Raw genomic sequence first — 114,183 nt, forward strand, 5'->3', positions numbered from 1 at the left:
TCTTGGTCCAGGGCATCGTGCTCTCCCTCGAATCTTTGCAAATCCGATGGAATCACACCCCACTGAGATCACTCACCCATTTTTCAGTCAGGCTCTCAGGATGACGGGTCTTGTTTTGCGGCACTCATGGTGAGGAGCACCGCTTGCGGCGCGTCTCGAACCACGAGGCCGAGTTACCTCCGTAGCCGCTGAAGGTCATATGCGATTGCCCTACCCGCAAGCGGGAGAGGGAGCCGACTGCCGATGCAGCGGCTGTCCTTCAACTCCTCGGCACCGGCTGCCGGCGCGCCGGGCGGGTCATGGCCTCGAGCTCGAGGAGCTGGTTGAGCTGCGCTTCGGTCAGCAGTTTTTCCTCCAGCACGATGTCGGCGACCGAGCGGTTCTCCTTGAGCGCACGGCGCGCCACGCGCGATGAGGCTTCGTAGCCGAGCGACGGCGCCAGCGCCGTGATCAGGCCGATCGAGCCCTGCACCAGGCTGCGGCAACGCTCGCGATCGGCCTCGATGCCGTCGACACAGCGCTTGGTCAGCGTATCGACCGCCGCCGTCAGCATGCGCAGCGAACTCAAGACGCAATAGCCGATGGTCGGCTCGAACGCGTTGAGTTGCAACTGGCCGCCTTCGGCGCACATCGTGACCGTGAGGTCGTGCCCGATCACCAGGAAAGCCACCTGGTTGACCACTTCGGGAATGACAGGATTGACCTTGCCGGGCATGATCGACGAGCCGGCCTGCACCGCGGGCAGGCGGATTTCGCCGATGCCGGTGCGCGGTCCGGACGACAACAGCCGCAGGTCGTTGCAGATCTTTGAGAGCTTGACCGCGACGCGCTTGAGCACGCCGGAGAACAGCACGAAGGCGCCGAGATCGGACGTCGCCTCGATCAGGTTGGAGGCAAGCACCATCGGCTGGCCGGACAGCCGCGACAATTCCTCGACCGCGAGCGCCGCATAGCGCGGATCGGCATTGATGCCGGTGCCGATCGCGGTGGCGCCGAGATTGACCTCGCGGAACAGCGCGGAAATCTCGTTCAGGCGCGCGACATCCTCCTTCACGGTCACGTGGAAGGCATCGAATTCCTGGCCGAGCGTCATCGGCACCGCATCCTGAAGCTGGGTGCGCCCCATCTTCAACACGTCGGCGAACTCCACCGCCTTGCCTTTGAGCGAGTAGGCGAGATCGTCCAGCGCGCGCACCAGCGGCTGGGTGGCGAAAATCACCGCGAGCCGCAGCGCGGTCGGATAGGCGTCGTTGGTCGACTGCGCCATGTTGACGTCGTCGTTCGGATGCAGCGCGTGATAGTCACCCGGCTTGCGCCCCATCAGCCGCAGCGCGACGTTGGCGATCACCTCATTGGCGTTCATGTTGGTCGACGTGCCGGCGCCGCCCTGGATCGCGTCGACGACGAAGGATTCGGCATAGACCTTGTCGGTCGCAATCTGGGTGCAGGCCGCTTCGATCGCATCCGCCTTCTCCGGTGCGAGATAGCCGAGCCGCTTGTTGGCGCGCGCGGCAGCCTGCTTCACCAGCGCCAGCGCGCGGACGAATTCCGGGAAGTGCCCGACCGGCACGCCGGTGATCGGAAAGTTCATCACCGCGCGCTTGGTGTGAATGCCCCACAGCGCATTGGCCGGGACGTCGTCCTCGCCGAGCAGATCGTGCTCGGTGCGGGACTGCGCCTGCTCGATCGGCACGGTGCGGACGGTCGCGACCGCGAGCTGGCTGGGGCCGCTGCCGCTCTCGCCGGAGGGGGACGCGGCAGCTGCAGCGTTGGCGGTCTCAACCTTCGATTCGGCCATGGTACCTCCGTTACCTCACGCAGATCGTGTCGTCAGCGACGCCATGATGCGCCCGGCGGGCGTCGAAAGCCAATGCCTATCGGCAGAGTCTTGCACACCGGTGAGCGGCAAGACGCGGAAAACCGGCATTGGCGCGCGCCGAACCGTGAGATTAAGGACTTTGCCTTATCCGTCATGATAACAACAACTTATAGCTCGATATCGCGGCTCGCTTCGCGACCGATGCGGCTGCTTTCTCCGCCCCGTCGTCGCGTGCTAGACGAGCATCGACTGGCGCAAGGGCGCCGCCGACACTGAACGAATCAAGGACCAAAGCCGTGTCCAACAATAACGAAGCGATCACCATCAAATTCCGCTGCCCCGCGGAGCTCGAGGGCAAGATTCCGCCGCCGATGCCTGCGTCGTTGGGGCTTCCCGGATGGCTCAAGGCGATGCCGACGCAGGCCTTCAATACGATGAGCAATCGCGAAGAGGATACCGTCAAGCGCTGCCCGCCATTCGTCGATGCGATGACATCGGGTTTCCTGTTGCCGCTGATCTGCGATCTCAAGGTCGAGAATGGCGCGATCACCTGGGACAACGACCTTCCCGCCGGCGGCGCGCTCGAATTCCCGCGCTCGCCGGTCGGCTTCCACGACGAAAGCCAGGTAGTCGGCTCGCCGCTGTTCGAGCCCGACCGCTTCGTCATCAAGTTCGTCAATCTGTGGACCATCGAGGCACCGCCGGGCTACTCGCTGTTCTTCACGCATCCGGTCAACCGGTTCGACCTGCCGTTCACCACGCTGACCGGCATGGTCGATTGCGATCTGTTTCACGACAGCTGGGTTCATTTCCCGGCACGCTGGCACGACACCAGTTTCAACGGCGTATTGCCCAAGGGCACGCCGGTTGCGCAGTGCTTCCCGGTGAAGCGCGAAAACTGGGTCGCGCAGACCGCCGCGATGACGCCGGATGAAACATCGCGCGCCCAGGAACTGACCAACAGGATGGCCCGCGAGTCCGGACTCTATCGGCGGCAGTTTCGGACGTAGAGCGGGCGCGCGAAGCTCCGCTGCGGCCTCCTCCGTCATTGCGAACTACCCGATGGGAGGCTCGGCATCCACCGCCGTCGTCCTGGCGAAAGCCAGGACCCATAGCCACCGTCTTCGGTGATGAGCGGGATCGCGGCCCGGTGTCGCTCAACAACTGAGATTTGGGGTACTGGGTCTTGGCTTTCGCCAGGACGACACCGAATATGTGGCGCGATCCTGAGCCAGTTCGGTGTCTTCACCCGCATGCGGGCGATCCAGTATTCCAGAGGCGCTTGTGCTTGAGCGCAGAGGCCGCGGCTTATCCCTGCCGCTCTAGATTCTAGTTTTGACGCGTTAGCGCGAACCGGTGTCCGCTTCGTTCGAAAACGCCCTAGCTCAGAAATTCCGCAAAGGCGCTGCGACGGAAGAAGAAGCGGCCGTGCGATGACATGATCAGCGCGGCGGTCGTGCGGCCGATCATTTGCGGCCGGCCGCGCAACGCGAGACGCAGATTGGCCTCGCCGGCCGCGCGGTCGCCCATTTCCAGAAGACTGGCGGAGAAGCTGAGACGCGTCAGCGGGTCGTCGGGGCGCTGCGCCACCACCTGGCGGTAGAGATCCGCCGCGGCAGCATATTCGCCATCGAGCAGCAGCACACGCGCGAGCGCGGCCAGAACATCGGGATGTCCCGGCGCCGCATTGCGCAGCTTCTCCAGAATCTCGCGCGCCCGGCCACGCTCATTGCGCTGGGGCAGCAGCTGCGCCAGCAGCAGCTGAAACTCGAGGCTCTCCGGCGCGAGAACGAGCGCGCTCTCGATGACGGCAACCGCCTCGTCGATGCGACCGGCCGAGTGCAATTGCCCTGCCAGCGCCTGGAATGCGGGCAGGTACGGCGGCCGCCGCGCGGTGGTTCGCCGCAGCACATCGATCGCCTCGCTGCCGCGACCAGCGCCGCCGAGCGCTGCGCCAAGCAGGGTCTCGAGGCCGGGATCCTCGACGCGGCGTACGGCTCGCTCGAGCGGTGCGATCGCTTCCTCGTTGCGGTTCTGGATCATCAGCGCCCGTGCCAGGATCGAGGCCGCGCCGACATCGGTCCGGTTTGCCTTCAAGACCTCCGCCGCCAGCCGCTCGGCTTCGACGACCTGTCCCATCTGCAATGCGACCACGGCGCGTTGCAGTACCGGGGATGGGCTGGGCCCGCGATTGGAAGGAGGCGGCGGTTTCGGCATGCGGTCCGTCGTGAGATGGTTGTTGTCAGCCGTTATCACTGCCGCCGACGGAGCGTCCAGCGAAAGTCGCATCCGGACACCGAGATACCGTCCGGTTCCAGCCTCCACCGACCGATTTCATGCATCCCTGCGGCTGTCAGGCGACAGGGGACCCCACCCTCTCCGTGCAATTTTTCGACTGCTTAACCTATTCAATCTAGCTTGGGTTGCCATAACAGGGCCCGGCTTGATGCTCGCAACAACGCTCGAAACAATTCAGTCGACGGACTCGAAGCGCGCCAACTACACGCGCGGAATCCTCGTGATGCTGGTCGCCGCCCTCTTGTTCAAGGTTGTGTGGTTCTCCCAGCTGGGGCTGGGGCACGGCCGCGAACTGGTCGACTTCGCCGCCTTCTACATCACCGCAAAGCTGGTGTGGCTCGGCGACCTCGACCAGGCCTATCAATTCGCGAAGCTCGCCATCATCGAGAAGCAGGCGTCGGGCGGGCACGACGGCTTCATGCCATGGACCTATCCGCCGCAATTCAACCTGCTGCTGGCTCCGTTCGCGCTGGTCCCGTTCGGGATGGCCTATCTGTTGTTCATGGCCTCGACGCTGGCTCTTTATCTCGCGGTGCTGCGGCGTCTTGCCGGAAACCGGTTCGTGCTCGTGCTGATCGTTTTCTTTCCGACGATCGGGGTCACGCTGGCATGCGGTCAAAACAGCTTCCTTACCGCCGCATTGATCGGACTGGTGTGCCTGTACTTCGAAGAGCGACCGATGCTCGCAGGCGTGGCCCTTGGTCTCATGATCATCAAGCCGCATTTCGCCGTTGCTTTCGCACTCTACGCCATCCTGCGGCGCTCGTGGATCGTCGTGATGACGGCCGGCGCCGTCGTGCTGATCAGCTCGACGATCTGCACGGTGCTGTTCGGCATGCAGATCTGGACCGTGATGCTGCAGAGCGTGCATGATTCGTCGGTATTCCTGCGGGAAGCCTATTATCCGCTGTATCGAATGGTCTCGACCTATGCCGCGTTGCGAACCACGGGGTTCTCCGCATCGGCAGCGTTTATCGGCCAGGGCATCGTCGCCGTCCTTGCGCTCGGCATCGTGCTGGTCGCGGTCTACCGCAAGATGCCGGTGCGCGAGAGTCTCGGCCTGACCGCGATCGTATCGGTCTGCATCAGCCCCTATGCGTATGATTATGACTTCCTGATCTTCAGTGTCGGAATGGCGCTGCTGTTGCCGGCGCTTCAGGCCAAGGCCCGCGAGTGGGAACGTGCGATCATCTATGCCGCGCCGATACCGATCGGAGCCTTCGGCTACATGCACACGGTCCATAACAACACGCCGCGCACGGACGTCCATTGGGTCGACGTGCTTTCGATCGGAGGCTTCGGGATCGCCGCGCTGATCACGCTGATCGTCGCAATCCTGCTGCTGCGCGAGTCAAGCAGGGGCTCTCCCGTTCCGGCGCAGGGGCCTCTTGCGAGGATTTGAGCACCCGGCGCGACACGCCCCGCGATCACGCAACACTCACGGCGCCACCATTTCGAGACGATCGCGCGCCGGCAGGGTCGACGCGAAGGCCTTCAGCGCGCCGGCGACGAGTTGTGGCTCCGCGGCCGGCGTGACGTAGAAGCTTACGTCACCCCGCGCGCCGGTCACCGGAATCGTGTGCAGGATCGCGACCTTCCTCCAGCTCGCCGGCACGCCCTGCGCAAACCAGCTGTCGTAGATCATGGCGACGCCGACATGATACTCGTCGGCGAGCGCGGCCATCTCGGCCGGGCCGTAGCGGCCGGCGCGCTTCGCCTTGCGCACGCGCTCCGAACCGAGCCCCCACAGATCCAGGACGAAGTTCGCATTTCCCCAGGCGACGAGTCCAAGATCGTTCACGGCAACCGGCCGCCGGTAGAGCTGCTGGGCGAAGCGGCCCAACTGATAATGCTGCTCGTAGACGCCGCGCGAGGCAAACGGCGTCTCCAGGGCGGCGCTGACATAGCCCACGCTGGCAAAACCAGCCAGCCCGACGCTGGCGAGCGTCGCGGCGGTCCATTGCGGGACGCTCAAGACCGCTCGCGCGCGTGCAACCGCGTAGAGCAGCGCCAGCACCGCAAGCGCAACGATGTAAACCTCATACCGGTAGAACCAGCCATATTGGCCAAAGCCGAGATGCGCAGCGATCGCGGCGAGCACCGTCGCACAGACGATCAGGGCGCCGCGGTCGGAGCGGAGCAGCGCCATCACGGCGGCGAGCGCAAGACCGAGCAGCATCAGCCTGAAGCCGGCGGGATCAGCGAAGCTGTCGCCGAGATTGCGGAGGATGGAGGCGATGACGCCGGTCCCTTCATAGCCGGATTCGGCGATGCGCGATTTGAGCAATACCGAACTCGGCAAAAGCGGGAGACCGAGCGAGGCCATTCGCGCGAAATACGCGGCGAACGCGCAGAGCGTGACGGCAGCGGCCGCGGCGGCAAAACGGCGCTGGCCGAGCAGGGCAAACCCCATCATCGCCGCGATGGCGAACGCGATTCCCTCGAAGCGAATCAGCGGCAGCAGCACCAGCGCCGCGAAGTGTATGACGGTCGGCGACCGTCCGCGCGCGGCTTCGGTCAGGCCGCCGAAAGTCGCGACCGTGGCCCAAACGTGAAGACTGTGCTCCATGCCGGTCATCGGCAGGGCGATCGCGCTTGACGAAAAAATGGCGAGCGACGCGACGAAAAACAGCAGCGACTTCTCCCGGCCGGGGCCAAGCAGTTCAGCCGATTCAAGAATGCGCAGGAAAGCCACGACGGTCGCTGCCGCTGCCGCGGCATTGATCAGGAGTGGACCGAATGCGCCAAGATGCAGCGTCTCGGTCACGGCCAGCAGATAGGGCCAGATGATCGACGAGCTTGGCGACGAGACCTCGGACGCATTGACGCCGTAGCCGCCGGACAGGATGTGATCGGCGACGGCGAGGTGGATGTAGGGATCGTCGAGGGTGAAGATCAACCGGCCGTCGCAGAGCGTGACGCTGAAGGTCAGCGTCGCCGCGAACAGCATGAGCCACAGCGATGCCGTCACGAGCGGGACGCTCGGCCGGATCGCGCTGGATCGCGGGAACGACGCGTGGTTGGCGGCGACGCCGGGCATCAGATACGCATCCGTTTGAAGATCGTCTCCGGCAGCGCGCAGATGATCGCCATCACCAGCCGGAAGCGGCGCGCCACATAGATCACGTCACGCGGCCTGGTCACATCGGCCCGGAAGATATCCTCCGCGACCCGATCCGGCTGCACCGTCAGGGGAGCCGGCAGCTTCATATGCGCCGTCATCCTGGTCCGCACGAATCCCGGCTTGACGGTGACGACACGGACCTTACCCGCAAGCGCCAGGCGATTGCGCAAGCCGGACAGGAATTGCGAGAAGCCGGCCTTGGCCGCGCCGTAATAATAGTTCGAGGCCCGCCCGCGATCGCCGGCGACCGAGCTCACGCCGACGATGGTTCCCGAGCCGCGCGTCGCGAAGGCTTGCGCGAACAGTTCGAGCAGCAGGCTGGGCGCCTCGAAATTGGTGCGCATGATCTTCGTCGCAAGCTCGGGATCGGTCTCGGCACGCTGCTGATCGCCGAGCTCCCCGACAACGCATACGACGGTGTCGGGAAGTGGGGAAAGACCGGCGACGAAGCCGGCAAGCTGCCCGGTCTGCAGCACGTCGAGCGCGACAACCGAGATTTCGGTACCGCTTCGCGTCTTGATGTCGTCCGCATTGCGCTGTGCCGCGGCGATATCGCGGGCGGCGAGCATCACGCGCCATCCGTCCCTCGCATAGCGCAGCGCGGTCGCGTGCCCGATGTCCGAACTGCCGCCAATCACCAGAATTGATTTTGTGCCGGTCATCAAATTCCAAGCCGTGCTGAAAGATGGGACACGAGGCGACTGTTCGCCCCGATCTGCTGGCGGATGTCGCGCAAGGCCGCAAGGCCGGGATATCCGGATTCGAATGTCGCGCGGGACTGCCGCGCATCCTTGGCGAGATAGAGCCGGCCGCCGGCATCGACCACCAGCGCGTCGAGCTGGTCAAGAAACCCGAACAGCGCGTCGGTGACCGGAAAGTCCATCGTCAGCGTGTAGCCGCGGAGCGGAAACGACATCGGCCCGCTGCCTTCGCCGAGCTGCTTGAGCACCGCGAGAAGCGACGCATCGCCGCGCCGCGACACACGATCGAGAATTTCGGCGAGAACGCGGCGCGCGCGGCTAGCCGGGATCACGCATTGATATTGCACGAAGCCGCGCCAGCCGTAGATCCTGTTCCAGTCGGCGATCGCATCGAGCGGAAAGAAATACGGGTCCCAATGGACCAGCCGTGGCTTGCCCGGATGCGCGGCGCCGCGGCGGAAGTACAGCTCGTTGAACACCCGCATCGATGCGCGATTGAGCAGCCATCCCGGAAACAGCTCCGGGACCGCGAGCCGCGACGCGCGAAGCCTGGGAAACGTCTCGAGGCCGGGCCCAAGCATATCCTTGTCGCGCCGCGTGGCGTGCTCGGCCAGATAGACCAGCGACCGGCCGAGCGCCGCGCCGCGCGCAAGGCAGTCGATCCAGGCCACCGAATAGGTGGTCGATGCGCTGCTTTCCAGCTGATCGATCGCCGCGTCGAGATTGCCGGCGACGCGGGTGTCCTGACGTAGCCAGGCGGTCTCGATCGGCAGCAGCCGCAGCGTCGCGTCGAGGATCATGCCCGTCAGGCCCATGCCTCCCAACGTCGCCGCAAACAGCGCGGCGTTTTCCGATCGCGAGCAGGTGACGATCTCGCCGCCAGGCAGCGCAATGCGGAACGAATCGACGACGGTGCCGAAGCCGCCATCGCGATGATGGTTCTTGCCGTGAACGTCGGCCGCGATCGCGCCACCGACCGTCACGAATTTCGTGCCGGGCACGACTTTGAGGAAGAAGCCGCGCGGCTCGAAAACGGCAAGGATGTCGGCGATGGTTACGCCGGCTTCGACCGTCAATCGCGCGGTTGCGGCATCGAAGCTCCGCATCCGGTTCAGGCCGCGCGACGAAATCGTGGATTGCGTTCCGATCGCGGCATCGCCATAGGCCCGCCCGGCCCCGCGCGCGACGACGCCGGACCGCGCAAGCAGGTGGTCCCGCGCGCCTGCGGGCGTCTGCGGCGCCAGCAGTTCGGACGACGCCCTGGGATAGTTGCCCCAGCCGGACAGGCCAATGCCGCCCGGACTGGAGGTCGACATCACAGCTCCTGGTAACGCAGCCGCCGGCATCGCTAGATGGCGGCGAGCATGATGGCGCCGATCGCGCCGAGCGCGACCCAGCTGACGCGATCCCTCAGCGCAAAGATGACCGGATCGTCGTCGATCAATCCGCGCTGCGCGAACAACATCACGCGGCCGATCCAGTACATCAAGATCGGACAACCGACCCAGAGCAGTTGCGGATGGCTGTAAAGCGCGCGCACCGTATCGGACGAGATGTAGAGCGTGAAGATCACGACGGCGTTGAAGCCTGACGCGGCGGCGAGGATCGCGATCATCGATTTGTCTTCGACCTGGTAGCCGCGCGCCGCCAGCACGGCGCCGTCCGGCTGGCCGGCGAGCTCGATATAGCGCTTCACCAGCGCCAGCGACATGAAGATGAACAGCGAGAACGCGAGCAGCCATTCCGACATCGGCACGCTGATCGCGACGGCGCCGCCGATCACGCGGACGGTGTAAAGCGTGGCGAGCACGACGACGTCGACGGTCGCGATGCGCTTGAGCCAGAACGAATAGGAGGTGGTCAGCGCGAAATAGCCGAGCAGGACGCCGCCGAACTCGATCGATATCGACATTGCGATCGCAAATGCGGCGACCAGCGCCAGGGCCATCGCGCCGACGGCCCGCGATGCCGGGATGGCGCCGCTTGCGATCGGGCGGTTGCGCTTGGTCGGATGCGCGCGGTCGGCCTCGACGTCGAGAAGATCGTTCAGGATGTAGGCGCCCGACGCGCAGAGCGAAAATGCGATCACCGCAAGCAGCGACGTCGCCGCCGATCCCAATGCGAATTTGTGTGCGGTCAGCAGCGGCACCAGCACGAGGGCGTTCTTGGCGTATTGATGCACCCTGAACAGCTTCAGCCAGCTGCGCATACTGACGCGCATACTGACCCGCGCGGGCGCGGACGGCTCGGATCGAGCGGAGCGCGCGAGGCGCGATGCGGAATCGGGCAACGCGACCGCCGCGCTGCCGATATAGTCAAAGCCCTGCCGAAGCGCGGGCGGCAGCTCTTCGCGCTGCGCCGGCGGCAATCGACGTTCCGGCGCGGCAGCCCAGGCGGTGAAGACGCCAAGATGCTCGGCGACCGCGCTGACGAACGGCTCGGGATGGGTTTCCGAGCAAAGGTAGACCGGGCGGCCTTCGCCCAGCACCTGCAGCAGGAACCTCACCGCGTCGGGGTCGAATTGCACCCGGGACGGATCGAACCCCGATCGAGCTACACCATGAGTCGATCGCGCTTGCGCTCCAAGGGAAGCGGTGATCGCCGCGGCGAAAGCGCGAAGGCGGCGGATCAGATCGGATGCGATATCGGCCGGGACGGAGCTTCCCCGCACCATGACCTCGTCGACATCGACGACGAGCGGCCGGCCCTTCGAACGCAGCGGATCGCGAAGGGCATCGCCGCCCCCCTGCTCAACCCGTTCTGGAACGCTAGCTCGCATACGTGCGGTCTTCCGGTGCCCCCTCCCCATTGTCCCGGGCTTTCCCTAATTTGGGGTGAACTTGATCTCGGGTGAACTTGGGGGGAGCGAACGCCGGGCAGATGGCGCCGAAATGCGTGGTGAAAAGCCTCACCGACAGCGCGCGGCGAGCGAAAAATGGCGATCCCGGGAAGACTCGAACTTCCGACCTACGGTTTAGGAAACCGTCGCTCTATCCGGCTGAGCTACGGGACCGCACGGCCCGCAGCGAAAGCATGCGGGCGTCGCCATCCCATAGCAGAGCTGCCGGGTGATCGCCAGCCCGCGCCACATCGGGCGCGCGCGAAGTTGCAGGGCGTTTGGCGCGTCGCGCGTTACGCCACCTGGCGTGCCGGATTCGAGGCGGCATCCGCGCTGGCCCGACGCGCCGGGAGAAACTCGATGGCTTCATCCTTCAGCGAGCCGAAGCGCAGCGTCATGATATCGAGAGCATAATTCTGGTAGAGCCGCCACGGCCGGCGCGAGCCCTGCTTGGGGAACCTGGCGGCGGCGCGCTGGATATAGCCCGATGAGAAATCCACCCAGGGCAGTTCGGCGACATCAGGGTCGTTCCGCCGCGGCGTGACCTGCGCGTACCCGTTCGCCTTCATGTGGTTGAGCATGCGGCAAACATATTCGCAGGTCAGGTCGCATTTCAGCGTCCAGGACGCATTGGTGTAGCCGAAGGCGGCGGCGAGGTTCGGCACGCCCGAGTACATCAGCCCCTTGTAGTTCATGGTCTTCGACAGATCGACGCGCGCGCCGTCGACATTGATCTCGAGTCCGCCGAGCACCTGCAGATCGAGGCCGGTCGCGGTCACCACGATGTCGGCGTCGAGCACATTGCCGCTCTTGAGCTTGATGCCCCCACGCGTGAAGGTCTCGATCTGATCGGTGACGACGGACGATCTGCCGTTGCGCAGCGATTCGAAGAGATCGCCGTTCGGCACCAGACAAAGCCGCTGGTCCCACGGATTGTAGCGCGGCGTGAAATGGGTGGCGACGTCGTAGTCCGGACCGAGTGCATGCCGCACGCCGCCGAGGATCAGCTTCTTGACGCGCTCCGGATCGCGCTTGCAGAGCCGGTAGAAATACATACCGAACAGCACGTTCTTCCAGCGCGTGAGGCCGTAGGCGAGTTTCGCGGGCAGCCGCGCGCGCAGCCAGTTGGCGACTTTGTCCTCGTCGGGCCGCGCCACGACATAGGTCGGCGAGCGCTGCAGCATCGTGACATGGGCGGCGGTCTTGGCCATCTCCGGCACCAGCGTCACCGCGGTCGCGCCGCTGCCGATCACCACCACCTTCTTGGCGGCATAGTCGATGTCGTCGGTCCATTTCTGCGGATGGACGACGCGGCCGGCGAAATCGGCGATGCCGGGGAAGTCGGGCGTGTAGCCGTGTTCATATTTGTAGTAGCCGCTGCACATGAACAGGAAGCTGCAGGTGAAGCGCTCGATCGTCTTCTCCGGCCCGCGCTCGACCTCGACCGTCCATTGCGAGTCCGCCGACGACCAGTCGGCGCGCACGACGCGATGGTTGAAGCGGATGTTCTTGTCGATGCCGTAGGCGCGCGCGGTCTCGCGCACATAGTTCAGGATCGACGGGCCATCCGCGATCGCCTTCGGCTCGGTCCACGGCCGGAACGAATAGCCAAGCGTGTACATGTCGGAGTCGGAGCGGATGCCGGGATAGCGGAACAGGTCCCAGGTGCCGCCAATGCAGTCGCGGCCTTCAAGAATGGCGTAGCTGCGGTCAGGGCAGTTGGCCTGCAAATGATAGCCGGCGCCGATGCCCGACAGTCCCGCGCCCACGATCAACACGTCGAAATGAACGGACACGCCTTGACCCTCCCGTGGCAGTATTGACAATACATATTGTCAGATAACTTGACATCTGACAATGCCTCGTGTCAATACACTTTCATGGCAAGCAGCCGGAAAGCCCGCCTCTATGGCGGTATGGACGCCGAGGAACGCCGCGCCGAGCGGCGGCTCAAGCTGATCGACGCGGCGATCGAGGTCTATGGCGAGGTCGGCTATCGCGGCGCCACCGTGAAGGCGATCTGCGAGGCGGCCGAGCTGACCGAGCGCTATTTCTACGAGTCCTTTACGAACAGCGAGGCTCTGCTGATCGCCGCTTACGGCCATGTCGTCGGCCACCTGCACGAGGAAATGACCGCGGCCGCTGCAGCCGCAGGCGACGATGCCGAGATGAGGCTGCGCGCGGCACTGACGCTCTATTTCACGCGGCTGAAGCAGCACCCGAAGCCCGCCCGGGTCTTTCTGCTGGAAATTTCAGGCATCAGTCCGGCGGTCGATGCCGTCAAGCTCGACGCCTTGCGCGTCTTCAGCGACATCCTGGTGCCGCCGGCGCTCGACCCGAAGCGCAGCGGCAAGGGCGCGGCCGCCTCGCTGCTCTCGGTCGGCATGGTGGGCGCCGTCATCTCGATCGCGCTGCGCTGGGTGTCGAAGCAATATCCGCAGGCCGTGGAAGAGGTCGTCGCGATCGCCGCCAGCTTCTGCCGCGTGGCGCTGACCGAGGCCGGCCACCGTGAGGATGGTCACTTATCGTAGCGGCCGGATCGCACCGGCCAGCGGGACCCGCCGATTTTCGATCATGTTTCGCCAGCGCTTGCGGACCCGGCCCCTAGCCTGTCGCTGATTTAACTTGCATATCGGGCCCCTGGGTTTTCTTATGCCCGGTACCGGGCGCAACGAGGTGCAGCCTGTTTCGCCTGACAAAACAACGCTGTTTGCATCGGCGGAGCTGAATTTTGGTCGATCTGCACAGGCTTGACGATGTGACCGCGCGCCTCGGCGATGTGGTTCTCGATCCCTCGACCTGGCCCTCCTTCATGGACGAGGTCTGCGCCGCCGTCGGCGCGACCGGCGCTGCGATGCTTCAGAGCGATATCCGCACTGAAGACATTCCGCGCACGGAGTCGATCACCGAGTATTTCACCAAGACCTACTTCCCGCACAATCTTCACCTCACCGACATCCGCGCGGCCCGCGGCGTGCCGCTGATGCATGCCGGCGTCGATGTCATCACCGATGCGGATCTGTTCGAATCCGAAACCGAGATGCTGCGCGATCCGCTCTACGCCACGCTCGGCGAGTTCGGACTGAAATGGTTCGCGGCGATCGGCTTCCACTCCGGCCCGGCGTTATGGGCACTGACGATCCAGCGTTCGCCCAGAGAAGGCTTGTTCGACGCCGACGAGATCAAGGCGCTGCAAAGGGTGTCGGCGCCGCTCACGGAAGCCGCGACGCTCTCCGTCGTCGTCGGCCGCTCCGCACTCTCGGGCATCACCGGCGCGCTCGATCTGATCCAGGTCGCTGCGATTGCCGTCGGCCGCTTCGGCACCATCATCGGCATGAACAGCCAGGCGGAACGCTGCCTCGGCTACGACCTTGCGATCCGCAACAATCGCCTCACCCTGCTCGACCGACAGGCCAATGCCGATCTGACCAGGCTGATCGATCAGTTGGCCCACAGCTCGGACCTGCACCCATTGCCGTCGTCGCCGATCGTGGTGCGCAGGATCGACAAGCGGCCGATCGTGATCCAGATCCAACCGGTGCCTCCGGCGGCGCGCTCGCCGTTCCTCGGGGCGCGCGCGATCCTGTTGATCCGCGATCTCGAAGGCAGCGCCGCGTTCGATCAGGCGCTGCTGGCGGCGACGTTCGAGCTGACGCCGGCGCAGGCACGCCTCGCCGCGCGGCTTGCGCGCGGCGATTCGGTCGAAGCGGCCGCGCAGGCGGCCGGCGTTGCCCTTGCCACCGCGCGCAATCAGCTCAAGACGATCTTCCAGAAGACCGGCACCCACCGGCAGGCGGAACTGGTTGCGTTGCTGCACAGGGTGAAGTGAACGATTAGAGGCGAATTGTTCTGATCTCCGGCCCGTTCCGATGAGATTCTTCAATTATTCCAATCGCGAAGGCTGTGTTCCATCAGCCGCGGCAACATTCCACAGGTCAGGAAAATCGTCGGGTTCCCGGGTGACAAGTGTCACTAAAATGGCGACAATCTGCTCACTCTGTGTCGTTCGGGTTTGGTCTCAATGTCCGTGATGCCGTCACGATCATCGACGTTGGCTGTTGCCGCTTTCGCCGTCGCTTGCGTGCTGGCGCCGATGAGCGCGCACGCGCAATGGTGGCGCGGCGGCCCGAAGGACTTCGAGGACTGCGCAGACCTCGCCGAGAAGGCGAAGACCAGGGAAGACAAGACCGCGCAACTCGCCGATTGCAACGCCAAGTTCGCCGGCCGTCGCAAGCCTGGCGGTGGCTACACCTATTACGACTTCATGCAGGACCGCAGCTTCGACATCGCCGGTCCCAATCCGACGCCGGACGAGCAAAAGAAGATCGACCAGGAATATACCGGCTATCTCGAGCAGCAGCGCCGCTCGCGTATCGTCGCGGCGTTCAATGCGAAACAGCTCGAGCGGCAGGAGACACAGCCGGTGCGTCCGCCGCAGGTCCAGCAGGCGTCGTTGCACAATGAGCCGGTGCGCAGTGAGACTGCGAAGGTCCCCGTCCCTGCTGCAAGGCCGGTCAAGCCGCGGGGCGCTGCCGTACCTATTCCTGAGCCGCGGCCGCGGGCAAGCAACTGCGTGAAGGGTACGTTCTCCTGCGAATGGCCGCGGCTTTCCGAGGGATTGGACGGCCTGAAGAAGCTGTTCACGCCGACACCGCCGCCACCGACCAAGGTTGCGAAGCGAAACTGACGGTTCGCTTGGTCATTCCGGGGCTCGCGCAAGCGAGAACCCGGAATCTCTCTGCCGTCGAGATTCCGGGTTCGTCGCTTCGCTCCGCCCCGGAATGACACCGCAGGCTCAATCGGTAATCACCATCGCCCAAAACCTGCGGTACGGCGACTTCGGATTGTCGACGAAGGCGACGCCGACGCGCTTGGCGCCCGGCATCAGCAGGTTCTCGCGATGGCCCGGCGAATTCTCCCACTGCTTCAGCATCTCGGCGAAGGCGATGAAGCCGGCGCCGATATTCTCGGCGGCGCGCTGCTTCTTGAGCGGCGCGATGCGCGTGAAGAAGCTGCCGCCCGCGGAGTGGCTGACCGATCCGGTCGCCGACATCGCCTGGGCCTGCTTCAGCGCCATCGCGTTCAGCTTCGCGTCGAGCTTCACCGCGGGCATGCGGTTGGCGCGCCGGTAGGCACTGATCGAGCCGGCATAGTCGGCGGCACCTGAGGCCGTGGTGAAGCCAAACACGAAGGTGAGCGCGAGGAACAGCAGCTTCATCTGAAGTCGTCTCTGTAATGGATCAGTGCGCGCGGGTGCGCTTGTGGTGTCGGGGCGCGACCGATTTGTGCGCAGGCGTGGCCGCTCGGCTGGCTGCCGCAGCCGCCGCGCGCTGCTCCTGCAAGCGCGCATCATAGCCAGGCGACGGTGTCACGGTCGGCGGCGCCGCACGGACCGGGCCGGCCGCGAGCGCAACAAGCGTGAACAGCATGATGCTGGACCATTTCATGATGTCATCTCCTCTGTTGTTCGATCGACGTGGCGGACGATCATCGGCGTTCATGGTCACTGCCATCGCGGATCTGTTCGGGCGTTAGCCCCGGCGAGCCCTTGCCGTCCGCCTCCGCCTTCCGGATCAGCGCGATGACGCGGCGCGACAATGGCGCCTCGAGCCCGCGGCGATCCGCGATCGCGGTAATCACGCCCTGCAAATAGTCGATCTCGGTGCGGCGGCCGCGCTGCAGATCCTCCCACATCGAGGAGCGCGCCTCGGGATCGATCTTCATGGTGCGGCCGAGCAGCATGTCGAACAGCGCATCGGGCAGCCGCAGCAAAGGCGGCATCCAGTTCGACGGCAGCGGCGTCGGCGACACCGGCGCAATGCCTTCGGCGCGCACCGCGGCCAGGCCCTCGGCCATCTGATCGGCAAGCAGTCGTCGCCAGCCGCGCTGCGCGAGCTGTTGCCGCAGCGGAATATTGGACAGCGCATTGAGCGCATTGTTGAGATTGACGACCAGTTTGCCCCACAGCACGCCGTCGATATTGCCAGTGGACTTGATCGCAAGACCCGGCACCGACAGCCGCGCCGCGGTGCCTGCGTCATCCTGCGCGATCACGATGTCGCCGGAGGTCGAGCGATGGAAGCGGCCGTCGCCGAGCGCGACCACGTTGAACGGCACCATGCCGCCGAGCACCCTGCGGCCCGGCAGAAGGTCGCGCAGCAGCGGCACATTGCCGATGCCATTCTGCAGGCTGATCACCGCGGCATCGCCAGGCGCGTGGCGCGCGATCGCATCGGCCATCGCAGCGGTATCGGCGCTCTTCACCGTCACCAGCACGGTCTGAACGTCGGGCAAGATCGACGGATCGTCGGACACAATGAGCCGGTCCGCGGATACCGTCCGCTCGGAGCCGTCAAAGCTGCTGACCCGCAAGCCGTTGCCTGCGATCTCCTGGATCAGCCGCGGCCGCGCCAGCAGCACGACACGGCGCCCCGCAGCCGCGAGCGTGCCGCCGACGAAGCAGCCGATGCTTCCGGCGCCCGCATTGCCGATCGGCCGGTCCTCGTTCATGTGGCCAAACGTCCATTCATCATTGGCTCGATAGCAGACCTGGGGTTGCCTGCCTATTTCGACGCACCGCGGGCCGGGTGGCCCGCCTTGTAACCGTCAGGGGCGGAAGCTATGTTTCCCGCTCGGGGCACGGTTGCGGCAGGAGACGATCATGGGTTTACTCGACGTACTCAACGGCATGCAGAACGGCCCGCGCGGTCCGAGCGCGCCAAGCACCTCATCCGACAGTTCGAGCGGCGGCGGAATGTCGCCGATGACGATGGCTATCCTCGCGCTGCTCGCCTGGAAGGCGGTCAAGCATTTCTCCGGCGGCCAGGCGGACGCGAGCGCCCCTGAGCCGAAGCCGGCGCAGGCGCCGCCGCTTCCTCCCGGCAACGTCACCGCAGGCCTGCCTGGCGGCGCCGGCAGCGGCGGGCTCGGCGATCTGCTGAAGGGCGGCCTTGGTGGCCTGCTCGCCGGCGGCGCAGCCGGCACCGTGCTCAGCGGCGGCCTCGGCGATCTGCTCAACCAGCTGCAGCAGAAGGGCCATGGCGACGCGGCCAATTCCTGGGTCAGCAACGGTCCCAACAAGCAGATCGCGCCCGGCGATCTCGCCAACGCGCTCGGCGCCGACCAGATCAACTCGCTGGCATCGCAGAGTGGCCTCTCGCGCGACGAACTGCTGCAGGGCCTCAGCCAGTATCTGCCCGACGCGATCAATCACCTGACGCCGGACGGCCGGCTGCCGAGCGGCGACGAGTTGCACCGCAGGCTCTGACGGTAGCGTTGATTCCATCTGAGGAGGACGACAGTCATGGGCGGCATCATCTGGGTCATCATCGTCGGCTTTGTCGCGGGGATCATCGCGCGGTTCCTGTCGCCGGGGCCGAACAATCCAAGCGGCTTCATTCTCACCACCGTGCTCGGCATCGCCGGCGCGTTTCTTGCGACTTTCATCGGCCAGGCGATCGGCCATTACGGTCCCGAACAAGGTGCCGGCTTCATCACCGCCACGATCGGCGCTCTGGTGGTGCTGTTCATCTGGAATCGGCTGGTCGCGGCGCGCGTGATCCCGGATATCGGAAACAGGTGACGCCGTAGGCGTCATCCTCAACGGTTATTCCGGGGCTCGCGAAGCGAGAACCCGGAATCTCGAGATTCCGGGTTCGATGCTGACGCATCGCCCCGGAATGACCGAATAACCGCAAAGCCTGCCTCAAAATGCAAATGCCCGGGCCTCGCCCGGGCATTTTCGTTTCGGCAAACCGCTCCGCAGCCGTGTCACTGAATCAGATGCATGCCGGCGTCCATGCGGACGAACTCACCGGTCATGTTGCTCGACGCCGGGCTCGCCAGGAAGCAGACCAGGTTGGCAATGTCTTCGGCCGTCGAGGCGACCTTCAGCGGCACGCGCGCCACCACGGCATCGCGCACCTGCTTGGCGCCGGCCTCGCCGCGGCCCTTGGTGAACCAGGGCGTATCTATATAGCCCGGACACACCGTGTTGACGCGGATCAACGGTGCCAACGCGCGCGCCAGCGACTGCGTCATGGTGTTGAGCGCGCCCTTGCTCGCGGCATAGGCGACCGACGAACCACCGCCGGAAATGCCTGCAACCGAGGAGACGTTGACCACAGCCGACGGACGGCTAGATGCCTTCGCGCCGGCTTCGAGCAGCGCGCGCGCGGCACGAACCATCTGGAACGGGCCGATGGTGTTGACGGCGTAGATGCGCTGGAAATCTTCCGCGGTCAGGCCGTCGAGATCGTGATGCGGCACGTGCTTGGTGGTGCCCGCATTGTTGACGAGCACGTCGAGGCGGCCCCAGCCCTGCGCGGCGGCTGCGATCTTCTTGCAGTCCTCATCGCGCGAGACGTCGCCCTGCACCACCAGCACCTCGGCGCCCTGCTTGCGGCAGACTTCCGCGGTCGCCTCGGCTTCCGCCTTGCTGTTGGAATAATTGATGATGAGGCGCGCGCCCTGCGTGGCGAGGATTTGCGCGGTGGCGGCGCCGAGTCCCGATGCCGATCCCGTCACGATCGCGCACAAACCATCCTTGGACATCTGCATTTTCCTTGTTGTTGTGAGCCAGATGAACTCCGGCGGCGGCACACCATATCGCGTGGAACGACATCTGCAAGCCGCGCCCAAAATCCTCACGTGTACGCATTCAGGCCCTTTTGCAGGCTGGCCCACTGCGCTTCGTCATGGCCGCAGATGATCTTGACGCCGGACGCCTCGAGCCTGGCGATCTCGTCGAGCGACTTCAGGAACTGGCCGACGTCAAGGCTGTTCCTCGGCGAGGTCCGCTGGTCGAGATTGGCGCGCACACTGAGCGCGTCGGAGGCGAGCAGGAATTCGCCGCTGTTGTCGAGCTTGACCAGCGCGCCGGTCGTTCCCTTCGAGTGTCCGGGCAGCGGGACCAGCGTCAGCTTGCCGTCGCCGAACACATCCATCTGCTTGTCGAAGATCTCCATCTTCAGCGGATGATCCCAATCCGCCTTGATGTATCCGCGATCGAACGCGTTATCGGCATTCGCGGCCTCGATCTCGAGTGCGTGGACGAAGATCGTCGCCTTCTTGAAGAAGGCGTTGCAGCCGCAATGGTCGGTGTGCAGGTGGGAGCAGATCACCACGTCGATGTCATCAGCGCCAAGGCCAACGGCCTTCAGGCTCGTCAGCACATGATCATCCGCCGGCATGATCGGGCGCATGTATTTGGCGAGCGTGCCGAGCCGCCCTTCAGGATCGGTCGCGACATCGGGATGGCATCCGGTGTCGAACAGCACATTGCCCTGCGCGTGCCGCAACAGCACGCAGGCGACCGGAAGCTCAATCATCTCGCCGCGCGCCGCATCGGGCAGATAGGTCCGCTTCGACATCTGGAGACGGCCGCCCGACAACATATGCATCTTCATCTCGTTACCTCCGCTTTTGGATTCAAACTACATATGAGTTTTATGGAAACTCATAATGGATTTGACAGCATATTATTCGTCCTTATAGCTTCCGCGCAACGTCGCGATCGCATGACAAATGCGCTCAACGAAGCACCCGGGCTCCTTCGGATCGGCATCGTTGGCATCGATCAGCGGCCGTCGAAGGGAAGTTTCGCCACGATGTACACCGTGTTCAGCACGTTCGCTGCGACATCCGATGCGGCAGCGTTCAAACCCTTTCTCTGCATTCCCGCGCGTGCCGACCGCGCATACTTTCCCGATGGCGTCGAACTGTCCTATGGCGGCATTGCGCGGCAGGTCTGCGCATTGCGCGATCAGTACCGCGCAGCAGGCTTCGGCCACGGCCACCGCGCCTGCCTGCTGCTGGAGAACCGCCCCGATTTCATCGTGCACTGGCTGGCGCTCAATGGCATCGGCGTCTCGATCGTTCCGATCAACCCGGCCTATCGCGCAGCGGAAATCGAATACCTGATCGCGCATGCCGAACCCGACCTGATCGTCACGCTGGCCGATCAGAAGGAATTGCAGAAGGCGCTGACCGGCGACGTTCCGCTGCTCACCGTCTCCGGTGACGATCTCGGCGCCAGCGTCGAGACAGTCCCGCACGCCCAGCGGCCGCCACCGCGCGCCGACGGGCCGGGAAGCGAGACCGAGGCTGCGCTGCTCTACACGTCAGGCACGACGGCGCGTCCGAAGGGATGCATCCTGACCAATGAATACGTGGTCTCGACCGGCCGCTGGTACGTCAGCCACGGCGGCGAGGCGACGTATCATGCCGGAATGGAGCGCCTCTACAGCCCGCTGCCGCTGTTCCACATGGCCGGCCTGACGCTGACCCCGATCGCGATGATCTTGACCGGCGGCTGCCTGATCCTGCCGGAACGCTTCAACGCAAAGTTTGCCTGGCACGACATCGTCGCATGCCGCGCCAGCGTGCTGCATTATCTCGGCGTGATCGTCGCGGCCCTGCTGGCGCAGCCGGAGACGCCGGACGAGAAGGCCCATGCGCTGCGCTTCTCGATGGGCGTCGGCGCCAATCCCGAGCAGCGCGCGCGAGCCCGCGAGCGCTTCGGCATCCCCTTCGTCGAAGGCTGGGGCATGACGGAGACCGGGCGCAGTCCGTTCAACACGGTCGAGCCGCGCCATCTCGAGACCAACACCATCGGCCGCAGCGTACCGGGGCTCGAAATGACGATCCTCGATGCCGACGGCAATACGCTGCCGGCTGGCGCAGTCGGTGAACTCTGCGTGCGCCATTCGGAAGCGACGCCGCGGCGCGGCTTGTTCTCCGGCTATCTGAAGGACCCCGAGGCCACCGAGCAGGCCTGGCGCGGCGGCTGGTTTCACACCGGCGACAGCGCCTGGCAGCACGAGGACGGCGCCTTCGTGTTCGTCGACCGGCTGAAGCATCTGGTCCGGCGCGCCGGCGAGAACATCTCGGCGGCGGAGGTCGAGGCCGTGCTGACGACGTCGCCTCAGGTCAAGCAGGCCGCCGTCATCGCCGCGCGCGATCCGATCCGCGACGAGGAAGTTGCGGCCTTCATCGTGAGCAACGACGGCGCCGATGCTTCACGCGAGCTCGCGCAGGACATCTTCCGCTTCTGCCGCGAACGCCTGGCGGCGTTCAAGCTGCCGGCGTGGATCGCTTTCATCGCCGAGTTGCCGCTGACCTCGACCAACAAGATCCAGAAGCACGTGCTGCTCGGCGCGGACAGGGATCCGCAGTCGCATCCGGGCATGATCGACCTGCGGCAAGACAAGACCAACGCCATAAGGCAATCGAACTAGAGGAAACCAGGGACAATGACATCGAGATACGGATGGATCGCCGCGAGCGCTGCAATCCTCTCAGTCGCCTTCGCCGCCGCGCCATCCCACGCGCAGATTTCCGACGACGCGGTGAAGATCGGCGTGCTGACCGATCAGGCCGGACTCTACGCCGACGCCGCCGGCCCCGGAGCGGTCGAAGCGGTCCGGATGGCGATCGCGGATTTCGGCGGCAAGGTGCTGGGCAAGCCGATCGCGATGGTCGATGCCGACCATCAGAACAAGGCGGACATCGGCGCCGGCATCGCGCGGCGCTGGTATGAGCAGGAGAATGTCGACGTCATCGTCGATTTCGCCAATTCCGCCGTCGCCTTCGCCGTGCTCGAGCTCACCAAGCAGAAGAACAAGGCGATGCTGGTGTCGTCGGCCGGCTCCTCCGATCTGACCGGAAAGGGCTGCTCGGCGAATTCGGTGCAGTGGACCTACAACACCTATGCGCTCGCCAACAGCACGGTGCGGGCGCTGGCCAAGGAAGGCGCGAAGAGCTGGTACTTCGTCACGGTCGACTACGCCTTCGGCCACGCCCTGCGCAACGACGCGGCCAAGACCGTGGAGAAGGTCGGCGGCAGCATCGCCGGCGAGGTGCGGCATCCGCTCAACAGCATGGATTTCTCGTCCTATCTGCTGCAGGCCCAGAGCTCGAAGGCTGACGTGATCGCCTTTGCCAACACCGGCGGCGACCTCGCCAACTCGATCCGGCAGGCGCAGGAATTCGGGATGGCGCATACGCAGAAGCTCGCGGCCTTCCTGATGCAGACCAGCGACATCCACGCGATCGGCTTGCAGGCCGCCCAGGGGCTGCAGCTCGCGACCGCCTTTTATTGGGATCTCGACGACAAGACCCGCGACTTTGCCGCGCGCTTCATGGCCAGGACCAAGAAGCGGCCGACCATGGTGCAGGCCGGCCTCTACTCCGCGGTGATGAACTATCTCAAGGCGGTCGAGGAGTCCGGCACCGACGACGGCCCCAAGGTGATCGCGCAGATGAAGGACATGCCGATCGACGATTTCTTTGCCCGCAACGCATTCCTGCGCGAGGACGGCCAGCTCATCCACGACATGTATCTCGTGCAGGTGAAGTCGCCGGCCGAATCGAAGGGTGCCTGGGACTACGAGAAGCTGGTTCAGGTGATCCCGGGCAAGGAGGCGTTCGCGACGCCGGAGGAGAGCGCCTGTCCGCTGCTGAAGAAATGATCGCTCTGACGAAACTCGCAAGTCACAGGCAAGAAACCACAGGCAAGGCTGGACATCCCATGACTGAGCTGCCGCTGCTGTTTACCCCACTGCAATTGCGCGATCTCGAACTGAAGAACCGGATCATGGTCTCGCCGATGGCGACCTATTCGGCGCGGGAGGGGCGCGCCACCGATTGGCACACCGCGCATATCGGCAAGCTCGCCGCCGGCGGCGCCGGCCTCGTGTTCGTCGAGCAGAGCTCGGTGAACACCCAGGGGCGCATCACCCATGGATGCCTCGGCATCTGGGACGATGCGCACATCGCGGACCACGCCGCCCTCGCCGCGCTGATCCACAGCTTCAACGCCAAGGCCGCGATCCAGATCGCACATGGCGGCCGGAAAGGCTCCTCGCAGCGGCCGTGGGAAGGAGGCAACCCGCTCGGCGAAGCTGACATCAAGGCACGCGGCGAAGGCCCATGGCAGATCGCGGCCTCGAGCGGCATTCCCTTCGATGACGGCTGGCCGGCACCGCAGATGATGACTTCAGAGCAGATCGATGCCCTGGTGGACGACTATCGCCAGGCATTTCGTCGCGCCAGGGCGGCCGGCTATGACGTCATCGAGCTGCACTGCGCGCACGGCTATCTGATGCACTCGTTCCTGTCGCCGCTGGCGAACAACCGCAACGACGAGTATGGCGGGTCGTGCGAGAACCGCATGCGCCTGCCGCTGCGGATCGCGGCGATCATGCGCGAGGAGTGGCCCAGCCATCTGCCGGCCTTCGTCCGCATCTCGTCGGTCGACGGCGTCGACATCGGCTGGTCGATCGAGGACTCGATCGCGTTTGCGGCGGAGCTGAAGGCGATCGGGATCGACATGGTGGACTGCTCGTCGGGCGGCATGAAGCTACCGCGCGGCAATTCGCTGGTGTCGCGCACCCCGGGCTTCCAGGTGCCGTTCGCCGAGCGCATCCAGAAGGAAGTCGGCATGCCGACGGTGGCGGTCGGGCTGATCCGCGAACCGGACTACGCCGAAGCCATTTTGCGGGACGGCAAGGCGACGCTTATTGCGCTCGGCCGCGAACTGCTGTGGAATCCGAACTGGCCCGCGCAGACGGCGCTTGCGCTCGGATGCGATCCGGAGTGGACGAGTTGGCCGGAGCAATATGGCTGGTGGCTGAAGCGGCGGGTGGCGCAGCAGGGACGATAGCGATGCCGGTGGCGAAGAAGGATGTAGCGAAGGCCGGCGCGGCTGCCGGCGCGCGGTCTTTCGACGGCCCCGATTTCCCCGGCGACACCTCGCGCGACCTGCCGAAGATGGACAATGCAGTCAAGTCGGCGCGGCGCGTGTTCGACGTGCTCGAATTCTTCGAGGAGCACCAGCGCGCCGCCTCCGCGATCGAAGTCGCGGCCGCGCTCAAGTTCCCGCAATCCAGCACCTCGGCGTTGATGCGGACGATGACGGCGTTCGGCTATCTCCACTATGACACCAGCCGCCGCACCTATATCCCGACGCCGCGGATCTCGATGCTGGGGCACTGGCTGAGCCCGGCGTTGTTCACGAAGGGACGCCTGGTCAATCTGATGGAAGAGCTCTCCGCGCGGACCGGAGAGACCATCATGCTCGCGGTGCGCAACGGGCTCAGCGCGCAGTATGTCCATATCATTCAGGCCAAGCTGCCGATGCGGCTGTATGTCAAGGCCGGAACGCTGCGGCCGCTGGCGCGATCCGCGTCGGGTTACGCGCTGCTGTCGGCCTATCCGGACAAGGAGGTGCGCCGCCTGGTGCGCCTGATCAACGCCAACGAGAGCCGGCCCGATCGTCAGGTCGACATCAAGGCGCTGCTGCTTGAGCTGAAGAAGGTCCGCGCCAAGGGGCACGCTTTCTCGCTCGGCCTGGTCACGCCGGGCGCGGGCGCCGTCGCCATGAACCTGCCGCCGATTGCGGAATCGAACGAACCGCTGGTGCTGTGCGTGGCCGGATTGAACGACGCACTGGTCACCCAGGAGACCGAGTTCGCCGACCTGATGCGGAAGGCAATCGAGTTTCATCTGGCGGACTGAACTTATGTCGGCGGCCGGTTTGCGCGTGTGCGTGGCATACAAACGGGGACAATCGAAAGTTCACTATGCGGAATTCATGCGCCAAGTCCGGCTTCATGCCATCCGCGCAAGTGGCCCTGCGGGCAGCGCTTGTCACGGCTATGGCTTTTCCGCATCATTGAGCGCAAGACAACATCGCAAGCAGGGCATGGCCGAACAGCCAGCCCGAGCCAATCAACACGAGGAACGCTGTGGCGGAGAGTGAAAACATCGTCGCCGAGACCGCGGAAAAGATTTTCGCCGATCTCGCGGATGCCCAAACCATCAATCACGACAAGCAGGGCGCATGGAAGGCGCCGCTGTGGCAGGCGCTGACCGAAGCCGGCCTGCCGCTGTCCTGGGTGCCCGACGATCTCGGCGGTTCCGGCGCCAGCCTCGCCGAAGGATTCAGCGTCCTCAACGTCGCTGGGCGGCATGCGATCGCTGTTCCGCTGGCCGAAACAATGCTGGCCGGCTGGCTGCTGACGCAAGCCAGGATCGCCTCTCCCGAAGGCGAGATGACCGTGCTGCCGGCAAGCCCGAAGGACCGCGTCACGCTGAACGCCGACGGCTCGCTCTCCGGCCGCGCCCGCGGCGTGCCGTTCGCCAAGGACGCAAAACATTTCGCGGTGCTGGCTGAAGGCAATGGCGGCGTGTCGGTCGCGCTGCTCGATGCAGCGAAGTGCCGGATCGAATCCGGCATCGGGCTCGGCGGCGATCACAACGATACCGTCACGCTCGACAAGGTGCAGCCGGTCGCCACCAGGCCGGCGCCGAAGGGTTTTGACCAGACCACGCTGATGCTGATGGGCGGCGTGGTGCGCAGCCTGCAGATCGCCGGCGCGCTGGAAGCGATGCTCGACATCTCGGTGCGCTATTCCAATGAGCGCATCGCCTTCGAGAAGAAGATCTCGAAATTCCAGGCGGTGCAGCACAACCTCGCGCGGCTCGCCGGCGAAAACGCCGCGGCACTGGCCGCTGCGACCTCGGCGGCGGACACGATCGTGAACGCCAAGTCGCTGGACACTGATGCGGTGTTCCTGGAAGCCGCAGCGGCTAAGGTCCGCTGCTCGGAAGCGGCGGAGAAGGGCAGCGGCATCGCGCATCAGGTGCATGGCGCGATCGGCTTCACCATCGAGCACATCCTGCACCGCTATTCGCTGCGGGCGCTGGCCTGGCGCGACGATTTCGGCTCGGAGAGCTACTGGGCGGTCGAGCTCGGCAAGCTCGTCGCGAATCGTGGCGCCGATGAATTGTGGCCGCTGGTGGCTTCGCGCTGAGATCAGGCAGAAAGATCAGGACTGGACATCATGACTGCAGCCCTTCGTTTCGATCCGATCCGCCTGCCGGAAAAATGCGAGCAGCTCCGCAAGGAGGTGCGCGCCTTCCTCGCCGAGGAAATCGCCGCCGGCACCTTCGATCCCCACGCGCCGAACCGCGAGGACAATGACGCGCCGGAATTCTCCCGTCGCGTCGGCGCCAAGGGCTGGCTCGGCATGACCTGGCCGAAGAAATATGGCGGCCAGGAGCGCTCGTTCCTCGAGCGCTACGTGGTCACCGAGGAGATGCGGGTGGCGAACGCGCCGACCCGGCGCTTCTTCGTCGCCGACCGCCAGAGCGGGCCGGTGCTGCTGAAATACGCGCCCGAGCACATCAAGATGGACATCCTGCCGCGCATCTGCCGCGGCGAGGTCTGTTTCGCCATCGGCATGAGCGAGCCGAACTCCGGCTCTGACCTGTTCGCGGCGAAGACCCGCGCCACCAAGACCGACGGCGGCTATCTGATCAACGGCACCAAGATCTGGACCTCGTCGGCGCACATCGCCGACTACATGATCGCGATCTTCCGTACCTCGCCGCCGACCAAGGAAAACCGCCGCCACGGCCTGACCCAGTTCCTCGTCAAGATGAAGCAGCCGGGCATCCAGGTGAATCCGATCGGCCAGATCACCGGCCAGTTCGAGTTCAACGAGGTCGTGTTCACCGACTACTTCGTGCCCGACGATCACGTGCTGGGCGAGGTCGATGGCGCCTGGAAGCAGGCGACGTCGGAGCTCGCCTATGAGCGAAGTGGTCCCGAGCGCTTCCTCGAGACCTATTACGTGCTCACCGAGCTCGTGCGCGCGGTCGGCAAGAACCCGGACACCCGCAGCGCCGAGGGCATCGGACGCCTGGTGGCGCAGGTGCACACCATGCGCCGCATGTCGGTGTCGGTCGCCGGCATGCTGCAGGCCGGCAAGGAGCCGGTGGTGGAGGCCTCGATCGTCAAGGACATCGGCACGGTGTGGGAGCAGCAGCTGCCGCATCGCGTCCGCGATCTCGCCGCCTTCGTCGAGGAGACCGCGACCAACCGCGAGACGCTGGAAAAGCAGCTCGATTTCGCCATCAAGACCGCGCCCAAGCTGACGATCCAGGGCGGCACCACCGAAGTGCTGCGCGGCATCATCGCCCGCGGACTTGGCCTGCGCTAGCCGCGCGGGCTCGCCTGCGCTAATTCAACGAGGACAGATCATGACCAAGTACACTGATATCGGCGTCGAAACCCACGGCCATGTCGGCCTGATCGAAATCCGGAAACCCCCGCTGAACTTCTTCGACGTCGCGCTAATCAACCAGATCGCCGACGCGCTGGAGGAGTTCGACAACAATATCGAGATCCGCGCCTCGGTGCTGGCGGCGCAAGGCAAGGCGTTCTGCGCCGGTGCCAATTTCGGCGATCCGGCCCGCCAGGAGCAGGAGGAGCGCGCCAAGAGCGATCCGGCTTCCAACCTGCCGATCAACCATCTCTACGTTCAGGCGGTGCGCATCTTCCGCAACAAGAAGCCGATCGTCGCGGCGATCCATGGCGCCGCGATCGGCGGCGGCCTCGGCCTTGCCGTCTCCGCCGACTTCCGCGTCGCCTGCCCCGAGGCACGCTTTTCGGCCAACTTCACCAAGCTCGGCTTCCATCCGGGCTTCGGCCTGACCGCAACGCTGCCGGAACTGATCGGCAAGAACAATGCCGAGCTGATGTTCTACACCAGCCGCCGCGTCACCGGCGAAGAGGCCTATCGCTGGGGCCTCGCCAATGTGCTGGTGCCGCAGGATCAGGTGCGGGCGGAAGCGATGAAGCTCGCGCAGGAGATCGCCGAATGCTCGCCGCTCGGCCTGGTCTCGACCCGCGCCACCATGCGCGCCGGCCTCGCCGACCGCGTGCTCGCCGCAACCAACCATGAGCTCGCCGAGCAGACCAAGCTGCGCGCGACCGAAGACTTCAAGGAAGGCGTCAAGGCCACCGCCGAGCGTCGCGTCGCTAACTTCAAGGGGCGGTAGCCGCAAGCGCCGCTCTCTCCACGGGGCGTCCCGGCCTAGTGCGCAATTGCGCACGGGAGCCGGGACCCATACGCCGCGGCCCGCGGAAGGGGCACAAGCGGCGTCGGCTTCTCTTACAACTCACTTCGGTGGTTATGGGTCCCGGCGAACGCCGGGACGACACCGGGGAGATATCTAGCTAACCCCTCGGCACCACCAGCGCATCGACGATCGTGACGCCCTGCCCCTCCGGGTGCACCAGCACCGGATTGACCTCGATCTCGGCGATCTCGTTCGCGTGCTGGGCCGCCAGCACCGAAATCTGCGAGATCAATCGCGCCAGCGCCGCGACATCCGCCTTCAGCGCGCCGCGGAAACCGTGCAGCAGCGGCGCGGCTTTCAGCGTCTCCAGCACCGTGGTCGCTTCTTCCACGCTCACCGGCGCGGGGCGATAGACCACGTCCTTGAACAGTTCGGTGGTGATGCCGCCGAGCCCCACCATCACCATCGGCCCGAAGGTCGCGTCCGTCATGGTGCCGACGATGATCTCGACGCCTTTCCTGGCCATCGGCCCGACCAGCACGCCCTGGATTTCAGCGCCCGGCCGCTGCTTCTGCACCGTCTCCAGCATGTCGCGATAGGCCGTGAATGCCGCGCCCTTGGCGGCGATGTTGACGCGGACGCCGCCGACCTCGCTCTTATGCGCGATCGCGGGCGACTGGATCTTCATGACCAGTGGAAATCCGGCGCGCTCGATCGCAGCGTCGAGCCCGTCGCGGTCGGTCACCAGCACCTCATCCGGCAGCGCAATGCCGGCCGCGCGCAGCAGCGATTTGCTGTCATATTCCGACAACGTCTTCGACGTGAGATGCATGGAGAGATCGTGCGCCGGCGACGCTGATGCCGAGATCTCCGGCGCGGGCTTGAAGCCGGCATAGTCCGCCAGCCGCCGCATTGCGACGCCGACATGGGTCAGTCCCGAGAGCACCACCACGCCCGACTTCGCCAGCTCCTGCCGCGCGAATTGCGACGGCAGCGTGTAGGAATAGAACACCACCGGCTTGTTCTGCGCCGCGATCACCGGCTTCAGCTCGGCTTCCTTGAACGGCATCCGCGTCTCGCTCGACAGCGACAGCACCACCAGCGTCGCGTCCACTTCATCAGACGTGTCGAACAGCTCGATGCTCTTCTGCAGTCCGCCGGATGACACGCCCTGCGCGGTCACGTCGACCGGATTGCCCGCCGCGCCGTAGGACGGCATCCATTGCTTGATCTGGCTCTGGATCGCGGCTGAAAGCTCCGGCACGCGCAGGCCCTGCATCGAGACGGTATCGGCGCCCCAAATGCCGGCGCCGCCGGACACCGTCAGCACCGCGACGCGATCGCCCTTCGGCAGCGGATTGGTGGTCAGAACCGCGGCAATGGTCACGGCCTCGTCGAGGTCGTTGGAGACGATGAAGCCGTATTTCGCGAACACCGCGTCATAGGCCGCCGACCAGCCGGCCATGCTCGCGGTGTGCGAGGCCGCCGCGCGCTCGCCAGCGCCGGAGCGGCCCACTTTAGTTACGATGACGGGCTTTTTGAGCTCTGCGGCGCGCTTCGCCGCCGCCAAAAACTTGTCGACGTCGCGGATACCCTCGATGAACAGCAGGATCACGTCGGTCGAGGCATCCTGCACCATGTAGTCGAGGAACTCGCCGGCGCCGAGATCGCTCTCATTGCCGGCGCTGACGACATAGCTCAGCGCGACGCCGAGCGCCTTGGCGCGATGATAGATCGCAAAGCCGATGCCGCCGCTCTGCGCGACGATGCCGATCCGCCGCTTGCTGGCGACCAGATCGGGCGCATCCGGCTTGACGTCGACGGTCGGGCTGAAGGTCGCGGCGACCTTCTGCGCCTGGCTGTAAAACCCTTCGGCGTTAGGGCCACTGATCCGCATCCCGGTCCGCTTCGCCAGCGCGACGATCGCATCCTGCATGTCAGCGCTGTCGCCACCTTCCTCGGCAAAGCCGGACGAGATGATGACCGCGTTCTTCACACCGGCCGCCGCGCATTGCTCCAGCGCCGGCAGCACTGCACGGGCGGGAATGACGATAACGGCAAGATCGATCGGCGCGCCGATCTCGGCGACCGACTTGAAGCATTTCAGCCCGTCGATCTCGTCATAGTTCGGATTGATCGGATAGAGCGCGCCGGGATAGCCGTTCTTGCGCAGCATCGCGAGCAGCCGCCCGGGAATCTTCTCATGATCGCGCGAGGCGCCGATCAGCGCGATGCTCTTTGGTGCGAAGAAGGTATCGAGCGGATGCGGCATGGGGGCGTGTTCCCAATTGTTGTTGTTGCTCTTGACGATATTGGATCACCGCCGCCGGCTCAACCGCTCTCCCCGCAAGCACCAATCGTTCACCGTCACCCTGAGGTGCGAGCGAAGAGAGCCTCGAAGGGTGCACGGCCACCAGCCGGGCCGTGCACCCTTCGAGACGCCGCTTCGCGGCTCCTCAGGATGACGGGAGAAAGATGCGTAGCCCGGATACAGCGCAGCGCAATCCGGGGGCCGGTCTATCCGCGAAGAACGCGGCGGCCCCGGATTTCCCTTCGCTGCATACGGGCTACGAAATCACGCCGTCAGCTTGAACGTCACGCCGCAGAGCTGGAACTCATCGCCCTTCACCGCACAGCCTCTCGTCTTCGCCGCCTCCAGCACCTTCGCCTTGTCGGCGACCTTGAACGTCAAGCCGCTCATGATCGCGCTGTCGCCCTTGACGAAGCGGAAGGTGCTGTTCGGCAGCTTCACCACGGCACCATCGGCGGGAATGCCGATGATCCTGCCCCAATGCGTCGCCAACGCCTCAGGCTCGGGGCTCTGCATCTCGACCGTGGTCAGCGCCAAAGTCGTGTCCTTGCGGATCGACTTCTGCCAGTCGGGGCCGGCCGGCGGGTACGGTCCCAGCACGTCGTCGCTGCCGTCGGTGTGGTTGAACTCGATGAAGGCGGCTCGGCAGTCGCGCGGATGCAGCTGCACGCCGTGATATGGCGCGTGCGTGATCACGTTGGCGGTGCGCACGCCCATCGCGTTGGCCTTGGCGCCACGCGCGTCGGGATCCTCACAAACGAAGATCGCCATATAGCCGCCGCGGCCGCCGGTCTTCTCGATGAAGCGGCCGGCCGCCGTGCCCGGCCCCGGCTGGAACGGCGCGACGACTTCGAGCAGGATGGTATCGACCGGCAGCAGCGCATTCTCGAGGCCGTATTTCGCGACGTTGCCGTCGCGATAGCAGACGTCGAGGCCCATGATCGCGGAGATGTCCGCGATCACGGGCGCAAGCTGCGGCGCCACCAGGCAGATCTGCCGCAGCCGCATGTACTCGGCCATGGTCTACTGCCCCTGGAAGGTGGGCTTGCGCTTCTCGACGAAGGCTTTTGCCGCTTCCTTGTGGTCCGTGGTCTCGCCGGCACGCGTGTGGTGGATCGCCTCGCCGTCGAAGCAGGCTTCGAGGGTCATGGTCTCGGCATTGTTGATGTTGCGCTTGATGTAGCCGAGCGCCACCGACGGCCCCTGCGCCAGCGACCGGGCCAGCTCCAGCGTCTCGGCCTCGACGTCGGCATCAGGCACCACCTTGGAGACCATGCCGAGATTGTATGCTTCCTGCGCCGACAGCACCGGCGACATCATGTAGAGCTCGCGCGCTTTCGCGCTGCCGAGCATCTTGGTCAGGAAGTAGGTGCCGCCGTAGTCGCCGGAGAAGCCGACCTTGGCGAAGGCGGTGGTGATCTTGCAGGAGGCGCCGGCAACGCGGAGATCGCAGGACAGCGCGATCGAAAGCCCGGCGCCGGCCGCGGCGCCGTCGAGCTGCGCCACCACCGGCTTCGGCATCTGGTGCAGGATGCGCGAGACCTCCATGCCGCGGCGCAGGTTGGCCATCTTGGCCTCGAACGGCAGCGGGGCGCGGCCTTCCGCCATCGACTTGACGTCGCCGCCGACGCAGAAGGTGCCGCCGGCGCCCCGGATCAGCACGGCGCGCACCTCGGTATCGTCCTGCGCCCGCCGCGCCGCCTCGACGAGGCCGCGCGTCATGTCGGGATTGAGCGCGTTGCGCCGATCGGGGCGGTTCATGGTGATGGTGAGCAGGCCCTTGTCGAGGGATTGGAGGACCATCTGATTATCGCTCATGGCGTTTTGCCTTTCGTTGTTATTTTGAATCCGTCATTCCGGGATGGTGCGTAAGCACCAGACCCGGAACCTCGAGATCCCGGGTTCGTGCTTCGCACGCCCCGGGATGACTGCGTGACTTCGTCACTTCGTCACTTCTTCACCAGCGGGCAGCGCGACTCCGACAGCGGCTGGAAGGCCTGGTCGCCCGGCACGGTCGCCACCAGCTTGTAGTCGTCCCAGCGGCCCTTCGATTCCGACGGCTTCTTGACCTCGAACAAATACATGTCGTGCACCATACGGCCGTCCTCGCGGATCTTGCCGTTCTTGGTGAACATGTCGTTGATCGGGCTCTCCTTCATCACCTTCATGACGGCGGCCGCATCGGTGGTGCCGGCGGCCTTCACCGCCTTGAGATAGTGCGTCACCGAGGAATAGACCCCGGCCTGTGCCGAGGTCGGCACCCGCTTGGTGCGCTCCATGAAGCGCTTCGTGAAGGCGCGGCTGTCGTCGTTGAGATCCCAGTAGAAGGCTTCCGCCAGCAACAGGCCCTGCGCGGTATCGAGCCCGACGCTGTCGATGTCGGTGACGAAGGCCAATAGCGGCGACAGTTTCTGGCCGCTCTTGGTGAGGCCGAATTCGGCTGCCTGCTTGATCGCGTTGATGGTGTCGCCGCCGGCATTGGCAAGGCCGATCACCTTGGCCTTCGACGCCTGCGCCTGCAGCAGGAAGGACGAGAAATCCGAGGTGTTGATCGGATGCCGCACGCTGCCGAGCACCTTGCCGCCCGACTTCACCACGACGTTGCTGGTGTCCTTTTCCAGGTCCTGACCGAACGCGTAGTCCGCGGTAAGGAAGAACCAGGTATCGAGACCGGATTTCACCGCGGCAAGGCCGGTCACATTGGCCTGCGCGAAGGTGTCGAACACGTAGTGCACGGTATAGGGGCCGCAGGCCTCGTTGGAGAGGCGGATCGAACCCGGACCGTTGAACATGATGATCTTGTTGCGCGCCTTGGCGATTTCGGCAGCGGCGAGCGCGGTCGCGGAGGCCGCGACGTCGAAGATCATCTCGACGCCCTGGTTATCGATCATGTCGCGGGCGATGTTGGCGGAGAGGTCAGCCTTGTTGAGATGGTCGCCGACCACGATCTCGACCTTGCGGCCGAGCACCTCGCCGCCGAAATCCTCCACCGCCATCTTGGCAGCGGTTTCGCTGCCCGAACCGGTGATGTCGGCATAGAGGCTCGACATATCGAGGATGCCGCCGAGCTTCAGCGGAGGCTTGTCCTGCGCCAGCGACGCATTCGCCGAGATCGCAAACGCACAGGCCAACACGCCGGCCAAAACTCGTCTCATTCCAATCCTCCCTTGCAGCGCGGACCTCGTTCCATCAGGTCCGTTTCGAGGGCCGGATCATGCCGCATGGCCTGCACTGCAGCAAGCCGCAGCGGCAGCAATCTGTTTTCCACTAAGCGGAATGAAGCGCCGCGCCGGAGCTTTCGGCCGCGCTGCGATCAGAGATGAAAGTCGGGAACGGTCTGATGGGGCGTTCCCGCCGGCAGGCCGAGGAACAGGTACTGCATGCCATAATGTCCGGCGAATGCCGATGCCGTTGCATCCATGATGATGCGACCGCCCAGATCCAGATGCAATTCTGGCCGGGTAATGGCCCCGAGTGTGTAGGCCGGCACGATGGTCTCGTTGATATGCAGGGCGTCGAACACGGCGGACACCGTCGAAAGCGAGGCCGCATTGCCGGCCAGGTCGACGACATCGGCGCCATTGGCGGCGAAGCTGGTCACCGCCAGCGAGCCGGCGCGATCGGTCGACGACACGATGTGATCGAATACCAGCTTCGAGGAATCGCCGAGCAGCGCCGTCGCCGCGGCGTCGTAGATTGCGGTGCCGCCATCGTTCAGCGTCAGGCTCGGCGTGCCGCCATTGACATGCACCGCCTCGTTGAAGCCGACCGTCAGCTGGACCAGCGAACCCGGCGTCGCGACGCCACCGGAGGGCGTCGCCGTGATTCCGGTGAGATGAGGCGCCGTGGTGTCGAGGGTGAAGGTCAGGTTGGACGATGCGCTGACATTGCCGGCGGCGTCGACCTCCTGCACCGTGACGGAGTGCATACCATCAGTCGTAAAGACCGGCGCCGCCGTGGAGAAGCCCGACGCGCCGTCGGCCTTGTAGCGCAGCGTGTCGGCCGCATCGAACTTGGTGTAATCGATCAGCGGATTGCTGGTGATGTGGTCGGCGCTGGCGACGCCGGTGTCGCGGTGCAGTGCCAGCGTCGGCGCCGATGGCGCCTTGGTGTCGCCGGTGAAGCTGACCGCGTTGCTCGCTCCGCCGGCATTGCCGGCGATGTCGGTGTAGCTCGCCCCGGCAACCGAAAGGTCAGCCGACAGATCGTCGGTGACATCGGCCGTGAAGGTCGCGGTGTAGATATCGTGACCTGCGCCATTGATGCCGACATGGACGAGGCTGCCCAGCAGTCCGCCATGGACCGTGACATCGCCGAGTCCGAAACCTGCGACCGCCTCGGAGAAGGTGAACGTCATCAACGCGGTGTCGCCGGCGTGCAGCAGGGTGTGATCGGCCGCCACCGATACCGTCGGCGGATGCGTGTCGCCACCGATCGTCGCGGTATTGCTCGCCGCGCCGATATTGCCTGATACGTCGGCATAGCTCGCGGCGGTGACCCGGATCGAGCTCGCCACGACGTCGTTGATATCGGGCGTGAAGGTCGCGGTGTAGACGTCCTGCCCCGACACGTTGAGCCCGACATGGACCAGATTGGTCACCGTGCCGCCGGCGACGACGGTATCGCTGAGCGCAAAGCCCGCGACCTGCTCGGAGAAGGTGAAGGTGACAACCGAAGTCTGGCCCGAAAGCACCGTGCTCGGGCTCGCGGCAACCGACACCGTCGGCGCCCTGGTATCGCCAGTGAAGCTGATGGTGCCGCTCGCCGCACCGGTATTGCCGGGAACATCCGTATAGCTCGCGGCGGTGACTTGCACCGAGCCCGCTTCAGTGTTGCTTTCGTCCGGCGTAAAAATTGCCGTGTAGACGTCCTGGCCTGATGCGTTGACGCCGACATGGACCAGATTGCCCAACGCCCCGCCATGCACCGTGACGTCACCGAGCGCGAAGCTCGCGATTTGTTCGGAGAAAGTGAACGTCACCAGCGCGGTCTGGCCCGCCAGCAGCGCGTGACGGTCAGCCGCGATCGACACCGTCGGCGCCAGCGTATCGCCGCCGATCGTCGCGGTGTTGCTTGCCGCGCCGGCATTGCCGGCCACATCGCTGTAACTGGACGCATTCACCTTCACCGAGCCGGTCTCGGTGTCGCTGACATCGGGCGTGAAGGTCGCGGTGTAGACGTCCTGCCCAGCACCGTTGAGCCCGACATGCACGAGATTGCTCAGCGCGCCGCCATGGACGGTGATGTCGCCAAGGGCGAAGCCCGACACGGTCTCCGAGAAGGTGAAGGTCGCGACCGAGAGGTCGCCGGCCAGCACCGTGTCGGGATTGAGCGTGACGGAGACCGTCGGCGCCAGCGTGTCACCGGTGAAGTTGATGGCGTTGCTGGCAGCGCCGGCGTTGCCGGCCGTATCGCTATAGCTCGATGCATTGACCTGCACCGAGCCAGCCTCGGCGTTGGTGACGTCGGGCGTGAAGGTCGCGGTGTAGATGTCCTGGCCGGCGCCGTTGACGCCGACATGGACAAGGCTGCCCAACGCGCCGCCGCTGACGCTGATGTCGCCGAGCGCGAAGCCCGCGACGGCCTCGGAGAAGGTGAAGGTCACGACCGCGGTCTGACCGGCGAGCAGCGTACCATGGTCAGCCGAGACCGATACAGTCGGCGCCTTGGTGTCGCCGCTGAAGCTGATCGTGTTGCTCGACGAGCCGGAATTGCCGGCCGTATCGCTATAGCTCGATGCATTGACCTGCACCGAACCTGCCTCGGTGTTGGTCACATCCGGCGTGAAGGTCGCGGTGTAGACGTCGTGGCCGGCGCCATCGATGCCGACATGGGTGAGGTTGCCCAGCGAACCGCCCTGGACCGTGACATCATCCAATCCAAAGCCGCTGACGGCCTCGGAGAAGGTGAACGTGACAACCGCGCTATCGCCGGCAACCAGCGTGGTGTGATCGGCTGCAACCGCCACCGTCGGCGCCTTGGTATCACCGGTGAAGCTGATCGCGCTGCTTGCCGCGCCGGCGTTTCCGGCGCTGTCGGTATAGCTTGACGCGTTGACCTGCACCGAGCCCGCCTCGGCGTTGGTCACGTCGGGTGTGAAGGTTGCCGTGTAGATGTCCTGGTGCGCGGCGTTGACGCCGACATGCACGAGGTTGCTCAGCGCGCCGCCGCTCACCGTCGTGTCCGTCAACGCGAAGCCGGTAACCGCCTCGGAGAAGGTGAAGGTGACGGTCGAGGTCTGCCCGGCCAGCAGCGCGGTCGAGCTCGCCGCAACCGACACGGTCGGCGCGATCGCGTCGATCACGAGATGCAGGTCGGTCGCCGCATGGGTCACGTCGGCGTCCTGGCCGCCGGGATCCCTGATCGTGCCGCCGTTGAGCGAGAGGCTCTGCACCTGAAGATCGGACGTGCTGTCGCCGTCCTGCACCGTGTAGCTGAACACCAGCGCCTGCGAGCCGCTGCCGCTCAGATAGGTCGCGGCCTTGCCGTCGTTGAGCAGCAACTCCGGCGCGCCGGTCACGTTCACCGTGTTGCTGAAGTTGACGGTGATGGTCACTACCTTGCCGGCGTTCAGGATCGTGAGATGATCGGTGGTGTCAGAAGTGACCGAGGCGATGCTCGCCTGTGACCGGATCTCGAGATGCGGAGAGGCCGAGCCGTCGGACGCCAGCATCAGCGAGCCGGCCGAGGCGCCAGCGCCAAAACTCAGGTTCAGTGATGCGAGCGTCGTGCCGCTGCCGCTTTTCACCAGCAACACGCCGTTCGCATAGGACAGCGTCGTCGTGGCATCATAGGCGATGTTGCCGAAGTCGATGGTGTCGCCGCCGGCAAAGCCGGTGATCGACGTGCTGAAGGAGGCGCCGGAGAATGCCGCGGCATCGAGCACGAGTTTTTCGGTACTGCCGTCGGTGAAGGCGATCGCGCCGGTCCCGGCCGCGCCGTTCGCCGCCAGCTCCAGGATGGAGCCCTTGATGACGGTGCCGCCCGAATAGGTGTTGTGCGCGGACAGCACCAACCGGCCGCCGCCGGTCACCTCGACATCACCAGGCGTCGTGCCATCGGAAATGACGCCGCTCTGGGTGACGGTCTCGCCGGCGGCGACGTTGAAGACCGGATCGCCCGCGACGGTGATGTTGCGGGTCTGCGTGAAGCCGTCGGTGAAGCTGATACCGGTGCCGTCGCCAAGCTTCAGCACATTGGTCACCGCGCCGAGATTCACGTTGGCGGAGATCGACACCCGGGTGCCGGCGCCGCTGACCGTGGTATTGCCGGTGTAGGTGTTGTTGCCGCCGAGGAAGACGGTGCCGCCGCCGCTGATGGCGAGGCCCCCAATGCCCGCATTGGCACCGGTGCCGCCATTGCCGCTCTGGTCCGCGATGTCGTTGGCAACCGTCAGCGTCTGGCCGCTGGCCGGCGTGAAGCTGAGATTGTTGTTGCCCTGGATGAAGATGCCGGAGCCGAAACCCGAGCCGCTGGCCTGGCCGATGCCATTGGTGCCGCCCTTGACGGCGCTGAAGCCGGAATCGTTCGACAGCGAGCCGCCCTTGACGGTCAGCGAGCCGCCTTGCTGAACGAAGATGGTGCCACCAGCGCCGAGGCCGCCACCCCCACCCGCCGTGCCATCACCGCCGCCGAAGCCGCCGAGCCCGCTGACGCCGCCACCGCCGCCGAAGCCGCCACCGCCGCCATAGCCGCCGCCACCACCGAAGCCACCATTGCCGAACGCCCCGCCGCCACCGCCGTAGCCACCATTGCCGCCGTCGATTGCGTTGCCGCCGCCGACGCCACCGCCGGTACCGTGCGCGCGGTTGTTGTTGCCGAAGAAGCCACCCGCGCCGCCGCCGCCGCCATTGGCGCCGCCCGTTCCGCCATACCAGTAAAGCATGGTCCCGCCTCCGAACGGGATCAGGTAGCCGTCGACGCCTTTGCCGCCCCCCGCGGCGCCGGGAACGATGCCAGCGGCCCCGTTCTGAAATGCGGCAGAGTTCGCACCCTGTGCGTGAAGGCCGATGCCGCCACCGCTGCTGTTTCCGCCTTGGCCCCCCATGCCGCCACCACCGCCGAAGCCGTCGATGTTGGCGTTGCTCGCGGTACTGCCGGTTCCGCCGTTGCCGCCGATCGCGACACTGTTGTGAAATACGACATTGTCGATCGTGGCGCTGCCGTTCGCCGAGACGAACAGGGCGCCGCCGAGCCCGGCGCCACCGCCGCCGCCGCCCTGGATGATGCCGCCGCCGGCCGCCACCGTGTTCTGGATGGTCAGGTTCTCGAGATTGACGTTGCCCGCATAGACGAAGAAGCCACGCTGGGCGTTGAGGCCGTCGATCGTGTGCGTGCCGCCGTGGCCGTCGCTGCCGTTGATGGTGACGCTCGATCCGCTCAAGAGATTGAGCGCGTACAGCTCCGACGAGAGGCTGAAGCTGGCGGTGATGTTGATGGTGTAGTTGGCATTCGGCGCGGCGTTCTGGCCGCCGGAATCCATCTGCAGGATGGCCGCATTGAGCTCGGTGACGTTTGAGACATTGAAGACGCGGGTCGACACAAGCTGCACGACCGTGCCGCCATTCGCATCCTGCGAAAGCTGGAAGCGGGCGCCGCCGTCGAGCCCGTTCACCGTCAGCGTATCCGTCACTGTGCCGTTCGAGATCGAGAGCGTGTTGCCGGAAAGACTGACCGTGTTGAGCGAGGTATTCTGGGTGTTGTAGTGCAGCCCGGTCAGGTCGATGGACTGGCCGGGATTGAAGTTGGAGATGCTGTTGGTGAGCGCGTTGCCGGTCAGCGCGGCGTCGTCGATCTTCAGCGTGCCGGGAAGGCCGGTCGTGAAGGAGATGTTGCCGGTGCCGGCTGCGCCGGCCGTCGCAAGCCACACTGTGCCGGAATAGATCGTCGTGCTGCCATAAGTGTTGGCATGGCCGAGCACGAAGGTGCCGCCGCCGTCGATGCCGAGATTGCCGCCGCCACTGATCAGGGCGGTATCGGTGACGGTTGCGCCGTTCGCGATCTTCAGGAGCGAGCTGCCGCCGACCGAAATTGAGTCGTCGAACGTGCCGCCCGTCGTCAGCGAAAGATGCGCGCTGCTCAGGTTGAGCGTCCCGGTCAACCCCGCGAGCTGACCGAGCCCGAGCTGCAACGTGCCGGCGCCCGACAGCGTGAACGTACCGGAGCCGCTGATCGCGCCGGTGTCGGCAATCGTGCCGGACGAGATGTCGAAGGTGCCGCCAGCGGCGGTGACCTGGATGTTGTGGGTGAAGGTGTAGCCGCCGGTCGTGGTCAGCGTGCCGCCGTTGAGGATCAGCGCACCGGCCGAACCGCCGATGTTGTTGTCGGCCGTGATCGAGAGAGTGTTGCCGGCATCGATCTGCGTGCCGCCGACATAGGTGCTCGCACCCGTCAACGTCAGCGTACCGCCGCCGGAGACGACCAGCTTGCCAGTGGTGCCGCTGCCGCTGATGCCCCGCTCATCGGCGATGCTGTCGCCGATCGTCAGCGTGGTGACGGTCTGCAATCCCTCGAAGACCGTGGAAACGGTGTGCGTCGGCGTGACGACCATCGTGCCCTGGATGAAGATGTCACCATAGGCGGAGCCGTTGCCCGCACCATTGGCACCGGTGCCGCCGGTCTCGGTCGCATCCATCAAGGTGCCGCCGATGACCGTCAGCGTGCCGCCTTGTTGAACGAAGATGTCGCCGCCGGCGCCAAGGCCGCCGCCACCGCCGCCGGCGAGCGAGCCGCTGCCGGCGCCGAATCCGCCGGTGCCGGGCGTGCCGTTCGAACCGCCGCCTCCGCCGCCGAAACCGCCATTGCCGCCGGTATGCGCGTATCCGCTGCCGTTGCCGGAGCCGCCGCCACCGCCGGCGAAACCACCATTGCCGCCGCCATAAATGCCGCCGCCGCCACCGCCGCCCATGCCGCCGGCGCCGCCGAAGCCGATCAGGGTGCCCGAGGGGCCGCCGCCCACCGAGTTGGCGCCGCCGATGCCGCCGCCGCCGCCACCGACACCGCCGCCACCACCGCCGCCACTCGAGCCACCGCCGGCATGTGCTCCGTAGCCTGAGCCGCCGTAATTGTCGGCGCCCTGTCCGCCGCCCGCCGCACCTTCGATCGTCGCCGGCGTGCCGCCCGCGGTCTGCGCCCCGGTCGAGGGATGCTGGCTGTCGGAGCCCGCCTCGCTGTAACCGCTGCCGCCATTGCCGTGATAGCCGTAATAGTCTTGGCCGCCGAAGCCGCCGCCACCACCACCGCCGCCATTGCCGCTGCCGCCATCGGCACCGATGCCGCCGCCACCGCCGCCGCCGCCGGCCGGATCGACCACGCCGCCATCGCCGCCCTTGGCCGTGTTGCTGCCGAAATTGACGTTGTTCAGCGTGACGTTGGCGTTCTGTCCGACGAACAGGCCGCCGCCGAGGCCCGCGCCGCCGCCGCCACCGCCGACCCCGCCATTGCCGCCGCTCGCAACCGCGTTGACGATCGTGAGGTTCTTGAACGTCACCGTGCCTGATGTGACGACGAAGCCTTGATAGCCGCGCGCATCGATGATGTCGCTATAGTCCTGTCCGCCGAGTTGATTGTTGTAGTCGGAGTTGCCGTCGAAGGTCAGCGTTGAGCCGTTCATCAGATTGATGGCCGGCAGATCGTCCAGCAATTGCAGCGTGCGCGCGCCGGACGAGAGCGAGAAGTTGATGACGTAATCGGTGTTGGCCGCAGCCAGACCACCGCCGACGCTGATCGCCGAGATCGCGTTGTAGAGTTGGAGATAATCGTGCAGCGGATCGCTGGTCGTCAGCGTCAGAACAACGGGATTCGACACAAGGACCTCGGCAATATGCGTGAGCGACCGCAATCGGTCGCCTTTCAAAAAATTGCCGAATAGTTACCTTGCGCCGCAAGTCATTGGCAACAATAACGAATTCTCATTCCGCGCACGGAGTTGCAATCATGAATGGGTAAGGTTGACGCGTGTGAGGGCCGCTCGACGCACGATCGGACGGCAATTTTCGTCACGACAAGGGGTGCTGAAGACGAGTTCGTCCCGCGACAGGCACGCATTGATGTGAAACACCAATTTCGCCTGTGCACGCGATGAGAAGCGCCGCAGAAAAATTGACCACCGAATCAACGATGGCATCCCTCGATGCGATTTCGCTTCGCTTGTGGTGGCTCTGAAGCGATCTTTCCGTCAGACTGTCCTTGTTGGCGACCACGCTCCGAGCGGAGCGCGCCGGAGTGACGAGTGCCGCATGACGCCTTCACGCGATAGAGCATGGCGTCGCCGTCCGTGGGCGGTGATGATGACAGCATGCGTCCTCGCGATCGGCGCGTGCAGCGGACGCGCCGAAGCGGCTGGATGCAATTTCGAGATTCAGGGCGAGGGTCGCGTCGCCGCCATCGTCGATGCGCGCAGCCTGCGGCTCGACGACGCCCGTGAGGTCAAGCTCGCCGGTATCGAGGTGGCCGACAAGGCGAAGACCATCGCTGCACTGACGGCGCTGCTGGTCGGCCGCGAGGTGACGCTGCGCGGACAGGACGACACGCCGGACCGCTATGGCCGGCAGCCGGCCTACGCATTCCTCGAAGGCAGTGAGAAGCCCGTGCAAAGCGAGTTGCTGCGCCAGGGCCTCGCTGTGGCGTCATCCGAGGTCGCCGACAAGGACTGTGCGGCGGCGCTGATGGCGGCCGAGGCCGAGGCCAGGGCCGCCCGATCGGGAACCTGGGCCGAGGCCACCGTCATAAAAAACGCCGAAAGTTCCGCCGATATTTTGACCGGGATCGGGCGTTTTACAGTGGTCGAGGGCAGGGTTTTGTCCGTGCGTCAGGCGGGCGCGACGACCTACCTGAATTTCGGTCGTAACTGGACTCAGGACTTTGCTGCGACTATTTCAAGGCGCATAGTCCCTGCGTTCGAGGCGGCCGGGCTTGCGCCCAAGTCTCTGGAAAATCGTAAGATTCGTGTACGAGGCTGGGTGGAAGCACGACGTGGGGCGCGAATCGAACTGCTCCGGGTGGGGCAGCTTGAAGTGCTCGGCGGGAACTAGAGGCCCAAGGGACTCAAGAGACCCAGGGGCCATGCCCCGGTCTTTTTACGGGACAATTTGTGAGTTTTTGACGTGATTGAGCGCGCAGGACGGCGTGAAGAGGGGACTGGCCGCCGCCTTTTGGCTGCGCCGGCGCTCGTCTGCGCCGCCCTGACGCTGTCGGCCTGCGGCAATGTCGGCCGGTTCGAGCAGGCCGCGCCCACGGCAGCAGCGGCGCCGGTAAAGCCGAACCGCGTGGTACAGCAGACGCCCACGAGCGAACGCGAACATGAGCGCATCCTGTCGTCCTATGGCGGCGCCTACGACGACCCGAAGCTCGAGGCCCTGATCAGCAAGACCGTCGAGCGGCTGGTCGCCGCCTCCGAACGGCCCGACCAGGCCTACAAGGTCACGATCCTCAATTCCGGCGCGGTCAACGCCTTCGCGCTGCCGACCGGCCAGCTCTATGTCACGCGCGGCCTGATTGCGCTCGCCAGCGACACCTCCGAGCTCTCCTCGGTGCTGAGCCACGAGATGGCGCATGTGCTGGCCAAGCACGCGGCGATGCGCGAGGACCAGGCCCGCCAGGCGGCTGTGGTGACGCGCGTCGTCACCGACATGAGCACCGATCCCGATCTCACCGCGCTGGCGCTCGCCAAGACCAAACTGACGATGGCGAGCTTCTCGCGCCAGCAGGAGTTCGAGGCCGACGGCATCGGCGTCGGGATCGCCGCTCGCGCGCATTTCGATCCCTACGGCGCGGCGCGCTTCCTGACCGCGATGGAGCGCAATGCCGCGCTCAAGATCGGCAAGACCGCGCTCGATCCGCGGGCGCAGGACTTCACCTCGTCGCATCCGGCGACGCCCGAGCGCATCAACAACGCGCAGACCACCGCACGGCAATACTCATCGCCCGAGAGCAACGAGCGCGATCGCGAGACCTATCTCGCCGCGATCGACAACATCGTCTATGGCGAGGATCCCAGCGAAGGGTTCGTGCGCGGCCGCCGCTTCCTGCATCCCAAGCTCGGCTTCACCTTCACCGCGCCCGATAATTTCACGCTCGACAACACCGCGCAGGCGGTGATCGGCGTGCGCGAGGGCGGCAGCCAGGCGATGCGCTTCGACGTGGTGCGGGTCCCGGCCGAGCAGTCGCTCGGCGACTACCTGAATTCGGGCTGGATGGAAGGGGTCGAGAAGTCATCGACCGAGGACCTCAACATCAACGGCTTTCCGGCGGCGTCGGCCACCGCCCATGGCGACCAGTGGCAGTTCAAGGTCTATGCGCTGCGCTTCGGCAGCGACGTCTACCGCTTCATCTTCGCCGCCAAGCAGAAGTCCACCGAGAGCGAGCGTAACGCGCGCGAGACCGTCAATTCGTTCCGCCGCCTGACGCTCGACGAGATCCAGGCCGCGCGCCCGCTGCGCATCAAGGTCATTAACGTGCAGCCCGGCGACACCGTGGAATCGCTGTCGCACCGCATGTCCGGCGTCGATCACCCGGCCGAGCGCTTCCGCGTGCTCAACGGCCTCGACGCCCATGCCCAGGTCAAGCCGCGCGACCGCGTCAAGATCGTGGTGGATTGAGGCCGCGAGGCGTCGTGCTCGCGCCTCACCACCGCTGTCGTCCCGGCGAAGGCCGGGACGACAGGCTACATTCTACTTCGCCTTCTCCTTGAGGAAGGCAATGATGTCGGCGCGATCCTTCGGGTCCTGAACCTCGTAGAACATCTTGGTGCCCGGAACCATCGTGTCCGGACCGGTGAGCCATTTGTCGAGATTCTCCTCGGTCCACACGATCTTCGAGTTCTTCAGCGCCGGCGAGTAGTCGTAGCCTGCGACGGAGCCGGCTAGGCGGCCGACGACACCCTTGTGCATCGGGCCGACGTCGTTCTTGTCGATCGAGTGGCAATCGCCGCAGCCCTGGTACAGCTTGGCGCCGCGCGCCGCATCTCCCGCGGCACGGGCGCTGTTCAGGGCGAGCAGAATCGCGATGGCCGCCATCGCGGCAATTTTGGCTTGCCGCGGCGCCAGCACGCCTGCGATCGAACGAATGCTCATTCCCGGGGCTCTCCTGTTTGCCACCACAACAGGAGCAGGCATGCCGCGATTCTATTCCCTGGAATGCCGCGCGCTCGCGCGACCGGCGACTGACGAAGATTTTTGAGCCGACCGGGAATTTCCCCGCGCGCCGCCGATCTCTATCGAAAGCTGCCACCTCCGCAGCGGCGCCGGGCTATTGGAGCATCCCCAGTGTTTCAGAATCGGTTCGGCGCCGTCGCTCGACTTGCCGAACTCGGGTGCGTGCTTGCTGCGCTCACACTCGCAGCAGCCACCGCCGCGCGCGCGGACGGCTGTCCCAAGCCGGGCGACGAAATCGCGACCGACCGGCCCGACGTCACCAATTCGAGTATCGTCGTGCCGGTCGGGAGCCTGCAGAACGAGAACGGCATCAACCTGACCGGCCGGAGCAGTGGCCGCAGCATCGACGGCAGCAACAGCCGCTGGCGGCTCGGGATTGCGCCCTGCCTCGAGGTGCTGATCGACCTGCCGAGCTATGTCGGCACCGTGAAATCGCCCGGCGCGTCGGGCTTTTCCGACGTCGCGCCTGCCATCAAATGGCAGATCAGTCCGCCGCCGGGGAAGATCGACCTCTCGATCACGGCCGGCGTCGCGCTGCCGACGGGCGCTGCCGAAATCGCCGGTCGCGGCGCGCAGCCCTACATCCAGTTGCCGTGGTCATGGGAGTTGCATGACGGCTGGGGCGTCAGCGGCATGTTCACGGAATTCTTCCGCCCTGCCGAGCTGACCGGCCGGCACATGTCGGAAGCGACCTTCGTGATCGAGAAGAAGCTGACCGAGCGGATCAGTGTGTTCACCGAATATGTCGGCGACTATCCCGACGGTGCGCGGCCGACCCAGCTCATCAACTCCGGCGGCCTGTACCAGATCACGCCGACCCAGCAGGTCGACTTCCATGTCGCGTTCGGACTCAGCCGCAACTCGCCGAACTACATCGTCGGCCTGGGGTACTCGTTCCGCGTCGACGGATTGTTCCGCTAGCCCACCTCCCCTTGAAAAGGGGAGGTCGCTTTGCTCGCCAGAGCAAAGCGGGTGGGGATCTGCTCTCTCCGCTTGCAGCGGAGCCTGTGGCTGATCCCAACCTTCCCCCTTTCAGGGGGAAGGAGAAGAGTTCAACCCTCGGCTTCGCGCAATCCGCTCAGCCACAGCGCCAGCAGCGTCCACACCGCGCCCGACAACAGGTACGCACCGGCCGAGATCAAGCCGAAATGCGTCGCCAGCAGCAGCGCCGCGAGCGGCGCAAAGCCGGCACCGAACAGCCAGGCTAAATCCGAGGTCAGTGCCGAGGCCGTGTAGCGATAGTTGCGCGCGAAGCTCGAGGCGATCGCGCCCGACGACTGGCCGAACGACAGGCCGAGCAGCACGAAGCCGAGCACCATGTACACCGTTTCGCCAAACGCGCCGGCATCGAGCAGCTGCGGGGCAAAGCCGCTATAGACCGCGATCGCGACCGCAGACCCGAGCAGCAGCGGCTTGCGCCCGACGCGGTCGGCGATCATGCCGGAGGCGATGATCGCGACGACGCCGACCATGGCGCCGATCATCTCGATGATCAGGAAGCGCACCGGGCTTTCCTTGGTGAACAGGAACACCCAGGACAGCGGAAACACCGTGACCATGTGGAACAGCGCAAAGCTCGCCAGCGGCGCAAAGGCGCCGAGCAGGATGTTGCGGCCCTCCTGCGCGATGGTCTCGCCGACCCGCGCCGGCTCGAGATCGCGGCTTTCGAACAGCTCGGAATATTCATCCGTCGCCACCATGCGCAGCCGCGCGAACAGCGCCACCACGTTGATCGCGAAGGCGACGAAGAACGGATAGCGCCAGCCCCAGTCGAAGAAATCATCCGCCGAGAGGTTGCCGGCGAAGAAGGCGAACAGCGCGCTGGCCACGATCAGCCCGAGCGGCGCGCCGAGCTGCGGCACCATCGCGTACCAGCCGCGGCGATGCGCCGGCGAATTCATCGCCAGCAGCGAGGCAAGGCCGTCCCAGGCGCCGCCCCAGGCGATACCCTGCAGCACGCGCGCGGCGGCCAACAGCCAGATCGCCGCGACGCCGATCGTGTCGTAGCCGGGCAGAAACGCGAGCGCCACCGTGGCGGTGCCGAGCAGGAACAGCGCGATGACGAGCTTGGCGCCCTTGCCGTGGCGGCGGTCGACCGCCATGAAGATGACGGTGCCGAGTGGCCGCGCGGCGAAGGCCAGCGCGAAGATGCCGAATGAATAGAGCGTGCCGGTCAGTTCATTGACGAACGGGAACACCAGCTTCGGGAACACGATGACCGAGGCGATCGCATAGACGAAGAAATCGAAGAATTCCGACGTGCGTCCGATGATGACGCCGATGGCGATTTCGCCGGGTTTCGCCTGCCCGTGACCTGATGCGGTCGGGGTGCCGTGAGCCATTGCTGGGGCTTGTGCCATCGCCGGAGAACCGTCCTTTGGAGCACGATCAAACCGGTTTTCCGAACAGACCGTGCTCAAACAAGAAAGTGAGGCCACGGGCAGATTGCCACGCGGTCCCCCTCACCTTCTGACCCTTCATCCCGCAGTGCAACATTGGACAAATTGTCCAATGTGAACTTTGCTGCATCGCAGCTACCCCTTGGCGGAACTCATAAAATTCAAGTGGGGTGAGCCGTGCGCGCCTTGAAATTATTGGCCTTATTGCCGTTCGCGGCGCTCCTTGGCGGGTGCGATTTCGTCGTCCTGGCGCCTGCCGGCGACATCGCCGCCCAGCAGCGCGACCTCGTCGTCATCTCGACCGTGCTGATGCTCATCATCGTGCTTCCGGTGATGGCGCTGACCGTGTTCTTCGCCTGGCGCTACCGCCAGTCCAACACCGCGGCCCCCTACGAGCCGGAGTGGGATCACTCCACCCAGCTCGAGCTCGTGATCTGGTCGGCGCCGCTGCTGATCATCATCTGCCTGGGTGCGCTGACCTGGATGGGCACCCATCTGCTCGATCCCTACCGCTCGCTCGGCCGCATCGCCGCCGACAAGCCGATCGAGAGCAAGGACGCCCCGCTCAATGTCGAGGTGGTCGCGCTCGACTGGAAGTGGCTGTTCATCTACCCGGATTACGGCGTCGCCGCCGTCAACGAGCTCGCAGCTCCAGTCGACCGCCCGATCCGCTTCCGCATCACGGCGTCCTCCGTGATGAACTCGTTCTATATCCCCGCGCTCGCCGGCCAGATCTACGCCATGCCCGGCATGGAGACCAAGCTGCACGCGGTCGCCAACAAGGAAGGCACCTATCGCGGCTTCTCGGCCAATTACAGCGGCGCCGGCTTCTCCGGCATGCACTTCGACTTCAAGAGCCTGTCTGGCGCCGATTTCGACAAGTGGATCGCCACCGCCAAGACCAGCGCCAATATGCTCGGCCGCACCGACTATCTGCAGCTCGAGCGTCCGAGCCAGAACGATCCGGTCCGGCTCTACCGCTCGGTCGACCGCGATCTCTACAAGGCGGTCCTCAACATGTGCGTCGAGCCCGGCAAGATGTGCATGAGCGAGATGATGGCGATCGACGCCAAGGGCGGCCTCGGCCGCGAAGGCTTCAACAACACGCTGCCGCTGACCTACGACAAATACGCCCGCCGCGGCGCGCCGCTCGGCTCCGAGCCGACCTTCGTCGCCGGCATCTGTTCGATGGACGAGATCAAGGACGCGCCGTCACACGAGGTCACCGCGCCGCTCGACCTGACGCCGCTGCGCGGCTTCGGGCTGAAGCGCCCGCCGCTCTCGCCCGCGCACCCCTCGTCGACATCCTTGCTGCTCGGTCAGCGTCCGAAATCAGAGTCCTGAGGAGGACCGCATGAATCCCGATCTCGTCAAGATGATCTTCGGTCGCCTCAATCTGGAGGCGCTGCCGATCCACGAGCCGATCCTGGTCGGCACCTTCGCGGTGGTGGCGACCGGCGGCCTCGCGCTGTTTGCGATCGTCACCTATTTCCGGCTCTGGACCTATCTGTGGCGCGAGTGGTTCACCACCGTGGACCACAAGCGCATCGGCATCATGTACATGATCCTCGGCATCGTGATGCTGCTGCGCGGCTTCGCGGACGCGCTGATGATGCGGCTGCAGCAGGCGATCGCCTTTGGTGGCTCCGACGGTTACCTCCCGGCCCATCATTACGACCAGATCTTCACCGCACACGGCGTGATCATGATCTTCTTCGTGGCGATGCCGCTGGTCACCGGCCTGATGAACTACGTGGTGCCGCTGCAGATCGGTGCTCGCGACGTCTCCTTCCCGTTCCTCAACAATTTCAGCTTCTGGATGACGGTCGGCGGCGCCGTGCTGGTGATGATGTCGCTGTTCGTCGGCGAATTCGCCCGCACCGGCTGGCTCGCCTACCCGCCGCTGTCGAACATCGGCTACAGTCCCGATGTCGGCGTCGACTATTACATATGGGGACTACAGGTCGCCGGCGTCGGCACGACGCTATCGGGCATCAACCTGATCTGCACCATCGTCAAGCTGCGCGCGCCGGGCATGACGATGATGAAGATGCCGGTGTTCACCTGGACCTCGCTCTGCACCAACGTCCTGATCGTCGCCTCCTTCCCGGTGCTGACGGCGGTGCTGGCGCTGCTGTCGCTCGACCGTTACGTCGGCACCAACTTCTTCACGAACGACTTCGGCGGCAACCCGATGATGTACGTGAACCTGATCTGGATCTGGGGCCACCCCGAGGTCTACATCCTGGTGCTGCCGGCGTTCGGCATCTTCTCCGAGGTGACCGCGACATTCTCCGGCAAGCGGCTGTTCGGCTACACCTCGATGGTCTACGCCACCGTCGTCATCACCATCCTGTCCTACCTGGTCTGGCTGCACCACTTCTTCACGATGGGCTCCGGCGCCAGCGTGAACTCGTTCTTCGGCATCACCACCATGATCATCTCGATCCCGACGGGCGCGAAGATGTTCAACTGGCTGTTCACGATGTATCGCGGCCGCATCCGCTTCGAGCTGCCGATGATGTGGACGGTGGCATTCATGCTGACCTTCGTGATCGGCGGCATGACCGGCGTGCTGCTGGCGGTGCCGCCGGCCGATTTCGTGCTGCATAACAGCCTGTTCCTGATCGCGCATTTCCACAACGTGATCATCGGCGGCGTGCTGTTCGGCCTGTTCGCCGGCATCAACTACTGGTTCCCGAAGGCGTTCGGCTTCAGGCTCGATCCGTTCTGGGGCAAGCTGTCGTTCTGGTTCTGGGTCTCGGGCTTCTACTTCGCCTTCATGCCGCTCTATGTGCTCGGCCTGATGGGCGTGACCCGAAGGCTCCGCGTGTTCGACGATCCCTCCTTGCAGATCTGGTTCATCATCGCGGGCTTCGGCGCGTTCCTGATCCTGCTCGGCATCGTCGCGATGCTGGTGCAGTTCGCGGTCAGCATTCTGCGCCGCGAGCAACTGAAGGACACCACCGGCGATCCCTGGAACGCGCGGACGCTGGAATGGGCGACCTCGTCGCCGCCGCCGGACTACAACTTCGCCTTCACGCCCGTGGTCTACGACAACGACGCCTGGTGGGACATGAAGCGCCGCGGCTACAGGCGCCCGCTGACCGGCTTCAAGCCGATCCACATGCCGTCCAACACCGGCACCGGCATCATCCTCGCCGGCCTCGCGACGGTAATGGGGTTCGGCCTGATCTGGTACATCTGGTGGCTCGCCGCCGTCAGCTTCGTTGCGCTGCTCGCGGTCGCGATCGGCCACACCTTCAACTATCACCGCAACTTCCACATCCCGACGGATGAGGTGGTGCGGACTGAAGACGCGCGAACACGCGTGCTCGCCGCGGGAGCCCAGACATGAGCGTAGCAACAACCGTCTCCACCCAGGACTCCGAGCCGATCTTTCACGTTGTGGACGAGCACGATCATCCGGAAGGCGCCAGCACCATGCTGGGCTTCTGGATCTACCTGATGAGCGATTGCCTCATCTTCGCGATGCTGTTTGCGACCTATGGCGTGCTCGGCGGCAACTATGCCGCTGGCCCATCGCCGAAGGACCTGTTCGACCTCAAGCTGGTCGCGCTCAACACCACGATGCTGCTGCTCTCCTCGATCACCTATGGCTTCGCCATGCTGACGATGGAGAAATCGAGGATCGGCGCGACGCAAGCCTGGCTCGCCATCACCGGGCTGTTCGGCCTCGCCTTCCTCGGCATCGAGCTCACCGAGTTCGCGCATATGATCCACGAGGGCGCGACGCCCCAGCGCAGCGCCTTCCTGTCGTCATTCTTCACCCTGGTCGGCACCCACGGCCTGCACGTCACCTTCGGCCTCGTCTGGCTGGTGACGCTGATGGTGCAGACCGCGCGCTTCGGCCTCATCGAAGCCAACCGGCGCCGGCTGATGTGCCTCTCGATGTTCTGGCACTTCCTCGACGTGGTCTGGATCGGCGTCTTCACCTTCGTCTATCTCCTGGGAATGCTGCGATGACAACAAAAGCTCACGCCAAAGCTCATACGCTCGAAGCCAATGCCAGCCACGGACATGGCGATCACGGCGGCGCGGCTCACGGCTCGCTGCAGAGCTATCTGATCGGCTTCGGTCTCTCCGTCGTCCTCACCGCGGTGCCGTTCTGGCTGGTGATGACCGACGCCATCGCCGACAAGCAGGTCACCGCGCTGATCGTGCTGGTGCTCGCCGCGGTGCAGATCGTCGTGCACATGGTGTACTTCCTGCACATGAACACGCGGTCCGAGAACGGCTGGACCATGATGGCGATGATCTTCACCGTGATCATGGTGGTGATCGCGCTGACCGGCTCGCTGTGGGTCATGCATCATCTCAATGTCAACATGATGCCGCTGCACGACATGAGCCAGATGCCGTGATCATGCGGTCTGCCAGACCATCGCTTGTGCTGCTCACGCTCGGCATGCTGGGCGTGGTGCTGCCGAGCGCGCTCGGTATCTGGCAGATCGAACGCCGGACCTGGAAGCTGGCGCTGATCGAGCGGGTCGAGCAGCGCATGCATGCCGCGCCGGTCGCGCCGCCGCCCCCATCGTCATGGCCGGCGGTCACGGCCGCGAGCGATGAATACCGCCGCGTCACCCTACGCGGCACGTTCCTCAACGCCGACGAAACGCTGGTGCAGGCCGTCACGGCCGAAGGTCCCGGCTTCTGGGTACTGACCCCGCTGCAAGCCGCCGACGGAACCACCGTGCTGGTCAACCGCGGCTTTGTTCCCGCTGATAAGCGCGATCCCGCGACACGGCGCGATGGCGAGCCGCAGGGCGCCGTCAGCGTCACCGGACTGCTGCGGATGTCGGAGCCGAAGGGCGGCTTCCTGCGCAGCAACGATGCTTCGGCCGGCCGCTGGTATTCCCGCGACGTTGCCGCCATCGCCGCCGCGCACGGATTGTCGCATGTAGCCCCCTTCTTCATCGACGCCGATGCGACGCCAAATCCGGGCGGCTACCCAATCGGCGGGCTCACTATCGTGCGGTTTCCGAACAACCACCTGATTTACGCGCTGACATGGTTCGCGCTGGCCCTTATGCTGGCGGGCGCGCTCCTGCGCGTCATCAGCGGCAGGAGCTGCGCCGGCGCCTCCGATCCAAGGTGGGGCTCACGGCGCGCCGCAGTGCGCCGCCTGATCGGCGCAGCCCGCAATCTGTCTCGCGACACAGGCCCAGATGCTCGAGCGCACATCGGATCTGCATGACGACAAGGCCGCGAACGGCGCGGCGGTGATGCCGTCCGCCGCGGGCGCGGCTGCCGGCATGCCGTTCGATCTCGCCGCGCCCGCCGACATCGCGACCAATCGCAAGAACATGGCCCTCCTGGTCCAGCTGCGCTGGATCGCCGTGATCGGCCAGATCGCCACCATCGGCTTCGTGCAGTTCTGGATGGGTGTCGCGCTGCCGCTGCTGCCCTTGGCGGCCGTGATCTCCGGGCTGGTGGCACTCAATGTCGTCAGCCTGCTGTGGCTGCGCTACCGCGCCGACATCAACAATCGCGAGCTGCTGGTCGCGCTGGCGCTCGACGTCGCGGCGCTGACCGCCCTGCTCTATCTCAGCGGCGGCGCCACCAACCCGTTCACCTCGCTCTATCTGCTGCAGGTGACGCTTGGCGCGGTGCTGCTCGACGCGCCCTCGACCTGGTCGCTGGTGGCGCTGGTCTGCATGAACTTCGCCTGGCTGACCAGCTATTACCGGCCGCTGGAGCTGCCGCAGCAAGGCTTCGCCGATGCCTTCAACCTCTATATCGCCGGCACCTTCATCGGCCTCGTGCTCGATGCCGTGCTGCTCGTGGTGTTCATGACCCGGATCAACCGCAATCTGCGCGATCGCGACCTGCGCCTCGCGGCGCTGCGCCAGCACGCCGCCGAGCAGGATCACATCGTCCGGATCGGCCTCCTGGCCTCCGGCGCCGCGCATGAGCTCGGCACGCCGCTCGCCTCGCTCTCGGTCATCCTCGGCGACTGGCGCCGGATGCCCGCGCTCGCCTCCGACCCTGAAATGTCGCAGGACCTCGGCGAGATGGAGATCTCGGTGCAGCGCTGCAAGTCGATCGTGACGGGCATCCTGCTCTCGGCGGGCGAAGCCCGCGGCGAAGGCTCCTCGCCGACCACGGTCACGGCGTTCCTGACGGCATTGGTGGAGGAATGGCGGACGACGCGGCCGTCGGCCACGCTGTATTTCCGCAACGCCTTCGGCGCTGATCTCGCGATCGTATCCGACATCGCGCTCAAGCAGGCGATCTTCAACGTGCTCGACAACGCCGCCGAGGTGTCGCGCGACTGGATCGAGCTGACCGCCGAGCGCAATGCCGACACGCTGGTGCTGTCGGTGACCGATCGCGGCCCGGGCTTCTCGCGCGAGATGCTGGCGCATATCGGCAAGCCGTATCAATCGACCAAGGGCAGCCCCGGCAGCGGCCTCGGCCTGTTCCTGGTGGTCAACGTGGTGCGCAAGCTGGGCGGCGTGGTGACGGCGCGCAACCGGCCGGACATCGGCGCCGCGGTCAGGCTCGAGCTGCCGCTCTCGACGCTCGCGATCGGAGACCATCTTGACGGATGAACGCCAGCTCCTGATCGTCGAGGACGATGCGGGTTTCGCCCGCACATTGAAGCGCTCGTTCGAGCGCCGCGGCTATGATGTGGCGGTGTCGGCCTCGCTCGACGAGGTCCGCCAGCTGCTCGAGCAGCAATCGCCCGGCTATGCGGTGGTCGACCTGAAGCTCGCCGGCGGTGCATCGGGCCTTGCCTGCGTCGAGGCGTTGCACACGCATGATCCTGAGATGCTGATCGTCGTGCTGACCGGCTTTGCCAGCATCGCGACGGCGGTCGAGGCGATCAAGCTCGGCGCCTGCCACTATCTGGCCAAGCCGTCAAACACCGACGACATCGAGGCCGCGTTCCTTAAAGCGCAGGGCAATGCCGCCATCGAGGTCGGTGCGCGGCCGACGTCGATCAAGACGCTGGAATGGGAGCGCATCCACCAGACCCTGATGGAGACCGACTTCAACATCTCGGAAGCCGCCCGCCGACTCGGCATGCACCGCCGGACATTGGCGCGCAAGCTCGAGAAGCAGCGGGTGAAGTAGGCGATAGAGGCGGATGACGCCGACGACATCCGCGCATGCGCGCCTGCCTCTTGCTTTGTCACGACATCGCGGCAACATCCGCCGCAGTGTCAATGTACTCCTGAAAGCGGACCGCCTTCCCGTCACGGTACTTGAAAACGTGGGCCCATTCGTTCGTTACAGTCTTGCCTGTTTTCTTTGCCCGCGCCGTGAGTGTACCCAGGACCACGACGGTGTCGCCCTGCTCAATCATCTCACGCGGCGCGAACTCGCTGAATTCCAGATTCTCGCCAACCTGGACGAAGAAGTTTGCAATCTGCTGCTTTCCCTTGAAGGTCCCGGCCCAAGGCAGTTTGTCCTGGGGACCCGGGGTTATCCACGTGCAGTCGTCATCGATCAGATCCCTCATGAGCGTCGGAATGTCACCACGTTGAAAGGCCTCATAACCCTTCCTGGTTGCCTCAACATTGGATGCCATCGAATTTCTCCTCGCTGCAAATTGATGGGGTCAGTTTAATGTCGATCAAATAACGGCAGGGCGGTCAGCATAGCACGCCGCGCTCCGGTTGCCGTCGTCATCCATGAAGCAAGACAAGACGATACTGGTCAGGATCGTTTACGTAGCTTCGAGCGTCATTGCGGCTCGCTTCGCTGCCAGTGTAAAGCGACGGCATGAGTAATGCCGACAAGCTCTTCCAACCCGACCCTGACAATGCCGACCATGCGGCCATGATCGCGGCGGCGATCCGCTGCATCGACGATTTCACCGACCGCTTCAACGCTCGCGATCTCGCCGGCATGGACGCGCTGCTGCACTTCCCGCACGTCATCCTGTCCGGCGAGCAGCTCGTGATCTGGGATGGCCCGGGCCAGCTGCCGCCGTCGTTCTTCAACGATCTGGCGCGCACCACAGGATGGACGAAGAGCACCTATCAGTGCAAGGAGCCGGTGCTGGTCGGGCCGCGCAAGGTGCATCTGCTGGTCGAATACAGCCGCGACCGCGCCGACGGATCGATTGCCAGCCGTCACCGCAATCTATGGATCGTGACCTCCGAGAACCGCCGCTGGGGCATCAAGCAGCGCTCGTATTGAGCACGCGGCGCGGCAGCATCAACGGCGTAGCCGACGGGCTACCGCCGAGCCAGGAAGACCCCCAGCAAGAATGCAACGGCCAGCGATTGAAGCGGAGCCGCCATGGTCGCTTCACTCAAGTGATGCAGCCACCGATCTTGTTCCGGCAAAGGTTCGAATACGCCGCGCTCAGCCATCTGACGGATCGCCTCTGACGCCTGCTCTATGCGTTGTTCAGGACTGGCAGTTGAAGCAATGGAGTTTTCGTTAGCCATCAGACGAACGGGCCTTCTGTATCAGCACTAACGTCCCTCGATTGCGGACTGTTCCTCGGCTCCTTCACTAAAGCGATGCGCTCAGTCATTCCTGAAGAAATTCGCGAACGGACGCGGCGGGGAGTCATCGTCTTCAGACGCCATGATCGGCACTTCGTGGCGTCGCGCCTGCTCCAAGAGCACCGGAGCTTCGCGGCGTTGCTCGCCTTGTTCGATGCGCCGCTGTTGACGCCTCGCCTGCTCGGTCGCGACGCGCTTCGCCTTGCGTTCGGCGTAGCGCTTACGCCGCTCCTTTTCTGCAATGTCAGATTTTCTCGTGTCCACCACGTCCGCCTGCTTCTCGACAGGCGCTTGTACGTCCTTGACCGGCTCCAGTGGCGGCTGCGGCGGTGAGGCTGCGTCTGGCGTGGCGGGCTCTCGTTGGGTGGCAGGCTGCGGTGGCTGCGCAGCTTCTGCCGTGGATGGCAGGATAACGCGCGCTGGTTCCGCGGGCGCTGGCGAAGAGACGCGCGCGGGGGCGCCGGCAGAATCCTTAAGCGCCGAATTCGCCATGAACAGTCCACCACCGAACCCAGCGCCTAGGATAATAAAAGTTGTTCCAACGCCTGCGAAAAAAATGCCTGCCTTTGATGTCATGGTCCGCTCTCCTCATTGGCGAGCGAACGCGCGAAAGTTACCGGCGTTCCGTTTCGGGATAAGTCGGCAACGAGTGCCGCTGGTCCAAGAGTCCAGCGGCGCGGACAGTTTGGAATATCGATCTGCCCGGGCGAAGATCGCGGTCGGGGGCTGCAACTTGCGGAGAGCCTGCACCCTCACCCGGATTGCATTTGCCATGCAATCCGACCTCTCCCACAAGGGGAGAGGTAAGCGTGCCCCACGGACACGCCGCCAAAGCAAAAAGCCCGGTCTTGCGACCGGGCTTTTGTTTTCAATCCGTCGAACCCTTTCAGGCGGCTTCGTCCTCGACGGCGGTATCGTCGCCATCGGTATCGGCATCCTCGCCGTCGGCATCACCCTCGCCTTCACCCTCGGCTTCTGCCTTGGCGCCGCGGCGCGGGCTCTTGGCGAGCTGGCCTTCGATCTCCTTGATCGCCTCGGTCTCGGTCGAGTGCTGCACGACCGCGATCTCGCGCGACAGGCGGTCGAGCGCCGCTTCATAGAGCTGGCGTTCGCTATAGGACTGCTCGGGCTGCGATTCCGAACGATAGAGGTCGCGGACCACCTCGGCGATCGCGACGATGTCGCCCGAGTTGATCTTCGCTTCATATTCCTGGGCGCGGCGCGACCACATGGTGCGCTTGACGCGGGCACGGCCCTTCAGCGTCTCCAGCGCCTTCTTGACCAGCGCCGGCTCCGACAGCTTGCGCATGCCGACATTGGCGACCTTCGCCGTCGGGACGCGGAGCGTCATCTTGTCCTTCATGAAATTGATCACGAACAGCTCGAGCTTGGCGCCCGCGATCTCCTGCTCCTCGATCGCCAGGATCTGGCCGACGCCGTGAGCGGGATAGACCACGAATTCATTGGCCTTGAAGCCCTGACGCTGCGTCACGACCTTCTTCGGCTCCTCGACGCGCGGCGCGGCGGCCGGCTTGGCGGCAGCCTTCGGAGCAGCGGCGGGGACGGCAGCCTTCGGGGCGGCCGGCTTCGGCGCAGCAGCCGTCTTGGTCGCGGCAGGCTTGGGGGCGACCTTGGCAGCAGCGGGCTTCGCAGCTGCCGCTTTCGCGGCAGTCTTGGCAGTCTTTTCTGGCATCACGCTTCTTTTGTTCTTTGAGGACTTTGCAGCCGCCGCCTTCTTGGCCCCCTTCACGGACGCCTTGGCACGGCCCTTGGTTGCGCTGCGAGCAACGACAGCGGCTTTTTTCGTCGTCTTTGAAGCACTCTTTTTACGCGTTTTCTGTGACACAGCCTGCGCGCGGAAACTGCCACGCCCCTGTTCGAGTTTGCGGGAACCTCGAAGCCACAAGGTACGCATGGCAGGGGGTTCTTGGCCTGTAATGTGTCAGATATAGCACATTTTCCGCAAAAATCAATGGTTTACGCCCGATTCCGGGCATAACAGGGGCCGTTCAGGTCATATGTCCGTCATTAGGGTTAAATCGGCGGCCGAACGGAGGGCCGCGGCGGAGCAGAGCCCGACCTTACCACGGTATTCCCCAGCGAATCAGTCGCCGCTGCCGGGATTCGGAGAAAAATATTTATCGAACTTGCCTTCCTTGCCTTCCCACTCCTTGGCGTCTTCCGGCGAGTCCTTCTTCTGGGTGATGTTCGGCCAGCTCTTGGCGTAGTCGCGGTTGACCTCGAGCCACTTTTCCAGGCCCGGCTCGGTGTCCGGCTTGATGGCGTCCGCCGGGCATTCCGGCTCGCACACGCCGCAATCGATGCATTCGTCGGGATGGATGACCAGCATGTTCTCGCCCTCGTAGAAGCAATCGACGGGGCAGACCTCGACGCAGTCGGTATATTTGCACTTGATGCAGGCTTCAGTGACGACGTAGGTCATCCAAAACTCCGGAACGATCGATTTTTCTGGGGTTGCGTAGCGCAGGAATACCGGGGCCGCAAGGGAAGCGGCCCTCGAAAAACGCCAGTATTCTCACGCTCCTGCCACCCAAATTGAGATAGCAAGCGCTAGATAACTACTCCTTACCGGCCTGCAAATTGCCGGCCTGCAAATCCTCGTACAGCACCCGCGCCGCGTTGGCATCGCCGCGCCGCTCGGCAAAGCCGATCACCTTGAGCACGCGGACGCTGTTGTCGAGCGCGACGGTGACGACGTCGCCCGCCTTCACCGCATGGCCCGGCGATTTCTCACGCGCGCCGTTGATCCGGACATGCCCCGATACGACGAGTTCAGCGGCACTGGTGCGGGCCTTCACCAGGCGCGCATGCCACAGCCATTTGTCGAGGCGCTGTCGATCCAAACTAGACCAAGCGTTAAACTAAGGGTTGGACTATTCCTTCCGGCCTGCGAGCTGCTCTTTCAGGGCAGCGAGCTTGGCGAATGGCGAATTCGGATCGATCGGCCGGTCGCGCTCGCGCGGCGCGCTCGAGGCGTAGGGCCGATGCGACGGGCCGCCCTCGCGCTTGTCGCGGCCGCCCTTGCCGAAATCGCGGCCGCCGCGGTCACGATCGCCGCGCTCGCCCTTGCGGTCGCCGCCAAACTTGTTGTCGCGGCGACGCTCATTGTCGCGATCGCGACCCTTGCCTTCGAAGCGTTCGCGGCGCTGGCCCTTGTCGTCCCTGTTGTCGCGGGCCTGCGCGCCCTCGGCGGGCGCCGCAGCCGGATCCGCGGGCGCGCCTGGACGCGGCGCGCGGAAATCCTGGTGACGGCGCGGACGGCGATGCTGTTCGCGCTTGCTGTCGCCCTCGCCGCCGCCTTCAGCGGCCTGCGCGCCCTCGGCGGGCTTGCCCTGGTGACGGCCGCGGTTGCGATCGTGGCCGCGATGATGCGGACGGCGCTCGTCGGAGCGGCCGCCGGGACGCCAGACTTCGACCAGCTGCGGCTCGGCCGGCGTCTCCGCGGCGGCGGCTTCATTCGGTGCTGCCTCGGCACTCGCGGTCTCCGCGGCCGCCTCAGTGGCGGTCTCGGAGGGTGTCTCTGCAGTGGCTTCCACGGCAGGCGCGGGCTCGGATACTTCCGAAGCGGGCGCCTCAGCAGCGGGCTCTTCGGCGACCGCGGCGGGCTCCGCGGCAACTTCTGCCACGGGCTCGGGCTTGGTCTCGACGACGACCGGCGTAGCCTCGCTGGACACCACCTCGGCAAAGCCGACATCGGGCAGCAGCGCGGCCGACGGTGCGGGATCGCCCGACACCGGCTGATCCGGGGCAGCCTCGGGCGCTTCGGCCACAACCTCGGCGGTGGCACCGACCGGCGCATCCACGGCGGCCTCAGAGGTGGCCTCGACCGGCGGCGTCTCGGCGGCGACCGTCTCGGTGGTCCCGGCCACGGTCTCCGTGGTCTCGGCGACGGCCTCGGTGGCCTCGGCCGGCGCGGCCTCGACGGGCTTCGGCGGCAGCGGCGGACGGCGGTCCATGCGGTAGCCGAGCGCGCGCAGGATCGAGGCAAAATCCTCGCCTGCGGAGCCGGTCAGCGAGGTCATCGCCTGCGTCACGACAAAGCCGCGGCCGTCGAACGCACCCGCAGGCTTCTCGCCCGGCGAGGTCTCGCGCCAGGCCAAAGCGGGGCGGATCAGGTCGGCGAGCCGCTCCAGGATGTCGACGCGCACCGCGCGCTCGCCGCACTGGCGATAGCCGAGTACGCGATAGGCATCGCGCGGCAACGCCTTGTCGACCGGGAACGAGGTGCGGCCGCTGGAGGCGAGATGCTGCACATTCGACAATGCCGCCATGTCGGCATTGCTCTGCTTCTCGGCCCACAGCAGCGAGGCCAGCGAGCGTGCCGCGGGCTTCAAGAGCTGCGGGAAATAGATGTGGTAGGCGCCGAACCGCACGCCGTATTTGCGCAGGGCCGCGCGCGAGGGTTGGTCGAGATCCTTCATCTCGGCCGCGATCTTCGCGCGTTCGAGCACGCCGAGCGCCTCGACCAGCTGGAAGGCGATGCCGCGGGCGATGCCCTGCAGATCCTCGGCCTTGGACAGTTCGAACAGCGGCCCGAGCAGCTTTTCGATATGCGTCTTGAGCCAGAGGTCGAGCCGGGTCTGCACCGCTTCGCGCGAGGCGCCGGTCAGCCGCTCGTCGGAGATGATGCGCAGCCGCGGATGCAGCGCGTCCTCGGCGGCCACCAGCTTGGCGACCGCATCGCCGGTCCAGCGGATGGTGCCGTCGGAGGTCAGCACGAACTGCTCGTCGGGGGCGGCGCCCAGCTTCTCGGCGCGCGCATCGATCTCGCGCGCCAGCACCTGCTGGGCGGCGGCTTGCAGCGCCTTGGCGTCGCTGCCGGCCTCGGCCGCATCAGGTGCGAAGGTGAAACCATCGAGCCGGCCGATCACGTGGCCTTCCACGATCACTTCACCGGTCTTGCCAATTTCCGTATTCAAAACTGAGTTCTCCCGCAGGCGGCGCATCAATACACTGGTCCGCCTGTCAACGAAACGCTCCGTGAGCCGTTCATGCAGCGCATCGGATAATTTATTTTCGAGCTCGCGCGTGATCCCCTGCCAGTGGTCCGGGTCGTAGAGCCAGTCCGGCCGGTTGGCAACAAAGGTCCAGGTCCTGATCTGCGCGATCCGGCCCGATAGCGTGTCGATATCGCCGTCGGTCCGGTTGGCCTGGTCGACCTGGGCGGCAAACCATGCGTCAGGGATACGCCCCTTTTGCATCAGGAAGCCATACAGCGTGGTCACGAGTTCGGCATGGGCGGCCGGCGACAGCTTCCGGTAGTCCGGAACCTGGCAGGCCTCCCACAGCCGCTCCACCGCGGCCGCCCCATGCGCGAGATTGCGCACCTCGGCGTCGCGCGCAACATGCTCGAGCACGCGCAGGTCCTCGGCCACCGGGGCCCGCGTCAGTGCCTCATGATTGGGCGACAGCGCCAGCGACACCTGCAACGCGCCGAGCGAGGCGAAGTCCAACTTCGCGTTGCGCCATTGCAGCACCTTGACGGCATCGAAGGTGTGGTTCTGCAGCGCGTTGACGAGCTCCGGCTCGAACGGCGCGCAGCGCCCGGTGGTGCCGAAGGTGCCGTTACGCGTCGCGCGCCCGGCGCGGCCCGCGATCTGCGCGAATTCGACCGGCGTCAGGCGGCGGAACTGATAGCCGTCATACTTGCGGTCGGAGGCGAAGGCGACGTGATCGACGTCGAGATTGAGCCCCATGCCGACCGCGTCGGTGGCGACGAGATAATCTACGTCGCCGTTCTGGAACATCGCGACCTGGGCATTGCGCGTGCGTGGCGAGAGCGAGCCCAGCACCACGGCCGCGCCGCCATGCTGGCGGCGGATCAATTCGGCGATCGCGTAGACTTCGTCGGCGGAGAACGCGACGATTGCCGTTCTGCGCGGCTGCCGCGTGATCTTGCGGTCGCCGGCGAATTCGAGTTGCGAGAGCCGCGGCCGCGTGATGATCGAGGCACCCGGCAACAGCCGCTCGATCATCGGCCGCATGGTCGCCGCGCCCAGCAGCAGCGTCTCGTCGCGGCCGCGGCGGTTGAGGATGCGATCGGTGAACACATGCCCGCGCTCGAGATCGGCCGCGATCTGGATCTCGTCGACCGCGAGAAAGGATACATCGAGATCGCGCGGCATCGCTTCCACGGTCGAGACCCAGAAGCGCGGCGCCTTCGGCTTGATCTTCTCCTCGCCCGTGACCAGCGCGACGTTATCGACGCCGGCACGATCCGCGATCTTGTTGTAGACCTCGCGCGCCAAGAGCCGCAGCGGCAGCCCGATCAGGCCCGACGAATGCGCCAGCATACGCTCGATGGCCAGATGCGTCTTGCCGGTGTTGGTCGGCCCGAGCACCGCGGTGACGCCTGCACCGGGCACGCGGTCATTTCCGAACGAAGTTGAGAAAACCATATTTTGCAGGTGTTTCTTGAATTGTTGGGGCGCTCTCTGATCCGTCATCCCCGGTACAACGGCGAATTCGCCGTTGTACCTATGAGCAGCGCGTCAGCGCGTCTCGAAGGATGCACGGCCGAGATCGACCCGTTTGCGGCGATCTTGATGAGACAGCAGGGCCGTCGCCCTTCGAGAGGGCCGCTGCACGGCCTCCTCAGGGTGACGGTGAGGGATTGACGCTCTGGTCTTCACTCCTTCACGCGTCCTTTTCACAAAATCTGTCTCACAATGCGACGCTTTCCGCGCCTACCTTAAGCTCTGGAACGACTCTAGAACGAATCGCGGCCGAATCGCTGACTCGATTTGGGACCTGATACGTTCACCGCAACATCTCGGGTAGGCTGACGGCGGCGGCACTAGATCAAGTTTGAGAGGGCTCCACAAGCACAGGATATGCGGACTGAATTCCTTAAGTTCCAGGGGCTGGCGAGTCGAATCAGAAGCGGACAAGAGTCAACTGGATTCCGGTGACATTTGTTGCTGGTCCGCGCCTACCTCTGTCTGTCATTCCGGGGCGCGCGTAGCGCGAACCCGGAATCTCGAGATTCCGGGTTCGATGCTGCCGCATCGCCCCGGAATGACGGTGCGACTTACTGCGTCTTCGCCACGCGCGGCGGCGCGGCCGTGGTGACGAACGAGGTGGCTTCCAGCATGGCCTGGCCGAGCGGGGTCGGGATCGTCATGCGGAACGGCACCAGAAGGCGGGTGCCGGCGATCGGCACGAAGGCGATCTCGATGTTGCGCTGGGCGGCGAGATATTTGATCACCGGGCGATCCGGGATGTAGCCCGAGATCGGCACGAAATAGAGCGCGCAGACCAGCGCCGGGCCATGATAGCCGCGCTCGGCCTTGACGATCTCGACCCGCTTGAAATCGAGCTTGAGGTCGTAGCGCATGCGGCCGTCAAAGATGCCGGCGCCGCTGCGGCAAATATCCGGGCTCATCAATTCGGCATTGCCGGGCGCGCGCAGGAACGAGCCGGTCATCGGATCGAACACGTTCTTCTTCTGTGCATCGGTCACCGGCAGGCGGTCGGGATCGACCGGCGGCTCCGGCTCGATCGCGGATTCCTTGATGCCGCCATTGGCCAGCACCATCCGGATCGTCTCCGACTTCTTCGAGGTGGTGGTGGTCGCGGTGTAGGAGGTGGCGGCCAGCGCGCCGTTGACGACGCGGCCCTGCGAGGCGCCCGCGCCAGAGCCGCCGGAAAACGCTTTCAGAAGGCCCGCGGTGCCGCCTTGGGCCGAGGCCGAGAAGCTGTCGTCGCCGACTTCGATGGTCCAACTGCCCTTGCCGACCGGGATACCGGCGAGCGTCGCCTCATACTGGGCGTCAAGCCGCCCCTGCGCGCTGGCGCGCTCGGCGCAGAACAGCAGCAATGCGCCCGCGCACAGGCCGAGCAGCCGGCCGAGCGGGGGCAAAATGGCAATGGCGGTGGTCACTTAACCTACCTGACGGTCCTGCTATCGGCGCTCTATCCGTTGTCCATTTCGGCGTTCAATTCGGCCGGACAACCCGCGCATCTCTTATGGAACCTAGACTTGCAGCCGAATACGCCCTTTATATGGTTGCCATATGAGCCGTTAAGTGGCTGGAACGGCTTATGAACCGGCATTCTCCGGTACCGCCATGCGGCGATATAATCTTGACGCTCGGGTATTCTCCCCCTATACACCCGCAGTTCCTGGAAAATGGACGCGAATTCAAAACCCCCGCGCGGGCCGTGTGATTGCACGCCTGGCAGAGAGGCGGGGATGCAATAAGGATTTTGTAAGATGTCCCGGCGCTGCGAACTGACGGCCAAGGGCCCCCAGACGGGCCACAAGGTGAGCCACTCGAACATCAAGACCAAGCGGCGCTTCCTGCCGAACCTGGCCAACATCACCTTCATCTCCGAAGCGCTCGGCCGCAACGTGCGCCTGCGCGTCTCGACCAATGCGCTGAAGAGCGTCGACCACAATGGCGGCCTCGACGCCTATCTGCTCAAGGCCAAGGCCGACGTGCTCTCGCCCCGCGCCCTCGACCTGAAGCGCGCGATCGAGAAGAAGGTCGGCAAGCCGGCCCCGGTGAAGAAGGCGAGCTGAGCGAGACTGCGAGAGCGGAATTCGCGGTGAGTTTTGAACGGCCGGGTCGGATGACCCGGCCGTTTTTGCTTGGCCAACAAACTGGCTACCGAGATGGTCGCTCTGGTTGCATGCGTCGCACATTCATGCGTGAACGCTGGACCAATTTGGGAAGGGGACACGCGGGCTCTCGTGTCAAGCGACGCATCAGTGCATTTCGTCGACTTGGTATCAAAGCAATAGAATTGAAATGAGACCGCGATCGAGGCCCGACGGCGAAGTGGAATCTTCTTTGCGCAATGACGACCGAAGTAAAATCATCCATTGCTCTGCGTAAGGAGAGATGGATTGCTTCGTCGCTTCGCCAAGGCTTCGGCGGACAAGTCGTCGCTTCGCTTCTCGCAATGACGGCGTCACCATGGGTTGCGACAGTTCGCTGACAGCTGCTGCCAATGACAGCGGTGTCATCTCCTCCATCACGCGCACATCACACGAATCTTCTGCTTGATCCATCGAGAGCGCGTGAAGAAACGCTTAACGCGCGCGCCCGACCCACAAAGAAAGCCTATAAATAAAGGCAAAAGCGGCTTCTCGCGTGGGCTTGTCGCGCCGCAGCCTTGGCGAAGGCGGGCGTTAATCACAACCTCACGCGATCAATCACGAGCGCATGAGGCGCATGCAAAACGCCACGATCTCTTCCAGATATTAGTGTGCAAACAAGCCGTCCGACACGAATGCGATTCGACGCGGTACGCCGCATCGTCTCGAAGACCGTGAGAGACATCACGGCCAGCACAACTGATTGTGAGGCATGTGCGCCGCACTCTTGGGAAGAAGCCTGGCCGTTCCTATGTCACGTCCAAAGAACGACCCCGATAAAGGAATTGCTCGATGCAAGTTCGCGCAGCCGATCCGCGCGGAAGACTGGTGCCTGCGATTGCAACCGCCGCCGTGGCGGTGCTCGCCACGGCCGCCCTCGTCATCCTCGAATTCAACCCGCCCCGCAATGTGCAGGCCGCGGCCGAGCCCGGCATGATCACCTCTGCCGCCGCCAGCAGAGCCGGCGCCACCGTGCTGCCGACCGATCCGGTCACGACCGGCAGCGTGCGGGTGCGCTGAGGCGCGACTCTCTCATCATCGTCGTCCCGGCCGAGTGCGCAATTGCGCACGGGGGCGAGGACCCATTATCACTAAAGTTTGCCGTTACGCGGAATGTTGCCCCAGCGTCGCTCCAAATAAGCAGTTGGGGTAATGGGTCCCGGCCTTCGCCGGGACGACGCTGGTGGTTACACCGTGCCGCTATAGCACCAGCCGCATTTTCGCATCCCTGCCCCGGCGTCTCACCACAAGCCCAACGTGCGGCCGCTCACGTAAGCTCTCCCTCGCGAACAAAACAAAAAGCCACAGGGAGGCTCACGATGATCTGGAAGGCCATTGCGGCAACAGTCGCGCTTGCGCTCGCGACACAGGTTCACGCCGCCGAAAAGAAATATGGCACGGGCGCCAGCGACACCGAGATCAAACTCGGACAGACCTCGCCATTCTCCGGCGCGGCGTCGGCCTACAGCGTGATCGCGAAGACGCAGGCCGCCTACTTCAGGATGATCAACGACCAGGGCGGCGTGAACGGGCGCAAGATCAACCTGATCACGCTCGACGACGGCTACTCGCCGCCGAAGACGGTGGAGCAGACCCGCAAGCTCGTCGAGCAGGAGGAGGTCGCCGCGATCCTCAATCCGCTGGGCACGCCGACCGGCCTGGCCGTGCGCAAATATCTCAACGACAAGAAGGTGCCGCAGCTGTTCGTCGGCGCCGGCGCCACGTTGTGGGGCGACTACGCGCATTATCCGTGGACGATCGGCTTCCAGCCGTCGTACCAGGCCGAGACCGCGGTCTACGCCAAGTATGTCCTGACCAACAAGCCGGACGCCAAGATCGCGCTGTTCTACCAGAACGACGACGCCGGCAAGGATTACGGCAACGGCTTCAAGAAGGGGCTCGGGCCGGAGAACACCGCGAAGATGGTGGTGGCGGAAACGACCTATGAATCGACCGATCCGACGGTCGACAGCCAGATCGTGAAGCTGAAATCATCCGGCGCCAACGTGCTGTTCATGCACGCGATCCCCAAGCAGGCGGCGCAGGCGATCAAGAAGATCGGCGAGATCGGCTGGAAGCCCGACCTGTTCTTCCTCGCGGCGACCTCGACCTCGGTGTCCTCGGTGCTGAAGCCGGCCGGCTTCGAATATTCCAGGGACATCATCTCGTCCTACTCGCTGAAGGATCCGAACGATCCGCAGTGGAAGTCGGATCCGGACGTGATCGCGTGGCAGGACTTCATGAAGAAGTATTTTCCGGACGGCAATCTGCAGGACCAGCTGATCGTCTACGGCTATGTGGTGGCGGAGGCGACGGTGCAGGTGCTGAAGCAGTGCGGCGACGACCTCACCCATGAGAACATCATGAAGCAGGCCGCCAATCTCGACGTCGCGCTGCCGATGTTCCTGCCCGGCATCAAGGTGAAGACCTCGCCGACCGACTACTTCCCGGTCGAAGCGATGCGGCTGCAGAAGTTCAACGGCGAGACCTGGCAGCTGTTCGGCGACACGATCGGGAATGATTGAGGGGTTGTTGAACGCAAATCCATCCACGTCGTCGTCCCGGCGAAGGCCGGGACCCATTACCCCGACTGGATGGAGTGGCGCGACGCTGGGGCCGCAGCCCGCTGCAACAACAGGCTGCGGTGGTTATGGGTCCCGGCCTCCGCCGGGACGACGAGGAGGTTAGAGTCCGTTCGCAAACAAAGGCCGGGACGACGGGAGCTTAGACGCCCCGCTCCAGCAACGCCCGAAAATCCGCCCGCGCGCGCTGCGCCTCGGCGCGTGCGGCCTCCGAGGCGTCGCCGAGACCAAAATAGCCGTGAATCAGCCCCTCGCCGGAATGATAGGTCACCGGCACGCCGGCCGCCTGCAACGCCTCGGCGTAGGCATGGCCCTCGTCGCGCAGCGGGTCGAACCAGGCTGTGGTGACGACCGCCGGTGCCACACCCGCAAGGCTCTTCGCGCGCAGCGGCGAGACGCGCCAGTCGGCGCCCTCGGCCTTGTCGGCGAGATAGTGCCCGCAGAACCACTGCATCGTCGCCCGGGTCAGGAAGTAGCCGTCCGCATTCTCGGCGCGCGACGGAAATTTGGCGTTCTCGGCGGCATCGGCAAAATTGCCGACGACATCGGTGACGGGATAGACCAGCAATTGCCCGGCGAGCCTGATGCCGGCGTCGCGGCAGGCGAGCGCTGACGTGGCGGCGAGATTGCCGCCGGCGGAATCGCCGGCGACGCCGACGCGGGAAAGGTCGCCGCCGAATTCGTCGATCCGCGCGACCACGTCGCGGATCGCGGCGAACGCATCCTCGAACGCGCCGGGAAAGCGGGTTTCCGGCGGGCGGCGGTAATCGACCGAGATCACGACCGCGCCGGTGTCGATCACGAGGTTGCGGGCCTGGCGATCATGCGTCTCGAGATCGCCGGCGACCCAGCCGCCGCCGTGGAAAAAGATCACGGTCGGCGCCGTGCCGCGGCCGCTCCGATAGAGCCGCGCGCCGAGCTTGCCGGCGGCGCCAGCGACCTCGATATCGCGGGCCACGTCGACCGGCGGCGGCGGCACCGCCTTGCGCGCCTCGGCCAGCGCCCGCAGCGAATCGCGACAGCTCTGCGGCGTCATGGTTTCGGGATCGCGCAGCGGCAGCAGCGGGATGATCTTCTCAATGACGGGATCGAGCGGAAGCGGCATGGGAGTCCTTGTGCGAGTGCGTGGAGTTCAGGTGAGTTGCTTGGAAAGCGCGCCGGCCTCGATCGCTGCGATCTGCAGCGCGATGAAGCGGCTGTAGATGCGGGCCTGCGAGAACGCGCCGCCGGCGAACCAGAGGCCGGGCTGCGGCGTGCGCGTCCACATGTTGCGCAGCTCCTGGGTCGCCTCGTCGAAGCCCCAGACGCGGCCGACGCGGGCGGCGACGTCCTCGCCGAACAACCTGCCGACCAGATGGTCCGGGCCCTTGTAGCCGGTGGCGAGCACGAACAGCTCGGCGGCGAGCGACGTGCCGTCCTTCAGCGCAAGGCCGGCGGCGGTGATATCGGCGATGTCGGCGGCCTGGATCAGGCGGATCTTGCCGTCGGCGATCAATTCGGAGCAGCCGACATTGAAGTAATAGCCGCCGCCGCGGGAGCGGAACTTCAGCGGCCAGCCGGTGCCGTCCTCGCCGAACTCGAGCCGGAAGCCGGCGCGCTCCAGCCGCGACAGCAACGACGCATCGAGCCGCTTGACCTCGTCGGTGATGATCCTGTGCGCGATCTTCATCACCGGGAGCGGCACGCCGGAATTGAGGATGTCGCGCACCTCGATCGCCGGTCCGTCGCCGAGATAGGTCTTGTCGTAGAGCTGCGCGGGCTCGACATTGACTACCATGGTCGGGCTGCGCTGCACCATGGTGACGTCGGCACCGGCGGCGTGCAGCTCCTGGCAGATGTCATGCGCGCTGGTGCCGGTGCCAAACACGACGACCGAACGCCCCGCCCATTCGCGCCCGGCCGCGAAGGCGCTGGAGTGCAGCACCTTCCCCTCGAAATTCCCGATGCCGTCGATCCTGGGAATGTTCGGCGTGCCGCTGACGCTGGTCGCGAGCACGATGTGCTTCGGATGCAGCGTGCGCGGGCCGCTGGTCCCTTGCAGCGTCACGGTCCAGCGCTGCGTCGTATCGTCATAGCGCGCGCCCTCGAACGAGGTCTCGGTCCAGAAGTCGAGCTCCATGATGTCGACATAGCTCTCCAGCCAGTTCGCGATCTTGTCCTTCGGGATGTAGTCCGGAAAGCTCGGCGGGAACGGGAGGTAGCGAAACAGATTGACCGGCGTCTTGTTGTGCAGCTTGAGCCCGCGATAGCGCAGCCGCCAATTGTCGCCGATACGCCGCTCGCGATCGACGATCAGGGCATCGAGCCCGATCCGCTTGCACTCGACCGCGGCCGCGATACCGGCATGGCCGCCGCCGACAACAAGCACGTCGGGCTCGCGGTCGGCATAGGCGCGCGAGGCCTGCCGCTGCTCCAGCCAGTCGGGTGCGGCGAAATCGCGCGCGTGGGATTGCTCGGCGGCGCGATCGGTGCGCGCCTCGCAGATGCGGTTGAAGTCGAGCATCGTGGAGAACGTCCACGCCGCGGAATTTCCGCCCCTCTCATGCAGCAGGCGGACCGCGCCGCTGCCGGGACCATTGGACGTGTCGAAGGTGAAGACGGCCTCAATCACCTCGCGTCCGGCCACCACGACCCGCCGCGGTATCAAGGCACGGGCATCGAGACGAAATCCGCGCGCGCCGGCCGCTTCAGCGCGCGCAAGCAGTTCGGCAACGACGCGCTGCCGCCCGCTGAAGGTCGCAAATTGCCAGGAGATGCCGAAGATATTGCGCCAGTGGCTCTCCGGCGCAAGCAATGCGGATAGAGCCTCCATGGAGCGGCTCGCGAGCGCCGCATCCAGCGCGCCGATCCATTGCTCGGCGGCAAGTTCAGGCGCGTCCTCCGTAGCCGGGTTCAGTTTGTCCAGCATGATCGTGCTTTCTCGGGAGCAGTTGCCGTCTATCTGACAACATGGTCCCGAAAAGCACAACCATCATGCCAAGCCTCATGCAACGTGTTGCGCCAGCCGCGCCGGCTCGGCCTCGCCCTCATCGCCGGCGTGCTCGACCTGCGGCGCAGGCGCCGCGGCGAGTTCCGCTGCTATTTCCTTGGCCAATGCAGTGGCGCCGACATAGTCGGTCTTGCCGGTGCCGAGCAGCGGCACCTTGTCGATGACGCGGATATCGGCCGGCACCGCGAGCTCGGAGGCGCCGACGCTCTTGGCCTGGCGCTGCATCGCGGCGCGGTCGGCGTCCTTCTGCGTAGTGAGCAGCACGATGCGTTCGCCCTTGCGCTGATCGGGCAGCGTGACCGCAACCGACATCGCCTGCGGCCAGATCGCAGCCGCGATCGCCTCCACCGCCGACAGCGAGACCATCTCGCCGGCGATCTTGGCGAAGCGCTTGGCACGACCCTTGATCGCGATGAAGCCCTGCGCGTCGACCGTGACGATGTCGCCGGTGTCGTGCCAGCCCTCGGGCAGCGGCTCGAGCACGCCGGGATTCTCGGCGCGGAGATAGCCGAGCATGACGTTCGGGCCCTTCACCGACAGCCGGCCGCCTTCCTCGATGCCGGGGACCGGATCGAGACGGTACTGCATCAGCGGCGAGATCCGGCCGACGGTGCCCTGACGGTTGGCCATCGGCGTGTTCATCGCCAGCACCGGCGCGGTCTCGGTGACGCCGTAGCCCTCGAGGATGCGGATGCCGTAGCGCTCCATGTAGATCTGCCGCGTGCGCTCCTTCACCGCCTCCGCACCGGCGATGACGAGCCGCAGCGTGCGGAAGTCATAGGCATGCGCCGAGCGGGCATAGCCGGTGAGGAAGGTGTCGGTGCCGAACAGGATCGTCGCGCCGGTCTGGTAGATCAGCTCGGGCACGATGCGGTAATGCAGCGGCGACGGATACATGAAGATCGGGATGCCGCCGAGGATCGGCATCATCATGCCGCCGGTCAAACCGAACGAGTGGAACACCGGCAGCACGTTGAACACCTTGTCGTTGGCATTGGCATCGACCCGTGCCAGCGCCTGCGCCGCGTTGGCGAGGATGTTGCGATGGGACAGCACGACGCCCTTCGGTGTGCCTTCCGAGCCCGAGGTAAACAGGATGACCGCGGGATCGTTGGCCTTGCGGGCGACGCGCGGCGCGATGCCGGCGCGGAAGCCCGCGACCTTGTCGGCGAGGCCGATGCCGGCCCTGACATCCTCGAGATAGACGACGCGCGCCTGGCCGGCGAGCGCCGCGATCAGCTTGTCGAGCTTGCCCTTCTCGATGAAGGCCTGCGAGGTCAGCACGGTCTTCACCTGCGCCGCCTTCATCGCCGCCAGCACATTGACTGGACCTGCCGAGAAGTTGAGCATCGCCGGCACGCGGCCGATGGTCTGCAGCGCCATGAACACGACGGCAACGCCGGCCGAGTTCGGCAGCAGCACCCCGACATTCTCGCCGACCGCGGTGCCCTGCTCGAGCTTGCGGCTCAGCACCTGGGCGCCGAGGATCAGCTTGCGATAGGTCAGCTTGGTGCCGAGCGCGTCCTCGATGATCGGCTTGCCGGTATCGCGGTCGCGATAGGCGTGGCCGAGGCCCTCGAACAGCGTGTGGTCGAGCATCGCGTTCTGGACCATGGCGTTGATCATCACGTCCTGCAGCGCGGCACCGGCGGCATTGCGGCGCGCCTTGCCCTTCAGCGACTGGTCGACCGGCAGCTTCACCGGCGGCAGGATCGAGATCGTCACCTTGGGGAACCAGGAGCGCTTGATCTCGCCATTCTTGAGATAGCTGAGATGCGAACGCTGCGCGCCCTCGATGCGGACCGGGACGACGACCGCATCGGCCTTGTCGGCGATCATTGCGGTGCCGTCATAGACCTTCATCAACGAACCCGAGACCGTGATGCGCCCTTCCGGGAAGATCACCACCGGCTCGCCGGCGGCGACCAGCTTGATCAGGTCGCGCGCGGCCAGCGGCTTGGTCGGGTCCATCGTGTAATGCTTGATCATCTTCAGGAACGGCTTGGCCCACCACGCCTTGGAGATGCCGGTGTCGACCGCGAAGCTCGCATCGATCGGCAAGGTGGCGTGCAGCAGCGGGCCATCGACCAGGCTGACATGGTTGGGCGCGATCAGCATCCGCGTGCCCGATGGCGGCAGGTTCTCCATGCCACGCACCTCGACACGGAACAGCGCCCGGAACAGCAGCGCGCCGAAGTCGCGCACGCCCTCCTTGCCCCACTTGCTCAGCACGAACCAGACGGTGCCGAAGCTCGCGACGGCGAGGCCGAAGAAAATCCAGGCGATCGGCAGGCCGATATATTGCAGGGCGCCGACGAACACCGCGCCGGCGACCATGAAGCCGGCCTGCAAAATGTTGCCTGCGGCGATGATGCGGGCGCGCTCGGACGGCGCGGTCCAGGCCTGCACGGCAGCGAACGACGGCACCACGAACAGGCCGCCGCCGAAGGCGAACAGGAAGAAGTCGGCCAGCATGCGGAAGCCGCCGAACGAGGTCGCGAACGCAACCGCGGTGACATCCTTGCCGAGCGAGGTGGTGGCGATCGCCCAGGCGAGGTCGAGGCCGACCACGCCCATCACGATGGCGCCGATCGGCACCAGCGCGAGGTTCGGGCGGACATGGCTCAGCTGCGCGGCGAACAGCGAGCCGGCGGCGATGCCGATCGCGAACACGGCGAGGCACAGCGTGACCACGCCCTCGGTACCGCCGACGCCTTCCTTGATCAGCGCAGGCAGCAGCGACAGCACGATCGCACCGACCATCCAGAACCAGGACACGATCACCATGCCGTCCCACAGCCGCGGCTCGGCATAGAGCGACTTCAACAGGCGCACGGTCGAGGTCCAGGGATTTTTTGTGATCGGCAGATCGGGCGCCGACGGCTGCGTCACCGGGATGCGCGATGCAAACGCCCAGGACAGCACCGACAGGCCGACCACGGCGGCGCAGATCCAGCCCATGTGGCTGGCGCCGGCGACGAACATGCCACCCGCAATGGTGCCGATCAGGATCGCCATGAAGGTTGCGCCCTCGACCAGCGCGTTGCCGGTCGCGAGTTCAGACACCGACAGCTGGTCGGGCAGAACGGCATATTTCACCGGACCGAACAGCGCCGCGACGATGCCGAACAGCGCCAGCGCGATGAACAGCAGCGGGATCGAATGGGTGAAGAAGCCGGCGGCGGCAAAGGCCGCGGCGAAGATCTCGAAGAACTTCAGCCGGCGGGCGACGACGGATTTGATGTAGCGGTCGGCGAGCTCGCCGCCGAGCGCCGAGAGCACGAAGAACGGAGCGATGAACACCGCCCCCGCGAGCTGGACCAGCGCCGGCCCCTGCTCGTTGGCGACGCCATACAGCAGCATGATGACGAGCGCGTTCTTCAGCACGTTGTCGTTCAACGCCGAGCAAAACTGCGACCAGAACAGCGGCGCGAAGCGGCGGGACGTCATCAATTCCTTGATCATGACCGGTTCCTTGGGTTAGCGCGCACGGCGCTGGCAGGTCTGCGAATTCGGGTGGCGGAGAATGGTGAGCGTGGAGAAAATGACGGGGATGCCGCAGCCTTTAGTCTTTTCCGCAACTTATCGGTTCGAAGGCGCGCAAAATCGGGCGAACCGGGACGTCGCGACATTGCCCGCCAGAGATGTACGAGACCTTATCCAGACCTGGGGTTGATCGACGCCGGATAGGCTCGCAGGGGACATGGTGAGCGCTTTGTTGAGGTTTCGCCGACAATTGCGGGCCGCGTGCTTCAGGTCAGTTCACTCAAGCCGCCGAACGGTGACCATCGGCAGTTGCGCGGCTTGCAGCGGCCTCCGCTCGCAGCCGCCTGGCGCGGCGCGCGCCGATCCGCGCGCCGCTGCTCCAGGACGCCTGCGACGTCGCAGGCGCGGGCGATCCGCTCGATCGGCGCGGTCGCCAGCGTGAGGACGGCGCGGCCGAAGCCCTTCACGAGCTCGATCGCGTCATCGACAAGGGTGGCGGTCAATTGAAGTGCTAGGGTCTGCATCTGAGTGGCCTCCTATACCAATTTGAGCAACGCTCAAATTAGTAGTGCGAAAATGAACATTGTTCAAGAAGAATCGCGACGAGACCGAAAAAAACTTCAGCGGCGGGCTCTGCTGATCGAGATCGCGCGTCGGTCAATCGCCACTAAAGGCTTGAGATCACTCAAGGTTCGCGATGTCGCCGAGGCCGCCGGCTGCTCCATCGGCAGTGTCTATAATGAGTTCGGCGACTTCGACGGGTTGATCCTGACGGTGAACCGGGAGACCGTTCACGCCCTGACCACGCGGCTCAAGGCGGTCCCGGCCGACGATCCCCTGCGCCAGCTGCACGGACTTGCCGACGCCTATCTCGGCTTCGCCACCGAGCACGCCAATCTGCTGCGCTCGCTGTTCGAGCACCGGATGGAGGACGACCGGCCGTTTCCGAAAGACATCCTCACGATGGTGATGGACGCGTTCGCGCTGATGCATGCGCCGCTGCTCCGGCTGCTGTCCGATCGCGATCCCGACGATGTCGCGTTGCTGTCGCGGACGATGTTCTCCGCGGTCCACGGCATCATCTCGCTCGGCCTCGAAGAGCGCATGGTCGCGGTCCCGCCTGAGATGCTGCGCGAGCGCCTCGCGCAGTTCGTCGACACGCATCTGGCGGGGCTCGGTGTTTCGCGGCGCGCGTAATCACACCGGGTGCGCTTCGATCAGGTTTGACTGCGTGCAATGGGGCCCGGGTGGGCAAGGGTCCAGAGCGGTTCGAGGAACACGACACCGGTACCTCCCTCGCGGAAGACGAGCTTGAACTCGATCCGCCCATCCGCGGTGATGGAGGCGGAATGCAGTCCGGTATTGCCGTCATAGCGCAAGACGTCGTCGAGGACATATCCGGTGAAGCCACCGGAAAAGCCGGGCCCGGGTACACGGCTGTGCGGCATCGCCGGGCCGTTCACGAGATAGCCGGTCGCGACACCATCCCGATCGACATTGGTGACGATCATCATGAATTGGCGGTGCGAATTGATCCAACCCTCGGCGCTCACCCACACGCCGAGAAAGCGGCGGACATTGTCCGGTACGTCACTTGCCGGCGCGCGAACGCGATAGGCGGGAAGCGGCAGCTGCTTCTCGGCGGCCAGCGCGGTGATCCGCTCGACATCCTGCTCCGGCACGATGCCGTGATCCTGCGGCACAAGCCAGTGCGCCAATTCGGCCAGAGGATGCCACATCCCGTTGGCGATCGGCGGCGCGGATGCGAATGATGCGAAGGCGATCACCGACAGGCCGGCGATCAGCGACCATCGGGGAAGTGCGGCCAAGCGTGCCGCGATGCCGCGTGGAGCGGACGTTCGGCGCGAGACGTTCTGCGATCCATGATCGTGCGGCGGCGGCAGCGGCCTGGCATCGAGACGATAGCCGCGGCGAGACACCGTCTTGATGATGCGGTGGTCATCATCGCGCAGCTTCAGGCGCAGCTCGCGGATGCACTGGACGAGCGAGTCGTCGGAAACCGCGACGTTACCCCAGACCGCCTCGTGCAGATCCTGCTTGGATGCCAACCGCCCGGCATTGCTGGCGAGATAGCCGAGCACCGCGAATGATTTCGGCCTGAGATCGAGATCGACGCCATCCACGCGGGCTACGCCGCGGGCGAGATCAAGCTCAAAGGAATCAAATATCAAAACGGAATCAGTCGCCGGGTCCATAGAGGTCACTCCATGCCCACAGACGGCACCAAACGGGAAAATTTAGCAGCAAATTCGCCGTTCTGTCACTTCTTCATCAGGACTTCCCTGGCGCGAAGCCGATAGTCGCGAACCGGCCCGGCATCATTCCGGGCTCGCGGGAGGTTGGCCATGTCGAGCACCCGGTTTGCCATGTTGGTCGGGGCTGTTCTGTCGCTTGCGGCGGTGCGACCGGGACTCACCCAGGCGCAGGACGTCGTAAGGGTCGGGCTGGTGATGCCATTGACCGGCGTTCTGGGGCCGGTCGGCAAGCAGGGGGTCGCCGGGGCGCGGCTCTACATGGCGCAGCACGGCGACATGGTCGCCGGCCGCAAGGTCGAATTGATCGTCCGGGACGACGCCAGCGTGCCCGACAATGCCAAGCGCATTGCGCAGGAGCTGATCGTCAACGACGGGGTGGCGATCCTCGGCGGCGGGTTGACGCCGAGCGTGCTGGCGCTCGCGCCGCTGGCCAATGAGAGCAAGACGGCAACCGTCGTGATGGTATCGGGCACTTCGATCGTGACCGAACGGTCGCCTTACTTCGTGCGCACCAGCTGGACGCACGCGCAGCAGGCCAGCGTGCTGGCGGATTGGGCGGCGAGAAACGGATCGAAACGGGCCACCATCATCGCATCCGACTGGGCACCCGGGCGCGAAGCCGCCGGCGTATTTTCGGCGAGCTTCACCGCGGCAGGTGGAACGATCGTCGAAGCGCTGAAAGTGCCGCTGGCCAACCCCGATTTCGCGCCGTTCCTGCAGCGCGCGCGGGATGGCAATCCCGACACTCTGTTCATTTTTGTCCCGACAAGCCAGGCCGGTATCCTGGCCAAGCAGTTCGTGGAGCGCGGGCTCGACAAGAGCGGGATCAAGCTGATCGGCCCCGGCGACATCGCCGACGACGAGGACCTGCCGGGCATGAGCGATGCGATGATCGGCATGATCACGGCGGGGTTCTACTCCGCCGCGCATCCATCCGAGCTGAACCGCGACTATGTCGCGGCGTTTCGCAAGGCCAACGCGAATGTTCGACCGAACTTCATCAGCGTCAGCGCCTATGACGGCATGCATCTGATTTACGAGGCGCTGAAGGTGACCGGCGGCAAGACCAATGGCGATGCGTTGGTCGAAGCCATGAAGGGCATGGCCTGGGAAAGCCCGCGTGGCCCGATGTCGATCGACCCGAAGACGCGCGAAGTCGTCCACGACATCTACATTCGCAGGGTCGAGAAGGTCGGCGGCGAGCTCTACAGCGTCGAGCAGGAGACGTTCAAGGCGGTCAAGGTCGCGAACCGATGAGGGAGGCGCAGTAGCAGCTGATCCGGCTTGGCGTAGGCCTTTGCGGTGTCCCGGCGTAGCGGTGACGGCCGACACAGGACTTGCGTTCAGACCATCCCCCCTGCAACACGACCGATCCCGAGCCAGCAAACCAGCCTCGTCCAACGCCACTCCGACGCTTCACGCGCGCGCCCGCGCGATCGTGCCGCCGACGATCTGCATGGCAACGCCGAGCACCCAGCCCGCCATGATGGCCGCGGTCCAGCCGATGTCCGGCTCGCTGCGCAGCACGACGACGCCAACCGAGAAGAACGCAACCATTGTCGCGAGGAAGGTCCCGATCGCGCCGAGCAGCTCCGCCGCGTCGATCTTGCGCATCGAGGCCGTATCCTTCGGATGGAACAGCTTGGGGGGCGTATCGATGCCGAGATAGAAGCCGATCGCGCCGCCCAGCATCATGATGAGCAGGAACGCCTGCGAGGTCAGCGCCGAGACGCTCGAGCCGACATGGATGGCGACAAACAGACCGCTTGCAGCTCCCGCCAAAGCAAGGCCGAAGCGCTCTAGGACATGGGCAAATTTTCTGACGTGGCTGCGCATGGCTGTGCCTCATCAATGAATTGCGCCGTTATCAGGCTAGGCCTTTTCGCAGCAGCGCGAAAGCGGTCACCTCTCACATGGCCGCGACCACGTGACGCTTTGTGCGCCAGTTCACACCTATCGCGGCATGGAATGTTTAAAGAACGATCAAAGGTAGCAATCGATCCGGTCCCTGCTACGCTGCGCCATCCGCTTCATTCGTTTCAGCGAGTATCCTTTAATGCCGAGTCCGAAGATCATTATTCTGTCCGACGGCACCGGCAACGCCGCTTCCAGCGTCTGGCGCACCAATGTCTGGCGGATATTTCAGTCGCTGGATTTGCAGGGCAATACGCAGGCCGCCAAGTATGATGACGGCGTCGGCACGTCGAAATTCATTCCGCTGGCCATCCTCGGCGGCGCCTTCGGCTACGGCCTCAAGCGCAACATCCTCGACGCCTACAAGTTCATCTGCCGGAACTACGACCACGAGAACGATTCGAAGGTCTACCTGTTCGGATTCAGCCGCGGCGCGTTCACCGTGCGCACGCTCGCCGCACTCATCCTCGATCAGGGCCTGATCGTCGCGGACACCGAATCCGAGCTGCACGACGGCGCGGTGAAGGCCTATCGCGCATACCGGGCCGAGGGCTACCACTCGATCTGGCGCATCGAGGTGCTGTTCCGCGCGCTGCGTGACTATGTTCTTGTGCCGCTGTGGGATCGCCTTCGAGGCAACAAGCCGTATGCAAGGATCGCGCGGAAGCCGGTGCCGGCGATCGAGTTCATCGGCATCTGGGACACCGTCGCGGCCTATGGCCTGCCGATCGACGAGATGACGCGCGGCATCTCCAACTGGGTGTGGCCGCTCGAACTACCGAACCGGATTCTAAGCCCGAAGGTCAAGTGCGCGCGACACGCGCTGGCGCTCGACGACGAGCGCACGACCTTTCATCCGGTGCTCTGGACCGAGCAAGAGCCGGGGCAGCCCGCACCGGCCGTGCCGACCAGCATCGATGGCGAGCGCCTCGTCCAGGTCTGGTTCGTCGGCATGCACGCCAATGTCGGCGGCGGCTATCCGGACGACGCTGTCGCATTCGTGCCGCTGGCCTGGCTGGTCGACGAAGCCGTCAAGCGCGGCCTCGCATTCAAGAGCGCACCGATCGCCGACCCTGACGCGATCAAGTCAATCAAGTCCTCCGAGGACAAGGATGGCCGCCTCTACGATTCCCGGGCCGGCCTCGGCGCGTACTACCGGTACGGTCCGCGCAAGGTCGCCGACCTCTGCAACGATCCCTATGCCGGCGTCAGCGTGCCGATGCCGAAGATCCACGAGAGCGTGTTCGAGCGGATCGACAGCGGCGCCAATGCCTATGCCCCGATCGGACTTCCGCCGAACTACGTGGTCGTGTCGCGCAGCGGCCAGGTCACTCCGCTCGGCGCCAATACGTTTGAGACGCCCGCGGGCGCACCGGCGCGCTATGCCGCACAGGAGAAGCTGTGGAACTACGTCTGGATGCGGCGGATCGCCTACTTCGCCACGCTGGCGGCGTCGCTGCATCTGGCCGCGTTCTGGCTGTTCCATAACCAGCACAAGGAGCACGAATTCAGCTCACCTGTCAGGATGATCTCGGAGCTGGTGCGCTTCGTTCAATCGTTCCTGCCCGATTCCTTTCATTGGTGGACCGATTGGTACGCCGGCAATCCGGAATGGTTCGCCGGCGGCATCCTTGCTGTCATCGTGCTGATGGGTGCCGGCAGTTCGCTCAGCGCGACGATCAGCGACAGGATGCGGATCATCTGGCGTGACCGCGCGAAGCCGACGCCACTCTCCGGGTTCATGCACGATGCGATCTATCGATTCCGTACCAGCGCGGTCTATCAGTGGATTCTCAATGTCGGAAAGCGGCATGTCGTCCCTTTCCTGCTCACGGCCCTGCTGGTCTGGTTCAGCGTGACGCTGGTCAGCCACTTCCTGTTCAATCTCGCCGATTCGACGGGGGCATTCTGCAAGGGCACTGCAACGGACAAGCTTGTCGCCGTCGACAAGGGCATCCCGCAGGATGCCGCCGACTTCGACACCGGCGCCATCTGTGCGCCGACCGGCCTCAAGGTCCGCACCGGGTTCAAATACGAGATCGCGATCACGATGTCGGAGCCATGGGAGGACGCCGGCCGCGCGGTGACGCCGATCGGATACCGGACCTCGACCATCGAAGGCACAAAGCAGTTGCGCGGCTATTTCGCGATCTTCCTGCGGCGGATCCTGTTCCGGCCATGGTTCAGGCTGATCGCACGGGTCGGAGAGACCGGCGTCGACGAGTATTTTCTCGACCCCCTGCCGGTGTCGAACACCGACCCGCAGGTCTACAAGGCGCGTTTCACCGCCGATCGCAGCGGCGAGATCTTCCTCTACGTCAACCAGGCCGTCATCAGCCTGCCCTGGGTCTGCGGATGGTTCTACGGCGACCATAAGGGCAAGGCGAAGGTCACGGTGCGGTTGCTGTAGGAAGCCGCGATCGGGCCCACAGCATCGCGGCCCAACGGGTGCGCACGACGTGACCGATCTGTGATCCTGCCGACAGACCAGGTTGTAGATTGTCTGGCATACTCTCCTTGCTAGATCAGCTGCCCCGACGCCCGGAACGATCCGACGCGACTTCAGGGATCGCCGGGCGACGTTGACGCGCCAGGTTCATGTCGACCGGATATTTCTCAGCCGCGATTTGGAGGCATCACCATGATTTCCACAATTCAGGCGTTCCCGACCACCGACGGCATCTTCGTGGTCTGGGAGGTCGCGGCAATGATCCCGGACTGCCTCGGCTTTGCGCTGTATCGTCAGCAGCAGGGCAAAAGTGCAACCGTGGTCGACACCTGGGTCGGGTTCGAGGACCAGGCGCAGGATCACAAGCCGGGCGAACATCGGCCGAGCACCGAATGGCCGGTGCAGAAGACCAACTGGACCGATTTCCTGGCGCCAACCGACGCGCCGGTCCGCTATGGCGTCGTTCCGGTTCTCAAGGACGGCGCCACCAAGGTGAAGCCCGCCTACAGTGCGCCAGCGACATGGACCGAATACGTCTCCGCAATGCCGTCGGGCCCGCTCAAGCCATGGTTCAACCGCGGCACGATCTCGGCGCAATGGCTGTCGCGCGCGATCGGCAAGGACAAAAAGCCGGCGCAAACCCTGGAGAAGGCGATCTCGACCAAGGGCAACAAGATCCGTGACTTCCTCAAGGGCCAGCTCGGCGCCCGCCTGCTGGCGCTGTTGGCTGAAGCCAAGAAGAGTAAGCGCGACGTCTATCTCGCGCTCTACGAGCTCAACGACCCTGAGCTGATCGCCGCGCTGACCGCGATGAAGGGCAAGGCGCACGTCGTGCTCGGCAACAGCACAGGCAAGTCCGACGCCACCGCCAAGGACACCGAAAAGAACGCCGGCGTGCTGAAGAAGGCCGGCGTCGACATCGTTCGCCGCAAGATCGCGCCGAGCCGTTACGCCCACAACAAGTTCGCGGTGTTCTGCGACGGCGCGCAGAAGCCGAAGGTGGTCTGGACCGGCAGCACCAACTGGACCCGGACCGGACTGTGCACCCAGAACAACAACGGGCTCGAGATCACCGACGACAAGGTCGCGGCGGCCTATCATGACCATTGGAAAGCGATCTACGCCGACGGCAGCAAGTCGCCGAAGGCGCTGGCCGTGGCCGGCGATCACGAATGGCCCTTCACCATCGGCAAGTCGAAGCTCAGCGTCTGGTTCACGCCCACCACCAGGAGCGGCGACCTCAAGGAAGCCACCAAGATGATCGAGGACACCGTGCATGGCGCGGTGTGCCTGATGCTCAATCCCGGCAACAAGGGCCTGCTCGGCCCGATCCTGGAGAAGGCGCAGGACAAGAAGCTTTATGTGCGCGGGGTGCTCAACAATTTCCCGGCGCAGGGCAAGGACAGCCCGAAGGATCAGCTGCAGCTCCTGGCCGGCGACGGACAGCAGCAGGTCTTCAAGGGCAAGCAGATCGCCGACGTGATCCGGCCCGCCGGCATCGACAAGACCGCGGACTGGTGGGAGCACGAGATCAAGAACACCGGCAAATTCATGATCGCCGTGCACAGCAAGGTGATCGTGCTGGATCCGGCCGGCAAGAACGCGGTGGTCATGACCGGCTCGCACAATTTCTCCGACCGCGCCAGCACCAAGAACGACGACAACCTCGTCATCATCAGGGGCGATTCGCAGCTGGCGCTGACCTATGCCGCGCGCATCGTCAGCATCTACGGCCAGTATCGCTGGCAGGCCTGGCGCAACACGCCAGAGGGCCAGAAGGACAAGGGTCTGAAGCGCAGCGACACCTGGCTGAGCAACCGCATCGGCAAGGGCTGGGCGGAAACCGAAACGCGGTTCTGGCTCGGCACCACCTGACGCCGGCGATCCGTCGTGAACACGGGGCAGCGTTACCGCTGCCCCTTGTTATCCTCTCCGCCAAACCTACGCCGCGCGGCCGACCGAGGCGTCGAGATGCTTCAGCCGCGGCAGCACCTCCTGCTTCAGGAGCCGCAGCGAATTGTGCCAGGCTTCCGGCTTGTGCTTGTAGTCGAAGCCGAACACCAGGAGCACGCCGAAACCGCCGACCTCCTGGTAGATCTGCTCGATCTTCTCGGTGACCGTCGCGGGCGAGCCGACGATCCAGTTGTTGCGCGCGCAATATTCGACCGTGACGTCGCTGTCCGGCACGTCGGGCGAGGCCTTCAGGTAATCCTTGAAACCAAAGTGGCCGAGCAGCGGCAGGAAGTACTCGCCCATCATTCGGCCCATCATGTCGCCGGTCGACAGCTTCCATGCTTCTTCATCGGTGTCGGCGACGAATACCTCGCGCACCATTCGCCAATCCTTGCGGCTCGGCGTGCGGCCGGTCTTGGCCGCGCCGGCTTCGACCGAATCCCAGTGGCTGCCGACATAGGCAGGGTTGAGGTTGAGGCTCATCGGAATGAAGCCGCGCTCGCCGGCGAGCTTCAGCGTATCCGAATTCTTGGAGAGCCCCGCGACGCCGATCGGCGGATGCGGCGCTTGCTGAGGCTTGATGTGCGGCTTGAGGAAGTCGAACATCGTGTCCGGCTTGGTCACGGTCCAGAACTTACCCTTGTGGGTCCAGGGAGCCGGCTCGGTCCACATCTTCAAAATGATCTCGAGCGCCTCGCGGGTCATGTCGCGGTTCTGTCCCGACATGCCGTCGACATTGAACATCGCCCAGTCGCTCGGCAGCCCGGAGGCCGCGACGCCGAAATTGAGCCGCCCGTTCGAGAGGTGATCGAGCATCGCGACGCGGTTGGCGAGCTCGGCCGGGTGATGATACGGCAGCAGGAAGCCGCCGGGCCCGATGCGGATGTTCTTGGTCTGCAGCAACGCCTGCGCGATCAACAGATCAGGCGACGGATGCGGCTCCCAGGGTGCGGTGTGGTGCTCGCCGATCCAGGCTTCCTGATAGCCGAGCTCGTCGAGCCAGCGCAGCACCTGCAGGTCCCAGTCGTGGCCCTCCTTCAATCCGCACTCCGGCGGATGCGACGGCATCGCGAAGTATCCGAGTTCCATGGGTTTCCTCTCTTTGTTCGATGCGTGTCTTCCGCACGCGCTTCGAGAGTAGCTGCCCCGGCTACGGCAGAACAATGGCCTTGTCGCATCCGGCTCGGCCGGGATTCATGCGTAGGGCGTATCCTTCAGCATGATCGCGATACCGGAAAAGCTTCGCTCCATGATCCGCAGGAAGGTCTCGCGTGACGTCGCAGCCGACCTGCGGGCCTTGTGCTCGCGAAGCCCTTCCGCATAGGCGACGGTCAGCGCCGTGACCACCATCGACGCGGCGAGCCGGGCATCGGCATCGGCGAGCGGGCGCTTGATGGCTGCCGCCAGCACGCTCGCGAGATCATCGATCAGTTCGTCACGCATCTCGCGCGCCCGCGCCGAGAGCGCCGGGCTCTCGGCGACGGTGCGCCAGAATTTCGCCGTTGCGTCGGTGAATTTCGCGAACGGATGCACGCGATCCGCCAGGCTGTGCACCAGCTTGCGGAGCGTCGCGATCGGCGCCTCGCCGGCCGGACGCTCGGCAAAGGCAGTCCGCAGCAACTGACGGCTTTCCTCTTCACGGTCGAAGAACAGGTCTTCCTTGCGTGGAAAGTAATTGAACACCGTCATCCGGGAGACCTCGGCTGCCTCGGCGACTTCGGCCACCGAAACATTGTCGAAGCCGCGTTCCAGGAACAGCTCGGTGGCGACATCCGAGATCGCCTGGCGCGTCGCCTCCTTCTTCCGCTCCCGCAACCCGCCCTGATTTGACATGTGGGAATTTGTACCATAATAAATATTATACTGAGTATAATTTTATGGTGACGGCGTGACGCGTGAACGAACCGATGTGGTTGTGGTCGGTGCCGGGCCGACCGGACTGCTGCTGGCGATCGAACTGACCCTGGGCGGCGCCGACGTGATCGTGATCGAGCGGCTGACCGAGCCCGACCAGACCATCAAGGCCGGCGCGATCGGCGCGCTGGCAGGCGAGGCACTGGAGCGCCGCGGCCTCGGCGACGCGATGAATGCGGTCGAACGCAGCATGGCGGACAGCATGTCCAGGCTCATGAAGGGCGCGGGCGATGCGAGCGAACTGCCGTTCAAGAAATTCGGCGGTCACTTCTCGGGCATTTTCCTGATCGACCAGACGCGTCAGCGCGAGCCGGACCGGCGGTTGCGCGGGGTGAACCAGCAAGCCCTGGAAACGATGCTCGCCGGGCGCGCCCACGCGCTCGGCATCGAGATCAGGCGCGGCTGCGAATTGATCGATTTCGAGGATAGCGGCGACGGCGTCGTGGCGCGGACCAGGGACGCGTCCGGCGATGCCACGCTGCACGCGGCCTATCTCGTCGGCTGCGACGGCGGACGCAGCGCCGTGCGCAAGCGCGCAGGCTTCGCATTCCCCGGCACCGAACCGACCCTCACCGGACACCAGGCCATCGTCGATCTCGATCATCCGGATCGACTTCTGCCGGTCGGCTGGCGGCGAACGCCGGTCGGCATGATGGCCTATGGACCGATTCCCGGCCGGGTGTTCCTGGCCGAGTTCGATGGACCGCCGGCCGATCGCAGCGCGCCGGTGACGCGCGAGGAGGTCGAGACCACGCTGCGCCGGATCAGCGGCGTCGACGTTCGCGTCACCGCCGTCAAGACCGCGACGCGCTTCACCGACAATGCGCGGCAGGCCGACAGCTATCGCAGGGGCCGTGTCCTTTTGGCGGGCGATGCGGCGCATGTACACTCGCCCTTCGGCGGGCAGGGCCTCAATCTCGGCCTGCTCGATGCGGTCAATCTCGGCTGGAAGCTTGCGGCGGTCGTGTGCGATCGCATGCCCGAAAGCCTGCTCGACAGCTACACGGAAGAGCGGCATCCGATCGCGGCAAAAGTGCTCGCCAACACCCGCGCCCAAGTCGCCTTGATGCGGCCTGACGTCATGACTGATGCCCTGCGCGAGATCGTCGCTGATCTGATGAGCCTCGACGAGGGCACCCGCTATTTCGGCGAAATGATCAGCGGCATCAGGATCCGTTACGATCTCGGCAGCGACCATCCATCGGTCGGCCGGCTCTCCGGCAATTTTGCTCTCGGCGACGACGGCGCGGAAACAACCCTGTTCGATCGGATGGAGGACGGCAGGGCCGTGCTGGTCGATGCGACTGATGGAGCCGCGTCAGCGATCGCGGCACGCTGGGATATCTTCGTGCGATGCGTGCCGCGACGTAGCGGCGCTTCGCTGCTGATCCGCCCGGATGCCTGCATCGCCTGGGCGGCCGACGACGCCGACACGACGGGCCTCGACGCCGCGCTGACGCGCTGGTTCGGGCCCGCCATGCCGTGACCTCGCAAGCGAGGTGCGCTGTCAGCGCGTCCCGAACGTGGTCTTGCCGAACAGCGCCTTCTGCGTCGAGGGCTGCGAGCGCCAGTATTGCGGCGGTGCGCTCACCTCGCCGCCGAGCTCGGCGGCAGCGTGCCAGCCCCAGCGCGGGTCGTAGAGCATGCCGCGGGCGAGCGCGACCATATCGGCCTTGCCGGACGAGACGATCTCCTCCGCCTGCTTCGCTTCCGTGATCAGGCCGACCGCCATCGTGGTAACGCCGGTCGCCTCCTTGACCGCCAGCGCCGCCGGCACCTGGTAGCCCGGCCCGAGCGCAATCTTCTGCAACGGCGAGACGCCGCCGGAGGAGACATCCATCCAGTCGACGCCGCGCTTCTTCAGCTCCCTGGCAAACTCGATGGTCTGCGCAAGGTCCCAGGCGCCCTCGACCCAGTCGGTCGCCGACACTCGCATGCCGATCGGCTTGTGATCCGGGAATACGGCGCGCACGGCGTCGAACACTTCCAGCGGGAAGCGCATGCGGTTTTCGAGCGAGCCGCCATAGCGGTCGGTCCGCTTGTTGGCGATCGGCGACAGGAACTGGTGCAGCAGATAGCCGTGCGCGCCGTGCAGCTCGAGCGCATCGATGCCGAGCCGGTCGGCGCGCTTCGCCGACGCGACAAAGGCCTCGCGGATGCGCGTCAGGCCGGCGTCGTCGAGCGCCACCGGCGCGGCCTCGCCTTCCTTGTGCGGGACGTCAGATGGTCCGACCGTCTGCCAGCCGCCTTCGGCAATCGGGATCAACTGCCCGCCCTCCCAGGGGCGCTGGCTCGACGCCTTGCGGCCGGCATGGGCGAGTTGCATGGCGACCGCCGCTTTCGAATGCTTGCGCACCGAGGCCAGGATCGGCTTCAGCGCCGCCTCGTTGGCGTCATTGTAAAGACCGAGGCAGCCGGGCGTGATCCGCCCGATATCCTCGACATGGGTGGCCTCGATGCAGAACATCGCCGCGCCCGACAGGGCCAGCATGTTGATGTGGGTGAAGTGCCAGTCGTTGGCGGAGCCGTCGATGGCCGAATACTGGCACATCGGCGAGACCATGATGCGATTGGAGAGTCTCAGGTCGCGCAGTTCGATCGGGGAGAACAGGGTGCTCATGCGGCGGATATCCGGGATCGGGGAGAGGGCCCGGTTAAGATAGAGGCAGCACGGCCGATCACCAACCGTCCGGATGGCCGCGCAGGCCGGGGCGCAGATCAGCAATGTCCTGACGGGGTCCCTCCGGGCCGGCGCCCTCAGTCCACCAGCGTGAACTGCAGCAGCAGATTGCGCTGGATCAGGGAGAAATTGTCGTCGGAGACCATGGTCAGCACGGTCTCGCCCTCCTCCGTGACATGGGCGTCGATGCCTTCCATATTGTCGATCTCGTTGCCGAGATCGGCATTGAAGATCGCGGGGCCGTCGACCACGGCGCCGGGCGCGATATCGGACAGCGCGAGACGGCGGATGCGGATGCCGACGCCGCCGAACCAGGAGAATTTCCGCTCCAGAATCAACAGACCGCCCGACGGCAGCAGGACCGCGTCGCTGATATCGAAATTCTCGCTGCGACGGACGCTGAACTGGCCCGGCGTCTTGCCGCCGACCAGGAAGGCGACCAAATTGCCGCTCGCATCGAGCCCGCGTTCCGAGAATGCGATCAGCGTACCGGCAAGCGGCTGGCCTTTCGGCACGAAGACGAGCCCCTCCAGCCCCTTGTTGTTGGGAAGCTTGCGTGCCGCCGGCGGCAGCGCAATCACCTCGCCGCGCGAGCGGGTAAAGCCCTTGGCGAAATCGAAGCGCAGCACCTGGTTGACCCGCTCGAGACCGACATAGGCGAACGAGCCGTCGAGCGCGAGCGATTCCGAATCATACCAGCCGCGGGTCGCGGTGATCGGCCTGCCGTCGGCGCCGAGCAGCGGCGCCGCTTCGACATCCTCGAGCCCGACCATCTCCCGGCCGCGATAGACGATGCGGCCGGTGAACCAGCTGCCCTGGTCGCTGACCGCGATGAAGCGTTCGCCCTTGGGATCGAGCCGTAGCGCGGAGAGGCCGCCGAAGCCGGAGAACGACGAGGTCAGGATCAGGCCGCTACGATATTCCAGCGCGCCGAACCGCGTGCGCGCGCGGTCGCGGATGTCGAACGACGGCAGCGGCCGCGCGTTGACGTCGATCGAAACCGGTTCGTTGACCCGGTAGGGGCTCGGCCTCGCAGCCGGCCTCGGCGTTGCCGGCGGCTGGGTCGCGCTCTGCGCCTGCGCAAGACGCGGCAATGCGGCGGCCGACAGCCCCGCCGCCATACCCTGGAGGAAACGGCGGCGGCTAGGGGGTGAGCGCATGTCTCACGAGTGGAGGCGGCGCCGGATGCCCGGCGCGGGCGCCGAGCCGTGGGTCTCGCTGAACAGCTCGGCGAGCTTTTCGGTGATGGCGCCGCCAAGCTCTTCGGCGTCCACGATGGTCACGGCGCGGCGATAGTAGCGCGTCACGTCGTGACCGATGCCGATCGCGATCAGCTCGACCGGCGAGCGGGTCTCGATCTCGTCGATGATGTGACGCAGATGCCGCTCGAGATAGTTGCCGGGATTGACCGACAGCGTGGAGTCGTCGACCGGCGCGCCGTCGGAGATCATCATCAGGATGCGGCGCTGCTCGGGGCGCGCGAGCAAGCGCTTGTGCGCCCAGTCGAGCGCCTCGCCGTCGATGTTCTCCTTGAGCAGGCCTTCGCGCATCATCAGCCCGAGGTTTTTCCGCGCGCGACGCCAGGGTGCGTCAGCCGACTTGTAGATGATGTGCCTGAGATCGTTGAGGCGGCCCGGATTGGCCGGCTTGCCGGCCGCGAGCCACGCCTCGCGCGACTGCCCGCCCTTCCAGGCGCGCGTGGTGAAGCCGAGGATCTCGACCTTGACGCCGCACCGCTCCAGCGTGCGCGCCAGGATGTCGGCGCAGGTGGCGGCGACCGTGATCGGGCGGCCGCGCATCGAGCCGGAGTTATCCAGCAGCAGCGTCACCACGGTGTCGCGGAAGGTCGCCTCCTTCTCATGCATGAAGGACAGCGGATGATAGGGATCGGTGACGACGCGCGACAGCCGCGCCGGATCGAGGATGCCCTCCTCGAGATCGAAATCCCAGGCCCGGTTCTGCTGCGCCATCAGCCGACGCTGCAAGCGGTTGGCGAGCCGCGCCACGATGCCCTGCAGATGCGCGAGCTGCTTGTCGAGATAGGAGCGCAGCCGCTCGAGCTCGTCGTGATCGCAAAGGTCTTCGGCGGCGATCACCTCGTCGAACTTCGGCGCGAAGGCGTGATATTCCGGACCGCGCGGCTCGTTCTGTCCGCGCGCATTCGGCCGCGTCGCCTCGCCCGGCGTCTCGTCGTCGCCGAGCTCGCCGTCGTCGAACGTATCAGACGTGGAGGCCTGCGCGCTCTCCATCGCGCTTTCGCTCATCTCTTCCGCTGACGTCTGCGCCTGGTCGGCGCTCATCTCCTGCGCGGCATCGGAGTCGGGCGAGCCCTCGGCGCCGGACTGATCGCTCTCGCCGTCCTGGTTCTCGTCCTGGTCGTCGTCATCGTCCGAATCCATGTTGCGGTCGTCGCCGAGATCGAGCGCCGACAGCAGATCATGGACGAGGTCGCCGAACCTCGCCTGGTCCTCGGTGAAACGGCTGAGCTTGTCGAGCCGCGAGCCGATCTTGTCCTCCAGGGTCGGACGCCAGAGATCGACCATCTTCTTGGCGGCCGCGGGCGGGGCCATGCCGGTGAGACGCTCGCGCACCAGCATCGCCAGCGCATCCGACAGCGGCGCGTCGGCGCGATCAGTGATCTCGTCATACTTGCCGCGATGGAAATGATCGTCGAGCATCGCGGTGAGGTTCTTCGCAACGCCCGCCATCCGCCGCGAGCCGATCGCCTCGACGCGCGCCTGCTCGACCGCCTCGAACACGCCGCGCGCCTGCGGATTACCCGGCATCAGCTTGCGATGCACCTTGGGATCGTGACAGGCGATCTTGAGCGCGATCGAATCGGCGTGGCCGCGCACGATCGCCGCATCGCGCTTGGTCATCTTGCGCGCCGGCTCCGGCAGCCGCGCCTTGCCGGGCGCGAGCCCCGGGCGCTCGGCGGCGAAGGAGACCTCGAGCTCCGGCTTCTTGGCGATCGCCTTCAGGCACGCCGATACCGAGCGCTTGAACGGCTCGGTCGGCGCTTCCTTGGATCCGGGACGGAATTTGATGTTGGAGGTTGTCATAGCGATTTCGTAAACCAATGGCGCGTTACGCCGCCGGGATACCCCTCAATCGAACCGAACTCTTTATATCCGTTGGCGCGGTAGAAGCCCGGCGCCTGGAAGCTCATCGTATCCAGATAGGATCGCGTCGCTCCGAAGCGCCGCGCCTCGTCCTCGATCGCCTTGATCAGCTTCGCGCCAAAGCCCTTGTTGCGAAACTTCTGCTCCATCCAGAACAACTGGATGAACAACACCGCGGTCCAGACCTCGCCGACGATGCCGCCGACAATCTCGTCGCCTTGCCGCGGCGAGATGGCGAAGCGCTTGTACTTCTGCTTCCCCATCTTCTCGTTGTTGTAGTGGAGCAATCCGCCGAGCACCGCTTTCTTCGTCTGTGTGACTGTGCGCTCGACGGAGATTTTCGGCATGGACTAGCTGAGCGCCACGTTGACCGAGGATTCCGGCAGCTCGACGTTGAAGCAGCGCTGGTAGAACTCGGCGACCAGCGGCCGTTCCAGCTCGTCACACTTGTTGAGGAAGGTGACGCGGAACGCGAAGCCGATATCGCTGAAGATGTCGGCGTTCTCGGCCCAGGTGATCACCGTGCGCGGGCTCATCACCGTCGACAGGTCGCCGTTGGCGAACGCGTTGCGGGTGAGATCCGCCAGCCGCACCATCTTGTTGACGATGTCGCGGCCTTCCTGGGTGCGATAGTGCTTCGCCTTCGCCAGCACGATCTCCACTTCCTCGTCATGGGCGAGGTAGTTCAGCGTGGTGACGATCGACCAGCGGTCCATCTGGCCCTGGTTGATCTGCTGGGTGCCGTGATAGAGGCCCGAGGTGTCGCCGAGGCCGACCGTGTTGGCGGTCGAGAACAGGCGGAACGCCGGATGCGGCTTGATCACCTTGTTCTGGTCGAGCAGCGTCAGGCGGCCGGAGACTTCCAGCACGCGCTGAATCACGAACATCACGTCCGGGCGGCCGGCGTCGTATTCGTCGAACACCAGCGCGATATTGTGCTGCAGGGCCCAGGGCAGGATGCCGTCGCGGAATTCGGTGACCTGCTTGCCTTCCTTGACCACGATCGCGTCCTTGCCGACGAGGTCGATACGGCTGATGTGGCTGTCGAGGTTGACGCGCACGCAGGGCCAGTTGAGGCGGGCCGCAACCTGCTCGATGTGGGTGGACTTGCCGGTGCCGTGATAGCCGGTGACCATCACGCGGCGGTTCTTGGCAAAGCCCGCGAGGATCGCGAGCGTGGTGGCGCGGTCGAAGCGGTAGTCGCTGTCGACTTCCGGCACATGCGGATCGACTTCGGAATAGGCGGGAACTTCCAGGTCGCTATCGATCCCGAAGACCTGCCGGACCGACACCTTCATGTCGGGCAAGCCGACGGGTTCCTGAGCTTTGGTCTGGACGGCGGTCGTCATTCATCCTCCGAGGTCCCGGGCGTTCCCGAAACCAGATTAATCGTTTGGCTGCGGATGGGGTGCTTCGCATAAGCCTAGCAGAGAGCAACGGTTGGCAGAAGCCCGCGAGCAAATCAAAGTTCCGTTGTTCTATCATAAAGATAGGAGCGAAACTCGGTTTTTGGAAGGCTGCCCTGCAAATCCCGCCGTACTTTTGCCGCAGCACCACGACGGCCGGCCCGGGCCGGGCACTTTTCAGCCCGGCGGGGAGTTGTTAGCTCTCAAATCGATAACACCGCCACATGGGAATTTTGTGACTTCATTCCTTGACCCTTTGATCGCGTTCGTTTCGGCCCATGCCTGGCTTGCCTATCTGACGCTGTTTCTGGCCGCCCTGCTGGAGGCGGTGCCGGTGGTCGGCTCCCTGGTGCCGGGGTCGACCATCATCCTGGCGTTGAGCGCGCTGGTGCCGGGCGGCGAATTGAAGCTGTTGCCGGTGCTCGCCGCGGCGGCCGCCGGCGCGATGCTCGGCGACGGCACCGCCTACCTGATCGGCCACCGCAGCCAGCGCGAGATACTGTCGGCCTGGCCGCTTTCCAACTACCCGCGCGTGGTGGCGCAGAGCGAGGCCTTCTTCAACCGCTGGGGCGTGCTCGCGGTGTTCTTCGCCCGCTTCGTGCCGCCGATCCGCGCCTTCGTGCCGATCACGGCCGGCGCGCTCGGCATGCCGCCGGCGCGCTTCTACGCGGTCAACATCCCCGCGATCCTGCTCTGGGCGCCGGCGCATGTGCTGCCCGGCGTGCTCGCCGTCACCGCGCTGCATGACTATGCCGGCCTGCCGCATCATGGCCATGTCGGCAAGCATCTCTGGATGTTTGCGGTCGCGGGCGGCGCCGTGATCCTGGCGCTGGCCGCCTGGACCATCCGCCGCCGGCATGGCGGCAGCCTGATCGAACCGGCCAAGCCGGCGAAATAATTCCTTTCACTTGCGCATGATCTTCTCGGAAAACCGGTCTCCACTTTTCCGGATCATGCGCTAGATGCTGTTGGTCGTTCCCGCCCGCCCGGGCGCCGGTCCGACATAGCGCGCGCGAGGCCTGATCAACTTGCCGAGTTGAAGCTGCTCGCTGGCATGCGCGATCCAGCCGACGCTGCGCGCCATCGCGAACAGCGCAAGCTCGCTGCCCGCGGGCATCCGCAGCGCATGCACCAGCACCGCCAGCGCGTAATCGATGTTGACGAACTCGCCGGTCGCTTCCGCGATCCGCTCCGGCACTTCCCTGGTGAATTTGCGCGGCGCGCCGGCCCGCGTCAGCGCTTCGAGCAGCGAGATCGCACGCGGATCGCCCTTCTTGTAGACGCCGTGCCCGAAGCCGGCGAAACGTTCGCCAAGCGCGACCCGCTCACGAACCACCGGCGCAACGTCATTGTCGAGCATCGTCTTGACGAGGCGCGAGGCGAGCACGCCGGCACCGCCATGCATCGGTCCCTTCAGCGCGACGAGACCCGCAATGACAGCGTCGTACAGATTGAGCCCGGTCGATGCCGCGCAGCGTGCGGTGAAGGTCGACGCATTCAGTTCGTGATCGGCGAGCAGCACCAGCGCGCGGCGGATCAGGTCGGGCGCGTGCTTGTTGCCTGGCGTCCAAACCTGCGCCACCTGCTCGTGCAGCGGCTCGTTCGATGGCGCAGCGTTCAGCATGGTCGCGACCAGCAGCCGCAGGATGCGGCCGCCGACCATGGCGCGGCCGTCGGGCGCGCGCGTGAAGGCGCCGGGATCGGCACTTGCCGCCAGCGCCAGCACTGCCACCGTGCGGTCGATCGGCTGGGCGCGGCGCGCGGCCTCAGCGATCGCGCGCATTTCGTCCGAGAGGTGCGGGCAATTGTCCGGCGCGAACGGATCGACGCCGGTGACATCCCACAGCAGCGTCGCGGTGTGCTCCAGCGTGTCGCGCTCGGCGAGCTCGACGCAGTTGACGCCGCGATAGATCGGGCCTTGCTCGGTGATGGTCGCGATCGCCGAATCCATCACCGGCAGGTCGGCGTCGAAATTACGGAAGCCCCGCGGCTCGGGCGACGGCACGCGGCGCTCCTTCAACCCCCTGATGTCCTCGGCGCGGTAGCGGTGGCTGCGCGAATCCGGCGACGGCTCTGAGCGGATCAGCCCGCGGCTGACATAAGCGTAGAGGGTCGCCGGCGAGATCGCGAGCTCGGCGGCGGCTTCGCGAGCGGAGAGGTAAAGCTCGGCGGATTTTTTCATATTGATTTATATAATCAAGATTGATCAACTCGTCGAGAGGCCTGACCTTGAAGGGGTGAAGCAAGGAGATCAGGCCATGAATATGCACCTCACCAAGAGCCAGATCGGTCTGGACGGCGTTCCTGCCGCCGAGACCGTGTTGAGCCATGTCGACGGCGAGCGCGGCGAATTGATCATCGCCGGCGAGCACGTCGCCGACCTCGCGGGCAAGTCGAGCTTCGAGGGCGTCACGGCGCGGCTGTGGAACGGCGCCACCGGCAAGTCGCTGAGTGAAGCCAATGTCCGCGCCAGCCTCGGCGCCGCCCGCGAACGCGCCTTCGCCCGCCTGCCGGACCTGCTGCCGGCGACGCGCGGCATGTCGATCGTCGACGGCTTCCGGGCCGCGATCGCAGGCCTCCGCGGCGAGAACGGGCTGGAGCACGAGGCGACCATCGTCGGCGCCTTCCCGGTGATCGCGGGCGCCCTGGTCCGGCGCGCCAGGGGCTGCGATCCGATCGCGCCGGACCCGAATGCCGGCCACGCCGCCGACACGCTGCGGATGCTGCTGGGCCGCAAGGTCGAGCCGCGCGAGGTCGCAGCGCTCGACGCCTATCTCGTCACCGTTTGCGACCACGGGATGAATGCGTCGACCTTCACCACGCGGGTGATCGCCTCGACCCAGGCCGACCTGTTCGCGGCGATCACCGGCGGCTATTGCGCACTGACCGGCCCGCTGCACGGCGGCGCACCTGAGCCGGTGCTCGAAATGCTGGACGCGATCGGGACGCGCGAACGCATCAAGCCTTGGGTTGACGGCGCGCTGGCGCACGGCGAACGGCTGATGGGATTTGGTCACCGCGTCTATCGCGTGCGCGACCCGCGCGCCGACGTGCTGAAGGTCGCGATCGAGCGCCTCGAGGCCAGCGGTGCCGACCTGCCATTTGCCGCCGAGGTCGAGGCCTACATCCGCGAGGCGCTGCGGAAAAAGAATCCGGAGCGGCCGCTCGAGACCAATGTCGAGTTCTTCACCGCGATCCTGCTCGACGGGCTGGAAATCCCGCGGCAGGCGTTCACGCCGATCTTTGCCACCGCGCGCGCCGCCGGCTGGACCGCGCACGCCCTGGAGCAGCGGCGCACCGGGCGCCTGATCCGGCCGAGCTCGTCCTATGTCGGGACGGTGCCGAAGGGGTGAGAACTAAGCCGCATCAACGTTTACGATGGCGGAGCCACACACTCCGCCGTCGTCCCGGCGAAGGCCGAGACCCACACGCCGCGGCCCATCGATGGGGCAATCGGGCAGACATCTTGTGCAAACGATAACGGCCGGTGGTTATGGGCCCCAGCTCCGTGCGCAACTGCGCACTAGGCAGGGGCGACGAGGACGAGAGACTTCAGGCCTCGCGCACCACGGTCTTCAGATAATTGTACGCCTTGATGATCTCGATCAGGCGATCCTCGGTGGAGCGGTCGCCGCCATTGGCGTCGGGGTGGTGCTGCTTGACCAGCGCCTTGTACTTCGACTTGACGTCTTCGAGCGTCGCCTCGGCCCCGAGCCCCATCACCTGCAGCGCCTTGCGCTCGGCGTTCATCACCTTGCGGGTCTCGGGCTTGGGCTCCGCGCCACCGGGTCCGGGGCGCCAGCGGCCGCGGCCGTTGAGCTCGGAGAATACGTGGAACGGATCGGAGGCGGCATCGAGACCGCTCTCGCCCTTCTTGCCGTTGTTGGCGCCCATCTTCCAGGTCGGACGGTGGCCGGTCAGCGCGTCCTTCTGGTAGCGCGCGACGTCGTCAGGGTTCATACCCTGGAAGAAATTGTAGGACTGGTTGTATTCACGGACGTGGTCGAGACAGAAGTGCCAATACTCGCGTGAATTCTCGCGGCCTTTCGGGGCGCGATGCGCGCCCTTGTTCTGGCAACCCGCCCACTCGCAGGTCACGGCCTGCTCGCCGGCCTGCGCCTGGCGCTTCGCACTGACCTTGGTCGGCTTGATGCGAATGGAGTCGAAGAATTTTGATGAATCGATCGGCATGTTCTCTTTGACTACGCAATGCACAAATCTTCAAGTCTTGACATTGCGCGGACCTCGTTTCCCGCTTGCACCATTGACGAAAAGCTGTCGCGAACCTAACTCCGCCGCCATGAGCACCAAAGACGTTATCATAAACAAGTTGCGTGAAGCTTTCTTGCCGGAAAGCCTCGACGTCGTCGACGAGTCACATCTGCATGAGGGCCACGCCGGCCACAGGCCAGGCGGGGAGACGCACTTTCGGGTATATATTGTGTCTCCGGCCTTCGAAGGGAAGAGCCGGATCGAACGCCATCGCATGATAAATGCGACGCTGGCGCAGGAACTCGCCGGCTCGGTGCATGCGCTGGCGATCCACGCCCACGGCCCCGGGGAAAAGCCGCGCTAGTTCGCGCTTGCCTCAAGACGAAGCGGTGGTTTTCCTCTATGAGAACAGGATGGACCTGCTCCATAGGTGAGCAGGTGAAACTACGGATTGCACCGCCACGCATGATATGGGGCCATTGATGATCCGTTGCTGGCCACGTTTCCGGTCGATCGTCACCGCCGGCCTGCTCCTGATCTGCGCGATGCGCCCGGCCTCCGCGCTGGACATGCCGAGCCCGTTCGTCCAGGAGGTGCTGATCAAGAGCATCCTGGTGTCGCTCAACGATGCGGTGGCCGCGAACAATTTCACCGTGTTCCACGCCAAGATCTCAAAGCCGTTCCGCGACCAGTTTCCACCCGACAAGCTCAAGACCATCTTCAAGGATCTGGTCGACAAGCATGCGGTGTTCGACGCCGTGGTTGCCAAGCCGATCGTTCTCGACGAGGACGCCAGGATCGACGACAAGGGCGTGCTGCGACTGAAGGGACATTTCGACACCACGCCCAAGCAGGTGAAGTATCAGCTCGGCTTCATCCCCTCCGACGGCGCCTGGAAGCTGTCGGGCATCTCGATCGATATCGAGTAGGTCCACGCCGCTGCCTGATCCGTCATCCCCGCGCAAAGGCTGCGCCTTTGTCGCTGGAGGAGCCGCGAAGCAGCGTCTCGAAGGATGCACGGCCACCGGCCGGGCCGTCGACCCTTCGAGACGCGCGCGATGCGCGCTCCTCAGGGTGACGGTGCTAGGAGACTGGCCAATTCGAACTAGAACGCCGTCCCCGCCCGCTTCGGCTTCTTCTCCTCCAGCTCGGCCTCGCGCGGGACGGCGACGATGCGCAGCGCGGTGATGCGGTTGCGCTCGCGGCGGAGCACGCGGAAGCGGAAGCCGTGGAAGGTGAAGCTCTGGCCGCGCTCCGGGATCGAGCGCGCCTCGTGGATCACGAGGCCGGCGACGGTGGTCGCCTCCTCGTCCGGCAGGCGCCAGTCCATCGCGCGGTTGAGATCACGGATCGGCACCGAGCCGTCGACCACGACCGAGCCGTCCGGCTGCGCCCGCACGCCGGCAACGACGACGTCATGCTCGTCGGAGATGTCGCCGACGATCTCCTCCAGAATGTCCTCCAGCGTCACCATGCCTTCGACCTCGCCATACTCGTCGACCACGAGGGCGAAGTGGGTCTTGCGGCGACGGAACGCCTTCAGCTGTTCGGAGACCGGACGCATCTCCGGCACGAACCAGGGCGGCAGCGCGATCGCCGAGGCATCGATCGCCGACATGTCACCCTCGTTGGCGCGCATCGCGCGCAGCAGGTCCTTGGCGTGGAGCACGCCGACGATGTTCTCCGGCTTCTCCCGCCACAGCGGGATGCGGGTGTATTCGCTCGCCAGCACCTCGCGCACCAGTTCCTCGGGCGGCAGGTCGGCGTTGACCATGGTCATCTCGGTGCGATGGACCATGACGTCGGAGACCTGCAGTTCGCTGAGATCCAGCAACCCGCCGAGCATGTCGCGATCCTGCTTCTCGACCTTGCCCTCGTGATGCAACAGATCGACCGCACCGCGCAGACGTTCGGTCGGCGACAGCACCGCCTGATGCGCCCCGACCTTGATGCCGAGCAGCTTCATCAGCGCCAGCACGATGGTCTCGATGATGGTGAGCAGCGGCCCCAGCACGAAGATTGTCAGCCGCATCGGCCGCGCGACCAAAAGCGAGATGCGGTCGGGCGCGTTGATCGCGATGGTCTTGGGCAGCACCTCTGCAAACACCACGACCATCACGGTCATGACAGCGGTGGCATAGAGCACGCCGACGTCGCCAAACCAGGCGGTGAACACGCCGGTCGCCAGCGCCGAGGCGCCGATATTGGCGATGTTGTTTCCGAGCAGCAGCGCGCCGATCATGCGCTCGCGCATGTTGACCAGCTTGGAGACCACACCGGCATCGGCGTTGCCCTGCTTCGACAGCCGCAGCATGCTGGCGCGCGAGGCGCCGGTCAGCGCCGTCTCACTCGCCGCGAAAAACGCCGAGATGAACAGGCAGAGCAGCACGATCGAGAAGGTGAACCATCCCACTGAACTGATCCGTGGCTAGAGCATGATCCGGAAAAGTGTGTAGCGGTTTTCCGAAAGGATCATGCTCAAATCAAAAAGATAGAGCGGGATGACGATCCGAAGGAGAGGCATCCCGGTCTAGGCCTTCAGCTTGGCTTGCAGGAAGTCGCGCACCGGCTGCGGCTCGACATTGTTGGCGATCACGGCGCGGCCGACGGCCTCCAGCAGGATGAAGGTGAGCTTGCCGCGCTTGACCTTCTTGTCCTGCGCCATCAGCGCCAGCAGCGCGTCGGCGTCGGCAAGGCCTTCCTGCGCTAAGCCTGCGATATCCTGCAGGCGCGTCGGCAATCCGACCGCGGACAGATGACGCGCGATGCGCCCCGCATCGTCGGACGAAATCATGCCGAGCTGCGCCGAGAATTCCGCCGCCAGCACCATGCCGACCGCGACGCCCTCGCCGTGGAACAGCCGGTCGGAGAAGCCGGTTGCGGCTTCCAGCGCATGGCCGAAGGTATGGCCGAGATTGAGCAGCGCCCGCTCGCCGGTCTCTCGCTCGTCGCGCGAGACGACGCCCGCCTTGGCGCGGCAGGAGGTTGCGATCGCGTGCTCGCGCCCGGCGCCGCCGGCGAAGATGTCGGTGTGGTTCTTCTCGAGCCAGGCGAAGAAGGCTTCGTCGCCGAGGATGCCGTATTTCGCGACCTCGGCGTAGCCGGCGCGGAACTGGCGCGGCGACAGCGTGTCGAGCACCGAGGTGTCGGCGATGACCAGCACCGGCTGGTGGAATGCGCCGATCAGGTTCTTGCCCTGCGGCGAGTTGATGCCGGTCTTGCCGCCGACGGAGGAATCGACCTGCGCCAGCAGCGAGGTCGGCACCTGCACGAAATCGACGCCGCGGCGCAGGATCGCGGCCGCGAAGCCGGCGAGATCGCCGACCACGCCGCCGCCGAGCGCGATCACGAGGTCATTGCGCTCGATCTTCGCCGCGATCAGCGCCTCGCTGACCTCGGTCAGCGTGGCATAGCTCTTCGAGCCCTCGCCCTCCTCGACGACGATCCGCGACGTCGGCACCCCCGCGGCGGCGAGCGACGCCTCGGTCGGCTCCAGCCAGTGCTTGGCGACGGTGCGGTCGGTGACGATGGCGGTACGCACGCCGGGCCGCAGCGCCGCGACACGCTCGCCGAGCGACTGCAGCACGTCGCGGCCGATCACGATGTCATAGGCGCGGTCGCCGAGCGCGACGTCGACGGTAACTGAGGCGGAATGTTTCAAGGGCGCAGTCATGAGGTCGCGTTCAATCCATCACAGGTGGTTGCTCGTCGGCCGGACGCGCACCGCACAGATGCGCATGCAGGGCCTCGAGGCATTCGTCGACGATGCGGTCGTGCGGCACGTCGCGCGAGGCAATCGTCAAATCGGCGGTGCCGTAGACCGGCTCGCGCTCGCTGAGCAGGCGGTTGACAGTCGCCTCCGGGTCGGGGGTGTGCAACAGCGGACGATCGGCGCGGCGGCGCACCCGGCGCATGATGATATCACTGTCGGCCTTGAGCCAGATCGAGATCGCGCGGTCGCGGATCCGGTTGCGGGTCTCCTCGCGCATGAAGGCGCCGCCGCCGGTCGCCAGCACGACCGGGCCATTGCCGAGGATACGGGCGATCACCCGCGCCTCGCCGTCGCGGAAATACGGCTCGCCCTTGCTCTCGAAGATCTCCGGGATCGTCATGTCCGCCGCCGCCTCGATCTCGGTGTCGGCATCGGTGAACGGCAGCTTGAGTCGCGCCGCCACCCGCCGGCCGATGGTCGACTTGCCGGCCCCCATCATGCCGACCAGCACGATCGACCGCGTCCCCAGCGCGGCCGCGATGTCGGCCTCCAGGGTCGGGTGGGTGGGCGCCGGTACGGCTGCGTCGGACATCAAAAAGCTCGGATATTGGGACGAATTGTTCAGAATTCGAGCCACCTATACTACCCCCGGCGACACCCTTACCAGCGACTCTTGCAACCGCGCGGGGAACATGTTGGATGATTTCATTGGTTAATTCGCCGCCCGAGTCGCCTCCATGCCCAGCCTGTTCCGCTTCCTGACGGTCGTCGCCGTGATTTTCGGGATCGGCTACGGCATCGTCTTCGCGCTGGCGAATTTCGTGCACCCGAAACCGCGGGAAATGACGGTGACCATCTCACCGGATAAGTTCCTCAAGAAATAGACGCTATGATTCCGGCATGCCCGCTGCTGCCAAAAATCCCGCCAAGACCCTCGCCAAGTGCTCCGACGCCAGACTGACCGCGTTGTTCCTCGACATGCTCGCCGCGGAACAGGGCGCCGGCGCCAACACGCTCGACGCCTACCGGCGCGACCTCACCGATTTCTCCGACTACCTCGCCCATGCCGGCGCCGATTTCACCAGCGCCGACACCGAGACGCTGCGTGGCTACCTCGCCGACCTCGATGTCAGAGGCTTCAAGTCGACCAGCGTGGCGCGGCGGCTGTCGGCGATGCGGCATCTCTACCGTTTCCTGCTCAATGAGCGGGTCCGCACCGACGATCCGGCCGCGATCCTGTCCGGCCCGAAGCGCGGCCGCGGCCTGCCCAAGGTGCTGTCGATCGCCGATGTCGACCGCATGCTGACCCGCGCCAAGGAACTGACCCAGACCGACGTCTCGCCGGCGCAGCGGCTGCGCGCGCTGCGGCTGTATTGCCTGCTCGAGGTGCTCTACGCCACCGGCCTGCGCGTCTCCGAGCTGGTGTCGCTACCGGTCTCGGCGGCGCGGCGCGATGCGCGGATGATCGTGGTGCGCGGCAAGGGCAACAAGGAGCGGCTGGTGCCGCTGAACGACGCCTCGCGCCAGGCGATGGCAGACTATCTCGCAGCGCTGGAGGTGATGCAGCCGAAGGCGAAGAAGGCCGCGCCGGCGAAATGGCTGTTTCCGTCCTCCGGCGAGAGCGGCCATCTGACCCGGCAGCATTTCGCCCGCGATCTGAAGGAGCTCGCGAGCGCCTCCGGCCTTGCGCCGCGGCTGGTCTCCCCGCACGTGCTGCGTCATGCGTTTGCCAGCCATCTGCTGCACAATGGCGCGGACCTGCGCATCGTGCAGACCCTGCTCGGCCACACCGACATCTCGACCACCCAGATCTACACCCATGTGGTCGAGGAGCGGCTGAAGAGCCTGGTCCGCGACCTGCACCCGTTGGCGGAGAAGTCCTAGGGATCCGAAGCCCAGAGACCTCGATACCTTCATCTGATCCGCCTTGACTTCCGCTTCGTCTCCGCAGAAAGAGCGTCACTTGCTTGCGATCCCGAAGCGTGCATTCCACCCGGATGCGCGTTAACCTTTTGAAGTTACAAAGCTTCTCTTTCCGACGCCGAAACCGCTTCGCCCCTCGCACCGATCTTCCCTATATTGAGTTGATGCCCGACCCGATGCGCAGCTATCTCGACTTCGAAAAACCCGTCGCCGAGCTTGAATCCAAGATCGACGAGTTGCGTGCGCTTGCCGCGAGCGGCAGCGACATCGGCGACGAGGTCGCGCGGATCGAGGACAAGGCGGCGCAGGCGCTCACCGAGCTCTATTCCAATCTGACGCCGTGGCAGAAGACGCTGGTGGCGCGGCATCCGCAGCGGCCGCACTTCACCGATTTCATCGGCGGCCTGATCACCGAATTCACGCCGATGGCCGGCGACCGCAAATTCGCCGACGACGAGGCCCTGGTCGGCGGCTTCGGCCGCTTCCGCGGCGAGAGCATCTGTGTGGTCGGCCAGGAGAAGGGCGCCACCACCGAGAGCCGCATCAAGCACAATTTCGGCATGGCGCGCCCCGAAGGCTACCGCAAGGCGGTGCGCCTGATGGAAATGGCCGACCGGTTCGGCATCCCGGTGCTGTCGATCGTCGATTCCGCCGGCGCCTATCCCGGCATCGGCGCCGAGGAACGCGGCCAGGCCGAGGCGATCGCGCGCTCGACCGACGCCTGCCTGTCGCTCGGTGTGCCCAATGTCGCGATCGTCACCGGCGAAGGCATGTCGGGCGGCGCCATCGCCATCACCACGGCGAACCGCGTCCTGATGATGGAGCATGCGATCTACAGCGTGATCTCGCCGGAGGCGGCATCCTCGATCCTGTGGCGCGACGGCACCAAGGCGCAGGAAGCCGCCAACAGCATGAAGATCACCGCCCAGGACATGCTGCGCTTCGGCGTGATCGACCAGATCCTGAAGGAGCCGTCCGGCGGCGCTCATCGCGACGCGGGCGCGATGATCGCGACCACGGGCGATGCCATCGCCCAGGCGCTCAACGACCTACGAAATCTTGATCCAGACGCGATTCGCAAACAGCGGCGCCAGAAATTCCTCGATATCGGCCGCAAGCTCGGCTGAGGCGCCCCAACCGCCCGATTTTTCGTCCAAATCGACCAATTTTGCCGTAATTGGGCCCCGAGCCGGGTCTTTAACATTCCTTGAACCATGCCTGCTACCGTGAGGGCTGTCCGCCCCGGTTCAGGTTGCGAGCAGGGGTCGTCGAAGGCTAATATTTTACACAATGGCTTCAGGGCATATTCGCCGTGTTGGGGTCGCGAAAATCGCCCGGTGGGTGTGGAGCTCGGACTTGACTCATCGCACGCTCGTACGCGCGCTTCTGACCTCGGCGGTCCTCGCCGCAGGCGTCATGCTCGCCGGTTGTGACAGCGACCAGATCTCGCTCGCGCAGAACGCCAAGGCCAACCAGCCGGTCCCGCCAAAGCTCGTCGCTGCCATGACCGAAAAGGACATGGACATGCAGTCGCCGATCCTGGTGCGGCTGTTCAAGCAGGAGGCCGAGCTCGAGGTCTGGAAGCAAAACCGCTCCGGCCAGTTCGCGCTGCTCAAGACCTATCCGATCTGCCGCTGGTCGGGCGACCTCGGTCCGAAGGTCCGCGAAGGCGACCGCCAGGCGCCCGAAGGGTTCTATTCGATCAACCCGAGCCAGATGAACCCGCAATCGGCCTATTACCTGTCGTTCAACACCGGCTATCCCAACGCCTTCGACAAGGCGCTCGGCCGCACCGGCTCGCAGCTGATGGTGCACGGCGATTGCTCCTCGCGCGGCTGCTACGCGATGACGGACGAGCAGATCGCCGAAATCTACTCGCTCGGCCGCGAATCCTTCTTCGGCGGCCAGAAGGCATTCCAGCTGCAGGCCTATCCGTTCCGGATGACGCCGGTGAACATGGCCAAGCACCGCAACAATCCGAACATGCCTTTCTGGAAGATGATCAAGGAAGGCTACGATCATTTCGAGGTGACGAAGCAGGAGCCGAAGGTCGACTTCTGCGAGAAGAAGTACGTGTTCGACGCGGTGAAGGCGCCGGGCGCGACACGCGATCCGGTGTTCGACGCCTCCGCGAAGTGCCCGGCCTATGTGATCCCCGAGGAGATCGCGAGCGCCGTGCACGAGAAGGAGCAGAAGGACGCCGCCGAGACCGCCAAGCTGGTATCCAAGGGCACGCCCGTTGCGCGCCTCAACACCGGCATCGACGGCGGCATGAACGCGATCTTCGCCTCGAAGATTCCGGAAGGAAACACCGGCCTCTCCGAAGGCGGCGACAGCCAGGCGCTGGCCTCGATGTCGCTGGCGCGCGCGCCCGGCACGATCCCCGGTACGGTCAATCCGCCGAAGCCCAATCTCGCGGTCCAGCAGGAAGAGCCGGTCGTGGCGACGACGTCGTCCACCGCATCGTCAGCCGGCATCCGCGTTGCCTCGGCGAACGCGTCCGACAAATCCGCCTCTGACAAATCCGCCTCTGACAAATCCGCCTCTGACAAATCCACCTCTGACAAATCCGAAGGCTTCTTCTCCAGCTTTGCCCGCAAGGTCGGGATCGGCGGCACCGCCGACGCCAGCAAGACGACCGCGCCGGCTCCGGCCGCTGCCGCACCAGCCAAGCCGAAGGTCGCCGAGGCCAAGCCGCAATCGGTGGTTCGCGTCGCCCCCAAGGCTGAGCCGAAGCAGGCCGCCAAGCCCGCGCCGAAGCCGGCAGTGACCACGGCCGCAGCCGCCGCACCGGCCCCGTCGTCGTCGACCCAACTCGCCGGCTCCGCGCCTGTGGTGCAGACCAACTCGTTCGACACCCGCTTCTCGGCGGTGAAGTAGGCGGGGCGCGTCTGCGCGAAGACAGCTCGCTGCCGCTTGTCGCAATGCTGCTGTAGCGCAAACTATTTCCAGCCGTCGTCCCTGCGAAAGCAGGGACCCATAACCGCCGAACTTGATCGTGAATGGGATCGTGGCCCCAGCGTCGCGCAACAACTCTCATTTGGGTAATGGGTCCTGGCTTTCGCCAGGACGACATTGAGTGTGTGGCGCGGTCTGTGAGTCACACCACAACGTTCTCGCGACATGATTTGTCCGAGCTTTGCTCTTCGTTCCGCCCTCTCCGTTGGCAGAGCGCGCAGGGAGGCCGGGCGCCGATCGCACTCAAGGCGCCGCACCGCCAGCTCGCGGCTTCAAACGCCACGCTCCGTCACGTCGCATGCGCGTTGGCAGGCGACGGGTTACATTCCGTGGCTTTCGAAAACCTTCTTGCAGCTTCGGCTCAGGCTGGCCCGCTTCATCTGGAGACAGCTCTGCACGGCGCCGTCATTGCCGAGGTCCTTCCGGCAGAAGCGCTGTGCATCGCGCGTGCACGCGCTCTGTTCCGATGGCGTACCGGAATGCTGCGCCAACGCGGCACCGCTGCTCATCACGGCAGCAGCAACAAGAGCTGCAATCGAAATATAGCGCATTGTGACTTCCTCCCGCGGCCTAACGGGCAGCCGGGGCGCTTCGTTCCTTTGGGAACCCGGATTCCACCCTACTTCGGCCGCGGGTCCTCAAGCCCCTTGCCGGGATCTTCCAGATGTCCGGTGCGCGCGAGGTCGACGGCGGCGCCGAGCGCCTGCGCGACATTGCGCACCTGTTCCTGGAAGGCCTTGTCTTCGTCGAGATCGCGATGCGACGTCGCATAGGGCTTCATGTAGCCGACATAGCCATCGATCTCGGCCCTGCCGCCGGCCGAGATCAGCTCCATGTCGGTGAGCCAATCCGCAAGAAAGCGGCGGCATGTTTCCGCACCGACGCTGTCGCCGTGGACCACGATCCCGAAATGCCGGCCGCGCAAATGCTTGGGGTATGGCCAGCCCTTGAGTTCGAGCGCCTTGGCTTTGCTCGCGGTCTTGCCGTGGGTCGAGGTCGGATCGGGATTGCCGCCATCGGCGCAGACCAGGCGATCGATCATCGCCTTGAGCCCGGTCGGCGTCTGGTACCAGTTGACCGGCGAGATGATCATGATGCCGTGTGCGCGCACCCAGAGCGGATAGATCTCGTTCATCCAGTCGTCGGTTTGCCCGAGCGAGTAGTTTGGATAGCAGCTGCACGGCCAGTGGCAGAGCGCCATCGAGGTCGACACGCAGGACTTGCAGGGGTGAATCTCCCTGCCGAACTCGGACGTCAGCCGCGACAGATCGAGCACATCGACCGCGAGGCCCATCTCGCGGAAGGCGGCCTCGGCGATCTCGACCATGCGCCAGCTTTTGGACATCTCGCCGGGACACGTATGTTCGCTGCGCGAGGAGCCGTTGATCAGCAGGATATGCGGCGCTTCGTTTGGATCGTCGTGCCTGCGTTGCGCTTCATCGATGGCATCGCGCGCGGACAGCCAATCGACCGCGAGATCATAGTCGGGATCGGCAAAACCGGGGCCGGCCTTGCGGGTAACCGGCGCCTTGCGCGAATGACGATAGGCGTCCCAGGCGCCGGCGATGATCGTCGCAAGCTCCGTCTGCATGGATTGAAAGACCGGATCGGCAAATCGCTTGCGGTAGCGCCGTTCGAATTCATCGCGCGAAAGCTTGACCGGCGGCATCCCCTTGCGAACGTCCGGCTCCGTCATCGACACCTCTCCCTGCCTACAATCCATCGCCCGCCCTCCCCATTGGCGCGCGAAGCCTCGGGATAAGCCTCGGGATTGAGCCTTGGGATCGGGTCGAGACGGGCAAGAGTTCAAGAGCATCGATCTGCATTTGGTTCCTTGCACGCCGATTAGGACCCATGCCGCGCCTGGTGCGTTGGATGGGAACCTGACCATGGATACGACAACCCGAGTTCGCGCACGCCGCCAGCGAGGCGCCCCCTTCCCGATCACCATTCGCCCGACCGCGGCGGACGCCATGATCGCGCGTGCGATCGCCCGCAACACCGCACCTGCGCCGGAAGAGATCGCCCGCACACTGACCTGGGGCGCTGACGAAAAGGTCCTGCTTGCGCTCGCCGCCGCAGGCTGGCTCGCCTCGCGCGGGCGCGGTGCCTCGCTCGAGCGCGCCGGCAATCACGCGCTGCTGGTGACGGTCGCAGCATCGCTGCTGCCGCATGGCCTGAAGTTGCTGTTCAACCAGACTCGCCCGGATCGCCTGACCGTGGCCGGCCATGCCAACGGCATCCCGATCTCTGGCAAGCGCGACGACGCCTTCCCATCCGGCCACGCGCTGCATATGGGCGCGCTGGCGTCGGCGGCAGCGACATTGCCCGCCGGCGCGCGCCGCCCAATCCAGGCACTCGCGGTCGGCCTCTCGCTGACGCGCATTATGGTTCTCGCACACTGGACGAGCGACGTGATCGCGGGATTCGGGCTCGGAGCACTTCTCGAGCGGCTGCTGCGATTGTGGACCGGCTATCCCGGTGACGATCCACCGCGGGGCAAGGCGCGATGAGCGAATATGTCATCCGCTTTCTCGTGGGCGGGGCCGTGGTGTCGGCCTTCGCGATGCTGGGTGACGTGCTGCGTCCGAAGAGCTTCGCCGGGCTGTTCGGCGCGGCGCCGTCGGTTGCGCTCGCCACCCTCGGCATCGCCGTGTACCAGCACGGCACCGACTATGCCGGCCTGCAGAGCCGCGCGATGATGGCTGGCGCCGTTGCGCTTGCCATCTATAGCTTCGTGGTCTGCCAATTGCTGATTCGCGCGAGGCTCCGCGCTGCCCCCGCCACCTTGCTGGCGCTTGTCGTCTGGCTCGCGATCGTCTTCGGCTTGCTGGGCGTTGCCGGAGGACAGGCATGACACCGGTCCGCGTCTCACTGTCCTCGCTCAGGGAAAGCCGGTGGACCGAATATCTGATCCGCTTCGTGCTCGGTGGCGGCGCCACCGTCCTGACCGGACTGATCAGCAGCACGTGCGGCGCCTATGTCGGCGGCGCCTTTCTTGCACTCCCCGCCATCTTCTGCGCCAGCGCGACCTTGATCGAGAAGCATGAAATCCGCCGCAAGCGGAACGCCGGCCTCGATGGCACGTGGCGCGGGCAGCAGGCCGCGGCGCTCGATGCGGCGGGCGCTGCGCTCGGCGCGGTCGGCATGCTGGCATTCGCCGTCGTCTTCGCGCTGACGGTGGGCCGCAGCGTCCCGGCCGCCTTCATCGCGGCATCGCTGGCCTGGCTGATCTGCTCGGTCGCGGCCTGGTATGTGCGTCGCGAGATGCGATCGGCACGGCGGACGCGGACGCCGGGAGACGGCGTGATCGGCCGCAAGGCCGACCGCCTGCCGCATTGAAGCCTGCTACGGCGCCAGATAGCGCAGCAGTTCCGGATCGCTCCGCACCTCGCTGGCGCCGCCCTGCAGCGCGACGCGGCCGCGGTCCAGCACATAGGCATAGTCGGCGACGCGCAGCGCGAGGTCGAGATGCTGCTCGACGATCACGACCGAGATGCTTTTGGCGAGCTCGATCAGCCGTTCGGTGATCTCCTCGATCACGCCGATCCAGACGCCTTCGGTCGGCTCGTCCAGCAGCAGCAGCTTTGGATTGCCGAGCATGGCGCGGCCGATCGCCAGCATCTTGCGCTCGCCGCCGGACAGCGTGCCGGCCGGCTGGTCGAGCCGCTGGCCGAGTTTCGGAAAGATGGCCAGCACGCGATCGACGGCGCTGGCATCGGAATTGAACAGCGAGCCGACGGCGAGGTTGTCGCGCACCGACAGGCGGGCGAACACCGAATGCTCCTGCGGCACATAGCCGATGCCGGAGCGCACCCGCTCCTCGGTGCGGCGGCGGGTGATGTCGCGGCCGTCGAAGAACAACTCGCCCTGCGAGCTCGTGAGCTCGCCGACGATGGTCTTCATCAGCGTGGTCTTGCCGGCGCCGTTGCGGCCGAGCACGGCGACGCCGCCGCGCCAGGGGATGCCGATGTTGACATCGAACAGGACCTGGCTGCGGCCATAACCGGCATCGAGATGCCGGATATCGAGGAAGGTTTGCTCAGGCACGGCGAAGATAGATCTCCTGGACGCTTTTGTTGGCCTGGATTTCCGCGACCGTTCCCGAGGCCAGCACCTTGCCCTGGTCGAGCACGGTTAGGCGGTCGCAGATGTCGCGGATGAAATCGAGGTCGTGTTCGACGATGACGAGCGAGCAATGCTGCTTGATCGGCTGCAACAGCTCGCCGGTGACGCGGCGCTCCTCGAGGCTCATGCCGCCGGTCGGCTCGTCCAGCAGCAACAGCCGCGGCTTGCCGGCGAGCGCCATCGCGATCTCGAGCCATTGCTGCTGGCCGTGCGACAGCGCCGCGGCGGCATCATGCGCGCGATCGGCGAGCCGGAACTGGGTCAGCATCGTCATCACCTGATCGTGCAGCTTCTTGCGGGTGCGCGACAGCACGAGGTCGAACAGCGAGCAGTGCGCCTGCAGCGCCAGCAGGATGTTGTCATACAGCGTCAGCGTCGGCAGCACCGAGGTGATCTGGAACTTCAGGCTCATGCCGGCGCGGGCGCGCTCGGTCGGCGTGAACGCCGTGATGTCAGTGTTGATGAAGCTGACCTTGCCGGTGGTCGGCACCTCGGCGCCGGCGACGCATTTCATCAGCGTGCTCTTGCCCGAGCCGTTCGGGCCGATCAGGCCGTGGAACTCGTTCTCGCCGACGGTCAGCGCCGCACCGTCGAGCGCGGTCAGCTTGCCGAACACTTTGCTGATGCCTTGCGCCTCAAGGAGCGGCATTGCCGGTCTCCTTCGGGGCTTTGCCGAAACTGCCGACCCGCTCGCGCTCGCCGAGCACGAAGGAGATCAGCCCGAGCGGCCGGAACATGATGACGAGCAGCAGCAGCACGCCGAGGATGATCGGCCAGACGTCGCGGTAATTGTCCGACAGCCAGAAGCTGACGCCCTCGATGATCACGGTGCCGATCACGGCGCCGATCAACGTGCCGGAGCCGCCGAACAGGACGTAGAGCACAACCTGGGTCGAGAACACGACGCCCAGCATGTTGGGCCAGACGAAGCCCTCGTGGAAGGCATAGAGGCTGCCGGCGAGACCGGCGATGGTGCCGCCGACCGCGAAGATGATCGCCTTCAGATGCTGCGCCTTGTAGCCGAAGAAGGCGATGCGCTGCTCGTTCTCGCGCAGGCCGGCGAGCGCGAGGCCGAATTGCGAGCGGACCAGGAAGCGGCAGAGCAGATAGACGACCACGAGGATGCCGAGCACCATGTAGTAGTAGATCGGCCCCTCCTCGAACTCGTAGCTGCCGAGGGTGAGCGGCGGGATCGACGGGATGCCGTTCTGGCCGCCGAGATAGTACCAGCCGCGCGCCAGCCGGTCCGCGGCATAGGAGCCGGTGAGGGTGCCGAGCGAGACGAAGATCACGCTCGAGGGATAACGCCCGAGCAGCAGGAAGCCGCCGAGCAGCAGCGACGCGGTGAGCCCGATCAGCGTGCCGGCGGGCAGGATCAGGAGGATCGAGGTGACGTTGAGATCGCGCGCCATCAGTGCCACGCCGTAGCCGGCGGCGCCGAAGAACAGCGCCTGGCCGAAGCTCATGATGCCGGCATAGCCCCACACCAGGTCGAACGACAGCGCGAATAGCGCGAGGATCACCACGCGGGTGGCGAACACCGTGAGATAATCCTGCAGCACCCATGGCAGGACCAGTGCGATCAGCAGCACCAGCCCCTCCACGATCGGCAGGATCTTCCATCCTGCCGATGTCCGTCCCGCCGGCGCGCTTGCGGCCGGTGTACCCTTGCCCGTCACGACATCTGGTTCCTCACCGACGCGTGCGACAGCCTCTCTTGCTCCAACCATGGATCGCTCAGCATTCCTTGGGATCAACGAGACCGTCGCTGCGCGCGACGATCTCATAGTTCCCGCCTTTGGCAACAGCGGTGTACATCTTCATCTTGCAGTGACGCTTGCCCGGCACCATCTCCGCCGGTCCGCCCGGCCCTTCGGCGATCTTGGCGTGGTCGAGCGCGGCCGCAACGGAGTCGCGGTCGACCTTGCCGGCCTCCTTGACCGCCGCCTCCCACAGCTTGAGGCCGCGATAGGTTCCGGTGGCGGCGCTGCCGGCCGCGAACAGGAAGTTGCCGGGGAAATCCTTCTCATAGGCTGCCTGGAGCTTGGCGTCGAACGGATCCTCCTTGGTCAGCACCTTGAAATAGTCGAGGCAGCTCGCAAGGCCCTCGATCTCGTTGGCCTGATTGATGTTGAGCGTGTTCTCGTCATAGTAGACGCAGGCGAGCCGCCCGCCGTTCTTGAGGAAGCCGGCTTCATAGAGCTGCTTGAAGAACGGGCCGACGCCGGGCGGGATCACGGTGTTGAAGACGACGTCGACCTTGTTGGAGATGACGCGGTTGACGGTGGCCGAGAAATCGACCTGGTCGAGCGGGTAGTATTCCTCGAACACCACCTCGCCGCCGTTCGACTCGATCACCTTGCGGGCGTAGACGTTGAGCGTGTGCGGCCAGACATAGTTGGCGCTCGGCAGCGCGAACTTCTTGCCGCCGTTCTTGATCAGCCAGGGAATGAAGGTGTCGCATTGCTGCGCCGGGGTCGGTCCGGTGCAGAACAGATAGGGCGTGCACTCCTTGCCCTCGTAGAGCTGCGGATAGATGTAGAGCGTCTTGCCGCGCGCCACGATCGGATCCTTGATCGCGTTGCGCATCGACGAGGTGATGCCGCCCAGCACCATGTCGACCTTGTCGCGCTGGATCAGCTTGCGGACATTGCCGACCGCGACCGATTCGTTCGAGGCGGTGTCCTCGATATAGAGCTCGAGCGGCCGGCCGAGCAGGCCGCCGGCGGCGTTGATCTCCTTGATCACCATCTTGGCGACGTTGGCGTCGGCGTTGCCGGCATAGGCGATCGGGCCGGTCAGGTCGGTCGCGATACCGACCTTGATCGGTCCCTCGGCGGCGTTGGCCCAGTCGGGCCTGACCACCCAACTGCCGACCCCGGTCGCGAGCGCGCCGGTCGCGAACGCGAAATTGCTCATGAAGCGGCGGCGCGTGAGATTGGTGCGATCGAACATCTGACTAAACCCCTTTTCCCGATATGAGGCCCTGCGGGCGGAATTTGATGAAGGCAATGGCGAGCACGAAGACCAGGACGTCGGCGACGACAGGGGACATCACCCATGGCAGCGCCGCGCTGAGCGTGCCGATCACACCGGCGCCGGCGACCGGACCGATGAAGGAGCCGACCCCACCAACCATCACGGCGACGAAGCCCTGGATCAGGAAGCGGATGCCGAGATCGGCGAACAGGCTGAACACCGGCACGATCAGCGCGCCGGCAAGCCCGGCCAGCGCCGCGCCGAACGCGAAGGTCGCCCCGTAGATCAGCGGCGTCGAGATGCCCGACGCGCGCGCCAGCGCCGGATTCTCCAGCGTGGCGCGGACCCGAAGCCCGAACGAGGTGCGCGCCAGCAAGAGATAGCAGCCACCCATCACCAAGAGCGTGATCACGATGATGGTGAAGCGCCAGGCCGAGATGTGGACGGAGCCGAGGTCGATCGAACCGCCGATCGGCTCCGGCACCGTGAGGTAGAAGCCGCCGATCAGGCCGCGCACGCTCTCGCGGATGATCAGGCCGAGCGCATAGGTGCCGAGCATCGCCACGATCGGCGCGGCGTAGAACCGCCTGATGATCAGCGCCTCCAGCACGAAGCCGATCGCGCCGACCACGAAGGGCGCCGCGACCATGCCGGCCCAGACCGGCGCGCCGTGGGCGTAGGCCAGATAGGTCACATAGGCCCCGAGCAGGACGAACTCGCCCTGCGCGAAGTTGAAGATGCCCATCATGCTGGCGATGATGCCGAGCCCGAGCACCACCAGCACGATGATCGCGCCGAAGCTCACGATCTCGAACGCCGCGGCAAAAGTGCTAGCCATGGCGCTCGATCCATCCAGCCTGGGTCTGCAACAAGCGGCGCCTCACATCTTCTTCCAGTCGCCGGCCTGCTCGAAGGCGTGCGCGGCGCGGTAGATGGTGGATTCCTCGAACATCCGGCCGACCAGCATCAACCCGATCGGCAGGCCGTCGACCATGCCGCAGGGCAGCGACATCGCCGGGTGATGGGTGATGTCGAACGGCGCGGTGTTGGTGATCATCTCGAGCGCGCGGGCGACATATTCCTCGCGGCTGGCATTGGCCGCCGGCAGCGCCGGCGCCTTCATCGGCGTGGTCGGAAGCAGCAGCAGGTCATAGTCCTTGAACGCCTTGTCATAGGCCGCGGTGAGGCGGCGCGAGATGTTGAGCGCCTTGCCGTAGAACCGCGGACCGAAGCTGTTGTTGATGTAGGTGCCGAGCATCATGAACAGCTTGGTGGTCTCCGACAGCGAATCCGCCTGGCGGCGCCAGCCGCGATGGAAATCCATCAGCGAGGTCGAATAGAGGTCGGGCCGGCTGAGGCCGTAGCCGTCGCCGAACATCATGGTCTGGGTCAGGCCTTCGGTGCCGATCGGGGTCCAGATCGCGGGGCCGACCATGTGCATCGGGATCGACACGGTGTCGACCGACGCACCGAGGTCCTTGAAGCGCTTGGCCGCCTCGCGAACGCTTTCATTGACCGCGGCTTCCGCGGTCGGCTGCTCGAAGCCTTCCTTGAGGATGCCGATCTTCATGCCCTTGACGCCCTTGCCCAGCGCCTTGGTGTAATCCTCGACCTTGGGCGCCTTGATGCGCGGATCGTAGCCGTCGTCGCCGGCGATCACTTCGAGCAGCAGCGCGTTGTCCTCCACCGTCGCGGTCATCGGTCCGGTGTGGTCGACGAAGATCTCGATCGGCATGATGCCGGTATAGGGCACGAGGCCCCAGGTCGGCTTCATGCCGTAGGTGCCGCAGAACGAGGACGGCATGCGGATCGAGCCGCCCTGGTCGCCGCCGATCGCCATGTCGACCTCGCCGAGCGCGACCACGACGCCGGAGCCCGACGACGAGCCGCCGGCCGAATAGCCCATCTTGTGCGGATTGTGCACCGCTCCGTAAGAGTTGGTGTGGCTGCCGCCGGACAGGCAGAAGTGCTCGCAATGGGTCTTGCCGGCGATCTCGGCGCCGGCATCGAGCATCCGCGTGACGATGGTGGCGTCGAAATCGGGGATATAGCCTTCCAGCGTCGACGAGCCGTTCGTCATCGGCACGCCGGCCAGCATGATGTTGTCCTTCAGCGCCACCGTCTTGCCCTTGAGCTTGCCGGACGCCGCGCCCTTCACGGTCGACTTGTAGTACCAGGCGTTGCGCGGGTTCTCCTCTGGCGCCGGGCGATAGCCGGGCGTGCGCGGATATTTCACCGCAGGCAGCTCGTCCGGCATCGCGGCGATCACGTTGTAGGCGTCGATCGAGCCCTGCATCAGGCCGCGGAACGAGGCCACATCCTCATCGGTCAGTGACAGGCCGCACTGCTCGGCGACGGCACGAAGTTGCGTTGGCGTGGGAAGGACGACGGTCACGGCGCTCTCCTGATAGTTTTGATCTTTGGATTTGATCCCTCGACGCAGGGCGCAGCGGCGCGTTGCCCGCGCGAACCGCTCACCCCGTTGCTGTATTGAAAACGGAAATATTTTCCTTTTCAAGTATTATTTCGCAAGACCTTCCGGCGACGCTGTCGCACTGCTCAGATCGGCTTGATCACCCTGAAGTCGAGACCGTCGGCTTCGGCGAGATACATCGGCATCCTGGCATGGCCGCTGCGCACCGTGACCGGACCGCGCGGGCCGCGATAGACGAGGTTGTCCGCCGCCGCGAGCAGCGGCCGCATGTCCAGCGTGCCGGCGCGCTTGGCGGCGGCCTCGAGCAGGCAGAACCCTTCATAGGCGGACTCGCTGCACGAGCCGACCGGCGGCGCGAACGCACCGAACATCGCGCGATAGCGATCCCTGAAATCGTCGCCGGCCTGCGAGCCGACGGAGGGGAAATAGCCGGAGGCGCAGTACA

General features: G+C 65.3%; 99 protein-coding genes, 1 tRNA gene and 1 pseudogene (1 of these 101 only partly in view). 44 read left to right on the forward strand and 57 right to left on the reverse strand.

Annotation, left to right across the window (positions count from 1 at the left end):
- Positions 1–259 precede the first annotated feature (259 nt).
- Positions 260–1,798, reverse strand: a complete 1,539-nt coding sequence (locus Q2M23_RS13425; protein ID WP_082654006.1) for an aspartate ammonia-lyase — start codon at positions 1,796–1,798, stop codon at positions 260–262.
- Between the two features lie 317 nt (positions 1,799–2,115).
- Between Q2M23_RS13425 and Q2M23_RS13430 the strand changes: the two genes are divergently transcribed.
- Complete coding sequence (locus tag Q2M23_RS13430) at positions 2,116–2,829, forward strand: hypothetical protein (protein WP_028336241.1); 714 nt, start codon at positions 2,116–2,118, stop codon at positions 2,827–2,829.
- Positions 2,830–3,199: 370 nt separating this feature from the next.
- Here Q2M23_RS13430 and Q2M23_RS13435 read toward each other — a convergent pair whose 3' ends face one another.
- Complete coding sequence (locus Q2M23_RS13435) at positions 3,200–4,036, reverse strand: tetratricopeptide repeat protein (RefSeq protein WP_168858710.1); 837 nt, start codon at positions 4,034–4,036, stop codon at positions 3,200–3,202.
- A gap of 229 nt (positions 4,037–4,265) precedes the next feature.
- On the opposite strand from Q2M23_RS13435, the gene Q2M23_RS13440 reads away from it, so the two are divergent.
- Positions 4,266–5,519: a glycosyltransferase family 87 protein gene (locus Q2M23_RS13440; protein WP_316395848.1), complete on the forward strand. Its 1,254-nt coding sequence runs from the start codon at positions 4,266–4,268 to the stop codon at positions 5,517–5,519.
- A gap of 36 nt (positions 5,520–5,555) precedes the next feature.
- On the opposite strand, the gene Q2M23_RS13445 is transcribed toward Q2M23_RS13440, so the two are convergent.
- The 6 genes from Q2M23_RS13445 to Q2M23_RS13470 all read right to left on the reverse strand — a co-directional run bounded on the left by Q2M23_RS13445 (position 5,556) and on the right by Q2M23_RS13470 (position 12,577).
- Positions 5,556–7,157, reverse strand: coding sequence for a hypothetical protein (locus Q2M23_RS13445; RefSeq protein WP_316395849.1), 1,602 nt, complete (start codon positions 7,155–7,157; stop codon positions 5,556–5,558).
- A complete protein-coding gene (locus Q2M23_RS13450; protein WP_057020153.1) occupies positions 7,157–7,903 on the reverse strand; it encodes an SDR family oxidoreductase in 747 nt (248 codons plus the stop codon). The genes Q2M23_RS13445 and Q2M23_RS13450 overlap by 1 nt, the downstream gene beginning before the upstream one ends.
- Entirely contained in the window at positions 7,903–9,258 is a 1,356-nt protein-coding gene (locus tag Q2M23_RS13455; protein ID WP_316395850.1) for an FAD-binding oxidoreductase, read from the reverse strand. Before Q2M23_RS13455 ends, Q2M23_RS13450 begins: the two co-directional genes overlap by 1 nt.
- Positions 9,259–9,290: 32 nt before the next feature.
- The gene (locus Q2M23_RS13460; protein ID WP_316395851.1) at positions 9,291–10,751 is read right to left on the reverse strand and encodes a UbiA family prenyltransferase; all 1,461 of its coding nucleotides are present in this window, start codon (positions 10,749–10,751) and stop codon (positions 9,291–9,293) included.
- 127 nt (positions 10,752–10,878) lie between these two features.
- Positions 10,879–10,955: transfer RNA gene (locus Q2M23_RS13465), tRNA-Arg, on the reverse strand.
- Between the two features lie 119 nt (positions 10,956–11,074).
- On the reverse strand, positions 11,075–12,577 hold the full coding sequence (locus Q2M23_RS13470; protein ID WP_316395852.1) for an NAD(P)/FAD-dependent oxidoreductase: 1,503 nt from the start codon (positions 12,575–12,577) through the stop codon (positions 11,075–11,077).
- Positions 12,578–12,661: 84 nt separating this feature from the next.
- On the opposite strand from Q2M23_RS13470, the gene Q2M23_RS13475 reads away from it, so the two are divergent.
- The 3 genes from Q2M23_RS13475 to Q2M23_RS13485 all read left to right on the forward strand — a co-directional run bounded on the left by Q2M23_RS13475 (position 12,662) and on the right by Q2M23_RS13485 (position 15,468).
- Positions 12,662–13,312 carry a TetR/AcrR family transcriptional regulator gene (locus tag Q2M23_RS13475; protein ID WP_168858715.1) on the forward strand — a complete coding sequence of 217 codons (651 nt, stop codon included), beginning with the start codon at positions 12,662–12,664 and terminating at the stop codon, positions 13,310–13,312.
- Positions 13,313–13,512: 200 nt separating this feature from the next.
- Positions 13,513–14,610 carry a hypothetical protein gene (locus Q2M23_RS13480; RefSeq protein WP_316395854.1) on the forward strand — a complete coding sequence of 366 codons (1,098 nt, stop codon included), beginning with the start codon at positions 13,513–13,515 and terminating at the stop codon, positions 14,608–14,610.
- A gap of 192 nt (positions 14,611–14,802) precedes the next feature.
- Positions 14,803–15,468: a hypothetical protein gene (locus tag Q2M23_RS13485; protein ID WP_057020157.1), complete on the forward strand. Its 666-nt coding sequence runs from the start codon at positions 14,803–14,805 to the stop codon at positions 15,466–15,468.
- 108 nt (positions 15,469–15,576) lie between these two features.
- Here the strand turns inward: Q2M23_RS13485 and Q2M23_RS13490 are convergent, their stop codons facing one another.
- From Q2M23_RS13490 to Q2M23_RS13500, 3 genes are read right to left on the reverse strand one after another with little or no spacing between them, the layout of a single operon-like run.
- Entirely contained in the window at positions 15,577–15,999 is a 423-nt protein-coding gene (locus Q2M23_RS13490) for a CAP domain-containing protein (protein WP_057020158.1), read from the reverse strand.
- Between the two features lie 22 nt (positions 16,000–16,021).
- On the reverse strand, positions 16,022–16,228 hold the full coding sequence (locus tag Q2M23_RS13495; RefSeq protein WP_057020159.1) for a hypothetical protein: 207 nt from the start codon (positions 16,226–16,228) through the stop codon (positions 16,022–16,024).
- Between the two features lie 40 nt (positions 16,229–16,268).
- Entirely contained in the window at positions 16,269–17,291 is a 1,023-nt protein-coding gene (locus tag Q2M23_RS13500) for a 2-dehydropantoate 2-reductase (RefSeq protein ID WP_316395855.1), read from the reverse strand.
- 151 nt (positions 17,292–17,442) lie between these two features.
- Between Q2M23_RS13500 and Q2M23_RS13505 the strand changes: the two genes are divergently transcribed.
- A complete protein-coding gene (locus Q2M23_RS13505) occupies positions 17,443–18,048 on the forward strand; it encodes a YidB family protein (RefSeq protein WP_076832806.1) in 606 nt (201 codons plus the stop codon).
- 36 nt (positions 18,049–18,084) lie between these two features.
- Positions 18,085–18,363 (forward strand): GlsB/YeaQ/YmgE family stress response membrane protein, encoded by a 279-nt coding sequence (locus Q2M23_RS13510; protein ID WP_024582682.1) that lies wholly within the window; start codon positions 18,085–18,087, stop codon positions 18,361–18,363.
- A 188-nt stretch (positions 18,364–18,551) separates the two neighbouring features.
- On the opposite strand, the gene Q2M23_RS13515 is transcribed toward Q2M23_RS13510, so the two are convergent.
- Positions 18,552–19,334, reverse strand: coding sequence for an SDR family NAD(P)-dependent oxidoreductase (locus Q2M23_RS13515; protein WP_076832902.1), 783 nt, complete (start codon positions 19,332–19,334; stop codon positions 18,552–18,554).
- A 92-nt stretch (positions 19,335–19,426) separates the two neighbouring features.
- Positions 19,427–20,188: an N-acyl homoserine lactonase family protein gene (locus Q2M23_RS13520; protein ID WP_076832809.1), complete on the reverse strand. Its 762-nt coding sequence runs from the start codon at positions 20,186–20,188 to the stop codon at positions 19,427–19,429.
- A 111-nt stretch (positions 20,189–20,299) separates the two neighbouring features.
- Between Q2M23_RS13520 and Q2M23_RS13525 the strand changes: the two genes are divergently transcribed.
- The 7 genes from Q2M23_RS13525 to Q2M23_RS13555 all read left to right on the forward strand — a co-directional run bounded on the left by Q2M23_RS13525 (position 20,300) and on the right by Q2M23_RS13555 (position 28,628).
- A complete protein-coding gene (locus tag Q2M23_RS13525; protein ID WP_316395856.1) occupies positions 20,300–22,018 on the forward strand; it encodes an AMP-binding protein in 1,719 nt (572 codons plus the stop codon).
- Positions 22,019–22,033: 15 nt separating this feature from the next.
- Positions 22,034–23,251, forward strand: coding sequence for an ABC transporter substrate-binding protein (locus Q2M23_RS13530; RefSeq protein ID WP_316395857.1), 1,218 nt, complete (start codon positions 22,034–22,036; stop codon positions 23,249–23,251).
- 59 nt (positions 23,252–23,310) lie between these two features.
- Positions 23,311–24,444: an NADH:flavin oxidoreductase/NADH oxidase gene (locus Q2M23_RS13535; protein ID WP_316395858.1), complete on the forward strand. Its 1,134-nt coding sequence runs from the start codon at positions 23,311–23,313 to the stop codon at positions 24,442–24,444.
- Positions 24,445–24,446: 2 nt separating this feature from the next.
- Positions 24,447–25,298 carry an IclR family transcriptional regulator gene (locus Q2M23_RS13540; RefSeq protein ID WP_057020165.1) on the forward strand — a complete coding sequence of 284 codons (852 nt, stop codon included), beginning with the start codon at positions 24,447–24,449 and terminating at the stop codon, positions 25,296–25,298.
- Positions 25,299–25,528: 230 nt separating this feature from the next.
- Positions 25,529–26,596: an acyl-CoA dehydrogenase family protein gene (locus Q2M23_RS13545; RefSeq protein WP_253588227.1), complete on the forward strand. Its 1,068-nt coding sequence runs from the start codon at positions 25,529–25,531 to the stop codon at positions 26,594–26,596.
- A gap of 30 nt (positions 26,597–26,626) precedes the next feature.
- Positions 26,627–27,787, forward strand: coding sequence for an acyl-CoA dehydrogenase family protein (locus Q2M23_RS13550; RefSeq protein WP_018269158.1), 1,161 nt, complete (start codon positions 26,627–26,629; stop codon positions 27,785–27,787).
- A 40-nt stretch (positions 27,788–27,827) separates the two neighbouring features.
- Positions 27,828–28,628, forward strand: coding sequence for an enoyl-CoA hydratase/isomerase family protein (locus Q2M23_RS13555; RefSeq protein WP_028341859.1), 801 nt, complete (start codon positions 27,828–27,830; stop codon positions 28,626–28,628).
- A gap of 178 nt (positions 28,629–28,806) precedes the next feature.
- Here the strand turns inward: Q2M23_RS13555 and Q2M23_RS13560 are convergent, their stop codons facing one another.
- The 5 genes from Q2M23_RS13560 to Q2M23_RS13580 form a co-directional block, all read right to left on the reverse strand.
- Positions 28,807–30,921: an acetate--CoA ligase family protein gene (locus tag Q2M23_RS13560; protein ID WP_316395859.1), complete on the reverse strand. Its 2,115-nt coding sequence runs from the start codon at positions 30,919–30,921 to the stop codon at positions 28,807–28,809.
- Positions 30,922–31,224: 303 nt separating this feature from the next.
- Positions 31,225–31,980 (reverse strand): hypothetical protein, encoded by a 756-nt coding sequence (locus Q2M23_RS13565; RefSeq protein ID WP_316395860.1) that lies wholly within the window; start codon positions 31,978–31,980, stop codon positions 31,225–31,227.
- Positions 31,981–31,983: 3 nt separating this feature from the next.
- Entirely contained in the window at positions 31,984–32,778 is a 795-nt protein-coding gene (locus Q2M23_RS13570) for an enoyl-CoA hydratase (RefSeq protein ID WP_076832822.1), read from the reverse strand.
- A 131-nt stretch (positions 32,779–32,909) separates the two neighbouring features.
- Complete coding sequence (locus tag Q2M23_RS13575) at positions 32,910–34,115, reverse strand: ABC transporter substrate-binding protein (protein WP_057020170.1); 1,206 nt, start codon at positions 34,113–34,115, stop codon at positions 32,910–32,912.
- 158 nt (positions 34,116–34,273) lie between these two features.
- The gene (locus Q2M23_RS13580) at positions 34,274–41,767 is read right to left on the reverse strand and encodes an Ig-like domain-containing protein (protein ID WP_316395861.1); all 7,494 of its coding nucleotides are present in this window, start codon (positions 41,765–41,767) and stop codon (positions 34,274–34,276) included.
- A gap of 478 nt (positions 41,768–42,245) precedes the next feature.
- On the opposite strand from Q2M23_RS13580, the gene Q2M23_RS13585 reads away from it, so the two are divergent.
- Both Q2M23_RS13585 and Q2M23_RS13590 read left to right on the forward strand, forming a co-directional pair.
- Complete coding sequence (locus Q2M23_RS13585; RefSeq protein WP_316395910.1) at positions 42,246–42,992, forward strand: thermonuclease family protein; 747 nt, start codon at positions 42,246–42,248, stop codon at positions 42,990–42,992.
- Positions 42,993–43,064: 72 nt separating this feature from the next.
- On the forward strand, positions 43,065–44,558 hold the full coding sequence (locus Q2M23_RS13590) for a M48 family metalloprotease (protein ID WP_076824772.1): 1,494 nt from the start codon (positions 43,065–43,067) through the stop codon (positions 44,556–44,558).
- Positions 44,559–44,630: 72 nt separating this feature from the next.
- Here the strand turns inward: Q2M23_RS13590 and Q2M23_RS13595 are convergent, their stop codons facing one another.
- Positions 44,631–45,032, reverse strand: a complete 402-nt coding sequence (locus tag Q2M23_RS13595) for a c-type cytochrome (RefSeq protein WP_316395862.1) — start codon at positions 45,030–45,032, stop codon at positions 44,631–44,633.
- Between the two features lie 192 nt (positions 45,033–45,224).
- Here Q2M23_RS13595 and Q2M23_RS13600 point away from each other — a divergent pair, with 192 nt between their 5' ends.
- Positions 45,225–46,034: a transporter gene (locus tag Q2M23_RS13600; protein ID WP_316395863.1), complete on the forward strand. Its 810-nt coding sequence runs from the start codon at positions 45,225–45,227 to the stop codon at positions 46,032–46,034.
- A gap of 131 nt (positions 46,035–46,165) precedes the next feature.
- Here Q2M23_RS13600 and Q2M23_RS13605 read toward each other — a convergent pair whose 3' ends face one another.
- The gene (locus Q2M23_RS13605) at positions 46,166–47,455 is read right to left on the reverse strand and encodes an MFS transporter (protein WP_057015508.1); all 1,290 of its coding nucleotides are present in this window, start codon (positions 47,453–47,455) and stop codon (positions 46,166–46,168) included.
- Between the two features lie 234 nt (positions 47,456–47,689).
- Here Q2M23_RS13605 and cyoA point away from each other — a divergent pair, with 234 nt between their 5' ends.
- From cyoA to Q2M23_RS13640, 7 genes are read left to right on the forward strand one after another with little or no spacing between them, the layout of a single operon-like run.
- Positions 47,690–48,856 (forward strand): ubiquinol oxidase subunit II, encoded by a 1,167-nt coding sequence (gene cyoA / locus Q2M23_RS13610; protein ID WP_316395864.1) that lies wholly within the window; start codon positions 47,690–47,692, stop codon positions 48,854–48,856.
- A gap of 10 nt (positions 48,857–48,866) precedes the next feature.
- Complete coding sequence (cyoB, locus tag Q2M23_RS13615; protein ID WP_316395865.1) at positions 48,867–50,870, forward strand: cytochrome o ubiquinol oxidase subunit I; 2,004 nt, start codon at positions 48,867–48,869, stop codon at positions 50,868–50,870.
- Positions 50,867–51,499 carry a cytochrome o ubiquinol oxidase subunit III gene (cyoC, locus tag Q2M23_RS13620; RefSeq protein ID WP_057015511.1) on the forward strand — a complete coding sequence of 211 codons (633 nt, stop codon included), beginning with the start codon at positions 50,867–50,869 and terminating at the stop codon, positions 51,497–51,499. The genes cyoB and cyoC overlap by 4 nt, the downstream gene beginning before the upstream one ends.
- Complete coding sequence (gene cyoD / locus Q2M23_RS13625) at positions 51,496–51,897, forward strand: cytochrome o ubiquinol oxidase subunit IV (RefSeq protein WP_316395866.1); 402 nt, start codon at positions 51,496–51,498, stop codon at positions 51,895–51,897. The genes cyoC and cyoD overlap by 4 nt, the downstream gene beginning before the upstream one ends.
- Before the next feature lie 2 nt (positions 51,898–51,899).
- Positions 51,900–52,730 carry an SURF1 family protein gene (locus Q2M23_RS13630; protein ID WP_410469722.1) on the forward strand — a complete coding sequence of 277 codons (831 nt, stop codon included), beginning with the start codon at positions 51,900–51,902 and terminating at the stop codon, positions 52,728–52,730.
- Complete coding sequence (locus Q2M23_RS13635; protein ID WP_316395867.1) at positions 52,702–54,087, forward strand: ATP-binding protein; 1,386 nt, start codon at positions 52,702–52,704, stop codon at positions 54,085–54,087. The genes Q2M23_RS13630 and Q2M23_RS13635 overlap by 29 nt, the downstream gene beginning before the upstream one ends.
- On the forward strand, positions 54,077–54,613 hold the full coding sequence (locus Q2M23_RS13640; RefSeq protein WP_057015515.1) for a response regulator transcription factor: 537 nt from the start codon (positions 54,077–54,079) through the stop codon (positions 54,611–54,613). Before Q2M23_RS13635 ends, Q2M23_RS13640 begins: the two co-directional genes overlap by 11 nt.
- A gap of 58 nt (positions 54,614–54,671) precedes the next feature.
- Here Q2M23_RS13640 and Q2M23_RS13645 read toward each other — a convergent pair whose 3' ends face one another.
- Entirely contained in the window at positions 54,672–55,070 is a 399-nt protein-coding gene (locus Q2M23_RS13645; RefSeq protein ID WP_253638058.1) for a nuclear transport factor 2 family protein, read from the reverse strand.
- Between the two features lie 194 nt (positions 55,071–55,264).
- Between Q2M23_RS13645 and Q2M23_RS13650 the strand changes: the two genes are divergently transcribed.
- Entirely contained in the window at positions 55,265–55,684 is a 420-nt protein-coding gene (locus tag Q2M23_RS13650; RefSeq protein ID WP_316395868.1) for a hypothetical protein, read from the forward strand.
- A 38-nt stretch (positions 55,685–55,722) separates the two neighbouring features.
- Here the strand turns inward: Q2M23_RS13650 and Q2M23_RS13655 are convergent, their stop codons facing one another.
- The 7 genes from Q2M23_RS13655 to Q2M23_RS13685 form a co-directional block, all read right to left on the reverse strand.
- Positions 55,723–55,938 carry a hypothetical protein gene (locus tag Q2M23_RS13655; RefSeq protein WP_316395869.1) on the reverse strand — a complete coding sequence of 72 codons (216 nt, stop codon included), beginning with the start codon at positions 55,936–55,938 and terminating at the stop codon, positions 55,723–55,725.
- Between the two features lie 81 nt (positions 55,939–56,019).
- Complete coding sequence (locus Q2M23_RS13660; protein ID WP_156436051.1) at positions 56,020–56,574, reverse strand: hypothetical protein; 555 nt, start codon at positions 56,572–56,574, stop codon at positions 56,020–56,022.
- A 310-nt stretch (positions 56,575–56,884) separates the two neighbouring features.
- Complete coding sequence (locus tag Q2M23_RS13665; protein WP_080686805.1) at positions 56,885–57,691, reverse strand: CarD family transcriptional regulator; 807 nt, start codon at positions 57,689–57,691, stop codon at positions 56,885–56,887.
- Positions 57,692–58,102: 411 nt separating this feature from the next.
- Positions 58,103–58,441, reverse strand: coding sequence for a ferredoxin FdxA (gene fdxA, locus Q2M23_RS13670; protein WP_057015519.1), 339 nt, complete (start codon positions 58,439–58,441; stop codon positions 58,103–58,105).
- Between the two features lie 136 nt (positions 58,442–58,577).
- Positions 58,578–58,862, reverse strand: coding sequence for an RNA-binding S4 domain-containing protein (locus tag Q2M23_RS13675; protein WP_168858670.1), 285 nt, complete (start codon positions 58,860–58,862; stop codon positions 58,578–58,580).
- A gap of 30 nt (positions 58,863–58,892) precedes the next feature.
- On the reverse strand, positions 58,893–62,417 hold the full coding sequence (locus Q2M23_RS13680) for a helicase-related protein (RefSeq protein WP_316395870.1): 3,525 nt from the start codon (positions 62,415–62,417) through the stop codon (positions 58,893–58,895).
- A 632-nt stretch (positions 62,418–63,049) separates the two neighbouring features.
- Positions 63,050–63,880 carry a DUF3108 domain-containing protein gene (locus Q2M23_RS13685; protein ID WP_076824790.1) on the reverse strand — a complete coding sequence of 277 codons (831 nt, stop codon included), beginning with the start codon at positions 63,878–63,880 and terminating at the stop codon, positions 63,050–63,052.
- 354 nt (positions 63,881–64,234) lie between these two features.
- Between Q2M23_RS13685 and rpmB the strand changes: the two genes are divergently transcribed.
- Complete coding sequence (gene rpmB, locus Q2M23_RS13690; protein ID WP_028341882.1) at positions 64,235–64,543, forward strand: 50S ribosomal protein L28; 309 nt, start codon at positions 64,235–64,237, stop codon at positions 64,541–64,543.
- A gap of 210 nt (positions 64,544–64,753) precedes the next feature.
- On the opposite strand, the gene Q2M23_RS13695 is transcribed toward rpmB, so the two are convergent.
- A complete protein-coding gene (locus tag Q2M23_RS13695; protein WP_141341019.1) occupies positions 64,754–65,035 on the reverse strand; it encodes a hypothetical protein in 282 nt (93 codons plus the stop codon).
- 378 nt (positions 65,036–65,413) lie between these two features.
- Between Q2M23_RS13695 and Q2M23_RS13700 the strand changes: the two genes are divergently transcribed.
- Both Q2M23_RS13700 and Q2M23_RS13705 read left to right on the forward strand, forming a co-directional pair.
- On the forward strand, positions 65,414–65,641 hold the full coding sequence (locus tag Q2M23_RS13700; RefSeq protein ID WP_028336196.1) for a hypothetical protein: 228 nt from the start codon (positions 65,414–65,416) through the stop codon (positions 65,639–65,641).
- Between the two features lie 299 nt (positions 65,642–65,940).
- A complete protein-coding gene (locus Q2M23_RS13705) occupies positions 65,941–67,146 on the forward strand; it encodes an ABC transporter substrate-binding protein (RefSeq protein WP_253638062.1) in 1,206 nt (401 codons plus the stop codon).
- Positions 67,147–67,345: 199 nt separating this feature from the next.
- Here Q2M23_RS13705 and Q2M23_RS13710 read toward each other — a convergent pair whose 3' ends face one another.
- The 4 genes from Q2M23_RS13710 to Q2M23_RS13725 all read right to left on the reverse strand — a co-directional run bounded on the left by Q2M23_RS13710 (position 67,346) and on the right by Q2M23_RS13725 (position 74,202).
- Positions 67,346–68,308, reverse strand: coding sequence for an alpha/beta hydrolase (locus Q2M23_RS13710; protein WP_316395871.1), 963 nt, complete (start codon positions 68,306–68,308; stop codon positions 67,346–67,348).
- A 27-nt stretch (positions 68,309–68,335) separates the two neighbouring features.
- Positions 68,336–70,111, reverse strand: a complete 1,776-nt coding sequence (locus Q2M23_RS13715) for an NAD(P)/FAD-dependent oxidoreductase (protein ID WP_316395872.1) — start codon at positions 70,109–70,111, stop codon at positions 68,336–68,338.
- 75 nt (positions 70,112–70,186) lie between these two features.
- The gene (locus Q2M23_RS13720; RefSeq protein WP_316395873.1) at positions 70,187–73,657 is read right to left on the reverse strand and encodes an acyl-[ACP]--phospholipid O-acyltransferase; all 3,471 of its coding nucleotides are present in this window, start codon (positions 73,655–73,657) and stop codon (positions 70,187–70,189) included.
- A gap of 287 nt (positions 73,658–73,944) precedes the next feature.
- A complete protein-coding gene (locus tag Q2M23_RS13725) occupies positions 73,945–74,202 on the reverse strand; it encodes a hypothetical protein (protein ID WP_057015528.1) in 258 nt (85 codons plus the stop codon).
- A 52-nt stretch (positions 74,203–74,254) separates the two neighbouring features.
- Here Q2M23_RS13725 and Q2M23_RS13730 point away from each other — a divergent pair, with 52 nt between their 5' ends.
- Positions 74,255–74,875: a TetR/AcrR family transcriptional regulator gene (locus tag Q2M23_RS13730; RefSeq protein WP_316395874.1), complete on the forward strand. Its 621-nt coding sequence runs from the start codon at positions 74,255–74,257 to the stop codon at positions 74,873–74,875.
- Between the two features lie 20 nt (positions 74,876–74,895).
- Here Q2M23_RS13730 and Q2M23_RS13735 read toward each other — a convergent pair whose 3' ends face one another.
- Entirely contained in the window at positions 74,896–75,894 is a 999-nt protein-coding gene (locus Q2M23_RS13735) for a transcriptional regulator (RefSeq protein WP_316395875.1), read from the reverse strand.
- Between the two features lie 150 nt (positions 75,895–76,044).
- Between Q2M23_RS13735 and Q2M23_RS13740 the strand changes: the two genes are divergently transcribed.
- Positions 76,045–77,211, forward strand: coding sequence for an ABC transporter substrate-binding protein (locus Q2M23_RS13740; protein WP_316395876.1), 1,167 nt, complete (start codon positions 76,045–76,047; stop codon positions 77,209–77,211).
- 159 nt (positions 77,212–77,370) lie between these two features.
- On the opposite strand, the gene Q2M23_RS13745 is transcribed toward Q2M23_RS13740, so the two are convergent.
- Positions 77,371–77,790: a hypothetical protein gene (locus Q2M23_RS13745; RefSeq protein WP_028343281.1), complete on the reverse strand. Its 420-nt coding sequence runs from the start codon at positions 77,788–77,790 to the stop codon at positions 77,371–77,373.
- 220 nt (positions 77,791–78,010) lie between these two features.
- Here Q2M23_RS13745 and Q2M23_RS13750 point away from each other — a divergent pair, with 220 nt between their 5' ends.
- Positions 78,011–80,278: a DUF2235 domain-containing protein gene (locus tag Q2M23_RS13750; protein WP_316395877.1), complete on the forward strand. Its 2,268-nt coding sequence runs from the start codon at positions 78,011–78,013 to the stop codon at positions 80,276–80,278.
- 231 nt (positions 80,279–80,509) lie between these two features.
- Complete coding sequence (locus Q2M23_RS13755) at positions 80,510–82,192, forward strand: phospholipase D-like domain-containing protein (RefSeq protein WP_316395878.1); 1,683 nt, start codon at positions 80,510–80,512, stop codon at positions 82,190–82,192.
- 66 nt (positions 82,193–82,258) lie between these two features.
- Here Q2M23_RS13755 and Q2M23_RS13760 read toward each other — a convergent pair whose 3' ends face one another.
- Both Q2M23_RS13760 and Q2M23_RS13765 read right to left on the reverse strand, forming a co-directional pair.
- Complete coding sequence (locus tag Q2M23_RS13760) at positions 82,259–83,359, reverse strand: LLM class flavin-dependent oxidoreductase (RefSeq protein ID WP_057015535.1); 1,101 nt, start codon at positions 83,357–83,359, stop codon at positions 82,259–82,261.
- Between the two features lie 105 nt (positions 83,360–83,464).
- A complete protein-coding gene (locus Q2M23_RS13765) occupies positions 83,465–84,103 on the reverse strand; it encodes a TetR/AcrR family transcriptional regulator (protein WP_229190798.1) in 639 nt (212 codons plus the stop codon).
- Between the two features lie 55 nt (positions 84,104–84,158).
- On the opposite strand from Q2M23_RS13765, the gene Q2M23_RS13770 reads away from it, so the two are divergent.
- Positions 84,159–85,670 (forward strand): FAD-dependent monooxygenase, encoded by a 1,512-nt coding sequence (locus Q2M23_RS13770; RefSeq protein ID WP_316395879.1) that lies wholly within the window; start codon positions 84,159–84,161, stop codon positions 85,668–85,670.
- Positions 85,671–85,691: 21 nt separating this feature from the next.
- Here Q2M23_RS13770 and Q2M23_RS13775 read toward each other — a convergent pair whose 3' ends face one another.
- The 5 genes from Q2M23_RS13775 to cobS form a co-directional block, all read right to left on the reverse strand.
- The gene (locus Q2M23_RS13775) at positions 85,692–86,804 is read right to left on the reverse strand and encodes an NADH:flavin oxidoreductase/NADH oxidase (protein ID WP_316395880.1); all 1,113 of its coding nucleotides are present in this window, start codon (positions 86,802–86,804) and stop codon (positions 85,692–85,694) included.
- A gap of 137 nt (positions 86,805–86,941) precedes the next feature.
- Positions 86,942–88,024, reverse strand: coding sequence for an esterase-like activity of phytase family protein (locus Q2M23_RS13780; RefSeq protein WP_316395881.1), 1,083 nt, complete (start codon positions 88,022–88,024; stop codon positions 86,942–86,944).
- A 3-nt stretch (positions 88,025–88,027) separates the two neighbouring features.
- Positions 88,028–89,926, reverse strand: a complete 1,899-nt coding sequence (gene cobT, locus Q2M23_RS13785; protein ID WP_028343273.1) for a cobaltochelatase subunit CobT — start codon at positions 89,924–89,926, stop codon at positions 88,028–88,030.
- Positions 89,923–90,333 carry a GNAT family N-acetyltransferase gene (locus Q2M23_RS13790; RefSeq protein WP_316395882.1) on the reverse strand — a complete coding sequence of 137 codons (411 nt, stop codon included), beginning with the start codon at positions 90,331–90,333 and terminating at the stop codon, positions 89,923–89,925. The genes cobT and Q2M23_RS13790 overlap by 4 nt, the downstream gene beginning before the upstream one ends.
- A 3-nt stretch (positions 90,334–90,336) precedes the next feature.
- Complete coding sequence (gene cobS, locus Q2M23_RS13795; RefSeq protein ID WP_057015539.1) at positions 90,337–91,335, reverse strand: cobaltochelatase subunit CobS; 999 nt, start codon at positions 91,333–91,335, stop codon at positions 90,337–90,339.
- 292 nt (positions 91,336–91,627) lie between these two features.
- Between cobS and Q2M23_RS13800 the strand changes: the two genes are divergently transcribed.
- The gene (locus Q2M23_RS13800; protein ID WP_316395883.1) at positions 91,628–92,290 is read left to right on the forward strand and encodes a DedA family protein; all 663 of its coding nucleotides are present in this window, start codon (positions 91,628–91,630) and stop codon (positions 92,288–92,290) included.
- Positions 92,291–92,350: 60 nt separating this feature from the next.
- On the opposite strand, the gene Q2M23_RS13805 is transcribed toward Q2M23_RS13800, so the two are convergent.
- Positions 92,351–93,574 carry a citrate/2-methylcitrate synthase gene (locus Q2M23_RS13805; RefSeq protein WP_057015541.1) on the reverse strand — a complete coding sequence of 408 codons (1,224 nt, stop codon included), beginning with the start codon at positions 93,572–93,574 and terminating at the stop codon, positions 92,351–92,353.
- A 76-nt stretch (positions 93,575–93,650) separates the two neighbouring features.
- Between Q2M23_RS13805 and Q2M23_RS13810 the strand changes: the two genes are divergently transcribed.
- Positions 93,651–94,745, forward strand: coding sequence for a citrate synthase/methylcitrate synthase (locus tag Q2M23_RS13810; protein WP_316395884.1), 1,095 nt, complete (start codon positions 93,651–93,653; stop codon positions 94,743–94,745).
- Positions 94,746–94,944: 199 nt separating this feature from the next.
- Here the strand turns inward: Q2M23_RS13810 and Q2M23_RS13815 are convergent, their stop codons facing one another.
- The gene (locus Q2M23_RS13815; protein WP_028338207.1) at positions 94,945–95,583 is read right to left on the reverse strand and encodes a J domain-containing protein; all 639 of its coding nucleotides are present in this window, start codon (positions 95,581–95,583) and stop codon (positions 94,945–94,947) included.
- A 109-nt stretch (positions 95,584–95,692) separates the two neighbouring features.
- Here Q2M23_RS13815 and Q2M23_RS13820 point away from each other — a divergent pair, with 109 nt between their 5' ends.
- Both Q2M23_RS13820 and Q2M23_RS13825 read left to right on the forward strand, forming a co-directional pair.
- A complete protein-coding gene (locus Q2M23_RS13820) occupies positions 95,693–95,968 on the forward strand; it encodes a BolA family protein (RefSeq protein WP_316395885.1) in 276 nt (91 codons plus the stop codon).
- Positions 95,969–96,086: 118 nt separating this feature from the next.
- Complete coding sequence (locus Q2M23_RS13825; RefSeq protein ID WP_076824822.1) at positions 96,087–96,533, forward strand: hypothetical protein; 447 nt, start codon at positions 96,087–96,089, stop codon at positions 96,531–96,533.
- A gap of 176 nt (positions 96,534–96,709) precedes the next feature.
- On the opposite strand, the gene Q2M23_RS13830 is transcribed toward Q2M23_RS13825, so the two are convergent.
- The 3 genes from Q2M23_RS13830 to Q2M23_RS13840 all read right to left on the reverse strand — a co-directional run bounded on the left by Q2M23_RS13830 (position 96,710) and on the right by Q2M23_RS13840 (position 99,908).
- Complete coding sequence (locus Q2M23_RS13830; RefSeq protein WP_316395886.1) at positions 96,710–98,017, reverse strand: HlyC/CorC family transporter; 1,308 nt, start codon at positions 98,015–98,017, stop codon at positions 96,710–96,712.
- Between the two features lie 117 nt (positions 98,018–98,134).
- On the reverse strand, positions 98,135–99,277 hold the full coding sequence (gene aroB / locus Q2M23_RS13835; protein ID WP_316395887.1) for a 3-dehydroquinate synthase: 1,143 nt from the start codon (positions 99,275–99,277) through the stop codon (positions 98,135–98,137).
- Positions 99,278–99,287: 10 nt separating this feature from the next.
- Entirely contained in the window at positions 99,288–99,908 is a 621-nt protein-coding gene (locus Q2M23_RS13840; RefSeq protein WP_076824827.1) for a shikimate kinase, read from the reverse strand.
- A 145-nt stretch (positions 99,909–100,053) separates the two neighbouring features.
- Between Q2M23_RS13840 and Q2M23_RS13845 the strand changes: the two genes are divergently transcribed.
- From Q2M23_RS13845 to Q2M23_RS44000, 4 genes and pseudogenes are all read left to right on the forward strand, one after another.
- Positions 100,054–100,200: a histidine kinase gene (locus tag Q2M23_RS13845; RefSeq protein ID WP_253638074.1), complete on the forward strand. Its 147-nt coding sequence runs from the start codon at positions 100,054–100,056 to the stop codon at positions 100,198–100,200.
- A 16-nt stretch (positions 100,201–100,216) separates the two neighbouring features.
- Complete coding sequence (xerD, locus tag Q2M23_RS13850; protein WP_316395888.1) at positions 100,217–101,200, forward strand: site-specific tyrosine recombinase XerD; 984 nt, start codon at positions 100,217–100,219, stop codon at positions 101,198–101,200.
- Between the two features lie 203 nt (positions 101,201–101,403).
- Entirely contained in the window at positions 101,404–102,366 is a 963-nt protein-coding gene (locus tag Q2M23_RS13855; protein WP_253638075.1) for an acetyl-CoA carboxylase carboxyltransferase subunit alpha, read from the forward strand.
- Between the two features lie 397 nt (positions 102,367–102,763).
- Positions 102,764–103,105 (forward strand): annotated as a pseudogene (locus Q2M23_RS44000) (L,D-transpeptidase family protein); the annotation flags it as partial.
- Positions 103,106–103,383: 278 nt separating this feature from the next.
- On the opposite strand, the gene Q2M23_RS44005 reads toward Q2M23_RS44000, so the two are convergent.
- The 3 genes from Q2M23_RS44005 to Q2M23_RS13870 all read right to left on the reverse strand — a co-directional run bounded on the left by Q2M23_RS44005 (position 103,384) and on the right by Q2M23_RS13870 (position 105,893).
- Entirely contained in the window at positions 103,384–104,097 is a 714-nt protein-coding gene (locus tag Q2M23_RS44005; RefSeq protein WP_410469724.1) for a pentapeptide repeat-containing protein, read from the reverse strand.
- Between the two features lie 420 nt (positions 104,098–104,517).
- Positions 104,518–104,748, reverse strand: coding sequence for a hypothetical protein (locus Q2M23_RS13865; protein ID WP_057015635.1), 231 nt, complete (start codon positions 104,746–104,748; stop codon positions 104,518–104,520).
- A 68-nt stretch (positions 104,749–104,816) separates the two neighbouring features.
- Positions 104,817–105,893 carry a flavodoxin family protein gene (locus Q2M23_RS13870; protein ID WP_316395890.1) on the reverse strand — a complete coding sequence of 359 codons (1,077 nt, stop codon included), beginning with the start codon at positions 105,891–105,893 and terminating at the stop codon, positions 104,817–104,819.
- Positions 105,894–106,086: 193 nt separating this feature from the next.
- On the opposite strand from Q2M23_RS13870, the gene Q2M23_RS13875 reads away from it, so the two are divergent.
- Genes Q2M23_RS13875 through Q2M23_RS13885 form a run of 3 tightly spaced genes read left to right on the forward strand, consistent with a single transcriptional unit; the run spans position 106,087 to position 107,539 of the window.
- Complete coding sequence (locus Q2M23_RS13875; protein ID WP_253638078.1) at positions 106,087–106,710, forward strand: phosphatase PAP2 family protein; 624 nt, start codon at positions 106,087–106,089, stop codon at positions 106,708–106,710.
- Positions 106,707–107,054: a DUF3147 family protein gene (locus Q2M23_RS13880; protein ID WP_057015633.1), complete on the forward strand. Its 348-nt coding sequence runs from the start codon at positions 106,707–106,709 to the stop codon at positions 107,052–107,054. The genes Q2M23_RS13875 and Q2M23_RS13880 overlap by 4 nt, the downstream gene beginning before the upstream one ends.
- Positions 107,051–107,539, forward strand: a complete 489-nt coding sequence (locus Q2M23_RS13885) for a DUF3147 family protein (protein WP_316395892.1) — start codon at positions 107,051–107,053, stop codon at positions 107,537–107,539. Before Q2M23_RS13880 ends, Q2M23_RS13885 begins: the two co-directional genes overlap by 4 nt.
- Before the next feature lie 6 nt (positions 107,540–107,545).
- On the opposite strand, the gene Q2M23_RS13890 is transcribed toward Q2M23_RS13885, so the two are convergent.
- The 7 genes from Q2M23_RS13890 to Q2M23_RS13920 all read right to left on the reverse strand — a co-directional run.
- Positions 107,546–108,247, reverse strand: a complete 702-nt coding sequence (locus Q2M23_RS13890) for an ABC transporter ATP-binding protein (RefSeq protein ID WP_225162720.1) — start codon at positions 108,245–108,247, stop codon at positions 107,546–107,548.
- Positions 108,240–108,974 (reverse strand): ABC transporter ATP-binding protein, encoded by a 735-nt coding sequence (locus tag Q2M23_RS13895; protein ID WP_028343255.1) that lies wholly within the window; start codon positions 108,972–108,974, stop codon positions 108,240–108,242. Before Q2M23_RS13895 ends, Q2M23_RS13890 begins: the two co-directional genes overlap by 8 nt.
- A complete protein-coding gene (locus tag Q2M23_RS13900) occupies positions 108,961–110,055 on the reverse strand; it encodes a branched-chain amino acid ABC transporter permease (protein WP_410469723.1) in 1,095 nt (364 codons plus the stop codon). Before Q2M23_RS13900 ends, Q2M23_RS13895 begins: the two co-directional genes overlap by 14 nt.
- A gap of 7 nt (positions 110,056–110,062) precedes the next feature.
- Positions 110,063–111,280: a substrate-binding protein gene (locus tag Q2M23_RS13905; protein WP_057015630.1), complete on the reverse strand. Its 1,218-nt coding sequence runs from the start codon at positions 111,278–111,280 to the stop codon at positions 110,063–110,065.
- Between the two features lie 4 nt (positions 111,281–111,284).
- Entirely contained in the window at positions 111,285–112,142 is an 858-nt protein-coding gene (locus tag Q2M23_RS13910) for a branched-chain amino acid ABC transporter permease (RefSeq protein ID WP_028337306.1), read from the reverse strand.
- A 42-nt stretch (positions 112,143–112,184) separates the two neighbouring features.
- Positions 112,185–113,699 carry an amidase gene (locus tag Q2M23_RS13915; RefSeq protein ID WP_316395895.1) on the reverse strand — a complete coding sequence of 505 codons (1,515 nt, stop codon included), beginning with the start codon at positions 113,697–113,699 and terminating at the stop codon, positions 112,185–112,187.
- A gap of 164 nt (positions 113,700–113,863) precedes the next feature.
- A protein-coding gene (locus Q2M23_RS13920) for a substrate-binding domain-containing protein (RefSeq protein WP_316395912.1) crosses the window boundary here: on the reverse strand, positions 113,864–114,183 show its 3' portion. It continues 865 nt past the right edge of the window; only the last 320 of its 1,185 coding nucleotides appear in the window; the start codon falls outside the window, past its right edge — the gene reads right to left on this strand; it ends in the stop codon at positions 113,864–113,866.

The organism is Bradyrhizobium sp. 33ap4 (assembly GCF_032654765.1).
Taxonomy (GTDB): Bacteria; Pseudomonadota; Alphaproteobacteria; order Rhizobiales; family Xanthobacteraceae; genus Bradyrhizobium; species Bradyrhizobium australafricanum.

What these genes read in the sequence shown, in the direction of transcription:
- Q2M23_RS13530 (WP_316395857.1), top strand. Translation starts at nt 22,034, where the DNA reads ATGACATCGAGATACGGATGGATCGCCGCGAGCGCTGCAATCCTCTCA.
- Q2M23_RS13865 (WP_057015635.1), bottom strand. Translation starts at nt 104,748, where the DNA reads ATGCGCTATATTTCGATTGCAGCTCTTGTTGCTGCTGCCGTGATGAGC.
- rpmB (WP_028341882.1), top strand. Translation starts at nt 64,235, where the DNA reads ATGTCCCGGCGCTGCGAACTGACGGCCAAGGGCCCCCAGACGGGCCAC.
- Q2M23_RS13760 (WP_057015535.1), bottom strand. Translation starts at nt 83,359, where the DNA reads ATGGAACTCGGATACTTCGCGATGCCGTCGCATCCGCCGGAGTGCGGA.
- Q2M23_RS13775 (WP_316395880.1), bottom strand. Translation starts at nt 86,804, where the DNA reads ATGAGCACCCTGTTCTCCCCGATCGAACTGCGCGACCTGAGACTCTCC.
- Q2M23_RS13460 (WP_316395851.1), bottom strand. Translation starts at nt 10,751, where the DNA reads ATGGGGAGGGGGCACCGGAAGACCGCACGTATGCGAGCTAGCGTTCCA.
- Q2M23_RS13810 (WP_316395884.1), top strand. Translation starts at nt 93,651, where the DNA reads ATGAATATGCACCTCACCAAGAGCCAGATCGGTCTGGACGGCGTTCCT.
- Q2M23_RS13540 (WP_057020165.1), top strand. Translation starts at nt 24,447, where the DNA reads ATGCCGGTGGCGAAGAAGGATGTAGCGAAGGCCGGCGCGGCTGCCGGC.
- Q2M23_RS13805 (WP_057015541.1), bottom strand. Translation starts at nt 93,574, where the DNA reads ATGAAAAAATCCGCCGAGCTTTACCTCTCCGCTCGCGAAGCCGCCGCC.
- Q2M23_RS13725 (WP_057015528.1), bottom strand. Translation starts at nt 74,202, where the DNA reads ATGCAGACCCTAGCACTTCAATTGACCGCCACCCTTGTCGATGACGCG.
- Q2M23_RS13635 (WP_316395867.1), top strand. Translation starts at nt 52,702, where the DNA reads ATGCTCGAGCGCACATCGGATCTGCATGACGACAAGGCCGCGAACGGC.
- Q2M23_RS13710 (WP_316395871.1), bottom strand. Translation starts at nt 68,308, where the DNA reads ATGCCGCTTCCGCTCGATCCCGTCATTGAGAAGATCATCCCGCTGCTG.
- Q2M23_RS13815 (WP_028338207.1), bottom strand. Translation starts at nt 95,583, where the DNA reads ATGCCGATCGATTCATCAAAATTCTTCGACTCCATTCGCATCAAGCCG.
- Q2M23_RS13745 (WP_028343281.1), bottom strand. Translation starts at nt 77,790, where the DNA reads ATGCGCAGCCACGTCAGAAAATTTGCCCATGTCCTAGAGCGCTTCGGC.
- Q2M23_RS13780 (WP_316395881.1), bottom strand. Translation starts at nt 88,024, where the DNA reads ATGCGCTCACCCCCTAGCCGCCGCCGTTTCCTCCAGGGTATGGCGGCG.
- Q2M23_RS13705 (WP_253638062.1), top strand. Translation starts at nt 65,941, where the DNA reads ATGATCTGGAAGGCCATTGCGGCAACAGTCGCGCTTGCGCTCGCGACA.
- Q2M23_RS13715 (WP_316395872.1), bottom strand. Translation starts at nt 70,111, where the DNA reads ATGCTGGACAAACTGAACCCGGCTACGGAGGACGCGCCTGAACTTGCC.
- Q2M23_RS13825 (WP_076824822.1), top strand. Translation starts at nt 96,087, where the DNA reads ATGATCCGTTGCTGGCCACGTTTCCGGTCGATCGTCACCGCCGGCCTG.
- Q2M23_RS13645 (WP_253638058.1), bottom strand. Translation starts at nt 55,070, where the DNA reads ATGGCATCCAATGTTGAGGCAACCAGGAAGGGTTATGAGGCCTTTCAA.
- Q2M23_RS13665 (WP_080686805.1), bottom strand. Translation starts at nt 57,691, where the DNA reads ATGCCAGAAAAGACTGCCAAGACTGCCGCGAAAGCGGCAGCTGCGAAG.
- Q2M23_RS13535 (WP_316395858.1), top strand. Translation starts at nt 23,311, where the DNA reads ATGACTGAGCTGCCGCTGCTGTTTACCCCACTGCAATTGCGCGATCTC.
- Q2M23_RS13900 (WP_410469723.1), bottom strand. Translation starts at nt 110,055, where the DNA reads ATGGTTGGAGCAAGAGAGGCTGTCGCACGCGTCGGTGAGGAACCAGAT.
- Q2M23_RS13575 (WP_057020170.1), bottom strand. Translation starts at nt 34,115, where the DNA reads ATGAGACGAGTTTTGGCCGGCGTGTTGGCCTGTGCGTTTGCGATCTCG.
- Q2M23_RS13560 (WP_316395859.1), bottom strand. Translation starts at nt 30,921, where the DNA reads ATGCCGCATCCGCTCGATACCTTCTTCGCACCAAAGAGCATCGCGCTG.
- Q2M23_RS13495 (WP_057020159.1), bottom strand. Translation starts at nt 16,228, where the DNA reads ATGAAATGGTCCAGCATCATGCTGTTCACGCTTGTTGCGCTCGCGGCC.
- Q2M23_RS13555 (WP_028341859.1), top strand. Translation starts at nt 27,828, where the DNA reads ATGACCAAGTACACTGATATCGGCGTCGAAACCCACGGCCATGTCGGC.
- Q2M23_RS13500 (WP_316395855.1), bottom strand. Translation starts at nt 17,291, where the DNA reads ATGAACGAGGACCGGCCGATCGGCAATGCGGGCGCCGGAAGCATCGGC.
- Q2M23_RS13440 (WP_316395848.1), top strand. Translation starts at nt 4,266, where the DNA reads ATGCTCGCAACAACGCTCGAAACAATTCAGTCGACGGACTCGAAGCGC.
- Q2M23_RS13570 (WP_076832822.1), bottom strand. Translation starts at nt 32,778, where the DNA reads ATGAGCGATAATCAGATGGTCCTCCAATCCCTCGACAAGGGCCTGCTC.
- Q2M23_RS13630 (WP_410469722.1), top strand. Translation starts at nt 51,900, where the DNA reads ATGCGGTCTGCCAGACCATCGCTTGTGCTGCTCACGCTCGGCATGCTG.
- cyoD (WP_316395866.1), top strand. Translation starts at nt 51,496, where the DNA reads ATGACAACAAAAGCTCACGCCAAAGCTCATACGCTCGAAGCCAATGCC.
- Q2M23_RS13885 (WP_316395892.1), top strand. Translation starts at nt 107,051, where the DNA reads ATGACACCGGTCCGCGTCTCACTGTCCTCGCTCAGGGAAAGCCGGTGG.
- Q2M23_RS13510 (WP_024582682.1), top strand. Translation starts at nt 18,085, where the DNA reads ATGGGCGGCATCATCTGGGTCATCATCGTCGGCTTTGTCGCGGGGATC.
- Q2M23_RS13490 (WP_057020158.1), bottom strand. Translation starts at nt 15,999, where the DNA reads ATGAAGCTGCTGTTCCTCGCGCTCACCTTCGTGTTTGGCTTCACCACG.
- Q2M23_RS13765 (WP_229190798.1), bottom strand. Translation starts at nt 84,103, where the DNA reads ATGTCAAATCAGGGCGGGTTGCGGGAGCGGAAGAAGGAGGCGACGCGC.
- Q2M23_RS13905 (WP_057015630.1), bottom strand. Translation starts at nt 111,280, where the DNA reads ATGTTCGATCGCACCAATCTCACGCGCCGCCGCTTCATGAGCAATTTC.
- Q2M23_RS13455 (WP_316395850.1), bottom strand. Translation starts at nt 9,258, where the DNA reads ATGTCGACCTCCAGTCCGGGCGGCATTGGCCTGTCCGGCTGGGGCAAC.
- Q2M23_RS13755 (WP_316395878.1), top strand. Translation starts at nt 80,510, where the DNA reads ATGATTTCCACAATTCAGGCGTTCCCGACCACCGACGGCATCTTCGTG.
- Q2M23_RS13445 (WP_316395849.1), bottom strand. Translation starts at nt 7,157, where the DNA reads ATGCCCGGCGTCGCCGCCAACCACGCGTCGTTCCCGCGATCCAGCGCG.
- Q2M23_RS13515 (WP_076832902.1), bottom strand. Translation starts at nt 19,334, where the DNA reads ATGTCCAAGGATGGTTTGTGCGCGATCGTGACGGGATCGGCATCGGGA.
- Q2M23_RS13505 (WP_076832806.1), top strand. Translation starts at nt 17,443, where the DNA reads ATGGGTTTACTCGACGTACTCAACGGCATGCAGAACGGCCCGCGCGGT.
- Q2M23_RS13855 (WP_253638075.1), top strand. Translation starts at nt 101,404, where the DNA reads ATGCCCGACCCGATGCGCAGCTATCTCGACTTCGAAAAACCCGTCGCC.
- Q2M23_RS13485 (WP_057020157.1), top strand. Translation starts at nt 14,803, where the DNA reads ATGTCCGTGATGCCGTCACGATCATCGACGTTGGCTGTTGCCGCTTTC.
- Q2M23_RS13550 (WP_018269158.1), top strand. Translation starts at nt 26,627, where the DNA reads ATGACTGCAGCCCTTCGTTTCGATCCGATCCGCCTGCCGGAAAAATGC.
- aroB (WP_316395887.1), bottom strand. Translation starts at nt 99,277, where the DNA reads ATGACTGCGCCCTTGAAACATTCCGCCTCAGTTACCGTCGACGTCGCG.
- Q2M23_RS13880 (WP_057015633.1), top strand. Translation starts at nt 106,707, where the DNA reads ATGAGCGAATATGTCATCCGCTTTCTCGTGGGCGGGGCCGTGGTGTCG.
- Q2M23_RS13605 (WP_057015508.1), bottom strand. Translation starts at nt 47,455, where the DNA reads ATGGCTCACGGCACCCCGACCGCATCAGGTCACGGGCAGGCGAAACCC.
- Q2M23_RS13730 (WP_316395874.1), top strand. Translation starts at nt 74,255, where the DNA reads ATGAACATTGTTCAAGAAGAATCGCGACGAGACCGAAAAAAACTTCAG.
- Q2M23_RS13845 (WP_253638074.1), top strand. Translation starts at nt 100,054, where the DNA reads ATGCCCAGCCTGTTCCGCTTCCTGACGGTCGTCGCCGTGATTTTCGGG.
- cobT (WP_028343273.1), bottom strand. Translation starts at nt 89,926, where the DNA reads ATGACAACCTCCAACATCAAATTCCGTCCCGGATCCAAGGAAGCGCCG.
- xerD (WP_316395888.1), top strand. Translation starts at nt 100,217, where the DNA reads ATGCCCGCTGCTGCCAAAAATCCCGCCAAGACCCTCGCCAAGTGCTCC.
- Q2M23_RS13700 (WP_028336196.1), top strand. Translation starts at nt 65,414, where the DNA reads ATGCAAGTTCGCGCAGCCGATCCGCGCGGAAGACTGGTGCCTGCGATT.
- Q2M23_RS13680 (WP_316395870.1), bottom strand. Translation starts at nt 62,417, where the DNA reads ATGGTTTTCTCAACTTCGTTCGGAAATGACCGCGTGCCCGGTGCAGGC.
- Q2M23_RS13750 (WP_316395877.1), top strand. Translation starts at nt 78,011, where the DNA reads ATGCCGAGTCCGAAGATCATTATTCTGTCCGACGGCACCGGCAACGCC.
- Q2M23_RS13695 (WP_141341019.1), bottom strand. Translation starts at nt 65,035, where the DNA reads ATGGATCAAGCAGAAGATTCGTGTGATGTGCGCGTGATGGAGGAGATG.
- Q2M23_RS13790 (WP_316395882.1), bottom strand. Translation starts at nt 90,333, where the DNA reads ATGCCGAAAATCTCCGTCGAGCGCACAGTCACACAGACGAAGAAAGCG.
- Q2M23_RS13595 (WP_316395862.1), bottom strand. Translation starts at nt 45,032, where the DNA reads ATGAGCATTCGTTCGATCGCAGGCGTGCTGGCGCCGCGGCAAGCCAAA.
- Q2M23_RS13720 (WP_316395873.1), bottom strand. Translation starts at nt 73,657, where the DNA reads ATGATCAAGGAATTGATGACGTCCCGCCGCTTCGCGCCGCTGTTCTGG.
- Q2M23_RS13735 (WP_316395875.1), bottom strand. Translation starts at nt 75,894, where the DNA reads ATGGACCCGGCGACTGATTCCGTTTTGATATTTGATTCCTTTGAGCTT.
- Q2M23_RS13520 (WP_076832809.1), bottom strand. Translation starts at nt 20,188, where the DNA reads ATGAAGATGCATATGTTGTCGGGCGGCCGTCTCCAGATGTCGAAGCGG.
- Q2M23_RS13655 (WP_316395869.1), bottom strand. Translation starts at nt 55,938, where the DNA reads ATGGCTAACGAAAACTCCATTGCTTCAACTGCCAGTCCTGAACAACGC.
- Q2M23_RS13820 (WP_316395885.1), top strand. Translation starts at nt 95,693, where the DNA reads ATGAGCACCAAAGACGTTATCATAAACAAGTTGCGTGAAGCTTTCTTG.
- Q2M23_RS13525 (WP_316395856.1), top strand. Translation starts at nt 20,300, where the DNA reads ATGACAAATGCGCTCAACGAAGCACCCGGGCTCCTTCGGATCGGCATC.
- Q2M23_RS13840 (WP_076824827.1), bottom strand. Translation starts at nt 99,908, where the DNA reads ATGTCCGACGCAGCCGTACCGGCGCCCACCCACCCGACCCTGGAGGCC.
- Q2M23_RS13910 (WP_028337306.1), bottom strand. Translation starts at nt 112,142, where the DNA reads ATGGCTAGCACTTTTGCCGCGGCGTTCGAGATCGTGAGCTTCGGCGCG.
- Q2M23_RS13895 (WP_028343255.1), bottom strand. Translation starts at nt 108,974, where the DNA reads ATGCCGCTCCTTGAGGCGCAAGGCATCAGCAAAGTGTTCGGCAAGCTG.
- Q2M23_RS13650 (WP_316395868.1), top strand. Translation starts at nt 55,265, where the DNA reads ATGAGTAATGCCGACAAGCTCTTCCAACCCGACCCTGACAATGCCGAC.
- Q2M23_RS13435 (WP_168858710.1), bottom strand. Translation starts at nt 4,036, where the DNA reads ATGCCGAAACCGCCGCCTCCTTCCAATCGCGGGCCCAGCCCATCCCCG.
- Q2M23_RS13870 (WP_316395890.1), bottom strand. Translation starts at nt 105,893, where the DNA reads ATGACGGAGCCGGACGTTCGCAAGGGGATGCCGCCGGTCAAGCTTTCG.
- Q2M23_RS13450 (WP_057020153.1), bottom strand. Translation starts at nt 7,903, where the DNA reads ATGACCGGCACAAAATCAATTCTGGTGATTGGCGGCAGTTCGGACATC.
- cyoC (WP_057015511.1), top strand. Translation starts at nt 50,867, where the DNA reads ATGAGCGTAGCAACAACCGTCTCCACCCAGGACTCCGAGCCGATCTTT.
- Q2M23_RS13660 (WP_156436051.1), bottom strand. Translation starts at nt 56,574, where the DNA reads ATGACATCAAAGGCAGGCATTTTTTTCGCAGGCGTTGGAACAACTTTT.
- fdxA (WP_057015519.1), bottom strand. Translation starts at nt 58,441, where the DNA reads ATGACCTACGTCGTCACTGAAGCCTGCATCAAGTGCAAATATACCGAC.
- Q2M23_RS13875 (WP_253638078.1), top strand. Translation starts at nt 106,087, where the DNA reads ATGGATACGACAACCCGAGTTCGCGCACGCCGCCAGCGAGGCGCCCCC.
- cyoB (WP_316395865.1), top strand. Translation starts at nt 48,867, where the DNA reads ATGAATCCCGATCTCGTCAAGATGATCTTCGGTCGCCTCAATCTGGAG.
- Q2M23_RS13585 (WP_316395910.1), top strand. Translation starts at nt 42,246, where the DNA reads ATGATGACAGCATGCGTCCTCGCGATCGGCGCGTGCAGCGGACGCGCC.
- Q2M23_RS13475 (WP_168858715.1), top strand. Translation starts at nt 12,662, where the DNA reads ATGGCAAGCAGCCGGAAAGCCCGCCTCTATGGCGGTATGGACGCCGAG.
- Q2M23_RS13425 (WP_082654006.1), bottom strand. Translation starts at nt 1,798, where the DNA reads ATGGCCGAATCGAAGGTTGAGACCGCCAACGCTGCAGCTGCCGCGTCC.
- cobS (WP_057015539.1), bottom strand. Translation starts at nt 91,335, where the DNA reads ATGACGACCGCCGTCCAGACCAAAGCTCAGGAACCCGTCGGCTTGCCC.
- Q2M23_RS13740 (WP_316395876.1), top strand. Translation starts at nt 76,045, where the DNA reads ATGTCGAGCACCCGGTTTGCCATGTTGGTCGGGGCTGTTCTGTCGCTT.
- Q2M23_RS13565 (WP_316395860.1), bottom strand. Translation starts at nt 31,980, where the DNA reads ATGGCCGAGTACATGCGGCTGCGGCAGATCTGCCTGGTGGCGCCGCAG.